The 115,343-nt window shown below is 54.2% G+C and carries 102 protein-coding genes, 1 other RNA gene, 2 pseudogenes and 1 riboswitch (2 of these 106 only partly in view); of the genes and pseudogenes, 64 read left to right on the forward strand and 41 right to left on the reverse strand.

What is annotated here, in order from left to right; genetic code table 11:
- The 6 genes from J5069_RS12585 to J5069_RS12610 form a co-directional block, all read left to right on the forward strand.
- A protein-coding gene (locus J5069_RS12585) for a TonB-dependent siderophore receptor (protein ID WP_264644202.1) crosses the window boundary here: on the forward strand, window positions 1-2,155 show its 3' portion. Its footprint begins 287 nt before the window's first position; only the last 2,155 of its 2,442 coding nucleotides appear in the window; the start codon falls outside the window, past its left edge; its stop codon occupies window positions 2,153-2,155.
- A gap of 5 nt (window positions 2,156-2,160) precedes the next feature.
- The gene (locus J5069_RS12590; RefSeq protein WP_264644203.1) at window positions 2,161-3,393 is read left to right on the forward strand and encodes an MFS transporter; all 1,233 of its coding nucleotides are present in this window, start codon (window positions 2,161-2,163) and stop codon (window positions 3,391-3,393) included.
- Between the two features lies 1 nt (window position 3,394).
- Window positions 3,395-3,844, forward strand: coding sequence for a hypothetical protein (locus J5069_RS12595; protein WP_264644204.1), 450 nt, complete (start codon window positions 3,395-3,397; stop codon window positions 3,842-3,844).
- 130 nt (window positions 3,845-3,974) lie between these two features.
- Window positions 3,975-4,220 carry a type II toxin-antitoxin system Phd/YefM family antitoxin gene (locus J5069_RS12600; RefSeq protein ID WP_264644205.1) on the forward strand — a complete coding sequence of 82 codons (246 nt, stop codon included), beginning with the start codon at window positions 3,975-3,977 and terminating at the stop codon, window positions 4,218-4,220.
- Window positions 4,220-4,618: a type II toxin-antitoxin system VapC family toxin gene (locus tag J5069_RS12605; RefSeq protein ID WP_264644206.1), complete on the forward strand. Its 399-nt coding sequence runs from the start codon at window positions 4,220-4,222 to the stop codon at window positions 4,616-4,618. Before J5069_RS12600 ends, J5069_RS12605 begins: the two co-directional genes overlap by 1 nt.
- 57 nt (window positions 4,619-4,675) lie before the next feature.
- Entirely contained in the window at window positions 4,676-4,918 is a 243-nt protein-coding gene (locus tag J5069_RS12610; protein WP_413542228.1) for an Rpn family recombination-promoting nuclease/putative transposase, read from the forward strand.
- 22 nt (window positions 4,919-4,940) lie between these two features.
- On the opposite strand, the gene J5069_RS12615 is transcribed toward J5069_RS12610, so the two are convergent.
- Together J5069_RS12615 and J5069_RS12620 are read right to left on the reverse strand one after the other, a co-directional pair.
- Window positions 4,941-6,329 (reverse strand): sigma-54-dependent transcriptional regulator, encoded by a 1,389-nt coding sequence (locus tag J5069_RS12615; protein WP_264644207.1) that lies wholly within the window; start codon window positions 6,327-6,329, stop codon window positions 4,941-4,943.
- Window positions 6,319-8,274, reverse strand: coding sequence for an ATP-binding protein (locus tag J5069_RS12620; protein WP_264644208.1), 1,956 nt, complete (start codon window positions 8,272-8,274; stop codon window positions 6,319-6,321). Before J5069_RS12620 ends, J5069_RS12615 begins: the two co-directional genes overlap by 11 nt.
- Window positions 8,275-8,734: 460 nt before the next feature.
- Between J5069_RS12620 and J5069_RS12625 the strand changes: the two genes are divergently transcribed.
- Window positions 8,735-9,994 (forward strand): alpha-hydroxy-acid oxidizing protein, encoded by a 1,260-nt coding sequence (locus J5069_RS12625; protein ID WP_264644209.1) that lies wholly within the window; start codon window positions 8,735-8,737, stop codon window positions 9,992-9,994.
- A gap of 125 nt (window positions 9,995-10,119) precedes the next feature.
- On the opposite strand, the gene J5069_RS12630 is transcribed toward J5069_RS12625, so the two are convergent.
- Entirely contained in the window at window positions 10,120-12,849 is a 2,730-nt protein-coding gene (locus J5069_RS12630) for an ankyrin repeat domain-containing protein (protein WP_264644210.1), read from the reverse strand.
- Window positions 12,850-12,995: 146 nt separating this feature from the next.
- On the opposite strand from J5069_RS12630, the pseudogene J5069_RS12635 reads away from it, so the two are divergent.
- Window positions 12,996-13,310, forward strand: a pseudogene (locus tag J5069_RS12635) (Rpn family recombination-promoting nuclease/putative transposase); the annotation flags it as partial.
- Between the two features lie 77 nt (window positions 13,311-13,387).
- Here the strand turns inward: J5069_RS12635 and J5069_RS12640 are convergent.
- The 3 genes and pseudogenes from J5069_RS12640 to smpB all read right to left on the reverse strand — a co-directional run bounded on the left by J5069_RS12640 (window position 13,388) and on the right by smpB (window position 15,708).
- Window positions 13,388-14,632, reverse strand: a pseudogene (locus J5069_RS12640) (integrase domain-containing protein).
- Window positions 14,633-14,817: 185 nt separating this feature from the next.
- Window positions 14,818-15,180, reverse strand: a transfer-messenger RNA (tmRNA) gene (gene ssrA, locus J5069_RS12645).
- Window positions 15,181-15,225: 45 nt separating this feature from the next.
- Window positions 15,226-15,708: an SsrA-binding protein SmpB gene (smpB, locus tag J5069_RS12650; protein WP_264644211.1), complete on the reverse strand. Its 483-nt coding sequence runs from the start codon at window positions 15,706-15,708 to the stop codon at window positions 15,226-15,228.
- A gap of 155 nt (window positions 15,709-15,863) precedes the next feature.
- On the opposite strand from smpB, the gene J5069_RS12655 reads away from it, so the two are divergent.
- Complete coding sequence (locus J5069_RS12655) at window positions 15,864-16,298, forward strand: type II toxin-antitoxin system RatA family toxin (protein WP_264644212.1); 435 nt, start codon at window positions 15,864-15,866, stop codon at window positions 16,296-16,298.
- Window positions 16,291-16,575 carry an RnfH family protein gene (locus J5069_RS12660; protein ID WP_264644213.1) on the forward strand — a complete coding sequence of 95 codons (285 nt, stop codon included), beginning with the start codon at window positions 16,291-16,293 and terminating at the stop codon, window positions 16,573-16,575. Before J5069_RS12655 ends, J5069_RS12660 begins: the two co-directional genes overlap by 8 nt.
- 47 nt (window positions 16,576-16,622) lie before the next feature.
- On the opposite strand, the gene bamE is transcribed toward J5069_RS12660, so the two are convergent.
- The 3 genes from bamE to nadK form a co-directional block, all read right to left on the reverse strand.
- Window positions 16,623-16,958, reverse strand: a complete 336-nt coding sequence (gene bamE, locus J5069_RS12665) for an outer membrane protein assembly factor BamE (RefSeq protein ID WP_264625736.1) — start codon at window positions 16,956-16,958, stop codon at window positions 16,623-16,625.
- A gap of 178 nt (window positions 16,959-17,136) precedes the next feature.
- Complete coding sequence (gene recN, locus J5069_RS12670) at window positions 17,137-18,798, reverse strand: DNA repair protein RecN (protein ID WP_264644214.1); 1,662 nt, start codon at window positions 18,796-18,798, stop codon at window positions 17,137-17,139.
- An 87-nt stretch (window positions 18,799-18,885) separates the two neighbouring features.
- A complete protein-coding gene (nadK, locus tag J5069_RS12675; protein ID WP_264644215.1) occupies window positions 18,886-19,764 on the reverse strand; it encodes an NAD(+) kinase in 879 nt (292 codons plus the stop codon).
- Between the two features lie 138 nt (window positions 19,765-19,902).
- On the opposite strand from nadK, the gene grpE reads away from it, so the two are divergent.
- The 9 genes from grpE to nudK all read left to right on the forward strand — a co-directional run bounded on the left by grpE (window position 19,903) and on the right by nudK (window position 29,167).
- Window positions 19,903-20,490, forward strand: a complete 588-nt coding sequence (grpE, locus tag J5069_RS12680) for a nucleotide exchange factor GrpE (protein ID WP_264644216.1) — start codon at window positions 19,903-19,905, stop codon at window positions 20,488-20,490.
- A 229-nt stretch (window positions 20,491-20,719) separates the two neighbouring features.
- Window positions 20,720-21,958, forward strand: a complete 1,239-nt coding sequence (locus tag J5069_RS12685) for an Nramp family divalent metal transporter (protein WP_264644217.1) — start codon at window positions 20,720-20,722, stop codon at window positions 21,956-21,958.
- Window positions 21,959-22,119: 161 nt separating this feature from the next.
- Window positions 22,120-23,274, forward strand: coding sequence for an iron-containing alcohol dehydrogenase (locus J5069_RS12690; protein ID WP_264644218.1), 1,155 nt, complete (start codon window positions 22,120-22,122; stop codon window positions 23,272-23,274).
- Between the two features lie 181 nt (window positions 23,275-23,455).
- The gene (locus J5069_RS12695; protein ID WP_264644219.1) at window positions 23,456-24,472 is read left to right on the forward strand and encodes a 2-dehydro-3-deoxygalactonokinase; all 1,017 of its coding nucleotides are present in this window, start codon (window positions 23,456-23,458) and stop codon (window positions 24,470-24,472) included.
- Window positions 24,473-24,486: 14 nt separating this feature from the next.
- Entirely contained in the window at window positions 24,487-25,479 is a 993-nt protein-coding gene (locus J5069_RS12700) for a 2-dehydro-3-deoxygalactonokinase (protein ID WP_264644220.1), read from the forward strand.
- Window positions 25,480-25,555: 76 nt separating this feature from the next.
- Entirely contained in the window at window positions 25,556-26,863 is a 1,308-nt protein-coding gene (locus tag J5069_RS12705; protein ID WP_264644221.1) for an MFS transporter, read from the forward strand.
- 85 nt (window positions 26,864-26,948) lie between these two features.
- Window positions 26,949-27,617 carry a bifunctional 4-hydroxy-2-oxoglutarate aldolase/2-dehydro-3-deoxy-phosphogluconate aldolase gene (locus tag J5069_RS12710; protein WP_264644222.1) on the forward strand — a complete coding sequence of 223 codons (669 nt, stop codon included), beginning with the start codon at window positions 26,949-26,951 and terminating at the stop codon, window positions 27,615-27,617.
- A 135-nt stretch (window positions 27,618-27,752) separates the two neighbouring features.
- A complete protein-coding gene (locus tag J5069_RS12715; protein WP_264644223.1) occupies window positions 27,753-28,550 on the forward strand; it encodes an IclR family transcriptional regulator in 798 nt (265 codons plus the stop codon).
- 38 nt (window positions 28,551-28,588) lie between these two features.
- Complete coding sequence (gene nudK, locus J5069_RS12720; RefSeq protein ID WP_264644224.1) at window positions 28,589-29,167, forward strand: GDP-mannose pyrophosphatase NudK; 579 nt, start codon at window positions 28,589-28,591, stop codon at window positions 29,165-29,167.
- Between the two features lie 41 nt (window positions 29,168-29,208).
- Here nudK and tkt read toward each other — a convergent pair whose 3' ends face one another.
- From tkt to rpiB, 3 genes are read right to left on the reverse strand one after another with little or no spacing between them, the layout of a single operon-like run.
- A complete protein-coding gene (tkt, locus tag J5069_RS12725; protein WP_264644225.1) occupies window positions 29,209-31,227 on the reverse strand; it encodes a transketolase in 2,019 nt (672 codons plus the stop codon).
- A gap of 15 nt (window positions 31,228-31,242) precedes the next feature.
- Window positions 31,243-32,193, reverse strand: a complete 951-nt coding sequence (tal, locus tag J5069_RS12730) for a transaldolase (protein ID WP_264644377.1) — start codon at window positions 32,191-32,193, stop codon at window positions 31,243-31,245.
- Window positions 32,194-32,197: 4 nt separating this feature from the next.
- A complete protein-coding gene (gene rpiB, locus J5069_RS12735) occupies window positions 32,198-32,656 on the reverse strand; it encodes a ribose 5-phosphate isomerase B (protein WP_222159674.1) in 459 nt (152 codons plus the stop codon).
- 396 nt (window positions 32,657-33,052) lie between these two features.
- Between rpiB and J5069_RS12740 the strand changes: the two genes are divergently transcribed.
- The 7 genes from J5069_RS12740 to maeB all read left to right on the forward strand — a co-directional run bounded on the left by J5069_RS12740 (window position 33,053) and on the right by maeB (window position 42,631).
- A complete protein-coding gene (locus J5069_RS12740) occupies window positions 33,053-34,420 on the forward strand; it encodes an MFS transporter (protein WP_264644226.1) in 1,368 nt (455 codons plus the stop codon).
- A gap of 1 nt (window position 34,421) precedes the next feature.
- The gene (locus J5069_RS12745) at window positions 34,422-36,182 is read left to right on the forward strand and encodes a dihydroxyacetone kinase family protein (protein ID WP_264644227.1); all 1,761 of its coding nucleotides are present in this window, start codon (window positions 34,422-34,424) and stop codon (window positions 36,180-36,182) included.
- On the forward strand, window positions 36,179-36,973 hold the full coding sequence (locus J5069_RS12750; RefSeq protein WP_264644228.1) for a triose-phosphate isomerase family protein: 795 nt from the start codon (window positions 36,179-36,181) through the stop codon (window positions 36,971-36,973). The genes J5069_RS12745 and J5069_RS12750 overlap by 4 nt, the downstream gene beginning before the upstream one ends.
- Window positions 36,974-36,998: 25 nt before the next feature.
- Window positions 36,999-37,814 (forward strand): sugar phosphate isomerase/epimerase family protein, encoded by an 816-nt coding sequence (locus tag J5069_RS12755; RefSeq protein ID WP_264644229.1) that lies wholly within the window; start codon window positions 36,999-37,001, stop codon window positions 37,812-37,814.
- A 48-nt stretch (window positions 37,815-37,862) separates the two neighbouring features.
- Window positions 37,863-38,720 carry a phosphogluconate dehydrogenase C-terminal domain-containing protein gene (locus tag J5069_RS12760; RefSeq protein WP_264644230.1) on the forward strand — a complete coding sequence of 286 codons (858 nt, stop codon included), beginning with the start codon at window positions 37,863-37,865 and terminating at the stop codon, window positions 38,718-38,720.
- A gap of 222 nt (window positions 38,721-38,942) precedes the next feature.
- The gene (locus J5069_RS12765; RefSeq protein WP_264644231.1) at window positions 38,943-39,905 is read left to right on the forward strand and encodes a sugar-binding transcriptional regulator; all 963 of its coding nucleotides are present in this window, start codon (window positions 38,943-38,945) and stop codon (window positions 39,903-39,905) included.
- Between the two features lie 446 nt (window positions 39,906-40,351).
- Window positions 40,352-42,631, forward strand: a complete 2,280-nt coding sequence (gene maeB / locus J5069_RS12770) for an NADP-dependent oxaloacetate-decarboxylating malate dehydrogenase (protein WP_264644232.1) — start codon at window positions 40,352-40,354, stop codon at window positions 42,629-42,631.
- Window positions 42,632-42,691: 60 nt separating this feature from the next.
- Here maeB and J5069_RS12775 read toward each other — a convergent pair whose 3' ends face one another.
- Window positions 42,692-43,162, reverse strand: coding sequence for a YaiI/YqxD family protein (locus J5069_RS12775; protein WP_264644233.1), 471 nt, complete (start codon window positions 43,160-43,162; stop codon window positions 42,692-42,694).
- Entirely contained in the window at window positions 43,159-44,082 is a 924-nt protein-coding gene (gene hemF / locus J5069_RS12780) for an oxygen-dependent coproporphyrinogen oxidase (protein ID WP_264644234.1), read from the reverse strand. The genes J5069_RS12775 and hemF overlap by 4 nt, the downstream gene beginning before the upstream one ends.
- A 179-nt stretch (window positions 44,083-44,261) precedes the next feature.
- On the opposite strand from hemF, the gene J5069_RS12785 reads away from it, so the two are divergent.
- From J5069_RS12785 to cysM, 10 genes are all read left to right on the forward strand, one after another.
- Window positions 44,262-44,687 carry a GNAT family acetyltransferase gene (locus J5069_RS12785; RefSeq protein WP_264644235.1) on the forward strand — a complete coding sequence of 142 codons (426 nt, stop codon included), beginning with the start codon at window positions 44,262-44,264 and terminating at the stop codon, window positions 44,685-44,687.
- A 236-nt stretch (window positions 44,688-44,923) separates the two neighbouring features.
- Window positions 44,924-45,451 (forward strand): sigma-70 family RNA polymerase sigma factor, encoded by a 528-nt coding sequence (locus J5069_RS12790; protein WP_264644236.1) that lies wholly within the window; start codon window positions 44,924-44,926, stop codon window positions 45,449-45,451.
- The gene (locus J5069_RS12795; RefSeq protein ID WP_264644237.1) at window positions 45,435-46,382 is read left to right on the forward strand and encodes a FecR family protein; all 948 of its coding nucleotides are present in this window, start codon (window positions 45,435-45,437) and stop codon (window positions 46,380-46,382) included. The genes J5069_RS12790 and J5069_RS12795 overlap by 17 nt, the downstream gene beginning before the upstream one ends.
- Window positions 46,383-46,532: 150 nt before the next feature.
- Entirely contained in the window at window positions 46,533-49,331 is a 2,799-nt protein-coding gene (locus J5069_RS12800; RefSeq protein ID WP_264644238.1) for a secretin and TonB N-terminal domain-containing protein, read from the forward strand.
- An 11-nt stretch (window positions 49,332-49,342) separates the two neighbouring features.
- Window positions 49,343-52,159, forward strand: a complete 2,817-nt coding sequence (locus tag J5069_RS12805; RefSeq protein WP_264644239.1) for a M16 family metallopeptidase — start codon at window positions 49,343-49,345, stop codon at window positions 52,157-52,159.
- Entirely contained in the window at window positions 52,156-53,820 is a 1,665-nt protein-coding gene (locus J5069_RS12810) for an ABC transporter ATP-binding protein/permease (protein WP_264644240.1), read from the forward strand. Before J5069_RS12805 ends, J5069_RS12810 begins: the two co-directional genes overlap by 4 nt.
- 138 nt (window positions 53,821-53,958) lie before the next feature.
- Complete coding sequence (locus J5069_RS12815; RefSeq protein ID WP_264628484.1) at window positions 53,959-54,270, forward strand: hypothetical protein; 312 nt, start codon at window positions 53,959-53,961, stop codon at window positions 54,268-54,270.
- A gap of 194 nt (window positions 54,271-54,464) precedes the next feature.
- A complete protein-coding gene (locus tag J5069_RS12820) occupies window positions 54,465-55,067 on the forward strand; it encodes an RpoE-regulated lipoprotein (protein ID WP_264644241.1) in 603 nt (200 codons plus the stop codon).
- Window positions 55,068-55,274: 207 nt separating this feature from the next.
- Window positions 55,275-56,174: a Dyp-type peroxidase gene (locus J5069_RS12825; RefSeq protein ID WP_264644242.1), complete on the forward strand. Its 900-nt coding sequence runs from the start codon at window positions 55,275-55,277 to the stop codon at window positions 56,172-56,174.
- 32 nt (window positions 56,175-56,206) lie between these two features.
- On the forward strand, window positions 56,207-57,088 hold the full coding sequence (gene cysM, locus J5069_RS12830) for a cysteine synthase CysM (protein ID WP_264644243.1): 882 nt from the start codon (window positions 56,207-56,209) through the stop codon (window positions 57,086-57,088).
- Window positions 57,089-57,090: 2 nt separating this feature from the next.
- Here cysM and J5069_RS12835 read toward each other — a convergent pair whose 3' ends face one another.
- Both J5069_RS12835 and J5069_RS12840 read right to left on the reverse strand, forming a co-directional pair.
- Entirely contained in the window at window positions 57,091-59,043 is a 1,953-nt protein-coding gene (locus J5069_RS12835) for a MacB family efflux pump subunit (RefSeq protein WP_264644244.1), read from the reverse strand.
- A gap of 13 nt (window positions 59,044-59,056) precedes the next feature.
- Window positions 59,057-60,259, reverse strand: a complete 1,203-nt coding sequence (locus J5069_RS12840; RefSeq protein ID WP_264644245.1) for an efflux RND transporter periplasmic adaptor subunit — start codon at window positions 60,257-60,259, stop codon at window positions 59,057-59,059.
- Window positions 60,260-60,479: 220 nt separating this feature from the next.
- On the opposite strand from J5069_RS12840, the gene J5069_RS12845 reads away from it, so the two are divergent.
- The 3 genes from J5069_RS12845 (at window position 60,480) to J5069_RS12855 (ending at window position 63,758) form a co-directional block, all read left to right on the forward strand.
- Window positions 60,480-61,160 carry a response regulator transcription factor gene (locus J5069_RS12845; protein ID WP_264644378.1) on the forward strand — a complete coding sequence of 227 codons (681 nt, stop codon included), beginning with the start codon at window positions 60,480-60,482 and terminating at the stop codon, window positions 61,158-61,160.
- Window positions 61,157-62,575: an ATP-binding protein gene (locus J5069_RS12850; RefSeq protein WP_264644246.1), complete on the forward strand. Its 1,419-nt coding sequence runs from the start codon at window positions 61,157-61,159 to the stop codon at window positions 62,573-62,575. The genes J5069_RS12845 and J5069_RS12850 overlap by 4 nt, the downstream gene beginning before the upstream one ends.
- Before the next feature lie 88 nt (window positions 62,576-62,663).
- Window positions 62,664-63,758, forward strand: coding sequence for a hypothetical protein (locus tag J5069_RS12855; RefSeq protein ID WP_264644247.1), 1,095 nt, complete (start codon window positions 62,664-62,666; stop codon window positions 63,756-63,758).
- Between the two features lie 79 nt (window positions 63,759-63,837).
- Here J5069_RS12855 and crr read toward each other — a convergent pair whose 3' ends face one another.
- From crr to cysZ, 5 genes are all read right to left on the reverse strand, one after another.
- Window positions 63,838-64,347, reverse strand: coding sequence for a PTS glucose transporter subunit IIA (gene crr, locus J5069_RS12860; RefSeq protein WP_196908569.1), 510 nt, complete (start codon window positions 64,345-64,347; stop codon window positions 63,838-63,840).
- A 41-nt stretch (window positions 64,348-64,388) separates the two neighbouring features.
- Window positions 64,389-66,116, reverse strand: a complete 1,728-nt coding sequence (ptsI, locus tag J5069_RS12865) for a phosphoenolpyruvate-protein phosphotransferase PtsI (protein ID WP_264644248.1) — start codon at window positions 66,114-66,116, stop codon at window positions 64,389-64,391.
- A gap of 47 nt (window positions 66,117-66,163) precedes the next feature.
- Window positions 66,164-66,421, reverse strand: a complete 258-nt coding sequence (ptsH, locus tag J5069_RS12870; protein WP_002913505.1) for a phosphocarrier protein Hpr — start codon at window positions 66,419-66,421, stop codon at window positions 66,164-66,166.
- Window positions 66,422-66,822: 401 nt separating this feature from the next.
- The gene (gene cysK, locus J5069_RS12875; protein WP_264644249.1) at window positions 66,823-67,791 is read right to left on the reverse strand and encodes a cysteine synthase A; all 969 of its coding nucleotides are present in this window, start codon (window positions 67,789-67,791) and stop codon (window positions 66,823-66,825) included.
- Between the two features lie 132 nt (window positions 67,792-67,923).
- On the reverse strand, window positions 67,924-68,694 hold the full coding sequence (cysZ, locus tag J5069_RS12880; protein ID WP_264644250.1) for a sulfate transporter CysZ: 771 nt from the start codon (window positions 68,692-68,694) through the stop codon (window positions 67,924-67,926).
- Between the two features lie 256 nt (window positions 68,695-68,950).
- Here cysZ and zipA point away from each other — a divergent pair, with 256 nt between their 5' ends.
- Together zipA and yjeH are read left to right on the forward strand one after the other, a co-directional pair.
- On the forward strand, window positions 68,951-69,883 hold the full coding sequence (zipA, locus tag J5069_RS12885) for a cell division protein ZipA (protein WP_264644251.1): 933 nt from the start codon (window positions 68,951-68,953) through the stop codon (window positions 69,881-69,883).
- Window positions 69,884-69,952: 69 nt separating this feature from the next.
- Window positions 69,953-71,209, forward strand: a complete 1,257-nt coding sequence (yjeH, locus tag J5069_RS12890; protein WP_264644252.1) for an L-methionine/branched-chain amino acid transporter — start codon at window positions 69,953-69,955, stop codon at window positions 71,207-71,209.
- A gap of 53 nt (window positions 71,210-71,262) precedes the next feature.
- On the opposite strand, the gene ubiK is transcribed toward yjeH, so the two are convergent.
- Window positions 71,263-71,544 (reverse strand): ubiquinone biosynthesis accessory factor UbiK, encoded by a 282-nt coding sequence (gene ubiK / locus J5069_RS12895; protein WP_264644253.1) that lies wholly within the window; start codon window positions 71,542-71,544, stop codon window positions 71,263-71,265.
- Between the two features lie 193 nt (window positions 71,545-71,737).
- Window positions 71,738-71,941: riboswitch (FMN riboswitch) on the forward strand.
- 140 nt (window positions 71,942-72,081) lie between these two features.
- On the opposite strand from ubiK, the gene ribB reads away from it, so the two are divergent.
- Window positions 72,082-72,735, forward strand: coding sequence for a 3,4-dihydroxy-2-butanone-4-phosphate synthase (ribB, locus tag J5069_RS12900; protein ID WP_264644254.1), 654 nt, complete (start codon window positions 72,082-72,084; stop codon window positions 72,733-72,735).
- A gap of 52 nt (window positions 72,736-72,787) precedes the next feature.
- On the opposite strand, the gene tehB is transcribed toward ribB, so the two are convergent.
- From tehB to J5069_RS12915, 3 genes are all read right to left on the reverse strand, one after another.
- Window positions 72,788-73,660, reverse strand: coding sequence for an SAM-dependent methyltransferase TehB (gene tehB / locus J5069_RS12905; protein WP_264644379.1), 873 nt, complete (start codon window positions 73,658-73,660; stop codon window positions 72,788-72,790).
- Between the two features lie 442 nt (window positions 73,661-74,102).
- Window positions 74,103-75,746: a class I fumarate hydratase FumA gene (fumA, locus tag J5069_RS12910; protein ID WP_264644255.1), complete on the reverse strand. Its 1,644-nt coding sequence runs from the start codon at window positions 75,744-75,746 to the stop codon at window positions 74,103-74,105.
- Window positions 75,747-76,148: 402 nt separating this feature from the next.
- Complete coding sequence (locus J5069_RS12915) at window positions 76,149-77,027, reverse strand: LysR family transcriptional regulator (RefSeq protein ID WP_264644256.1); 879 nt, start codon at window positions 77,025-77,027, stop codon at window positions 76,149-76,151.
- Between the two features lie 164 nt (window positions 77,028-77,191).
- On the opposite strand from J5069_RS12915, the gene J5069_RS12920 reads away from it, so the two are divergent.
- Window positions 77,192-77,692: a multidrug/biocide efflux PACE transporter gene (locus J5069_RS12920; RefSeq protein WP_264644257.1), complete on the forward strand. Its 501-nt coding sequence runs from the start codon at window positions 77,192-77,194 to the stop codon at window positions 77,690-77,692.
- Between the two features lie 5 nt (window positions 77,693-77,697).
- Here the strand turns inward: J5069_RS12920 and J5069_RS12925 are convergent, their stop codons facing one another.
- Window positions 77,698-78,402 carry a DNA-3-methyladenine glycosylase family protein gene (locus tag J5069_RS12925; protein ID WP_264644258.1) on the reverse strand — a complete coding sequence of 235 codons (705 nt, stop codon included), beginning with the start codon at window positions 78,400-78,402 and terminating at the stop codon, window positions 77,698-77,700.
- Window positions 78,403-78,571: 169 nt separating this feature from the next.
- Here J5069_RS12925 and ada point away from each other — a divergent pair, with 169 nt between their 5' ends.
- Together ada and alkB are read left to right on the forward strand one after the other, a co-directional pair.
- The gene (gene ada / locus J5069_RS12930; protein WP_264644259.1) at window positions 78,572-79,669 is read left to right on the forward strand and encodes a bifunctional DNA-binding transcriptional regulator/O6-methylguanine-DNA methyltransferase Ada; all 1,098 of its coding nucleotides are present in this window, start codon (window positions 78,572-78,574) and stop codon (window positions 79,667-79,669) included.
- A complete protein-coding gene (gene alkB, locus J5069_RS12935) occupies window positions 79,659-80,297 on the forward strand; it encodes a DNA oxidative demethylase AlkB (protein ID WP_264644260.1) in 639 nt (212 codons plus the stop codon). Before ada ends, alkB begins: the two co-directional genes overlap by 11 nt.
- A gap of 48 nt (window positions 80,298-80,345) precedes the next feature.
- Here the strand turns inward: alkB and J5069_RS12940 are convergent, their stop codons facing one another.
- From J5069_RS12940 to J5069_RS12965, 6 genes are all read right to left on the reverse strand, one after another.
- Window positions 80,346-81,860 carry an FAD-dependent oxidoreductase gene (locus J5069_RS12940; protein WP_264644261.1) on the reverse strand — a complete coding sequence of 505 codons (1,515 nt, stop codon included), beginning with the start codon at window positions 81,858-81,860 and terminating at the stop codon, window positions 80,346-80,348.
- Between the two features lie 219 nt (window positions 81,861-82,079).
- A complete protein-coding gene (locus J5069_RS12945; protein WP_264644262.1) occupies window positions 82,080-82,427 on the reverse strand; it encodes an FMN-binding protein in 348 nt (115 codons plus the stop codon).
- Window positions 82,428-82,502: 75 nt separating this feature from the next.
- Complete coding sequence (locus J5069_RS12950; RefSeq protein ID WP_264644263.1) at window positions 82,503-83,879, reverse strand: MFS transporter; 1,377 nt, start codon at window positions 83,877-83,879, stop codon at window positions 82,503-82,505.
- 3 nt (window positions 83,880-83,882) lie between these two features.
- Window positions 83,883-84,845 (reverse strand): cytochrome c nitrite reductase subunit NrfD, encoded by a 963-nt coding sequence (nrfD, locus tag J5069_RS12955; RefSeq protein ID WP_264644264.1) that lies wholly within the window; start codon window positions 84,843-84,845, stop codon window positions 83,883-83,885.
- Window positions 84,838-85,551 carry a 4Fe-4S dicluster domain-containing protein gene (locus J5069_RS12960; RefSeq protein ID WP_264644265.1) on the reverse strand — a complete coding sequence of 238 codons (714 nt, stop codon included), beginning with the start codon at window positions 85,549-85,551 and terminating at the stop codon, window positions 84,838-84,840. Before J5069_RS12960 ends, nrfD begins: the two co-directional genes overlap by 8 nt.
- A gap of 555 nt (window positions 85,552-86,106) precedes the next feature.
- Window positions 86,107-87,078 carry an alpha/beta hydrolase gene (locus J5069_RS12965; RefSeq protein ID WP_264644266.1) on the reverse strand — a complete coding sequence of 324 codons (972 nt, stop codon included), beginning with the start codon at window positions 87,076-87,078 and terminating at the stop codon, window positions 86,107-86,109.
- A gap of 414 nt (window positions 87,079-87,492) precedes the next feature.
- Between J5069_RS12965 and J5069_RS12970 the strand changes: the two genes are divergently transcribed.
- The 9 genes from J5069_RS12970 to J5069_RS13010 all read left to right on the forward strand — a co-directional run bounded on the left by J5069_RS12970 (window position 87,493) and on the right by J5069_RS13010 (window position 97,921).
- Complete coding sequence (locus tag J5069_RS12970; protein WP_264644267.1) at window positions 87,493-88,401, forward strand: LysR family transcriptional regulator; 909 nt, start codon at window positions 87,493-87,495, stop codon at window positions 88,399-88,401.
- 150 nt (window positions 88,402-88,551) lie between these two features.
- The gene (manD, locus tag J5069_RS12975) at window positions 88,552-89,766 is read left to right on the forward strand and encodes a D-mannonate dehydratase ManD (protein WP_264644268.1); all 1,215 of its coding nucleotides are present in this window, start codon (window positions 88,552-88,554) and stop codon (window positions 89,764-89,766) included.
- 35 nt (window positions 89,767-89,801) lie between these two features.
- Window positions 89,802-91,208, forward strand: coding sequence for a glucuronate isomerase (gene uxaC, locus J5069_RS12980; protein ID WP_264644269.1), 1,407 nt, complete (start codon window positions 89,802-89,804; stop codon window positions 91,206-91,208).
- Between the two features lie 30 nt (window positions 91,209-91,238).
- Window positions 91,239-92,783 (forward strand): MFS transporter, encoded by a 1,545-nt coding sequence (locus J5069_RS12985; protein ID WP_264644270.1) that lies wholly within the window; start codon window positions 91,239-91,241, stop codon window positions 92,781-92,783.
- A 42-nt stretch (window positions 92,784-92,825) separates the two neighbouring features.
- Entirely contained in the window at window positions 92,826-94,283 is a 1,458-nt protein-coding gene (locus tag J5069_RS12990) for a mannitol dehydrogenase family protein (protein ID WP_264644271.1), read from the forward strand.
- A 179-nt stretch (window positions 94,284-94,462) separates the two neighbouring features.
- Window positions 94,463-95,476, forward strand: a complete 1,014-nt coding sequence (locus tag J5069_RS12995; protein WP_264644272.1) for a Zn-dependent oxidoreductase — start codon at window positions 94,463-94,465, stop codon at window positions 95,474-95,476.
- A 76-nt stretch (window positions 95,477-95,552) separates the two neighbouring features.
- On the forward strand, window positions 95,553-96,566 hold the full coding sequence (gene yiaK / locus J5069_RS13000; protein ID WP_264644273.1) for a 3-dehydro-L-gulonate 2-dehydrogenase: 1,014 nt from the start codon (window positions 95,553-95,555) through the stop codon (window positions 96,564-96,566).
- Window positions 96,567-96,577: 11 nt separating this feature from the next.
- A complete protein-coding gene (locus J5069_RS13005) occupies window positions 96,578-97,051 on the forward strand; it encodes a YhcH/YjgK/YiaL family protein (protein ID WP_264628871.1) in 474 nt (157 codons plus the stop codon).
- A 183-nt stretch (window positions 97,052-97,234) separates the two neighbouring features.
- On the forward strand, window positions 97,235-97,921 hold the full coding sequence (locus J5069_RS13010) for a GntR family transcriptional regulator (protein WP_264626598.1): 687 nt from the start codon (window positions 97,235-97,237) through the stop codon (window positions 97,919-97,921).
- Between the two features lie 67 nt (window positions 97,922-97,988).
- Here the strand turns inward: J5069_RS13010 and ydfZ are convergent, their stop codons facing one another.
- Both ydfZ and J5069_RS13020 read right to left on the reverse strand, forming a co-directional pair.
- Entirely contained in the window at window positions 97,989-98,195 is a 207-nt protein-coding gene (gene ydfZ, locus J5069_RS13015) for a putative selenium delivery protein YdfZ (protein ID WP_264644274.1), read from the reverse strand.
- A gap of 155 nt (window positions 98,196-98,350) precedes the next feature.
- Window positions 98,351-99,544 (reverse strand): multidrug efflux MFS transporter, encoded by a 1,194-nt coding sequence (locus J5069_RS13020; RefSeq protein ID WP_264644380.1) that lies wholly within the window; start codon window positions 99,542-99,544, stop codon window positions 98,351-98,353.
- A gap of 348 nt (window positions 99,545-99,892) precedes the next feature.
- Between J5069_RS13020 and azuC the strand changes: the two genes are divergently transcribed.
- Window positions 99,893-99,970 carry a stress response protein AzuC gene (gene azuC / locus J5069_RS24275; RefSeq protein WP_350338160.1) on the forward strand — a complete coding sequence of 26 codons (78 nt, stop codon included), beginning with the start codon at window positions 99,893-99,895 and terminating at the stop codon, window positions 99,968-99,970.
- A gap of 62 nt (window positions 99,971-100,032) precedes the next feature.
- On the opposite strand, the gene J5069_RS13025 is transcribed toward azuC, so the two are convergent.
- Complete coding sequence (locus J5069_RS13025) at window positions 100,033-101,112, reverse strand: tartrate dehydrogenase (protein WP_264644275.1); 1,080 nt, start codon at window positions 101,110-101,112, stop codon at window positions 100,033-100,035.
- 111 nt (window positions 101,113-101,223) lie between these two features.
- Here J5069_RS13025 and J5069_RS13030 point away from each other — a divergent pair, with 111 nt between their 5' ends.
- The gene (locus J5069_RS13030) at window positions 101,224-102,111 is read left to right on the forward strand and encodes a LysR family transcriptional regulator (protein ID WP_264644276.1); all 888 of its coding nucleotides are present in this window, start codon (window positions 101,224-101,226) and stop codon (window positions 102,109-102,111) included.
- Window positions 102,112-102,414: 303 nt separating this feature from the next.
- Window positions 102,415-102,708 carry a PTS lactose/cellobiose transporter subunit IIA gene (locus J5069_RS13035; RefSeq protein WP_264644277.1) on the forward strand — a complete coding sequence of 98 codons (294 nt, stop codon included), beginning with the start codon at window positions 102,415-102,417 and terminating at the stop codon, window positions 102,706-102,708.
- A gap of 79 nt (window positions 102,709-102,787) precedes the next feature.
- Here the strand turns inward: J5069_RS13035 and J5069_RS13040 are convergent, their stop codons facing one another.
- Both J5069_RS13040 and J5069_RS13045 read right to left on the reverse strand, forming a co-directional pair.
- The gene (locus J5069_RS13040; RefSeq protein ID WP_264644278.1) at window positions 102,788-103,333 is read right to left on the reverse strand and encodes an NADPH-dependent FMN reductase; all 546 of its coding nucleotides are present in this window, start codon (window positions 103,331-103,333) and stop codon (window positions 102,788-102,790) included.
- Window positions 103,334-103,342: 9 nt separating this feature from the next.
- On the reverse strand, window positions 103,343-104,734 hold the full coding sequence (locus tag J5069_RS13045) for an NAD-dependent succinate-semialdehyde dehydrogenase (RefSeq protein ID WP_264644279.1): 1,392 nt from the start codon (window positions 104,732-104,734) through the stop codon (window positions 103,343-103,345).
- Window positions 104,735-104,999: 265 nt separating this feature from the next.
- Between J5069_RS13045 and J5069_RS13050 the strand changes: the two genes are divergently transcribed.
- Window positions 105,000-105,743: an IclR family transcriptional regulator gene (locus J5069_RS13050; protein ID WP_264644280.1), complete on the forward strand. Its 744-nt coding sequence runs from the start codon at window positions 105,000-105,002 to the stop codon at window positions 105,741-105,743.
- A 96-nt stretch (window positions 105,744-105,839) separates the two neighbouring features.
- Window positions 105,840-106,478 (forward strand): YitT family protein, encoded by a 639-nt coding sequence (locus J5069_RS13055; RefSeq protein ID WP_264644281.1) that lies wholly within the window; start codon window positions 105,840-105,842, stop codon window positions 106,476-106,478.
- Here the strand turns inward: J5069_RS13055 and J5069_RS13060 are convergent.
- Window positions 106,460-107,398, reverse strand: coding sequence for a LysR family transcriptional regulator (locus J5069_RS13060; protein WP_264644282.1), 939 nt, complete (start codon window positions 107,396-107,398; stop codon window positions 106,460-106,462). The genes J5069_RS13055 and J5069_RS13060 overlap by 19 nt on opposite strands.
- A gap of 178 nt (window positions 107,399-107,576) precedes the next feature.
- Between J5069_RS13060 and J5069_RS13065 the strand changes: the two genes are divergently transcribed.
- Window positions 107,577-108,746 (forward strand): mandelate racemase/muconate lactonizing enzyme family protein, encoded by a 1,170-nt coding sequence (locus J5069_RS13065; RefSeq protein WP_264644283.1) that lies wholly within the window; start codon window positions 107,577-107,579, stop codon window positions 108,744-108,746.
- 41 nt (window positions 108,747-108,787) lie between these two features.
- On the opposite strand, the gene hutG is transcribed toward J5069_RS13065, so the two are convergent.
- A complete protein-coding gene (gene hutG / locus J5069_RS13070) occupies window positions 108,788-109,570 on the reverse strand; it encodes an N-formylglutamate deformylase (protein WP_264644284.1) in 783 nt (260 codons plus the stop codon).
- Complete coding sequence (gene hutI / locus J5069_RS13075) at window positions 109,557-110,786, reverse strand: imidazolonepropionase (RefSeq protein ID WP_264644285.1); 1,230 nt, start codon at window positions 110,784-110,786, stop codon at window positions 109,557-109,559. The genes hutG and hutI overlap by 14 nt, the downstream gene beginning before the upstream one ends.
- A gap of 191 nt (window positions 110,787-110,977) precedes the next feature.
- On the opposite strand from hutI, the gene J5069_RS13080 reads away from it, so the two are divergent.
- Window positions 110,978-112,339, forward strand: a complete 1,362-nt coding sequence (locus tag J5069_RS13080; RefSeq protein WP_264644286.1) for a formimidoylglutamate deiminase — start codon at window positions 110,978-110,980, stop codon at window positions 112,337-112,339.
- Entirely contained in the window at window positions 112,339-112,917 is a 579-nt protein-coding gene (locus tag J5069_RS13085) for a HutD family protein (RefSeq protein ID WP_264644287.1), read from the forward strand. The genes J5069_RS13080 and J5069_RS13085 overlap by 1 nt, the downstream gene beginning before the upstream one ends.
- A 6-nt stretch (window positions 112,918-112,923) precedes the next feature.
- Here J5069_RS13085 and hutC read toward each other — a convergent pair whose 3' ends face one another.
- Complete coding sequence (gene hutC, locus J5069_RS13090; protein WP_413542229.1) at window positions 112,924-113,679, reverse strand: histidine utilization repressor; 756 nt, start codon at window positions 113,677-113,679, stop codon at window positions 112,924-112,926.
- 385 nt (window positions 113,680-114,064) lie between these two features.
- Here hutC and J5069_RS13095 point away from each other — a divergent pair, with 385 nt between their 5' ends.
- A complete protein-coding gene (locus J5069_RS13095; RefSeq protein WP_413542233.1) occupies window positions 114,065-115,006 on the forward strand; it encodes an ABC transporter substrate-binding protein in 942 nt (313 codons plus the stop codon).
- Window positions 115,007-115,103: 97 nt separating this feature from the next.
- Window positions 115,104-115,343, forward strand: partial view of an ABC transporter permease gene (locus J5069_RS13100; RefSeq protein ID WP_195313864.1) — the beginning only. 534 nt of this gene lie beyond the right edge of the window; the window shows 240 of its 774 coding nt (coding positions 1-240); it begins with the start codon at window positions 115,104-115,106; its stop codon lies off the right edge, out of view.

Here is a 115,343-nt window from a genome sequence, read left to right on the forward strand (position 1 = left end):
GTTGGGCTACCGCTTTAGTAATGCAACCACGGTACAGATTTATGTATTGCCCCCTTCGGCGAGGAGCGCATCAGCGGGAACGCCCGATACCATGGTGGTTCAGGCACAGGGGAATAGCCGACTTGGCCCTGTTGTGGGTTATGTTGCCAGCAACAGTACCTCTGGCACCAAAACCAACACTCCGCTGATGAGAACACCACAGTCGGTCAGCGTGATTACCCGCGAACAGGCTGACGCGCAGGGCGCGCAAAGTTTGGTTCAGGCACTGCGCTATTCATCGGGCGTGGCGGCCGAAGTTCGCGGTTCGGCATCGCGTTATGATTTGCCTTATGTTCGTGGCTTTGGTTCACCGACCGACAGCAACCAGTATCTTGATGGCTTGCGTTTGCTGCGCGGCGGCGGCTATGCCATTCCGCAGATTGAAACCTATGGCATCGAGCGCATTGAATTCCTCAAAGGCCCATCGTCTACGCTGTATGGCGGTGTGACGCCCGGCGGGTTGATCAATGCGATTTCCAAGGTGCCTACCAGCGAGCCGCAGCACGCGGTTGAGATGCTCTACGGCAGCCATAACCGGATGCAGCTTGGTGTGGATTCCGCCGGGCCGCTCAATGACGATCGCTCGTTGCTCTATCGCGTGGTGGCGCTTGGCCGTAAATCGGACACGCAGGTGGTGAATACCAAAGAAGAACGTGTCTATGTCGCGCCCTCTCTGACCTGGATCCCCGATACCGATACCTCATTCACGCTGAATATGAGCTACCAGCACGATCCCGAAGGGGGATACTACGGCGTGTTGCCCACCGTCGGTTCACTGTGGCCCAGCCCGGCAGGGAAAATTCCCCGTAATTTCAACGACGGCGATCCGGCGTTCGATCAGTTCGATCGTAAGCAGAGCATGGTGGGGTATCAGTTTGAGCACCGCATCAATGACACCTGGAGTGTGCGCCACAACTTCCGCTATCTCGATCACTCAACGGTGACCAAGAGCGTAGGGACGTCCAGCATGGGGGCCGATGGGCATACTATCTCGCGTTATGCGCTCGGAACGGATGAAACGCTGCGCGGTCTGACATCCGATCTGCAACTTCAGGCTGAATTTGATACCGGGCGTTTGTATCACACGGCCTTATTCGGTTTTGATTATCAACAATCTGACTGGACGCAAATTCGGGATTATGGCGGTGCACCCTCCATTGATTTCCTGAACCCGGTATACGGCGTGGCGACCAACCTGGCGCTGGCGCGCATCACCAATCAGAAGCAGCACACCAATCAGGCCGGTTTTTACGCGCAGGATCAGATCGATATCGATCGTTGGACGCTGGTGGGTGGCATGCGCTACGACACCATTCGAACCAGAACCGATAACCGTCTGAATGACACCCGGAGCGTGCAGGATGACGAAGCGGTGAGCGGTAAGCTCGGGCTGATTTATAACTTCGACATGGGGATTGCGCCTTATATCAGCTACTCCACGTCATTCCTGCCGGTCAATGGTACTGATGCCAGCGGCAGCGCCTTTAAGCCGACCACGGCGAAGCAGCGCGAAGTGGGGGTAAAATACCAACCTACTCATTTCAACGCGCTGTTTACGCTCGCCTATTTTGATATCACGCAAAGTAATGTAGTGACCTCCGCCAACCCTTACACCACCTACCAAACCGGGGAACAGCGCTCACGCGGCGTTGAGTTCGAAAGCAAGATGGCGGTTACAGACAACATCAATGTGACCGGTGCCTTGACCTACACCAACGCCGAAGTGGTCAAAGGATTAGGGGCAGATGTTGGACAGGCACCTATCGGCATTCCGGATTACACCGCTTCGCTCTGGGCGGATTATCGCTTCCGCTCCGGCGCACTAGAGGGGATTACCGTGGGCAGCGGCGTGCGCTATGTCGGCAGCACGGTGGGGGGATATTCGCCTAACGTTTACACCGTCAACGCCACGCGATTGGATGCGCCGAGCTACACCGTATTCGATGCGTCAGTCAGTTACGATTTCGGCAAAAGATCGCCAACGCTTAACGGGCTAAGCGGCAAGGTCAGCGTCAATAACTTGTTCGATAAACGCTATGTTACGTGCCTGTCCAATAACTTCTGTAACTACGGCAACGATCGTGTGGTGTATGCCTCACTGGCTTATCGCTGGTAATGCCGATGGAACAAGCAACACGGTCTGACACGCAGGCACCGCGCACGCGTGAACAGTTAGCCACATTGGTGGGTATTAGCGCGCTGTATATCGGCTTCGGTATGACCATGGGGCTCATTCAGGGCGGCTTTCCGGCCATTATGCGTGCGCAGGGCATCAGTCTGGGGGCCGCTGGGTGGCTGTACGCGCTCTATCTGCCGCTCGGCGTCGCTTTTCTGTGGGCACCGCTGGTGGATCGCTGGCGTCCACCGCTATTGCCGCCTCGGCTTGCGTGGGTTGTGCCTATGCAAGTGCTGGCGGCATTGACGGTAGCCATGGTGGCGCTGCTGGAAGGCGCTGCCATGGGCATCCTGTTCGCGATGGGGCTCTTGGTGGCGTTCACCATGGCGACCATGGATATTGCGCTGGACGCGCTGGCGGTAGAACGCATTCACTCAACCTGGCGGCCGCGTGCTGCGGCCTGCAAACTGGGGGCATTATCGACAGGTGCCATGATTGGCGGCGGCGCGTTTGTCGCGCTGTTTCACACCTATGGCTGGAAGGTGATCTTCCTGTGTTACGCGGCCTCCCTATTACTTCTGGTATTACCGGTGCTGCTGTTAATGAAAGAGGTACCGCATGCTGGCCCATTGAACGCTACGCGCCGGAACGCCGCGAGCCTAAGTGCGCTGCTGCGTAACCCCGTACAGCGCAAGCGACTCACACTATTGACGTTAACGTGCTGCGTTATTTTTCCGATTGCGGGACTGAACCGCCTGATGCTGCTCGATCTTAATGTGCCGATAGAACAGATCGGCGGGATCGTCGGCACGCTCGGGCCCATCTCAATGCTGCTCACCGCCGTTATCTCTATGCCGTTGATGCGTCGGGCTGGGCTTTCCGGCGCGCTGATGGCGTTCACTTCGCTGGCCTTGCTGGCATTGGCCGCGATGACAATCGGTTTTGTTCTCGGGCAGCCGTGGCTCGCCATGGCGGGAGCGATAGCGGTGGGTGCGGCGGTGAGCGGCATTTTTGTGGCATTGAGCGCCAGAATATTGGGGTGGTCGCGCGGGGCGCAACCCGCCACCGATTACGCGGCTTTTTACGGTGTAGGACGGTTTGCCAGCACGCTTGCCACTATTGCGGGTGCGCAAATGGTGAGCTGGATTAGCTGGCCGTGGTTCTACACATCGGGTGCGCTGGCATTACTGATTATCACGGGGCTATTGCGTGCCCCGATGGCAGAAAAGGATGAATAACATGAACCAACAACATCATTATTCCGGTGAGACACTGGACAGTGAAATTTTCGACAGTTCGCGCTGGCCCGTGGTATTCCTGCGCTTTCCCGCATTGGAGATGCCGAATCGCACGGACAGGTTACTGGCGGGATTGACACACATTCTCACACAGCAGCAGCGCGTGGCGTTGGTGTGGATTCCGGCAAGGCATGGTCATGAGAGAGAACCGCATGAACAAGAGAAGCAGGCATCGCGGTGGATGAAGCTCTATAAAAATGAACTGCGGGATTACTGCGCCGGCTATGTGTATTTGACCACTGAGCCCGAAGTGCGTGAGAGCCTGAGCGCCATGTTTCCCAAGGTGAAAAAGATCCTGCCGTTCCCGAAAACGCTGGCGGACGACATGGACGATGCTTACCGCAAAGCGACGGCGTTTCTAGCACTGGATGGGGAGGTGGCGGGAACCTAAAAGGATCAATACCCTGCTGTTGCACCGGATATCACTGTAGCATTAAATTGGTCTGGTCAGTCTGACTTGACCAATCATAATGGATGGGGTTATGATTAAAATGTATACAATGGCAAAGTCGGAGGATGTCATGGAAAAGGTGAATATCTATGAGGCCAAAACAAATCTTTCCAAACTGTTAAACGATGTTGTGAAAACAGGAGAGCCATTTCTGATTGCACGTAATGGCAAGACGTTGGTAAAAGTCGTGGCGTACACGGAGGAGAAACCTGTGCGTAAGCTGGGTTTCCTTAAGGGTAAAGGAACCGTTCCAGATAACTTCGATGCGCTGAACAGTGATGAAATACAAGACATGTTTGAAGGGAAGTATGACTAATGTATTTACTCGATACCAATATTTTACTTTTTGTTGCCTATCGCCCGGAATACCTCACGGAAGAGGTAAAAGCGATCGTTCAAGGCGTCGATAATGAGCTTTATTTTAGTGCTGCCAGTATTTGGGAAGTTTCTATCAAGTTTGCATTAAACAAGCCAGATTTCAATATCAACCCTGACGAACTCAGAACGGGGCTATTTGATAATGGTTTCAAGGAGCTTGTCATTAAAGGCGAGCACGCGCTCAACGTATTACATTTACCCGAGTTATTTCACAAAGATCCTTTCGATAGATTGCTGGTTGCGCAAGCGCATTATGAAGGTTTGACCTTTATTACATCGGATAATAACATTATTGCGTTATCTGGTGAATTTATCTCTCTTATACCTAATCGCTAACGTGAATTTCTCACCTGTTGCTATTCCGTTTTACCTTAATATCCCTTCCTTTCATCGTTGAGCGCGCTTACGCTGCTCCAGTATAACCCGGAACATGGAGATGAACTGATGACTATAGCAGAGCAACTGGAACAGAAGGGCATCGAAAAAGGCATAGAGAAAGGTATCGAAAAAGGCCAGCGTGAGGCTACGTTGAAAATAGCCAGTGAATTGCTTCACAACGGTGTGGAGCTCGCGATTGTTATGAAGTCCACTGGCCTATCCAAAGAAGCGTTGACGAAACTCCAGCTCAGCCATTAATTCGGGCATGCACGGATCGGTATTACGTGTTCTCACTGGCTTTTTGTTTTTGGATGTCAGTTTCTCTACTCATGCCCGCATTGCCTAAACGGCGGCTCAAAGCACTTTGCGTTATTCCAAGCAGTTTAGCTGCGGCACTCTGGTTGTTATTGGTGCGAATGAGTGCCTCATGGATCAACTGCTCCGTGATTTCTCTAATGGTGGGCAAATTCGCTGGGAAGGTCATTCGTTCACTTTGAGGCATCTGTTGGCTCTGTTCTAACACCTTAAAAAAAGGCGCGAGTGCCAGCTCCTGGCCGTTACTGATCCCCGCCGCGGTAAAGGTTAACGATTTTAATTCGGCAATATTTCCGGGGAACGCGTAATGCTCCAATCGGCTCGCGAGCTCGTGGGGCAGTGCGAGGTAATCCCGGCCCAGTTCCTGGCAGGCCATCTCATTAAAATGTTGCAATAACAAACCAATATCGGCGGTCCGTTCTCTGAGCGGCGGCAGTTTGATGCGTTGTGGTTGCAAGCAGTAGAGCAATCCGTGGGAAAAATCCTTTTGCTCGAGTTGTTCCAGTGGCGCGGTGGTACTAAACAGCAATCGGCACTTGAGGGCGGTTTCCCGCAATGATCCCTGTGGAAAATAACGTTTGCGCTGGCACAGTTGAGTGAGCACCCTTTGGGTTTCCGCACTCGCCAGCGTGAGATGCGTGAGCAGCAAAAAGCCTGAGCCAGCCATATCGAGCAAGCCCGCCTGATTGGCTACGCCAAACAGTTTTTGCTGTAACATCTGCGGGGAGATATCGGCCAGAGACAGCGTTAACAAGGGTAATTCTGGACAAACCTGTTGTTGCAGCGCCTCCGCAAACAGGTGTTTACCCGTGCCAATTTCCCCTTCGATTAAAATGGGTTCGCGGCTATCGTGCAAAGCGGCAGCGAAAGTAAAGCAGTCGTGCATTTTGATGTCAGTGGTGAGGATTCGGTCAAACGCACTCAGATTCATGCGATTAAAGAAACCCTCTTTAATTTGATGGTAACGCCGTTCCAGCCCAATCATCTCCATGGCGCGGCGCACACCGATCAGCAACTGGTCCGTCGAACTGGTTTTGGTAATAAAATCGTAGGCACCTTGCTTCATGCACTCTACCGCGATTTCGGTTTCATTGAGTCCTGTCAATACGATCACTCGGACATAGGGAGCATGCTCGCGAATATCCCTCAGCAATTGCCGGCCGTCGAGGGCGGGCATATTGAGATCGAGTAGCACCAGCGCAATATCCAAATCGTTGATAAGTTGCAAAGCCTGGCGGCTATTTTCACAGGTGTAGGTTCTGGCCTCGGGAATATGCCGATTGAGCAACATATCGATGGTGCGCAACCAGCGAGTTTCATCATCGATAACGAGAATATTGCGACTAAGCTTCATTGCACATTCCTAACAAGATTTTCATTTCGGTGCCAATATTGGGTTGCGAATGGATAAGCCATTGGGCTCCGTGTTCGACAAGAATTTTATTGGTGGTTGAAAGCCCAAGCCCAGTCCCCCCCTGCTCACGACGCGTGGTGAAAAAAGGTTCGCGAATACGAGCCTGAATGTGGGGCTGCATACCGCAGCCATTATCGATGACTTTAAGGTATACCCGGCCTTCTTCGATCCCGGTTTCAATCGTCAGCAGTGGATGCGTTTTGTCCATCGCCAGACAGGCATTCTGGATCAAATTAATTAGCACCAACTGGAGTTGCAGCTCGTCCCCCTTAATCGCAGGAAGTTGAGGATGGAGTGAGAGCTGCAACTGCAACCGTTTGACATTGTTATGGGTTAACCGCAGGGCGGTTTCAACAATATGGTTGAGTGCGACAGGCTTAACATTGCTGAGACCATAGCGTGAGAAGTGTTTGAGATCGTGAATGATACAGCCAATGCGCTGGGCCGATTCCTGCACTGATTGGCTGGTGTAATTAAGTTCCTCAAGTCCCTGTTGCAGCACCTGCGGTTGCGAGCTCGTGGACGGTGATGCGCGTTTCAGATCGTCGATAATATCCTGCATCAGACTCATGGATTGGTTGATGAGCCCCACAGGATTATTAATTTCGTGGGCAATGCCCGTAGTCAACTCCCCTAGGGATGCCAGGCGACTGGAGAGTTCGCTCACCTGTTTTAGCTCAAAGGGCTCGGTGTAGTCTTCGATAAATAAAGCGAGCATACTGTTTGAGATCAGGTATAAATTTAGTTTCCAACGTTTATTGTCGAGAGAGAATTCGATTAATTGTGATTCTTCACCATTAAACCCAGACTGGATAAGCTGCGTGAGCGCGACCTTTGGATATGCCTGTTCGAGCCTTTCTGGTGCTAACAGCCATTGATATTTACCGTTTTGCCAGATTATTTTCAGATATTGATCCAACAGGATAACGCCGCAGGGCAGACCGTCTAATACTGAATGGAATTGAGCCGATACACGGTTAATTTCCGCCTCGGCTTTTTGCCGTTGGTGGAGTTCCTGTTTAAGAGATTGGGTTTTTTGCCTGAGCACCAGACTGATATACAGGGTAATTAACAAGCCAATGCTGGAGATGATAGCAGCAAATAATGCCCATTGAAGAAAATCGTTACGCACCTGTCCCAGTTCGATTTTTTCTTTGCCGAAGCCGACCCATTTATAAATCAAGTCATCGAAATAGCCACCGTGGTAATTCTGCTCCAAAACGTCACTCACCGCCTTGGAGAACAGCGGGTCCTTTTCGGACATGACTAAATAAAACTGACTAAGGAATAATGGATTGCTCGCCGTTTTGGTCATTGGGAATTGCTGCAACAAGCGACGGGCACAGTAGAATTCGGCCAATACAAAATCCACTTTACCGGCGGATAACAGCTCAAATCCTTGCTCATTGGTGACGACAGGCACAAGGGTAAAATCCTGTGGATTAGCCTTAAGATACATCTCTACCGAAGAGGCTTGTTTAATGGCGACACGCTTTTTACGCAGTGCTGCCCAGGAGTCCACCTGGCCTGCGCTACGTAGGTTATAGGCACTGATATAGGTGGGCAATAGCGGTAGCGCAGTGTTGAGCGCAAAGGTCTCTCCTGCGGGCAAATCAATCACGGCTAGCTGGCGCGTATTATGGGTTACAGAATACAGGGTTTGCTCGAGCGTTTGGCGATTGATAATTAAATCGTATTGCAACTTTTGGGCAATTTGGCGGGCTAATTCAATGTTAAATCCAGTCTCTTCACCGGCCTCATTTTGCCACTCGAAGGGCGGGGTGTTGCTATGAACATTGAACGTCAGAGTTTGCTGCGCAAATCCTTGAACCGAGATGAGGCTCAGTGCTAATACCACTCCCCGTAAATATCGCCAATAGCTCACGCAATACACACCTTTTTGAACGCTTCCCAACAATGCTGATTGTTTTTTATGGAGACGAGAGGCTGAAAGCTTTACTTTACGCTGCTACTGAATAAAGGGAAGCGATCAATCTCGCTTTTTGGCATAGATGAAACCCTAAAAGCAGTCAATTTACCTATGCAGCTTGTTATCTCTTTTTTGACAGGGATATCACATTTACTTTACCTGGTTAATGCTACGGTTACGTTATATTTAGTTAAAGAGAATGATAATTAATTAATATTGAAGTGCAGGGTTTTCGTGTTATGCAAAAATGCATAATAGGGTATGCAAGGTTCAAAGTTTTTTACGTTAAGCGATCTATCTCCTAATTTTATCCTCGCGTGTTATCCCTTCAGAAATTGCGCAGCGTAAATTCATGGCGTGAGCAATTCGCGTTAATAACTCCTGAAAAGAATTGAATAACATAGGGGACACTAATATGGACAATAAATTAGATCAAAATCGTCGAGAATTTTTAACCAAGGGAGCCGTACTCGCTGCTGCGGCAGGAACGCTTGCGCTGACCGCTTCATCTTCAGCCCATGCCGCAGAAGCTGTAGCCACAACGGGAGCCACCGCCTCGGCGGAGGAGCCAAAAGCCATCACCGGTTACATTAAAGAGCCTAAAAACTTAAAAGACGTACTCGGCAATGCGCGCAAAATCATGAGTACTTGCGCCGCATGTGATGTCGCCGGGGCAGGGCGTTGTAATGGTAAAGGTCCGTGCGGGGAAGGGGTTCCCGGTATGGGCGGTATGCGCCAAAGCTTTGTGCGCAACATTGAAGCCTTTGAGGGCATGAGTCTCACGATGCGCAGCCTGCACAATGTGAGCAAGCCGAAAATGGAAACGGAGTTACTCGGCGTTAAATTAGCGATGCCTATTCTGACCGGGGTCACCGGTGGTCTCACTTACAACATGGGCGCTGCCAACAAATTGGCGTTCGATGGCGAAGTCATGACCGAGGATAAATATGCGCGCGGCATTATCGAAGGGGCGGCAAATTCCGGTTGTTTAGGTTGGGCAGCGGACGGTATTGAAGACCCACTCGATACCTACAAGCGCCGTTTAGAAGTGGTCAAAGAATTTAAAGGCCGCGCGATTGCGCAAATCAAACCGCGTACTCAGCAGGAAATCTTTGAACGTATCGATCTGGTGCAGAACGCCGGTGCCCCTTTCTTTGCGATTGATATCGATTCCGCAGGTCGTGCCGCCCGCGCATTACCCGGCAACACAGTTGAGCCTAAAGATCTGAAAAAACTTAAAGAAATCGTTAAATACGCCAAGATCCCCTTTATGGCGAAAGGCGTGATGACGGTGGAAGAAGCCCTGATGTGCGCCGAAGCCGGTTGCGGGGCGATAGTGGTGTCTAACCACGGCGGTCGCGTGCTGAGTTCGACCCCTGCGACCATGCATGTGTTACCCGCTATTGTCAAAGCGGTACGCGATCGCGGTTACAAGATGCCGATTCTGGTCGACGGTGGCGTGCGTGATGGTGGCGATGTGCTTAAAGCGCTGGCCAGCGGTGCCCATGCCGTATTGGTTGGCCGCCCGATGCTGCGTGCCAGCCTCGGTGGCGGTGTTAAAGGGGTTGAGATGCAGTTCAAACGCTTCCAGGGCGAGCTTGAGTCTAGCATGGTGCTGACCGGCACCGCCGATGTGAGGAATGTTGACCCGGCGATTCTTCTTCAGAGCGTTTGATTGTCATCACTATGGTATGCCGATGTGGCGTAACCGCGGTGATTGCCTCAATGTGGGTGTTGCAAATATGAATGCAACACCCCCTTTCGCTTTTTGCACTGACTCAGCCCCGCGTTGGGTTCGCTCTATTCCTGTAACACCGGTGCCGCTTTAACCAGCAACGCTGCGGTTGCGACCAACGCCTGCTGAGTGGCGCAGCGTCGCCCATGTTGAGCCAGTTCATCAGCCAAATGACGTAAAGCCTCAGGATTTTCGATGTAATATTCAACACGTTCTAAAGGGGTGTTTCCCTGTAAGTCACGTTGCCATGCAAGGTTGGGTGCGAGTTGCAGCAAGCGTTCAACGGCATGTAAATTGGCCGTCCAACTTGCAGTATGCAAGGGGGAACACCCATCATCAGTGAGATGGTTCAGGTGACATGGATGATCAAGGAGCGCATCCACACAGCCGTCTACCTTTGATTTGATCGCCGAATGCAGCGCCGTCATACCTTTATGACTCTGCATTTCCGGGTCGGCTCCGGCTTCAAGCATGAGGGTGACTAACGCGGTATCGCCTGTCTCTGCCACCAGCATCAGCGGGGTTTGCCCCTTGATATCCGGGATATTAAGCTGTTTGGGGCACGCTTTAGTCAGTTGTCCAATAAACGCATGCCAATGTGCCAACAGGGTTTCGAACCGGGGTATTTCGCTTTGCAACTCAAGTGGAAGCCTTTGCTTCATCATCGGTATGTTCTGCTGAAACTGCGAGTGCATTTTGAGCAGAGCCATCAAGACCGAATTCCCTTCCACATCAGGCAGGCTGGATTTCAGCAACTGGCGATTGGCGTTGAGCCACTTTTGCAAGCCCTCTCGATTGCCAATCTGGAACATTGGCAGCAGCTCTCTAACCCACTTATCCATCGTATCTTTAACTCTGCGCACTTCGGGTTCAATACCAGGGTAGGGTTTATACAGATCATCCCAAAAGTAATTTGATGCCCAGCGTGCAGTTTCCTCGATAGAGGGGATCGCATCGCATTCGTCCATCATCCCTGCGGCTAGCATCTCCCGGTAGTATTTTTCGTGGTTATTAACGATCAGTTTCTGGTTGGCAATCTCTACGGCTAAACCATCCCTCGCGATTTCACCACGCAGAGTGCCATAATTACGTTCCTGCGCAGCGTTTAGCGCCTCCCTAAATAATTTTTTGGCTCCCTCAAAATCATTGCTGGCCAGCAGGTGTTTGGCTTTGTATTGCAAAATCGGGGCTTTCCATAAGTCGTAACCTGGGTTGGTCTCCGCGTCATTGAGTAATGCGTTAACCTTGGTCATTGTGTCTTTTGGCCGCTGTTTGTGTTCAATATTCAGATAACCTTCGAGCTCCAACAACGTGGCCTGAGTGACTTCAGAAGGCGTCGCCGCCAATTCCCGTAAACGTTTGATGGCTGCATCTCTGGCGCGCGGATTGAAGGTTGAATGTTGCGCGACCTGACTGACGACCCAATATCTGTGTTCGGTTTGCAAGGCACGCCACGGGGATGAGACTTTCGTCCGTTCAATCAGTTGATGGACAGTTTGCATCTCTTCAGCTTGGGCTTTGAGACGCTCCATCTCTCGCTGAATGATAGGCTGAATGGATTGCCTATCAAATCCAACGTGATCTTCAAGTTTTTCCTCAGGCTGCACAGTGGAGAAGTAGCGTGTCAGTAACTCTGCAAGTTCTTGGTTTGCTGTTTCCCGACGAGAAGGAAGGATCGTGAGGAATAGGCGGTGTTTATCCCACTCGGGCAAATGCGCCTCGAACCAAGCATTTTTAGCCGCTTCACCTTGATGTTGACAATGTCGCCAGGCGTCTATTGTCAGGTTGTAGACAAGCTTATATATGGCAAAGAGTTGAAGTAGCTTGTTTTTCTGAGGGTCTACACACTGCATGTCAACATTGGGAAAGAGAAAGGTGAGTAAACGGACATAACCATCCTGCACCATCCGAGCGAGTAACAAGCGTTGGCGTATGGTTTTTTGTAAAGGCACAGCATAGCGATCTGCTATGCATTTGATAAAGGTCGCACGCTCGTCCTCATCGGCCTGCTCTGCCAATATGGCTTCAATGCGACCAGGTTGAGTCATGGGGATTTCCAAGCGCAGCTTGTCGGCCGTCAGCCCCTTCTTTTTGACAAAATTCAGAACGCTGACGAACTGCGCCGTAGAGGAGCTGTCGCTGTTGAGTGATATCGCGCCATCAAAATGCAGGTCTGTCTCGTCGGAGAAATATTTATTGATGGTATCGGGACGGATTGTGGTTCCACTACGCCAGTTGTATAAGGATCGACGCAGGCCATCATATCCGTCCTCTGCCCCTTCACTTTGCCGATCGGCAAACGCCTCCAGAGGCATACCTAACAGGTCCAACAACCAATCGATCACCTGGGCTACCGGTAAATACAAACCTGGTTTGCCATCCACCTCGCAAGGCTCAGGGATATACCAAAAACGCCCACCCGGCATGCCATTATCCAGTGCCTGCTCAAGGTTCCAGATGCCCACGCGGCGCGCCAGAGCCGGCACGTAGAAATGTGCCAGCATCGTCCAGAGGATCTGGTGCTGGTCGGCGGCAAAGGTCCATGTGTGCAGTTCGAGAGACTTGTAGGCGTGCGTGAATTCCATCGCGTTGTTGAGCGCATCGAATTGTGCCTGTGGGTCCATGCCGAGTGCTTCGAAGATATCGAGAAGGATTTCTGTGAACATCTCTTTGTCAGCCTTGAGGCTTATCTGTCCGGTCGCGAATTTGGTTTTTTTGGTTGTTGGATAACGCTGATAACCAAAACTTTGATGTATTTCCAGCAGGATGGCTTGGGTCAGTGGCAAGGTGCTCATGTTGTGTCTGTTTCCGTCGTTGTTTGGTATTGCGGCCATTTTGACAATATCGATTAGCCGGGTCTCTGAAATCTCTCGTATCCCCCCCTATATCGCATCCTATTAAGGAACGCGAGAGGCCAAGATAGCTAAACTGCAGCGGGTAACTTTCTGAGTCCGCGCTAATGAAAAAGGCCAACAAAACTACCTTCCCGGTACAGGCAGGCAATACATCAAATGCTGAAGCTTATGTAAGGCAGCTGGCACAACGGGTGCCGCAACATGGAGATGAACTGATGACCATAGCGGAACAGTTGGAACAGAAAGGTATTGAAAAAGGTATTGAGCAAGGTATCGAGAAAGGTGAGCGCGAAGCAACGTTGAAAATAGCCAGAGCCATGCTGCAAAAAGGAATGGATTTCGCCACTATCATGGAAATGACGGGGCTCTCTAAAGAGGATTTGGCTAAATTCGGCCATTGATACGCATTCCACTGGCGCATCTTTTACCGCCCAGAGGCGGCCTCTGCACTATGTGCAAAGGCTAAGCACAACTCTTTTCATTCATGCTTCAATCGAACAAACATGCTGTCGCCCTCTAAAAGGCTACCCCTATCTGCCGCCTTCACAAAATCAGCCCACCATTGCATCAAAGGGTGGCGTTGTTCCAGATAGTCGCTGCGGTTATAGGCGCGGCGCACCTCGTTTTTATCCACGTGAGCCAGTGCTGCTTCAATCACGTCGGGTGGAAATCCGTGTTCATTGAGTGCGGTGCTGGCGATAGAGCGCATGCCGTGTGAAACCAGTACCCCTGCCAGGCCGGCGCGTTTAAGCGCGGCGTTGACTGTTTGGCTGTTCATCGGTTGCGACGGTTTGCTGCGGCTGGCGAAAAGGTACTCCCGCTGGCCGCTTAGTGGTTTCATCATTTCCAGAATGGCCAGTGCCTGATCTGACAGTGGAACGATATGTATCCGATTCATCTTCATCCGCTCGGCGGGAATGCGCCATTCTTTCGCTTCTATGTTGATCTCTTGCCAGCGGGTGTCTGAGGCTTCAGAAGGGCGGGTGAGGGTCAGCAGTTGCCACATAAATAGGCAGCGTGTCTGGAATCCGATATTTGCCAGCCGCATGGTGTTCATCAGGTGTGGAAGTTGTTCCGGGAGAATGGTGGGCATGTGCTTTTTCTTCGGTTTCACGAATGCCTTGCTGATATGAACGCTGGGGGCGTCATCTATCAGGCCGGTGTTGACGGCATAGATCATCACCTCATTAATACGCTGGCAGAGTCGCCTCACTGTTTCTAGCGCACCGCGTGTTTGTACCGGCTGCACGGCTTGTACCAAGGTGCGCGCTTTGATATCGGTGATGCAGAGATCGCAGATGGCAGGAAAGATGTCTTTTTCCAGCGAGCGCCAGATATCGGTGGCTTAGTCTTCGGTGATGCTGCTCTTTTTTACCTGTAACCAGCATTCAGCGACGACTTTGAAGGAGTTGGCTTTGACTTCTAACGCCTGCTTGCGTTGCGAAAGCTGGAATTCATAAGGATCAATATTTTTTGTCAGCAGTGTACGTGCGTCTCGGCGACGCTGCCGGGCATCGGCTAGGGTGACTTCGGGGTAGGGACCAAAAGTGAGCTTTGCCCGTTTTTGGCTAAAGGGGCGAAGATAACGGTATTGCCAGACTTTCTTACCGTTGGTTTTGATCAGCAGTTGCAGACCATCGCCATCATGCAGCGTGTAATCTACTTCTCCAGGCTTGGCGGCCTTGATCTCTGTATCCGTGAGCGGCTTTGTTAGACGAGCCATAGGTGCCTTGTTAGGTACCCGGGGAATAGGTACCTAGCCGTTGGGTACCTAACAAGGTACCTATGGGCACAGGAAGTCGGAATACGTCGAAGGACCTATAAGGAAACAAAAAAGCCCACAGGGCTTGCGCCGTGCGGGCTTTCAGGACTTTATCGGTCGACTCTGGTGATCGCCGATTAAGAATTTGGTGGAGCTGGCGGGAGTTGAACCCGCGTCCGAAATTACTACACCGTCGGCACTACATGCTTAGTCTAGTCTTTACATTCGCCGGTTAGCTGCGAACAGACACGCCACTAACAAACTAGCCTGATTGGATTTAACGCTTCAACCCCAGGCAGGGCATCCACGCGATCTCTTTTGGGTTTGACCTCTCTTGATCCCCGTCCTAAGAGCGGAGGCTAGGGAGAGAGGGCTAAAAGCAGGTTATTAAGCTGCTAAAGCGTAGTTTTCGTCGTTTGCGACTATTTTTTTGCGGCTTTTTACGAGGCAAACCGCCCCTCGGCATGCTCCTAAGGCTACACAATCCCGTCGAATCCAGAATCAGCCCCAAGTACTTCAACAGTATAACAGAACCGTGACACCTTACGCTACTGCTAGCGGTTGGCGTTTTTCATGATGCGCGCCTTGTCCGTTTGCCACTCGCGCTCTTTGATATCCGAACGCTTGTCGTGCTCTTTCTTGCCTTTGGCAACACCAATCTTCACTTTTGACCAGGCGTTCTTCCAATAGAGCGAAAGCGCGACCACAGTGTAACCTTCACGATTAACACGTCCGTAAAGTGAATCCAGCTCGCGCTTGTTCAGCAACAGTTTACGGGTGCGTGTAGGGTCACAAACCACGTGGCTTGAAGAGGCCAGCAGTGGTTGAAAGGTAGCACCAAACAGAAAAGCCTCACCACTGTGCAACAGTACATAGCTGTCGCTGATGTTGGCCTTACCTGCGCGTAGTGATTTTACTTCCCATCCTTGCAACGCCAATCCCGCTTCGAATTCTTCTTCAATGAAGTATTCGTGGCGAGCACGCTTGTTTTGCGCAATGGTAGCGGAGCCGGGTTTATAAGCTTTTTTCTTTGTCATAGTGTCGTCATTATACCGAATGTTAAAGGGAAAGACATCACTGCCGCATCAGTGAACGCAGGTTGAGGAAGGGATGCGATCGTCGCCTCAGAATTTTTACCATCCGGGCCATCGGTGCTATTATTCTGCGCGTTTGAAGTTATACGGAAAAAGCCATGCCCAAGATTAGTCGCTCTGCTCTGGTGCCTTACAGCGCGCAACAGATGTATCAGTTGGTGAATGATGTCGCCTCCTATCCCCAGTTTCTGCCTGGCTGTACTGGGAGCCGGGTTATTGCTGCCAACGCTGAAGAAATGACGGCTGCCGTCGATGTCTCTAAAGCCGGGATCAGTAAAACCTTTACCACGCGCAATACGCTCACTGACAGCCAATGCATCAATATGCAGTTAGTTGATGGTCCGTTCCGTCAACTGAGTGGCGATTGGCGCTTTATTCCCTTAAGTGCCGATGCGTGCAAAGTTGAACTCCATCTCGATTTTGAGTTCACCAATGCGCTGATCGAACTGGCCTTTGGCAAAGTGTTTAAAGAGCTGGCAAGTAATATGGTGCAGGCCTTCACCCTGCGCGCCAAAGAGGTATACCGTGCCTGAAATTCGTGTCGATGTGGTTTATGCGCTGCCAGAACGTCAGTATATGCGGTCCGTGACAGTAGAAGAGGGCGCAACGGTGGAGCAGGCTATTGTCGCCTCCGGGTTGCTGACACTGCGTACCGATATCGATTTGCAGATCAATAAAGTCGGGATCTTTAGCCGGCCGGCCCGTTTGACGGACGCAGTTACCGAGGGCGATCGCGTAGAGATCTACCGCCCGTTGATTGCCGATCCTAAAGAATTGCGTCGCCAACGCGCGGAGCGTTCCAAAAAATAAGGCACATTCAGTGCCTTATTATGCGTGTTCTGATCCCCGCACCACTATCAATTCAGCGTCGGTTGATTTTTCACGTTGGTCAAAATGCCATCCTGGCTGAAGGTCAGCGTCAGCGTTTGCTGTTTTACCGCCTCATGCCCGGGTTGCTGGCGGAAAACGTAGAACCAGGTGTCACTGCCAAAGGGGTCTTGCATCATCGGCGTACCCAACGTATAGGCAACCTGTTGCTTGGTCATGCCTGTGTGGATTTTTGCTACATCAGCCGGTGCCAGATAGTTCCCTTGGTTGATATCTGGACGATAAACCAGTCTTTCCAGCGTAGAACAACCGGCGGTCAGCATAACAACCATCGCGGCGATGACGGTCAGCGTTTTACAGCGCATAGTAAATACATTCCTTAAGGGCATAGGTTGCCGATGATAATAGACCTTGCCTGTCTTGAAAACCGGCAAGGCGCTTGTATGACCACCGGAATGCAAAAAAGTTGATTATTTTTGTCTTAACGCCAACGGTAACAACGGTAAAACCCACTCAGCCATCAACATCAGCCATGGCTTGCTGTTAGGCGGCCAGTAACTCTTTGGCGTTCGCTAATGTGTTTTTGGTGACTGCACTGCCACCCAACAAACGGGCCAGCTCTTGCAACCGTGCGCGTTTGTCCAGCGGCTGCATCAGCGTTTCGGTGGCGGCACCGTCGGTGTGTTTGCTGACAAAGAAGTGTTGATGTCCGCATCCGGCAACTTGCGGTAAGTGGGTCACACACATCACCTGGGTGGATGTGCCGAGTTGGCGCAGCATTTTGCCAACAATCGCGGCGGTCGGGCCGCTGATACCCACATCCACTTCGTCGAAAATCAGCGCTGGGGTGTCCATTTTACGCGCTGTAATCACCTGAATGATCAGGGCGATACGGGAGAGTTCGCCGCCGGAGGCGATCTTCGCCAGCGCCTGATGCGGTTGCCCAGGGTTCGTGGTAACCAGAAAGGCGATGCTGTCGGCGCCATAGGCTGTCAGGCGTTCCGGCGAGAACTCCACTTCAATGGAGAAGTGGCCGTGCGGCATGGCGAGTTCATGCATTTGTGCCGTGATCAACTGAGACAGTTCAAGTGCATGGTGCTGACGGCGGGTATGTAACTGTTCCGCGGCGTGAAGCGCCTGTTGGTGATATTCGCTGACGGCCAGACTGAGCGTAGCATGGTTGCTCTCTTGTTCTGCCAGTTGCTGCTGTTCATCCAGCAGTTGCTGGTAGAATGCGGGCAGGTTTTCAGGGGTGATATGGTGTTTACGCGCCAGCGCCATCTGGCGTGACAAGCGCTGTTCCAGCTCATAGAGTCGGGTTGGATCAAGATCCGTTTGTTCGCTGTAGTGGCGCAACTCATCGCTGGCTTCGCTGATTTGAATGCTGGCTTCTTCCAGCATAGTTAGCACGCTGCCCAATTTTTCATCCATGGCAACAAGTTCACCGAGCTGGTGCTTTGCGCTGTGGAGCATGCTCATGATGTTCTGATCGTCATTTTCGCTGAGCAGTTGCAGAGTATGCTGGCTAAGCGACAGCAGTTGGCCGCTGTTAGCCAGCCGTTTGTATTCGACGTCAATGTGCTCGTATTCGCCGGGCAGTGGGGCAAATTCTTTCAGCTCCTTGAGCTGGTATTGCAACAGTTCACGGCGCGCTTCACGTTCGATATTCGCTTGTTGCAACTGTGCCAGATCGCGACAGCTTTGGTGCCACTGTTGCCAGATTTGTTGCATGGCAGTAAGCAGTTGCGGTTCGTCGGCATAGGCATCCAGCAGGTGACGTTGGTGTTCAGGTTTAAGCAGCAACTGATGGGCGTGCTGCCCGTGCAGTTGAATCAGGTGCTGGCCCAATTCACGCAACTGCGATAACGGCACGGCGGTGCCATTGATAAAACCACGTGAGCGCCCGTCAGCACTGATCACTCGGCGCAGCAGGCACTCGTTGCTGTCATCCAGTTGGTTTTGCTCCAACCAGGCTCGCGCCGCAGGGGTATCGCTGAGGGCGAACCGGGCACAGATATCGGCGCGCTGTGCGCCAGGGCGCACCATGCTGGCGTCAGAGCGGTTGCCCAGACACAGGCCCAGTGCGTCAATCGCGATGGATTTGCCTGCGCCGGTTTCGCCGGTGATAACGCTCATACCTGATTGAAAATCAATTTCTAACTCACGCACGATAGCGAAATGACTGATAGTGAGTTGCGCCAGCATGAATCACCTTCCTGTATGTAACAACAGACTGTAATTACATACAGTATAATGCCGTTTTTTAACCAGTAAAGTGGTCCGCGCAAAATTTTAGAATAATTTTTTCGACCACCCTAGTTTTGTGCTTAACGTATTAAAATAGCTGTAATTTTCTGGGTGTATCAAATTTAGTGAGTATTGGCTGCGGGTAATCAGCACCTCTTCGCCTTCCTGTACCGGCAGGGTTATCTGGCTGTCGCAGCTCAACTCCAGATCGTTGGTGATATGAGAAAACTTCAGGCGGATGGTGCTGCTGCTGTTTATCACCAGTGGCCGTGCTGAAAGCGTATGGGGAAACATTGGCACCAGCGCGATGGCATCCAGTGTCGGCGTCAGAATGGGGCCCCCACCGGAAAGCGAGTAAGCGGTGGAACCGGTGGGCGTTGAGATAATCAGGCCGTCCGAGCGTTGGGAAAAGGCGAAGCGATCGTCGATATAGACTTCGAATTCAATCATATGGGCGACTTTACCGGGGTGTAGCACCACCTCGTTGATCGCCGTGCTGGTGCTGTCGGGCTGATTGCGACGGCACACGTGCGCTTCCAGCATAAAACGCCGTTCGCTCAGGTAGCGTCCTTCCAGCACCTCGGTAAGCTGCTGTTGCGCCTGATCGGGATCGAGATCGGTCAGGAAGCCGAGATTTCCCCGGTTGACGCCAATAACATCAATGTCATAGCGAGAGAGCACGCGGGCGGCACCTAGCATGTTGCCGTCGCCACCCACCACCACAGCCAGATCGGCTTGCATACCGATCTCTGCCAGGCTGCCGGTCAGCGCGTCGGGCAGGTTGAGCTCGTGGGCGATATGCTGCTCCAGCATGACCTGGTAGCCCTTGCTGTGCAGCCAGTGATACAACATCTCATGCGTCGCCAGTGCCGTGGGGTGGCGCGGGTGGCCCACAATGCCAATGCAATTGAACTGTTTAGTCATCGTTATGCTTTTCCTTACCCAGTGCCGCCCGGTATCACGAAATCTGTCGGTATATGTGACTGCTTCTCTTGAATCCCCGGTTTTGATCCCCATAATAAGCGAACAAGCGAGATGAATGCTAAAACCGCGGAGAATTTCATGAGTAGTAAAGAACAGAAGTCGCCTGACGAGCAAGTCGTAGATCAAATGGAAGCGGCACAGGGGCAACATGCGGAAGTGGAACCTGCAATGACAGACGTCGCCGACCCGCGTGATGAACGTATTGCTGAACTGGAAGCGCAACTGAGCGAACTACAGCAGCGTGAGCGCGATACCGTGCTGCGCGCGCGTGCCGAAACGGACAATATCCGCCGTCGCGCTGAAATGGACGTGGAAAAAGCGCACAAATTTGCGCTGGAAAAATTTGCGGGTGAAATGCTGCCGGTAATTGATAACCTCGAGCGTTCGCTGGATGCTGCCGATCGCAGCAATGAGTCCCTTGCCTCGTTGATTGAGGGTGTGGAACTGACGCTGAAATCGTTGCTGGATGCGGTGCGCAAATTTGGTATCGAGGTGGTGGGTGACGTGAACGTACCGTTTAACCCGGAAGTGCACCAGGCCATGACCATGCTGGAATCGGCCGACCATGCGCCCAATTCCGTAATGATGGTAATGCAAAAAGGTTACACCCTGAACGGCCGCTTGCTGCGTCCTGCGATGGTCGCTGTTTCCAAAGCGAAGGGCTGATTTCCCTGAGCGACCCGCGCGTGCCCTGAAGGCAGGCGTAACAAATTGAAATCAATAAAAACCCCAAGTGACTTTACCTTGGGGTTTTTTGTTTATATTTTGTTAACAATATGGCTGTGATCACATTTTTAGCTATCGCAGCAATCCGTTTTACCACTCCAAATGCACTTGATAATCATTATCATTCATGACAGAGTGAATCATTATAGAGGTAATAAAGGGTCATCGTATGCCGGGGAGCCGAGTGATAGAGACGGCCAGCCGCACATCAAGGAAGCTTAAGCTTTCCCTGATGGGGCCAGCATTTATAGCGGCGATCGGCTATATCGATCCGGGTAACTTCGCCACCAATATTCAATCGGGGGCGGCCTACGGCTACCAATTGCTGTGGGTGGTGGTATGGGCCAACCTGATGGCGATGTTGATCCAACTGCTTTCCGCCAAGCTTGGGATTGCCACCGGGAAAAATCTGGCAGAGCACATTCGCGATCGTTTCCCTCGCCCTGCGGTGTGGGCCTATTGGGTGCAGGCGGAGATTATCGCCATGGCAACCGATTTGGCTGAATTTATCGGTGCTGCCATCGGCTTTAAGTTGCTGTTGGGGGTTTCGCTGCTTGAGGGCGCAATCCTCACGGGCATTGCAACCTTCCTGATTTTGGCGCTGCAACAGCGCGGTCAAAAGCCGCTGGAGATGATTATCGGCGGTCTGCTGCTGTTTGTCGCTGCCGCGTATATCGTCGAGCTGATCTTCTCTCGTCCTGAAATGGCCTCGTTGGTGCGCGGAATGGCTGTGCCGCAGTTGCCCACTTCGGATGCGGTGCTGCTGGCCGCTGGGGTATTGGGGGCCACCATTATGCCCCACGTGATTTACCTGCACTCTTCATTGACCCAGCAGGGCGAGGCCCACACCCGTGCCGAGCGCTACGCCGCCACCAAAATCGACGTGGCAGTGGCGATGACCATTGCCGGATTCGTCAATTTGGCAATGATGGCTACTGCGGCGGCGGCGTTCCATTTTAGCGGCAATCAGGATATCGCCGATCTGGAACGTGCCTATCTCACCCTCGATCCACTGTTAGGGAAGGCAGCTGCGACCATTTTTGGCTTAAGCCTGGTGGCTGCGGGGCTCTCTTCGACCGTCGTGGGGACGCTGGCTGGTCAAGTGGTGATGCAAGGGTTTATCCGTTTTCATATTCCACTGTGGGTGCGGCGCACGGTCACCATGCTGCCCTCGTTTATTGTGATCATGTCCGGCATGGAACCTACTCGCGTGTTGGTGCTGAGCCAGGTGCTGCTCAGTTTCGGCATTGCGCTGGCGCTGGTGCCGTTGTTAGCCTTTACCGGAAATCGGGCGTTGATGGGAGGTATGGTCAACGGTCGTTGGGTACAGAATGCCGGTAATGTGATTGTTTTTGTTGTTATTTCTCTTAATGCGTATCTGCTGGTCAGCACGTTTTTCCTCAGCTGACGCAACATAATATTTCTCACGGCTAACGGATTGTCGTCACAATAAATGTGATGGCAGTCCATTTTTTTTATCAAAAGGCTGGCGCTCATTTTTCCTCCTCTCTATTATCTGGATCATTAATACGAACAGCGTTCGCATATGCGAACAATAAGAGGTGAGAGATGCCAGCTTTTGATTACAGTAATCCCGTCAAATTTCATTTTGGATTAGGACGACACAAGCAAGTGGGCGACATTGCCCGTCCTTACGGTAAAAAGGCACTGCTGGTGGCGTCAGACAGTTCCAAACCTACCGGGCAGTTGCAGGCGGTGCAGCAGTCGCTGACGGAAGCGGGCGTCGCGTTTGCGGTTTACGATCGCTTTATGCAGAACCCGCTGTCCACGCTGGTGGCTGAAGGGGCGCAGGTCGCTGTCGATGAAGGATGCGATCTGGTGATCGGTCTGGGCGGCGGCAGCGCGATGGACATGGCGAAAGGAATCGCCTTCTCTGCGGTCAATGAAGGAAGCATCTGGGATTACGTGTTTGGTCGTAAAGTCGGCACCCGCGCGTTGCCGATCATCCTCATCCCAACCACCGCAGGCACCGGCAGTGAAGCTAACCGCACCGCGGTATTCACCAACCCGGAAACCAACGACAAGAAAGGCTTGGTGAATCCGCTCATCTACCCGAAGGCGGCCATTATCGATCCTGAATTGATGCTGACTCTGCCAAAACGCGTGATCGCTGGGCCGGGAGCCGACGTGCTGTTCCATGCTCTTGAATCCTTCATTTCCAAGAATGCCACGCCGTTCAGTGAAATGCTGTCCCTGCGTGCGATTGAGCTGATCGCGCAGAACCTGCCGCTGGTCTATGACGATGTCACCAACGTCGCCGCCTGGGAGAATGTCACGCTGGCCAGCTCCCTGGCAGGCATGGCAATTGACTGTGCGGGCACCACGCTGCCGCACGCGTTGCAGCACCCGATGGGCGGTCTGCTGGACGTGGTGCACGCGGAAGGTATCGCGGCCATTTACAAACCCTTTATGGAATATACCTGGCCTGCGGCACCGGAGAAATTTGCCGCTATCGCCAAAGCCATGGGGGTAGATACGCGCGGCATGAGTCAGGAGCAGGCAGCGGAAAGCAGCGTGGCAGCGGTTCATCAATTCCTGACCGGCATTAATATGGTGCCTACCCTGACGCAATTGGGCGTTAAAGAAGAGCACTTCGATTGGTTGATTAATAATGTATTAACCACCATGAAAGTCGTGCTATCGAATAATCCACGCGTACCAGACGGAGAAAAGATTCGAGAAATTTATCAGGGCTGCTTGTAATTCTGTCTGCGTTATCCACCAGGGATAAACGCTTATTTATCGGGTGCGAATTGTTATTAATAACGACCCGCACCAGATAAGAAAAAGCTATTCCACCTGACGAGATTTTTTCGTCAGAGGACTTCTGTACCCTATTTTTGATGCCCGTTATAAATGTTATGAAAATAAGAGGCTAACGATTATGTTTGTGGTTATTGATTGTGGTTCTACCAATACCCGCCTTTATCTGATCAACGATCAGGCGGTAATCAGTAAAAATGAAATTCCCGTCGGGGTAAACAGCACGGCAGCGACCGGTAACAATACGGCCTTGAAAGAGGGCATTGCGGCCGGTTTCCAACAGTTGCTGGCGCAGGAAAGCCTGACGCTCAACGATGTGCGCTTTGCCATCGCTTCAGGGATGATCACCTCTAACCTGGGGCTGGTGGAGATCCCGCACCTGACTGCACCGGTCAATATCGACGATCTTGCCACCTTTGCCCGCCAATATCGCGACCCGGCCATTTTCCCGGTTGATATTCCAGTGGTGTTCATTCCCGGTATTAAAAATGCGCCAGGCAAGGGGGGATGGGAAGGGATCGCATCGCTGGATTTAATGCGTGGTGAAGAAACGCAGGCGATTGGTGTGCTGAGCCGCCATCAGCCCGCGTTGCCGTGCACCATCATTGAATTGGGATCGACCACCAAGCTGATTCACATTGATGCGCAAGGAAGACTGGCTGGCAGCATGACGTCGCTGAGCGGTCAGGTGTATGCCGCTGTCCTGAAAGAAACTTTTATCGGCTCCAGCGTTAAAAGCGCTGAGCCCCAACCTGACTGCTTTTCTGAGCAGATTGCCGATGCAGCATACCGCAGCGTCCAGCAGAGCGGGCTGTTGCGCACCATCCTGCTGACCCGTTTTATTCAATTCTCACTGGATACCCAACCGGCGGAGCGCAAGCTGTTCTGCGAAGCGGCGATAGCGGCTGATGACATGAAACTGTTTGCCGATGCCCAGCAGCAAGGGTTTGACCTGAACGGTGAGGTGATTTTTGTCGGCAACGCGCAGCGCTGCCATATCTACCAGCACATGATGAAAAACGTGCTCGGTCTGACGCGCCCGGCGACGCTTATCACCGCGCGGGACGAGATTGACCGGCTGGTGGTGGAAGGGGCGGGCTATATCGCCGCTCGCGTTGAACTGGGGCAACAGGGCTGAGGCAGGAGAGAAACATGTATTCCGTTACCATCGATACCGGCACCACCAATACTCGCGTTTTTGTCTGGCAGGACAATCGCATTATTGCTGAAGCCAGCCAGGCAGTTGGCGTGCGTGACACGGCCATCACCGGCAGTAAAGAAACCCTGACGCGGGGCGTGCAGGCTGCGGTTCAGGCCGCGCTGGCACAGGCAGCGTTACCGCCGGACGCTAAAGTGACCTACCTGTCTGCCGGCATGATCACCTCCAATGTTGGCCTGTGTGAGATCCCACACGTTGTGGCACCCGCTGGCATTAACGAATTGGCGGCGGGCATGGTGCAACAGGTCATTCCCGAGGTGAGCGATCAGCCGATTTGGTTTGTTCCCGGCATCCGTAACAACGATGGCGCGGTTGCGCCGGAAAACGTCGAAAAAATGGATGTGATGCGCGGAGAGGAAGTGGAAACCATTGGGGCCATTGCCGCGCTGGACATTCGCGGCCCGGCGCTGATTATCCAACCGGGTTCCCACTCCAAATTCATTAAAGTCGATGCGGATAATCGCATTGAAGGCTGCGTAACCACCATTGCCGGTGAGTTACTGGACGTGATTACTCAGCGCACCATTCTGGCCAGCTCGCTAAAACACCAGTTCGCCAATGAAGTAGAAGCGCAGTATCTGCTGCAAGGTGCGCATGATTGTGCCGCCGTCGGTCTGGCACGCAGCTGCTTCTCGGTACGCATTCTCGATATGTTCGCTTCACTGAGTGATAACCAAAAGGCGAACTATTTGCTCGGTGCGGTATTACAAACGGATATTCTCGCGATCAAAAACAGCAAAGCGCTGAATATCTCCCCGGATGCCACATTAGTGATTTGCGGCAAGAAAATATTAAAGAACGCCTTTGAAATATTAATTAAGGATGATGCCTTTTTTACCGGTGATGTGGTGGTGATTGATGATAATCAGCCCTCGCTGTCTGGCTTAGGTGCATTGGAAATTGCCCGGGTCAGGAAAATTATTTAACGAACATTCCGCCTGTTAGCAGGCAGAAGAATGTCATTACCTCTTACCCTACAGGTATTATTATAGGAATATCACGATGAGTACTCTGGTTAATACCGACGCCGCGAGTAAAAAAATCGGCAAGAAACGGTGGTTTGTCGTTTTCTTGTTATTAATTGGCGGCGTTATCAATTATCTCGACCGCGCGGCATTATCCATTGCCGCACCCGACATGATGAAAGATCTGCATTTGACCAATACCGATATTGGCTTGATGGGATCGGTGTTTGCGCTGATTTACGCCATGTGCCAGCTGCCTTCCGGCTGGCTGGTCGATAAATTTGGGCCGAAGAAAGTTTACAGCTGGGCCATCGGCCTGTGGAGCGGTGCCACCATGCTGACCGGTGCCTGTAGCAACCTGACGACGCTACTGTTTGCGCGCGGTATTTTGGGTATCACCGAAGCGCCATGCTGGCCGGGTGCGGCGAAAATTACCGCCTCCTGGTTCCCGAAAAAGGAACGTGCGCTGGCAACGGGCTTCTGGGATGCGGCATCCAAATGGGGCCCGGCCATCGCTCCTCCGATTCTGGTTGCCATCATTGTACCGTTCGGCTGGCGTGCCCTGTTCTTTATCGCCGGTGGTATTGGTCTGATCTTCCTGGTGTTTTTCATCTTCGCTTACCATCAGCCGGAAAAACATCCGACGCTGAGCAAAGAAGAACTTGATTACATTAAAGAAGGTGGCGGCGGTACCGCCGAGAAACTGGGCAACAGCGAAGTCACCATTAGCTGGGGCGGGTTGTTCAAGTACAAATGCGTGTGGGGCATGATTCTGGGCTGGTTCTGCTATGTGTGGATGATGAACATTTTCACCACCTTCCTGCCGCTCTATTTGATGAAAACCCAGAACATCGAACTCAAAGCGTTGGGCATCTACGCCAGTATCCCTTACTTCGGCGGTATCGTCGGGGCCATTGGTGGCGGGTATCTTTCCAAATGGTTGATGGACAGGGAAATTTTCAGTGATTCACTGGTTGCTAAACGCGTCACCATCAGTATCTCCGCGCTGCTGGCAGGCGTTGCAGTCGTGGCTATTCCGTTCGCCACCAGCCTGACCGGTACGCTGGCCCTGTTGGTGATTGCTATGGCGCTGCTCTCGGCACTTTCTGCAACCGGCTGGGCATTACCGGGTGATGTCGCTCCGGCATCCATGGTGGCTTCCGTGGGCAGTATCCAGAATTTCGGCGGTTACTTCGCCGGTTCACTCTCACCGTTGGTGACCGGCATGATCGCCGATGCCACCGGTTCTTACACCATGGCGTTCGTCAGCGGCGGCATTATCGCTGGCTGTGCCGCCCTGTGCTACTGGTTCATCGTCAGAAAACCGATCGTCGCTAACGCATGATCGCAGTGAAGGCGGCCTCGCGCCGCCTTTTTCGCCGTTTGTTGCAGTCGATTTAATAGTTAATTAAAGGGTTATGAGGTTATCAATGATTAAGCACCGAGTGATTCACGCCATAGAAGAAACGGGCATTATCGCGATTGTCAGAGGGACAAAACCCGAGGAGGTGATCCCCGTGGCACGCGCGCTCTACGATGGCGGCGTGCGCGTGTTGGAAGTGACCTGCAACACGTCAGGTTATCTGCGCAGTATTGAAGCGCTCTCGACGGAATTGGGCGACAAAATGTGGATCGGTGCGGGCACCGTGATCAATCCGGTGATGGCGCAGTTGGTGATGGATGCGGGCGCTACTTTTGTGCTGGCACCGGATTTTAATCCACAGGTGGTCAGCATGGTGCATGAAAAGCAGAAGCTGATGATCCCGGCCGTCGCCACGCCGTCGGAAATATTGCAGGCGTGCCGCATGGGCGTCGATTTGTTGAAGCTGTTCCCTGCCAACGGCCTGGGCGTCAACTATCTGAAAGAGTTGCAGGGACCGCTTAACAATCTCTCAATCATTCCTGTTGGTGGCGTGACGCTGAATAATGTCGCAGACTTTGCGCAAGCGGGCGCATTTGCCGTTGGGGTGGGCAGCGAACTGATCAATAAAACGTTAGTGGCCGAGCAGGCGTGGCAACAGTTAACCGAGCTGGCACAGACTTTTATTACGCGTTTCCACGAAAATAAAAAGCCAGACGACGTTTGTTACCCTCTCTGATTGACTATCATCTTCCGATAACGGCTGCCTGCTGCACTATCAACGCGGGTTGCCCTTATCGGTACTTTTATTTTTTCTTACCGCTATGGTTATCTTGTATAATCCCGCGCAAGCGAATGCATGGGGATGGATGGCGTGGAAAAAATCAATCGCTCGGTGGCCAGAGCGCTGGATATGCTGGAATTGGTGGCAGGGACACGGGATGAGTTAACCATAACGGAAATCAGTACTCAGTTAGGCATACCGAAAAGCACCACCTTCGATATTATTTATACGCTGGTGGATAAAGGCTACCTTGAAATCGCCAATCCCCGTGTCAAATCTTTCCGTCTGGGGCTTAAACTGTTCCAGACCGGTGCGGTTTATCTCGATCAAACGCCGTTTCACGAAGCCGCACGCTCGGTGCTGGAAGAGTTGGCTGCCAGCGCGCAGGAAACCTCGTTCCTGGCGATGGAGAACGACGGCATGTTGGTGTATCTGGATAAAGTGGAGAGTGCTGCATCAGTGCGTACCTCTGCGCGCATTGGTTCCAATAACCCGCTTTATTGTACCGGCCTTGGCAAGGCGCTGCTGGCGACCATGCCGGATGAACAGATCAAAGCCATTCTCGATAAAACCGGCGGTTTGCAGCCGATTACCCCCTTCACCGTGACGGATGAAGCGCGTTTTTTCGGCGTGCTGAACGAAGCACGCCAGCGCGGCTACGTGATTGACGATCGTGAACATAACGCGGAAGTGTTTTGTGTCGCAGCACCTATTTATAACGCACGGGGTAAAGTGCAAGCGGCGCTGAGTATTGCCAGCTTGTTTTCCAAAGTAAAAGATAACCCTGAGCGTATTGCTGAGCTGGGTTCGCTGATCTCAACGGCGGCGCTGACGTTATCGCGTCGTATCGGTTTTCGCGGTGAACATCTGTATCAGGAGTTTCGTTAAGTCAGCCGCGTGGTTTTCGCGCGTGATGGAGTGTTGTGATGTCGTCTCCCATAAAGCTCATTGAAAAGAAACTGCTGTCCGATAACTGGTATGTGCTGCACAACTACACGTTCGATCTGCAACGTAAACGCGGCGGGGTGGTGCGACAGCGGCGCGAAGTTTATGACAAAGGCGATGGTGCCACCATTCTGCTTTATAACCGCGATAACAAGACGGTAGTGCTGACGCGCCAATTTCGTATGCCAACTTACCTCAACGGCAACGAGAGCGGCATGCTGTTGGAAACCTGTGCTGGCCTGCTGGATGCGTTATCGCCGGAAGAATGCATCCGTAAAGAAGTGATGGAAGAGACTGGCTACCTGATCGAGCAGGTTGAAAAACTGTTTGAAGCCTACATGTCGCCCGGTAGTGTCACAGAAAAGGTGCATTTTTTTGCTGCAGAATACCAAGATTCCCAACGTCTGGCGCGCGGAGGCGGCGTGGAAGATGAAGATATTGAGGTTATCGAACTGCCGTTTACTGACGCGCTGGCGATGATCAACGACGGGCGTATCTGCGATGGGAAAACCATCATGCTGCTGCACTATGCGCAGCTACAGGGATGGTGTGCAGCGTAAAAAGAGGAAGGGGCGTTTCTGAGGCGCCCCGATTGTTGAAGTCAGCCTTGGCGTAACAGCGAACTCGCCACATCCACTACGTTATCCACCGTAAAGCCAAACACCTCGAACAGTTTTTCCGCCGGAGCCGATTCGCCGAAGCGGGTCATGCCCACAATCGCGCCGTTCAGGCCGACATACTTGTACCAGTAGTCTGCGATGCCCGCTTCAATCGCCACGCGGGCGCTCACTGCTTTCGGCAGCACTGCTTCACGGTAGGCCGCATCCTGCTTGTCGAACGCATCGGTAGACGGCATGGAGACCACGCGTACCTTGTGGCCCTGCGCGCTCAGCACGTCGTAGGCTGCAACCGCCAGCTCCACTTCTGAGCCGGTGGCAATCAGGATCAGGTCCGGCTGGCCGTCACTGTCTTTCAACACGTAAGCGCCTTTCGCCACGTTCGCCAGTTGCTGCGCGGTGCGTGTCTGCTGCGCCAGGTTTTGACGCGACAGGATCAGCGCCGTTGGGCCATCCTTGCGTTCGATGGCGTATTTCCATGCCACCGCGGTTTCTACCTGATCCGCCGGACGCCAGGTGCTCATGTTTGGCGTCACGCGCAGGCTCGCCATTTGCTCTACCGGCTGGTGCGTCGGGCCGTCTTCACCCAGACCGATGGAGTCATGGGTGTAAACGTAGATGCTGCGGATTTTCATCAGCGCGGCCATGCGCACCGCGTTACGGGCGTACTCCACAAACATCAGGAAGGTCGCGGTATACGGCAGGAAGCCGCCGTACAGCGCCAGACCGTTGGCGATGGCGGTCATGCCGAACTCACGCACCCCGTAGTGGATGTAGTTGCCCGCCGGGTCTTTATCCAGTGAGACCGAGCCGGACCAGATGGTCAGGTTGCTCGGTGCCAGGTCGGCAGAGCCGCCGAGGAATTCCGGCAGCAGCTTGCCGTAGGCTTCCAGCGCGTTCTGTGAGGCTTTGCGGCTGGCAATTTTCGCCGGGTTGGCCTGCAAATCGTCAATGAATTTCTGGGCATCGGCCTGCCAGTTGGCCGGCAGGTCACCGACGGTACGGCGTTTGAATTCGGCAGCCAGTTCCGGATAGGCTTTGGCATAGGCGGCAAACGCCTCGCTCCAGGCGCTCTCTTTTTGCGCACCCGCGGCTTTGGCATCCCAGGCAGTATAGATATCGGCCGGAATTTCAAACGGCGGGTATTTCCAGCCCAGCTGTTCACGTGAAGCGGCCACTTCGGCGTCGCCCAGCGGTGCACCGTGGGAATCGTGAGTACCGGCCTTGTTCGGTGAACCGAAACCAATCACGGTTTTGCACATCAGCAGCGACGGTTTGTCCGTCACGGCGCGCGCCTGTTCGATAGCGCGGGTGATGGCATCGGCGTCATGACCGTCGACGCCACGCACCACGTGCCAGCCGTAGGCTTCGAAGCGTGCTGCGGTGTCATCGGTGAACCAGCCTTCCACGTGACCGTCAATCGAGATGCCGTTGTCATCATAGAATGCCACCAGCTTGCCCAGCTTCAGGGTCCCGGCCAGCGAGCACACCTCGTGGGAGATGCCTTCCATCATGCAGCCATCACCCATAAAGGCGTAGGTGAAGTGGTCAACGATATCGTGACCCGGGCGGTTGAACTGCGCCGCCAGCGTGCGCTCTGCCAGCGCCATGCCGACCGCGTTGGCGATGCCCTGCCCGAGCGGGCCAGTGGTGGTTTCCACGCCGTCAGTGTAGCCGTACTCCGGGTGACCCGGGGTTTTGGAATGCAACTGGCGGAAGTTCTTGAGCTCTTCAATCGGCAGGTTGTAGCCGGTGAGGTGCAGCAGGCTGTAGATGAGCATGGAAGCGTGACCGTTGGAGAGCACAAAACGGTCGCGGTTGGCCCAGTGCGGGTTAGCCGGGTTGTGATTAAGGTAATCGCGCCACAGGACTTCGGCGATATCTGCCATACCCATGGGTGCGCCCGGGTGACCGGATTTGGCTTTTTGCACGCCGTCCATGCTGAGTGCGCGGATAGCGTTGGACAGTTGGCGACGAGCGTGTGGCGTATCAGACAACGACATAGTGGGCTCTCCAAATCACAGTTGCGCGGCAAGCATCGCTTCCAGTTTTTCCTGATCGATAGCGAACAGGCGAATGCCTTCCGCCAGCTTGTCCACCGCCATGGCATCCTGACAATGCTCCCAGCGGAACTCGGCTTCGCTCAGCGGAGAAGGGCGGTGCAGCGCTTCCACCGACGGCGTGAGCTGGCGCGTTACCGGTGCATTGCTGTTTTTCAACTGATCGAGCAGTGACGGTGAGATGGTCAGGCGATCGCAGCCTGCCAGCGCCAGAATTTGTTCCACTTTACGGAAGCTGGCTCCCATGATCACCGTGTTATAGCGATGACGCTTGTAATAGTCGTATATCTTTTGCACTGAAAGCACGCCGGGATCCTGCTCGGCCTGATAGTGTTCCGCAGGCTGTTTGGCTTGATACCAGTCGTAGATACGGCCAACAAACGGCGAGATAAGAAACACGCCCGCTTCGGCACAGGCGCGCGCTTGGGCAAAGGAAAACAGCAGCGTCAGGTTGCAGTTGATCCCTTCGCGTTCCAGCGCTTCCGCCGCGCGGATGCCTTCCCAGGTGGAAGCCAGTTTGATCAATATGCGCGAGCGCGGAATGTCTTTCTCTTCATACAGACCAATCAGCTTGCGCGCCTTGGCGACACACATGCCGCGATCGAATGACAGACGAGCATCCACCTCGGTGGAGATGCGTCCCGGCACCGATTTGAGGATCTCGGCACCGATATTGACCGCCAGGCGGTCGCCCGCGTTGATCAACTGGGTAGCGCTGTTGCCCCCCTGTTGGCGGGCATAGGTAATAGCCTCTTCAAATAGCGGGCTATATTGCGGCAGCGTGGCCGCTTTCAAAATCAGCGAGGGGTTGGTGGTCGCATCTTCGGGCGCAAACTGACGAATCGCATCAATATCACCGCTGTCCGCGACAACAACGGTAAACTGCTTTAGAGCATCGAGTTGATTCATCATATCACCGCCCGTTTTCCTGCTGCTCGTAGTAGCCGATGCGATCCACTTTGGGCGCCGATCCCCCGCCTTCAAATTCAGACGCCAGCCAGGCTGCGACGATCTCTTTTGCCAGCTCAGGCCCGATAACCCGTGCGCCCAGCGAGATAATTTGCGCATTATTACTTTTTCTGGCGCGCTGTGCAGAATAGGTGTCATGGCATTGGGCTGCCCGAATCCCCGTGACCTTGTTCGCGACAATACTCATGCCGATACCGGTGCCGCAGATCAGGATCCCGCGCTCGTGTTTTCCTTCTTTGATGGAGACAGCGACGGTGTGTGCAACATCGGGGTAGATCGGATTTTCTCCACTGGGATCGTAGCTGTAATCGGTAACCTGCAACCCCTGCTGTTGTAAAAATTCACTAATGATGTTTTTCAAATCGATCGCGGCGCTGTCTGCGCCAATCGCAATTGCGTGCATACCCATCTCCTGCCTGACTAAAGGTCAACATAGCGCCAGATCCGGCGTTTCATGGCTAACATATACTGACCGTTTCAAATGTTCAACTGGTGATTATTTGTTTTGTGTTCGCAAGTCTTCGTGATCTTCTTTAAAAGGTGATTAAGGTCACTAATCACGCTTTTTGAGCGTTATTTTACCTTTTGTACACATATTTGGATCATGCTCACAATTTTTAAACAGAGTGGTAGGCAAAGAATCGGCGCGATCATATCGTTCATATGTTCACTGTGTGTATTATTGATTTGACTCTTTAGAGGGCATAACAATGTCTCAGACCGATACGCAAACGATAACAACGACGATAGAACACAAAGGTCACACCAGGCACTTCATCGCGAACGGCAGGGGGGCAGTATGAGCAAGATATCGGCTACACAAGCGGCGCAACAGAAAGCTGCAACGCCATCCTCCGCAGAGCAGTCCGCCATCCGCAAGATCTCCTTGCGTCTGGTGCCGTTCGTTGGATTGATGTTCTTTATTAACTTCCTCGATCGCACTGCCATTTCTTTTGCCGGCCCGAACGGTATGAATACCGATCTCGCGCTGACCGTCGCGCAGTTTGGGCTCGCTTCCGGCATTTTCTTTATTGGTTACATTCTGTTGGAAGTGCCTAGCAACCTGGCACTACACCGTTTTGGCGCGCGCAAGTGGCTGGCGCGCATCATGGTTTCCTGGGGGATTGTGTCGCTGCTGTTTACCTGGGTAAGCAGTGTGCAAGAGCTGTATATCCTGCGCTTCCTGCTGGGAATTGCCGAGGCGGGCTTCTTCCCCGGGGCCATTTTGTTCCTCAGCTTATGGGTGCCAGCGCGTTACCGCAGCAAGATTCTGGCGCTGTTTTATCTGGCACAGCCGATGACCACCGTGATCGGCGCACCGCTGGCGGCGTGGCTGATTGAACAGCATGGCCTGTTTGGTTTGTCGGGCTGGCGCGTGATGTTCCTCGGGGTATCGATTCCGGCGATTGTGGTCGGGATTATCACCTGGTTCTACCTGGTCGATCGCCCGCAGGATGCGAAGTGGCTCAATGATGAAGAGAAACGCTGGTTGGTGGGTGAGCTTGAAAGCGAGCATGCCGCCAAACAACACAGCAAACACCCCAGCGTGCGCACTGTCCTGTTCAACAAGCGCGTGTGGGTACTGTGCCTGATCTACTTCGGCTTTATTTATGGTCTGTATGCACTGGCGTTCTTCCTGCCGACCATTATCAGCGGGTTCCAACAGCAGTTTGGCACCACCTTTAACGTGTTGGAAAAAGGGTTGATTACCGCGATACCGTATCTGCCCGCCGCCATTGTGATGCACTTCTGGTCACGTGACGCGACCCGTCGTGGCTGCCGCACCTGGCACATTGCCATTCCGGCGTTGACTGGTGCCATCAGCATTCCGCTGGCGCTGTACATGGAATCACCGGCTGCCACCATCGCCGTGATTACCGTGACCGCCTGTTCCATTTTCTCTGCGTTACCTAACTTCTGGACGTTGCCTACGCAGTTCCTGACTGGGGCCTCTGCGGCGGCGGCGATTGCCCTGATCAATACCATCGGTAACGTTGCCGGGTTCTCTGCGGGGTATATCACCGGGGCGGTGCGAGGGGTTACCGGCACCTACGTTCTTCCGATGTTGATTGTCGGTGGCCTGATGCTGCTCTCCGCAATCTTGATGGTGTTATTGAGTCGTTCCGGGCAGGAATCCCAAGCCGCATCAGCCACACAGGAGCACTGATATGACCTATTTGTTTAACCAGCCGTCTGATTTTGCACGTGAATTAACGGAAGGTTTTGTTGCGGCGCACAGCGACAAGGTGCGTCAGGTGCCGGGTGGCGTGGTCAGAAGTACCCGCAGCCCTGAAGGCAGTGTCGCCATCGTGGTCGGCGGCGGTTCTGGACACTACCCGGCGTTTGCCGGGTTGGTTGGGCAAGGTTTGGCACACGGTGCGGCGATGGGCAACCTGTTTGCTTCGCCGTCTGCGCAGCAAATCTGCTCCGTGGCGCGTGCGGCGCATAACGGCGGCGGTGTGCTGCTGACATTCGGCAACTACGCGGGAGATGTGCTCCACTTTGGTCAGGCGAAAGCACGGCTGAATGCCGAAGGGATCCCGTGCGAGCTGCTGGCGGTGACCGATGATATCTCCAGCGCACCGCCGGAGGAGTGGCAAAAACGTCGCGGTGTGGCGGGCGATCTGGCGGTGTTCAAGGCGGCGGCAGCTGCGGCGGAAGCGGGATACGATCTGGCGGCGGTACTGGCGGTGGCTGAGCGTGCCAACCAGCGCACACGCTCTTTCGGTGTTGCTTTTTCTGGCTGCACCTTACCCGGTGCCGATCACCCTTTGTTTACCGTGCCGGAAGGCATGATGGGTGTCGGGATGGGGATCCACGGCGAACCGGGTATCCACGATGCACCGATTTCCAGTGCGGATGAGCTGGCCGAACTGTTGGTCGATGCGCTGTTAAAAGAGGTGCCGCAGGCGGTGAGCGCACTGTCCGGGCAGCGCCTCAGCGTGGTGCTCAATGGGCTGGGTGGTGTGAAATATGAAGAACTGTTTGTGGTCTATCGCCGCGTTGCCCAACAGCTGACGGCGCAAGGACTCACCATCGTTGAACCGGAGGTGGGAGAACTGGTGACCAGCTTTGATATGGCTGGACTTTCTCTCACCCTGTTCTGGCTGGATGAAGAGCTGGAGCGCTTCTGGCGTGCACCGGCCAATACGCCCGCATTTCGTAAAGGCAGCATGACGGTCGCAGAACCCCGCGAGGAGTGCGAATTTAACGTCGAGCAGGACAGCATTCCTGAAGCAACCCCGGCATCGCGTGAGGCAGCGCAGTGTGTTGCCGCTGCTTTGGTGGCGGCGCGTGATGTTGTTGTGGCAAATGTCGATGAACTGGGCCGCATTGATGCCGTGGCGGGCGATGGCGATCACGGTATCGGCATGGAACGCGGCGTGGAGGCGGCGGCGGAAACTGCCGCCAGCATGCTGGAGAGGCAGGCGGGCGCTGGTACCTTATTACAGCGTGCCGCGGATGCCTGGGCCGATCGGGCGGGGGGAACATCAGGCGCCATTTGGGGCGTAGCGCTTAATGCGCTGGGCACTGCGCTGGGCGACAGCGCAAAACCGGATGGCGCTCGCGTTGCTCTCGGCATTCGTCAGGCAGCAGAAGGCATTATGCATTTTGGTAAGGCGAAAGCGGGTGACAAAACGCTGGTTGATGCCCTTCTGCCTTTCAGTGATGCGTTGACGCAACGTGTCAACGCCGGGGAAGCGTTGCCACAAGCCTGGTTGAAAGCCGCGCAGGTGGCACAACAGGCGGCGGATGCCACTGCGCAACTGCGTCCAAAAATTGGTCGTGCGCGTCCTTTGGCAGAAAAAAGTCTGGGTACACCGGATGCGGGCGCGATTTCGCTGGCAATGATTCTGAATGCGGTTGCCGCCGTGCTGAATCAGGGCCATGCCGAGCACGCTGCGGTACAGGAGACACAAGCACAATGAGCCAATCGGGGAGTCACGAACGCGTTATCACGCTGGGTGTCAGCCTGAAAATGTATTTCGGCTACCAGCAAACCGTGGACTGGTGCCAGCGCATCCACGCTATTGTGCTGCGCCATCCGCTGGCGTCGGTGGCACAGGTCAGATTGTTTGTGTTGCCAACCTTTCCTGCGTTGGCCCCTGCGGTCTCTCTTTTTGCTGATTCTGCCGTTGATGTCGGAGCGCAAGACCTGCACTGGGCGGATAACGGCGCCTTCACCGGGGAAGTCAGCGGCACGCTGTTGCACGAAATGGGGTGCCGCTATGTAGAAGTCGGGCATGCGGAACGGCGTCGCTATTTTGGTGAAACCGATGAGCATATTGCCCTTAAAACAGCAGCCGCCTGGCGTAACGGGCTCACTCCCGTGCTCTGTGTTGGCGAAGAGCAGCGCGGCAGCGTGCAGCAGGCGATAGCGATTTGTCAGGCACAGCTCACCAGCGCGCTCAACCGCGCGCAGCAACAGCAGTTAACGGGGCATATTGTTGTCGCTTATGAGCCTCAATGGGCGATTGGCAGTGCAGAACCCGCACCCACCGAAGCTATCAGCCTGGTCTGTGAGGCGTTGAAACAGCAGTTATTTAGCGCGACAGGCGTGCGCGACGGCAGAGTAATTTACGGCGGCAGCGCCGGACCAGGGCTACTGAGTCAGCTTGGACCTGCGGTTGATGGCCTGTTTTTAGGGCGTTTCGCCCACGATCCTGCGGCGTTCAACGCCATTATGGATGAAGCGCTGGCGCTGTGCCCACAGCAGTAAAAATACGCAGAAAGGAGAAATTACCGTGGCTATTGGTTTAAGCACTTACGCTTTTTTCTGGCGCATGTCCTCCCGCGTTCCTGACCCGATGGGGCTGGAGGCGATGCTGGATCACACGGCAGAATCGGGCGCGACGGTGTTTCAGATTTGTGATTACACGCCGGTGGAAACACTGTCATCCGCTGAGTTGGAAAAGCTGCGTCAGCGTGCCGAGGATTTATCCATTCAACTGGAGCTCGGAACGCGTGGGCTGGAGACAGCGCATTTAACGCGTTACTTGACACTGGCTCAGGCTCTGGATGTCCGTTTTATTCGCACCATGTTTAACAGCGTGACGCATCAACCCACACCGGATGAAGCGCGCGAACTGCTGCGGATCATTGTGCCGCAGGCAGAACAGCAGGGCGTTCAGTTCGGGCTGGAAACTTACGAGCAGGTAAAAACCCGCACCCTGCTGGAGGTGGTTGATGCTATCGATAGCCCGGCGTTGGGCATTTGTCTCGATCCGGGCAACTGCGTGGCCGCGTTGGAGCATCCGTGTGACGTTATCGACATGACGGCGCGGCGCGTGGTGAACCTGCACATCAAGGATTTTGCCTTTGCGCGCCAGAATGGCTGGGTTGGGTTTACTTATTCCGGTAGCCAGCTCGGCACCGGGCTGCTCGACTACGATCACCTGCAAAAAGCGGTTCGTCCTAATGAGCGACATATCAATCAGGTGGTTGAGCACTGGCTGCCGTGGCAATCCTCGCCGGAAGAGACCTGCCGTCAGGAAGAAGCCTGGACCACACAAAGCCTGAACTTTCTTTTTGCCCGCAATCCGCAGGCGGGGCAGCGATAACCTTTTTTATTGAACGAAAATGCATTCCAAATCCGAGGAGTAACCATCATGACAACAGAATTAAAAACGATTACGGTACTGGGCGCTGGTGGCAAAATGGGCATGCGTATCTCTGCCAATTTCCAGAAAAGCGCCTATCAGGTGTTTTACTGTGAGAATTCGCCGCGCGCGCAGGAGCAGGTGATTGCCGCAGGGCGTGAGCTGGCGGTGGCTGAACTGGTTATTCCTGACAGTGACGTGGTGATCCTTGCGGTCCCTGATATTGCACTTAAAGTGGTTTCCGCGCAGGTGGTGCCGCAAATGAAACGCGGCGCGATTCTGTTAACGCTCGACCCGGCTGCGGCTTACGCCAATCTGATCGCCAAACGCGATGATATCGATTACGCGGTCGCACACCCCTGTCACCCTTCGGTCTTCCTCGACCGTTTCACGCCTGAAGAACATGCCGATGCGTTTGGCGGCGTGGCTGCACCTCAGCACGTTGCCGCTTCCTATGAAGCAGGCAGCGATCGGCAGAAAGCCGTGTTGGCCGAGGTGGTGAAAGTCATGTATGGCCCGGTGATTGACGTGCACTGGGTGACGGTCAAACAGTTGGCCTATCTGGAACCGACGCTGGTTGAAACCGTGGCCTGTATGGTGGGCACGCTAATGAAAGAAGCGCTGGATGAAACCGTCAATACTATCGGCGTGCCGAAAGCGGCGGCGGAAGCGATGCTCTATGGCCACATTCAAATCGCGCTGGCGGTGGCGTTCCGCAGCACCAACCCGTTCTCGGATGCTTGCATGATCGCCATCGAGTACGGCAAAGAAAACATTATCAAGCCGGACTGGAAAAAGATCTTCGATCAGAAGGAGCTCGATCTGGTGATCGCCAGAATGCTGAAGATTGATGCCATTGAGCGCTAATGCCTGTCGCGCATAAATGATGCGGAACTGCCGCAAGCCCGTTTACGCGGGTTTGCGGCATCACTGTTTTTAGGCAATGACGCGACTATCATCAGGAGATTGGTTGCCGGAGTTGAGCCCTGACTTGCGGCGTGCAACAATTGTTAATGATGATCGGCTTTTGCCGACAGGGCCGCGTCTGCCCAGGCACGCTTACCCTTTGCGTAAGGAAAATATTACCGAATGGAAAAACAATCAGGATCTCAGGATAACGAACTACTGACGGAAATCGCCGTGGCGTATTACCAGGACGAGATTACCCAGGAGGAGATCGCGAAGAAATTCGGCATTTCGCGCATCAAAGTAGGGCGTTTGCTGAAGCGTGCTAAAGAAGAGGGTATTGTCGAGATCAACGTTCGCTATCACCCGGTGTTCAGCACCCGGTTGGAGCAGCAACTGCTGGAACGTTTTCCCATCAAACGCGCGCTGATCGCGCTCGATCACCCCGATGAAGAAGAACAACGGCGTCAGGTGGCGGCATTGGTTTCCAACCATCTGGCGGTGACGCTAAAAGATGGTACGGTGGTTGCGGTCGGGCAAGGGCGCAACGTGTCCGGCGTCGCAGATCACGTAGGAAACATCACTGAGCGCCACTGTAAGTTTATCTGCGGGATTGGCGGTACGCACCGTCCCGGCGATGCGATCAACGCCGATCATATCAGTCGTCGTCTGGCGAAGAAATTTGGCGGCAGCAGTGAAACGCTTTACGCCCCGGCCTACGTGGAAAACCGCGCGCTCAAACAGGCGTTTATGCAGAACGGCACCATCAAGGAAACGCTGGATCGCGCCCGCAAGGCGGATATTGCGCTGGTGGGCATTGGCGACATGAATGAAAACAGCTACATGGTAAAACTGGGCTGGTTCACGCCGCAGGAAATTGTTGATGCCAGCCTTAACCAAGGCGTCATTGGCGATATTGCCGGCTACGACTTTTTTAACGCGCAGGGGCAGCACATCGATACCGTGATGCACGACAGGGTGATAGGCGTCAGCATCGAAGAGCTGCGCAACATTCCCTGCGTTATCGCCATTGCTTCAGAAAACACCAAAGCGCTGGCGATATTGGGCGCGTTGCGCACCGGTGCTATCGATATTATCGCCACCAGCGCCTCGAACATCCGCACCATCCTCAATATGACCCAATAAGGTACTTTCTTCTGCCGGACAGCATCGCTTCGCTGTCCGGTATCTGGATGATTTATCATCACTTCTCGTTGGTTTTTACGTCCGTTTTTTGCCCGCAGGTTAGCAATACGTTATCCAGTTCGCGATAACGTGACATTATGCGCAAAAAACAAGCAGATAAATTAACTATATTAACCTGCATTCACTATCGGTTTTTGCCATGCTTCACGGCTATCTCCCCTAAATAATTCGAGTTGCAGGAAGGCGGCAAGAGAGGGAATCCCGATGAGCTTACTCAAGTAAGTGATTCGGGTGAGCGAGCGCAGCCAACGCACCTGCAACTTGAAGTATGACGGGGATACAAGCAGTAATGATTGAACTTCTTACGGCGTTCACCTCTCCTTGTCTGCCTGGGATAGACTCGCCGCCCTACGTCACGACAACAAAAGCCTATAAGGGATGCAACAATGGATGAACAACTCAAACAGAGCGCATTGGATTTTCACCAATATCCGGTGCCGGGGAAGATTCAGGTGTCCCCGACCAAACCGCTAGCGACCCAACGCGATTTGGCGTTGGCCTACTCTCCGGGCGTTGCTGCACCTTGTCTTGAAATCGCCGAAGATCCGCTGGCTGCCTACAAATACACTGCACGCGGTAATCTGGTGGCGGTGATCTCCAACGGAACGGCGGTGCTCGGCCTTGGTAACATTGGTGCGTTGGCTGGCAAGCCGGTGATGGAAGGCAAGGGCGTGCTGTTTAAAAAATTCTCCGGCGTCGATGTGTTCGATATCGAAGTGGACGAACTGGACCCGGATAAACTGATCGACGTGATTGCCGCGCTGGAGCCCACCTTTGGCGGCATCAACCTGGAAGATATCAAAGCGCCGGAGTGCTTCTATATCGAGAAGAAACTGCGTGAACGCATGAAGATTCCGGTGTTCCATGACGATCAGCATGGCACGGCGATCATCTGTACTGCGGCGGTGTTGAACGGCCTGCGCGTGGTGGAAAAAAACATCTCTGACGTGCGTCTGGTGGTGTCCGGTGCAGGCGCTGCCTCCATTGCCTGCCTGAATTTGCTGGTGGCGCTGGGGCTGAAAAAACACAACATCGTGGTGTGTGACTCACGCGGCGTGATCTACAAAGGTCGTGACGCCAACATGGAAGAGAATAAGGCGATTTACGCGGTGGAAGACACCGGTGCGCGCAAACTGGGTGACGTGATCCCGAATGCCGATATCTTTCTGGGCTGTTCCGGTCCCGGCGTATTGACGCCGGACATGGTGAAAACCATGGCACCGCGCCCGCTGATCATGGCGTTGGCAAACCCAGAACCGGAGATCCTGCCGCCGTTAGCCAAAGCGGTGCGCCCGGACGCCATTATCTGTACCGGACGTTCTGACTACCCGAATCAGGTTAATAACGTGCTGTGCTTCCCATTTATTTTCCGTGGCGCACTGGATGTGGGCGCAACCACCATCAATGAAGAGATGAAGCTGGCGTGCGTGAAAGCCATTGCTGATTTGGCGCTGGCGGAGCAGAGCGAAGTGGTGGCCTCGGCGTATGGCGATCAGGAGTTGTCATTTGGCCCTGAATACCTGATCCCGAAACCTTTCGATCCGCGCTTAATTATCAAGATTGCGCCGGCGGTGGCAAAAGCGGCGATGGATTCAGGCGTAGCGACGCGCCCTATTGCCGACTTTGACGCTTATATCGAGAAGTTGACCCAGTTTGTTTATAAAACCAACCTGTTTATGAAGCCGATATTCTCTCAGGCGCGCCAGCAGCCGAAACGCGTGGTGTTTGCCGAAGGGGAAGATCCGCGCGTGTTGCACGCCACGCAAGAATTGGTGACGCTGGGGCTGGCTTTCCCCATTCTGATCGGTCGCCCCGGCGTTATCGAAAAGCGCCTGCAAAAGCTCGGCTTGCAAATCACTATCGGTAAAGATTTCGAGGTGGTGAACAATGAATCCGACCCGCGCTTCAAGGAATACTGGTCTGAATATTATGCGTTGATGAAACGTCGTGGCGTCTCGCAGGAAACCGCGCAGCGCGAAGTGATCCGCAACCCGACGGTGATTGCCGCCATCATGGTGCAACGCGGTGAAGCGGATGCGATGATTTGCGGCACCATCGGCACCTATGAAGAACATTTCGAGGTGGTCGAGAAGGTGCTGGGTTACCGCGATGGCGTACACGTGGCGGGAGCCATGAATGCCTTGCTGCTGCCGAGCGGCAATACCTTTATTGCCGACACCTATGTCAACCCCGATCCTACGCCGGAGCAACTGGCGGAAATCACCCTGATGGCCGCGCACACCGTGCGTCGTTTCGGTATTGAGCCGAAAGTCGCGCTGTTGTCGCACTCCAACTTTGGCACCTCGAACTCGCCGACTGCCCGCAAAATGCGTGAAGCGCTGGCGTTGATCAATAAGCTGGCACCGGAGCTGGAAGTGGATGGTGAGATGCACGGCGATGCCGCGCTGGTGGAGTCGATTCGCCGTGAGCAGATGCCGGACAGCCCGTTAAAGGGCTCTGCCAATATTCTCATCATGCCGAACATGGAAGCGGCGCGTATCAGCTATAACCTGCTGCGCGTTTCCTCGTCTGAAGGGGTGACGGTCGGACCGGTGCTGATGGGCGTTGCCAAACCGGTGCACATCCTGACGCCGATAGCCTCGGTACGGCGTATCGTCAACATGGTGGCGCTGGCTGTGGTGGAAGCGCAGACCCAACCGCTGTAAATCGATTTGTGCGCTGTACAGCAAACAGCCCGGCATGCCGGGCTGTTTTTTATCAGGGAATTAACGCCGTTGGCGTAGCCACTTATCCAACTCATTGGCAAAGCGCTGGCGATCTTTCTGATTGAGTGCATCCGGTCCACCGGTTTGCACACCGCTGGCGCGCAGCGTATCCATAAAATCGCGCATGGTCAGCCGTTCGCGGATGGTGGCGGGCGTGTAGGTTTCACCGCGCGGGTTAAGCGCCACGGCGTTTTTTTCCAACACTTCGGCTGCCAGCGGAATATCGGCGGTAATCACCAAATCCCCGGCATTGACGCGTTTCACGATTTCGTTATCCGCCACGTCAAACCCGGCGGCAACGCGCACTGATGAGATATAACGTGACGGCGGCGTGCGCAGTGACTGATTGGCGACCAGCACAACACGGGTTTGTGTGCGATCGGCCGCGCGATACAGCACCTCTTTTATCACGTTGGGACAGGCGTCAGCATCAACCCAAATCTGCGGTTCTGCGTGGGTATTTTCGCTCATGCAAGCTCCTTCGCTAACCACTCTTTTACCGGCAAAAAATCGCGGTAAAGTGCGGCTTCCGGGCTGTCCGGCTCCGGTTGGTATTGGTATTCCCAACGCGCCAGCGGCGGCATCGACATCAGGATGGATTCGGTGCGCCCACCGCTTTGCAGGCCAAACAGCGTGCCGCGATCCCACACCAGATTAAACTCCACGTAGCGCCCGCGGCGGTAGAGCTGAAACTGGCGTTCGCGCTCTCCCCAGGGCAATGCAGCACGCCGCGCAACGATTGGCAGGTAGGCGTCGAGAAAACCGTTGCCGACGGCGCGCATAAACGCAAAGCTGGTGGTGAAATCCGGCGTATTCAAGTCATCGAAAAACAGCCCGCCGACACCGCGCGCCTCGTTACGGTGCTTGAGAAAAAAGTAATCATCGCACCATTTTTTGTAACGCGGATAAACGTCGTCACCAAACGGCTGGCAAAGGTCGTGCGCGGTTTTGTGCCAGTGTACGACGTCTTCGGTGAAGCCGTAGAACGGGGTGAGATCGAACCCACCGCCAAACCACCATACCGGCGCTTCACCCTCTTTTTCTGCAACGAAAAAGCGCACGTTGGCGTGGCTGGTGGGCACATACGGGTTTAACGGATGGATAACCAGCGAAACTCCCATGGCCTGAAAGCGGCGTCCGGCAAGCTCGGGCCGGTGCGCGCTGGCCGAAGGGGGCAGCGTAGCGCCCATCACGTGAGAGAAGTTGACGCCCGCCTGTTCGAACACCGCGCCCTGGGTCAGCACCCGGCTGCGCCCGCCGCCGCCAGCGGCGTGTTGCCAGCACTCCTCATTAAAGTCGTTCTTGCCATCTGTGGCGGCAAGGTGCTGACACAGGGTGTCTTGCAGCGTCAGTAAAAAGGACTTTACCGCGGAAATATCAGGCTGACTCATGACGGTGTTAGCAAATCCATTATAACAAAGGGGCTACCAGTATAGCCTGTCACAACGGCAAGGTGTTGGCTTTCCTGCTGCCGAAGGGGCGCGATGGGGGGATGGCAGCAAATTGATATTGCGTCTGCGCGAGATCACGCGATAATCAGATTTTCCTTAGCGATCAACGGGGGGATCCCATGGAAATCCGCGTATTCAGACAAGATGACTTTGAAGAAGTGATTACCCTATGGGAACGTTGCGATCTGCTGCGCCCCTGGAACGATCCGGAAATGGATATCGAGCGTAAAGTGAATCACGATGCCTCCCTGTTTTTGGTGGCCGAAGTGAGCGGCGAAATCGTGGGTTCGGTGATGGGCGGGTATGACGGCCATCGCGGATCGGCCTACTATCTGGGCGTCCATCCGGATTTTCGCGGGCGTGGCATCGCTAACGCGTTGATTAGTCGCCTGGAGAAAAAGCTGATCGCACGCGGTTGCCCCAAAATCCACCTGATGGTGCGGCAGGACAATGACACGGTGATCGGCATGTATGAGAAGCTGAACTACGATATTGTGGATTCTGTGACGCTGGGGAAACGTCTCATCGAAGATCAAGAATACTAACGCCTATACCCGTCATACTTCAAGTTGCAGGTGCGTTGGCTTTCCTCGCTCACCCCAGTCACATACTTGAGTATGCTCCTGGGGATTCACTGCGTCGCCGCCTTCCTGCAACTCGAATTATTTAGGGTGTATTGTCTGTTTTTTGGCTTGTTGTTTAAAAACTGTTGCGTCGTCTGATTCGCTTAGATGATAATGAGTATCAATTAATCTTTGCGGTATTTTTATTGCCATCAACTATGACGCAGCTAACGACATTCTGGAGCGTATTTTACCACTCCCATCAGGGATGGCTGCGCGGATGGCTCAGTAAAAAAACCGGTTGCCGCCATCTGGCGGAGGATCTCACCCACGATACTTTCCTCAAACTGCTGACCCTGGCGGAGCCGGAAGCCATCCGTAATCCGCGCGCTTATCTGATGGTCACTGCCAACCATGTAATGATCGACCAGTTCCGTAAACGCAAACTGGAAGAGGATGCACTGGCAGCGCTGGCGCAATTGGCGGAGGGGGCAGAGGAGCAGTCAGCCGAACAGCGTGTGGCAATCAGCCAGTTGGTGGCAACCGCGCTGCATATCCTCAATGAAGAGCTGGATGAAAAAGTGCAGCGTGCGTTCATCATGGCGCGCGTTGAAGGCCATTGCTACCGCGATATCGCCGTTACGTTGGGCGTGAGCGAAAGCAGCGTCAAACAGTATCTGGCAAAAGCCATGATCCATTTCCACACCCGCATCTTCAGTCTGGAAAGTGATGAACCAGAAAGCTGAGTTAGCCCATATCCAGCAGCAGGCCGCTGAGTGGCTCATCCGCTTTTCTGAACCCGAGGAAGACCAGGCTGCGGATGCCGCACGTGCTGCCGAATGGCAGCGCTGGTGCGAACAGGATGCGCGTCATGAGCGGGTGTATCGCCAGATGCAGCAACTCTGGTCCAGCGCGGCGCTGACACCGGCCACCACGCAGCGAAAGGTACGCCCGCAACGTTTCCTCTCTTTGGCCTTGGTGCTGGGGTTGGTGGGCGTGCTTGCCAGCCAACTGCCTTATCGCTACTGGTTGGCGGATCAACGCACGGCAATCGGCGAGATCCGTCGCCTGACGCTGGATGATGGCAGCGTGCTGACGTTAAACACTGACTCTGCGGTGAATCTGCGCTTTGATAGCCGACAACGCACGGTGGAACTGGTGCAAGGGGAAGCCTACGCACAGGTGGCAAAAGATCCTGGCGGGCGACCCTTTGTGATTCGCAGCCTACAGGCTTCCGCTCAAGCGTTGGGCACGCGCTACAGCGTGCGTGAAGTGGGAGAGGAAACCCGGGTGCATGTGGAAGAGTCTCGCGTTCGCGTCACTGCACAGGGCGATCCTGCGGTCAGCGTTGATCTGAGCGCGGGTCAACGGGTCAGCCTCACGCAATATGCGTTGCTGGATGAGGTGCAGGACGGCGTGGCGGAAGCCGGTTGGCTGCACAACCAATTGGTGTTTGAAAATGCGCCTTTGAGCGCGGTGATCGATGAGTTAAGTCGCTATCACCGTGGCGTTATCTATCAGGATCCACGCGATCGACGTATGCTGGATAAACTGCGTTTTACCGGCGTCTTGCCGCTGGATGATACCGGCCGCGCCCTCTCATTACTCAGTCATTCTCTCCCGCTTTCCTATCGGCAGCCTGTCGATGCGGTGGTATTGATCGGCAGCAAGAAATAACGCGTAAAAATAACTCACATAAAATCAAATTCTTATTAAAAAATGAGAATGATTATCAAAATTATTTTCGTTTTGCTCTGCCCGATTTTTGCTGCCTGACGTCATCGTCAGTAGAAATCAAAAATAGCAGCAGGCAGGGAACTCGTATTCATGTCCATTTTTATCACGCAGCAGGGGAAGTTTTGGCCGCAGGCCGTTTTGACTGTGGCATTAAGCACGGGAGTGGCGCAGGCCGCCACGGTCAGCGCGGTTCAGTTGCCCGCGCAGCCCTTGGAAAAATCGCTGATGCAGTTGGCACGGCAAACTGGCGTTAACTTTGGCGTAGACAGCCAACTGGTAGCGGGCAAACAGGCGCAGGCGTTGAACGGTCGCTACAGCGTGGAACAGGCGCTGGAAGCGCTGCTGCGCGGCAACAACCTGTACGCGGAGCCGACCGATGACGGCAAAGGATTTATTATTCGTCCGCTGGCGCAGGTGAACACCACGCCTGTACAGGATGACGCCGTGCCGTCTGCCGCTGCGGGGGCTAACCGGGGTGACGTTATTACGGTGCAGGCGCAGGTAACGCCAGGACCGATGGAGATCGGTAGCCAGCAGTTGACGGCGGAAGATATCGTAAAAAAGCCGGTAGCGAACGGTAATATTACTGAGCTGCTGCGTACCAACCCGAATGTGCAGTTTTCGGAATCGTCGCGCAACAGTCAGACGCCAGGGGAATTAGCGCCGGACGTGGTCTCCTTCCACGGCGAAAAATTCTATAACAACAATTTTATGATCGATGGCTTATCCAACAACGATCGCCTTAACCCCGGTGTGAACGTGGGTAAGGTTGATGGTACAGCCAATGGTAACGCTGCTGTTGATTTCCCTTCTGGTCACCCGGAAGCGTTTTGGGTGGATACCAGTCTGATTGAATCGCTGTCAGTCTATGACAGCAATGTTTCCGCGAAATATGGTCAGTTCACCGGCGGTGTGGTTGATGCGAAGCTAAAGCGTCCTTCATTTACCGAGGCGTCAGGTTCTCTTGGCTACCGCACAACGCGCTCCGCATGGACCAAATACCATGTGCGAGAAGGAGAGGCCGAACAGTTTAATTCTGCTACCGCGTTGAATAAACAACCTAAATTTACCAAAGATTTTTATAACCTGATGGTCAGCCAGCCGTTGGCTGACAATGCAGCATTAATGTTTGCCTACGTGCGTAAAGAGTCAGATATTCCCTTTTATCACAGATACATGGGCAAATGGGAAGACCAACAACGTTCGTCAGAGAACTACCTGCTGCGTGGTGCGTGGGATGTGAATGAGCGCAACCAACTCACCATGACGGTTCAGTATTCGCCCCATACTTCCAGTTTTGTTCGTTCCGATATCAAAAACGGCAACTTTACCAACGAGGGCGGCGGCACCGCGACCAATTTGGTATGGGATAACCACAATGCCTTCGGCAAGGTATCCACCAAGTTAGCCTGGAAGCAGAACGAAAACACCATTACCAACAAAGAGCAGCACTTCTATTACTGGTATAAAACGCCCAGCATCGACTGGGTGTCTGGCTTCACAGGCACGGCGGCGCAGGAAGGGGGCTATGGCACCATCAAAACGGCGCAAGAAGGTTGGACCTTAAAGCAGGATTGGGAACTGAAAGCGTTCTCGACGCTGGGGATACAGCATCGGGTTGATGTGGGATACGGTGCTGAGATCGCATCGGCGAAATACCAGCGTGATAGCGCCAGTTATGGTTTTCTCAGTTCTAAGCGAACAACGTCGGTGAACTGTGCGGGAGACACGGCCTGCATCAGTGGTGAACAGTACCACTACAAGCGCAATGTGTACGATGTCTCCAATGTTGATGTCTCCACCAATACCTATGAAGCTTATTTGCAAGATACCTTGATGTTTCACCGCCTCACCGTGGTGCCGGGTGTTCGGGTCGACTATGACGACTATATGAAAAACACCAATATTTCTCCGCGGTTGAGCGCTAGCTATGACCTGTGGGGCGATCGTTCCACAGAAGTGTTCGGCGGTGCCAACCGTTACTATGCAGGCAATGTGTTGGCCTATAAGCTGCGTTCTGCCCGTAAACTCGGTTACACCGAATGCCGTGCCGAACACGTCAATGCCAACGGCTCCTGTAGCTCTACGGGGGCTGCGACGGTAGATAATATTCCTGGCGAGTGGGTGTACGATAAAGCGTTAAATGAAGTGAACTACAACTACACCTCGTTAAGAACCCCTTACAGCGACGAACTGACTTTAGGTTTCCAACAGCGCATCTATGACACGGTATGGACGCTGAAGTGGGTGGGTCGTGAAGGGAAAGATCAGTTTGCCTCAGAAAAAGCCCCGGGCAGTAAGACCTACTCTCTGACCAACAAAGGTAAAATGGACTCTGATACCTATAGCCTGGTGGTTAGGCCTATCGCCCCTATTGAGTGGCATTCCGTGTTGTTCAGTTGGAGTGCTGGCGGAAGTATCCAAAAATCCAACTCGTCCAATACCGCCTATGATGATGTGGTGGATGTTGATAAGCGCATAATTTACAAAGGTAAGTTTATGCGTGCTATCGACCGCCCTGCTGATGACTTTAACCGCCCTTGGGTCACCTTCGTTGAACTGAATACCGAGATTCCCGCATGGCGTCTGGACTGGACACAGCGCCTTAACTATGTGGGAAGCTATAAAGAGGTCACCACCAGTGGCAGCCTGATCTGTGCCGGTCAACCTGTTTGTGAAGGGTATGACGGCCCTGTCGACATCTATACCGAAAAGCAGGCTGGCACCAACCTGAACCTCGACTGGCGCGTCACCTATACCCAACCGCTGGGCAAGCAGAATGTCAAAGTCGGCGTAGACGTGATGAACGTACTTAACCGCGCCAACAGAACCGGCTCCAACTACGGCCTCGGTCGTCAGTTCTGGCTTGATGTGACCTATTCCTGGTAAGAAGAAAAATAATGAAAAGTACAGTGAGCTATTGGCTGGCGGGCGCGATTTTTTTCAGCGCCGCCCTTTCGGCGGCAGAGATAAAAAGTCCGCTGCCGCACATTACCACCGGCACGTTGCCGAACGGACTGCACTACACGCTGGTGCCGCTGGAAGGCCAGAAACAGCGCGTCGATATCCGGCTGGCGGTGGAAGCCGGATCGGTGGATGAAACTGATGCGCAATCCGGCGTGGCGCATATGGTTGAGCACATGGTGTTCCGCGCCAGCGACGCGTACCCGAGCGGCGTGGCGAACATGCTGCACCAGAAGGGGTGGATTCGCGCTCAGCATTACAATGCCATGACCAACTATGAACGCACCCAATACATGATGAGCCCGCCCGCTGGCAAGCGCGATCTGCCGCTGGCGCTGGCGGCGTTGAGCCAAATGGTCGGGCACGCCAGCCTGCTGCAAAGCGATCTGGACGATGAGCGCAAAATTATTCTGGAGGAGTGGCGCGGTAAGCTGGGCGTCGCCGAGCGTATGAATCAGCAGCGGGTTCAGGCGATACGCCAGGGGTCGCGCTATCCCGATCGCCCAGTGATCGGTACGCAAGCGACCATCACCACCATGCCCGCCACCCAGTTGCAGGACTTCTATCAGCGCTGGTATCACCCTTCCAATATGCGCCTGATGGTGATTGGCGATATCGTTCCGCAAGAGGTGGTTGCGGAGATCGCCCGCCAGTTTGGCGCGTTGCCTAGCGCGACGCTTCCTACTCGCAACTACTACGAACCGCAGCTGAAAAAACAGCTAAACGTGGTGCGCTTGCAGGACAGCGAGAGCGGTGCCAGCCAGATTGCCTTTGTGTTTCGTCTCAACGATCCGCAGAGTAAAAAGATCGGTGAGGAAGGCATGCGTCACCGCTTGCTGGATCAGCTCGCCACCAACGCGTTGCAGCGTCAATTGCGCCGCCAAAGCGAGCACCTGCCGGACAGCGTGAACAGTCTGGTGGTGCGTAAGTCGGATATTGGCAAAACCACCGTCGCAGTTGGCTTTTTTGCCGATGTGATCCCCGGTGAGCATCAGGCCGCATTGCCGGTGCTGCTGCAAGAGATCGAACGCGTGAAGCGCTATCCGCTTAGCGAGCGCGACATTGTCGAGCTTAAAAACGATATCCGGCAAGCCGCCAATCGCATGGCTGACAATGTGGAATCACGCGAGTTTGCCGATTGGGTTCAGCAACTCTCGGTGGGCTGGCTGCAAAGTAAACCCTATGTCAGCACGCAGCAGATTGGCCGTGATGCCCTGACGCTGCTGCCGACCATCACGCCGCAAGACGTGAATCGTCATTTACAGCGTTGGCTGGATGCGCCCGATACGCTGGTGCAATTCAGCGTGCCTGGCGATGGGCCGTTTACCTTACCGACGGCAACGGCGGTAACCGTTGAGCAGCAAAAGGCCCGAGCGGTTAAGCTTGCGCCTGCGCCACTGCCGTTAGCGAAAATGGTACCGGAACTGCCTGCTGTCACCACAGCGGGTAAACGCACGGCGGTGCAGCATTTCCCGCAGCAGCAGGTGGAGCAATGGCAGCTTGCTAACGGCGATCGCGTGGTGTACCTGCGTACACCGCTGGCGCGCGACAAGTTTTACCTGTCGGCCTACAGCAATGCCGGGTTTATGGCGAAATCGCTCAACCCGTGGCAGGCGCAAATTGCCAGCCAGATTGTGGCGCAGAGTGGTCCTCTGGGCTGGCGTGCGGAGAATTTGCGCGACTGGAAACAAGCGCAAGCGGTGTCGTTCAATGTCAGCCAAAGCGCGGATGAGTTGCAGATTACCGGTCTGGCTACCCTTAAACAGGCGCAGTCGCTGTTCCAGCTTTATCATGCAATGAACACGCAGGCGGGTGTTGACGCCAGCGTTATGAAAGACAGTCTGGCATCGCTGATGCGCCAGCGCGCCAACCGCAGCCAGTCTGCGGGCGATCTTCGTCAGCGGGAAGTGACGCGTCTGCGCTTTGGGCAATCCGCGTATCAGGAACCGACTCAGGCGCAGTTGCGTGGGGTGACCGCGCCGATGTTGCTAAACCAATGGCAACAGACAGTGAGTGCGCCAGTGACCTATTACCTGATGGCGAACCAACCGGCGGAGACGTTCTTGCCGTTGGTGGAACGTTATCTGGCATCATTGCCGCGCACTAGCCAACCTGCCGTCACGCCGCATCTGGCACTGGCTGGCACGCGCGAATCCACCGTGGCGTTGAATATCGAACCGCGCTCAGAAGTGCGGGCCTGGAGTTACACCGAACAACCCTGGACGCCACAGGCGGCAGTACAAGTCAGCATTGCACGCAATCTGGCGAACAAGTATCTGAAAAACAGCCTGCGCGATGAGGCGCTGGGTATTTACCGCATGCGCCTCGACAGCGAACTGGCAGACAACGCCCAGCGCATCGAGACCGAGATAAGCTTTACCGCTTCTCCTGAACGGGGCCATGAGCTGTGGCAGCGTGCCGAACAGGTGCTGGCGAACTTGCCGCAGTTGATTACCGCTGAAGATGTTGAACAGCAGCGCCAGCAGTTTATCCGCGCAGAGCAAGGGCGTCACAACGATTTCACCACCCAGCAGCGGCGCTTGATATTGAGCGATCGCCACTATGGCGATCCGCGTTATTTGAGCGAAGTGGCAAACCTTGCACAGGCGGTGACGTTAGACGGGGTGCGTGCGATGGCAGGCAAACTGCTCAATCCGGCTAACCGGGTGCTGCTGCTGTCATTGCCGCGTGAAGACGCGGTAACGCCGGACAGCGCCGCAGACAGCGCGTTGCCAGGAGATGCCGCCCTATGAGCGCATTGTGGGAACTGTGCCGCCCCTTCTGGGGCGGATGGCGCAGTTGGCGCGCCTGGTCGCTGCTGGCCGTTGCCGTAGCCATGGGCTTTGGTATTGTCTATCTCAACGTGCAGATCAACGAATGGAGCCGGGTATTTTACGACACGCTCGGCACCTACGACAGCAGCAAGCTGTTCGGCTTGATGAAAGAGTACAGCGTCTACATCCTGCTCTATATCGGTATTTTTGTGTATCAGGACTGGTTTACCAGCTTGCTGGTGATCCGCTGGCGTAGCGCCTTGACCAAGCAGTTTGTTGATAGCTGGCTGGCACAGCGCACCTTTTATCGCATGTCGTTAACCGGGAAAATCGACAACCCAGATCAGCGTATCGCCGAAGATATCAATCTGTTCACCGATAAGCTGGTCAGCATGGTGGTGGCATTTATCATCAATGCGGGTCGACTATCGTCGTTTATGGTCATTCTCTGGCAGCTCTCTGGCGTGCAGCGTTTTACCCTGTTTGGCCGTGAGTGGGCGATCTCCGGCTATCTGGTGTGGGTGGTGATTATCTACACCGTGCTGGGCACCTTGATTACTCACGTGGTGGGGAAAAAGTTGCACGGCATCAGCTATGCTCGGCAGCGCTCCGAAGCAGATTTTCGTGCCGCGCTGTTGCGCAAGCATGATAATGCGGAGCAGATCGCGCTTTATGGCGGCGAAGCGCAGGAAAAAACCTATCTGGCGCGCCATTTTAGCGAGGTCGCCCACAGTTGGCGTCAACTGATGGACGCGAAGCGTAATATGGGCTTCTTCACCTCCGGCTATATGCGTGTCAGCCTGATTGTGCCTATTTTTGCCGCGCTGCCTGCCTTTTTATCGAAAACGGTAACGCTCGGCGGCTTGATGCAGATCCGCAGCGCGTTTGCTCAGGTGCACGGCGCGCTTAGCTGGTTTATTCACATGTACGTGGAGATAACCATCCTCTCCGCCAGCATCCAGCGTTTAATCCAGTTCAAGCAGGAAATTGATCGCCACCAGCCGCAGCAGGCGGCACCGGACGTGGGCGAATGCCTGAGTATCGAGAATCTGTCGTTTGCTACACCGCAGGGCACCCCGCTATTAAACGATGTGGCGCTGCACTGTGCGCCAGGAAGCTGGAGCAAACTTTCCGGGCCGAGTGGATTGGGGAAATCGACGCTGCTGCGTACCTTGAACGGGCTGTGGCCCTACTATCACGGGCAGTGGCAAGCTCAGGCGGGTCGCACGCTGCTGTTGCCTCAGAAGAGCTATCTGGGCCAGGGGACGCTGGCGGAGGTGCTGTGTTATCCGCACCCGCCGCTTAAGGATATCAGCACAATGCAGCACACCCTGGAGCAGGTTGGCCTCGGTGAGTGGTGCGATCGTTTGGCCGAACGGCATAACTGGGATCGCATCTTTTCCGGTGGCGAACAGCAGCGGCTGGCCTTCGCGCGCGCGTTGATCGCTAAACCGGATACGCTCTATCTGGATGAAGCTACCAGCAGTCTCGATCACGCTGCGGCGCGTGCGTTGCTGAGTGAACTCAAACAGGCACTGCCGGGTTGTACCGTGATCGCCATTACCCACCAGCGTGAGCTGGACGATTTGTTCCCGCATCACCATGACCTTACGGTGTTTCGCTCGGCGACGGCGGGATAACGCCATCAACCAGAGGGAAGGCCGTTCAGGCCTTCCTTCGAAAGTCATGTCTCGATGGTCAATGTGCAGGCAATTATTCCTTTCTGTGGCGCGTCGCTTCGGTTACGTTATCTGCATCACGTTTGCTGGAGCAGAGAAATGATCGTAAGAACTTGGCACGGATGCGTTCCCGTTGTGCATGCAGCGGGATTTGCCGCACACCTTGATGTCACAGGCATTCAACATTCCCAACGCATACCGGGCAATCTGGGGGCAGCGGTAAAAAGGGTTACGCAAGGCGATTGGGAGCATTTCTTTCTCGCCACCTATTGGCAGGATATTGAGGCAGTAAAAGCGTTTGCGGGCGAAGACTATCATGTCGCCGTCACCTATCCTGACGATGAACAGTTTGGCCTGTTGTCCGATCCTTATGTTTTCCAGCATGAGGTTGAGTCTGCCTTGCCGCTGTAACAAGGCTGCATACACACTGGCGGGCGAGCCCGCCGTGTCGCCAACGCCTCAGGCAACGCACTTCCCCTCACCGTGAGAATCAACGATAATCTTGCCCTCTTGTACGGCACTTTTCTCTGGCCTGATACTCAAACCCTCACGCAGACGATCGTGGGGTGGCGCAGGTGCCGCTCACTGTTAAAGGAATTTATGTTATGAGGTTTCGCTCCGTTCAGTTGGTTGTTCCCTGTGTGCTGGCCGCCGCTTTATTGACGGGATGTAGCGCGCTCTCCAACTTTTCCTGGTCCAGCCTGTCGCCGTTCAACTGGTTTGGCAGCAAAATAGAGGTGTCGGATGCCGGCGTTGGCGGACTTAACGGCGGTACGCCGCTGGCACAAGAACCGATCAATCAGGCGCTGAACGGTAACTACCGTTTGCGCAGCGGCATGGGCACCACTAACGGCCAGATCACGGCGTTCTATCAGGCGCTGGATGGCAATGATATCAAGCTGGTGATTAGCGGTAAGCCTAAAGCGCAGGTCAATCGCGTTGAAGTGATGGATGCGAAGATTGCCAGCGTATGGGGAGTGAAAATTGGGGATGCGTTCAGCGCCCATTACAGCAAGGCCTTCGAGGTCTGCCAGCTTGCTCAAGGGGATGATGCCGGCAGCGTAGAGTGCGTTGAATCGCAGAGCAAGCACGTCAGCTATCTTTACTCTGGCGACTGGAGCGGCCCGGAAGGCTTAATGCCTTCTGATGATATTCTGCAATCCTGGCACGTCAGCAAAATCATCTGGCACGCAACAGCGCGTGGCTGATTTCATCGTCCCGTCCTTTCTTAAACCACCCCTCTTTGGCTTGGCGCGGTAACGCGCCAACGTTTTAGCGTTTCCCTGTCAGGGTTTATTTTCGTCCTTTGTTTTTGAACAAAGCACATTGCCGTGAATGCGGTATGATGAGCGCCTTAGGCCACGTAGTGCCAAAAAACGATAAAAGCAGATAATTAAAACATGAGGAAGCCAGAAGTGACGCAGATACAGAGCGGAATTTTGCTTGAGCACCGTCGTTTTGCCATTTTTATTGAAGCCATGATTCAGGGCGAGTTTGATGCTATCCGCCAAGGATGCAAAAAGTTTTGCCAGTCGCTGCAAGAGTTGCAGGCGCGTTTTCCCGATGCTGGGCTGGGGGCGACGCTGGCGTTTGGTCATGATGTCTGGCGCGATCTTGATTGCGCACAAGGGGCTGCTGAGTTGAAACCTTTTGCACCATTGGGCAAAGGGCTGGCTCCGGCGACGCAGCGCGATCTGTTGCTGCACATTCAATCTTTGCGTCACGATGTCAATTTCAGCCTGGCTCAGGCAGCATTGGCGGCGTTTGGTTCCGCGATCCGCGTTGAAGAAGAGACGCACGGTTTTCGTTGGGTCGAAGATCGCGATCTGAGCGGGTTTGTCGACGGCACAGAGAACCCGCAGGGCGATGCGCGGCGCGACGTGGCGATTATCGCCGACCAGCAACCGGATGCGGGCGGCAGCTATGTGTTTGTGCAACGCTGGGAACATAATCTCAAGCAGTTGCAGCGCTTTAGCGTGGAGCAGCAGGAGCAGATGATCGGCCGCACCAAGCAGGACAACGAAGAGATCCCGGCAGAACAGCGTCCGACCACCTCGCACCTGAGCCGGGTTGATCTTAAGGAAGAGGGCAAAGGGCTGAAAATTTTGCGCCAGAGCATGCCTTATGGCACGGCCAGCGGCAAACATGGTCTTTACTTTATTGCCTATTGCGCGCGCTTGCATAATATTGAACAGCAATTACTGAGCATGTTTGGCGATCGCGACGGCAAACGTGACGAGATGCTGCGCTTCACGCGCGCCGTTAGCGGCAGCTATTTCTTCGCCCCTTCGCTGGAAAAACTGCTCGCGTTGTAACATTTTCGTGTTGAGTAGGTAGGGGAGACGCGTTGAGTACGCTGGATAACACAATTGGCAATACGCCGCTCATCAAGCTGCAAAGGCTGACGCAGGATACTGATAGTGAGGTCTGGCTTAAGCTGGAAGGCAACAATCCGGCTGGCTCGGTGAAAGATCGCCCGGTGCGTTTTATGGTGGAGCAGGCCGAACGGCGCGGCGAAATCATCCCCGGCGATCGGCTGATTGAGGCCACCAGCGGCAATACCGGCATTGCACTGGCGATGATTGCTGCGGTGAAAGGGTATCGTCTGCGGCTGTTGATGCCGGAGAACATGAGTCGTGAACGGCAACTGGCGATGCGCGCCTATGGGGCAGAGCTAGTGCTGGTCAGTCCTGAGTGTGGCATGGAAGGCGCACGCGATCTGGCGCGCCAGATGGCAGAATCCGGGGAGGGCAAGGTACTCGACCAGTTCAACAATCCGGATAACGCGCTGGCACATTTTATCACCACGGGACCGGAAATCTGGCAGCAAACGCAAGGCGCGCTCACCCATTTTGTCTCTGCGATGGGCACCACCGGCACGCTCTCTGGCGTCAGCCGCTTCCTGAAACAGCAACGCCCATCCATCTGCACCGTCGGTTTGCAACCTGCGTCGGGAAGTCATATTCCCGGTATTCGCCGTTGGACACCGGGATACGAGCCGGGAATTTTCCAGCCCCAGTATGTTGACCGTGTGATGGATATTACCCAACAACAGGCGGAAACCACGCTGCGGCGCCTGGCGCAGGAAGAAGGTATTTTCTGCGGCGTCAGTTCCGGCGGTGCGGTGGCGGGAGCACTGCGTGTGGCGCAGGAAAATCCCGGTAGCACGATCGTCGCGATTGTCTGCGATCGTGGCGATCGTTACTTGTCCACCGGCGTATTTGGCTAACGCTATTCCCGTTCCAGCGCGTGTATCGGCTCCATGTAAGCGGCGCGCCGGGCGGGGAAGAAGCCAAAAATCACCCCAATCAGGCTGGCGCACAGGAATGCGGCAACAATAGAGGCTGGCGAGTAGATCAACGAGAAACTGCTGAAGAAGTGGCTGAATGCCGCACCCGCCAGCAGTGATAGCGAAACCCCCAACACGCCACCGAGCAGGCACACCAGCACCGCTTCAATTAAAAACTGTTGCATGATATCGCTGGCGCGCGCGCCCACGGCCATGCGCACGCCAATTTCCCGCGTGCGCTCAGTCACCGACACCAGCATGATGTTCATCACGCCGATACCGCCGACCAGCAGCGAAATAAACGCAATGGCGGAGACCAGCAGCGCCAGCGTGGTGGTGGCTTTCTCAATGGTTTGACGAATGCTGTCGGTGTTGAAAATAAAGAAATCCTTGCTGCCGTGGCGCTGGGTCAAAACCTGGGTAATACCCTGTTCCGCCACGCTTAAATCTACGTTGTCTTTCACCCTGACGGTGATGCTTCTCAGGTAGGACTGCCCGATCATGCGTTTCATCGCCGTGGTGTACGGCACCCAGACGTTGAGGTTTTCATCGCTGCCAAAACCGCTGCTGTTTTTTTCCACCACGCCAATAATGCGTACCGGCAGCGAGCCCAGCAGGATCACCTCGCCGATAGGGTTCTCCCCGTTGGGAAACAATTTTTGCAATGTGTTCTGGTCGATAACCGCTTCCTGCGCCAGATTATCCACGCTGGCGCGCGGGAAAATCATCCCTTGCGCCACGCTGTAGCCGCGCACGGTGAAAAACTGCTCTCCTACACCGTTGGCATTGGCCGTGACGGCAATATTGCCATAGCGCAGCGTGACGCTGGTGGCGACAGACGGCGTCACGCTGTGAACGTAGGGCTGCTGTGCCAGCGGCTCGATATCCGTCGCACGCAGCGTTTGAATGGCGCTTGAGCGTCGGTCACCGAAATCTTCGCCGGGGTAGATCTCCAGCGTACTGGTGCCCATGGCACTGATGTCGGCCAGCACTTGCTGCTGCGAGCCTTTGCCCAGTGCAACCACCGATACCACCGAAGCGATACCGATAATGATACCCAGCATGGTCAAAAAGGTGCGCATGCGCTGAGCGTTCATCGCCAGCAGCGCCATTTTGAAGGCATCGATAAAACGATCGCGCGCTTGCAGCAGCCGTGAGGCGGGCCTGGCACTGGCGTTCTCTTGCGGCACAGTCTCAGCAGGAGGCGTTGCACTGGCTGAATCCGCGATCACTTCGCCATCGCGTAACTCAATGATACGTCCGGCGTGGCGCGCGATCTGCATGTCGTGGGTCACGATGATGATGGTGTGCCCCTGCGCGTTCAGATCTTTCAAAATGGCCAGCACTTCGTTACCGCTGTGCGTGTCCAGCGCGCCCGTTGGCTCATCCGCGAGGATCACCTGGCCGCCATTCATCAGCGCGCGCGCGATACTGACGCGCTGTTGTTGCCCGCCGGAAAGTTGGCTGGGGCGATAGTTCAGGCGTTCACCCAGTCCGAGGCGGTGCAGCAGTGCCGCTGCGCGCTGCTGGCGCGAGGTACGGTCGCGCCCGGCATAGATGGCGGGGACTTCGACATTGCCCTGTGCGGAAAGATCGCCCAACAAATGGTAGCGCTGAAAGATAAACCCGAAATACTCCCGACGCAGTGCGGCCAGGCTGTCGCTGTCGAGCGTCGCTACCGCTTGCCCGTTAACCCGGTATTCCCCGTCGGAGGCTTTATCCAGACAGCCGAGAATATTCATCAATGTCGACTTACCGGAGCCGGAGGCCCCAACGATAGCGACCATCTCGCCCGCATGAATCGTCAGGTTTATCGCTTTCAGCACGTTGACCGTTTGGTCTCCGTTGGTAAAACGGCGTGAGATTCCCGATAGCGTCAATAAAGGTTGAGTCATTCGTTAGCTCCCATTACATCGGCGGCGGGCCGGGGTGGCGCGCCGTTGATGATGAAGAACCCGGTTGCTGGCTGATGATCACCTGTTCACCTGCGCTGACGCCAGTGAGTAATTGGGTATGCACGTTGTCGTTAATGCCAACGGTCACGTCGCGCGATTCACGTTGCCCTTGTGCATTAACCACTTGCACCACCGTTTTGCCATTGAGCTGCTGTACCGCCGTGGCGGGCACCACCAGCGCGTTTTTCACCGCGGCGCGCAGAATATACACCTGCGCCGTCATCGAGATACGCAGCGTGCCTTCCGGGTTATCGACATCAAACAGGCCGTTGTAATAAATCGCCTTGGACGTTGAAGAACTGCTACTGCTGCTGGAACTGCTCGATGAACTGGTGGTCTCGTCGTTGATGGAGTCCGGTGCCGGTTCGATAGCGCGCAGCGTGGCCTGATAGCGCTTGCTAGGCTGACCCAGAATGGTGAACCAGACCGGCATGCCGACTTTTACGTTGACCACATCGGCTTCGGAAATCTGCGCTTTCACCGTCATGGTGTTCAGGTTCGCCACTTTGGCGATGGTGGGGGTGGTTTGCGCCGCGTTGACGGTCTGCCCCGCTTCCACGGGAATGGCGACAATGGTGCCATCCATCGGGGCGGTAATTTTGGTATAGCCCAGATTGACCTTGGCGGTGCTGGTGGCGATCTCCGCCTGTGCGATTTGTGCATCGAGGGCGGCAATATCAGCGGTGGTGGCATCCAGCGTGGCCTTGGCGCTGTCATAATCGGCCTGAGCACCCACGCCTCGTTGCATTAGCATTTGCTGACGCTGCCAACTAAGCTGATTGTTGCGCAGCGTAGCCTGCTTGGCAGCGCGCTGCGCCTGAATGTTTTTCAGGGCGGCATCGCTGTCTTTCAGCGTATTCTGCTGCGTTAAATCATCAATTTCCGCCAGCAACTGCCCCTTGGTCACCTTATCGCCCAGTGCAATATGCAACGCTTTAATTTGCCCTGACACCTGAGCACCGACGCTGACCTGTTTGAGCGCTTCAATGGTGCCATCCGCCAGGACAGTCTGCTCAATATCTCGGGTTTCCACGGGCGCGGTAATGTAGTTCACCGGTGGCGGGGCGGCGAAAAAGTGCTTATAGCCGAAATAAAGAACAACGATGGCAGCCAGTACCAGTAGCGATGTACGTAATGACAAAAAACGAGCAGGCATGAGCAGTTGAATATCCTTATCGAGTGTTGACGTCTTAACCGGGTATCGACGTCTGACTGGGTGATGCTAACCGCGTAGAGCAAAGCCGTTACTTTACCCTGACTCTCTGACCCGATCTCGCCTATTTAGTGCTATGGAAGGTAAGAATTCAGTAAAGATGGCTGCGAAAAGGCGCATTAAACGCGAAAATAGCCGCCAGAACCGCCAAGGGGAGCAAGGTATGAAGCTGTTGCTGGTTGATGATGATGTGGAGTTGGGCAACCTGCTCTGTGAGTATCTCAGCGCTGAGGGATTTGCCGCATCGCGCGTGTTGACAGGGAAAGAGGGCGTTGAAAGCGCGCTGTCAGGAAATTACACCGCCATGATTCTGGACGTGATGTTGCCGGACATGAGCGGTATTGATGTGTTACGCCAAGTGCGCAAGGCGAGCCGGTTGCCGATTATCATGTTGACGGCCAAGGGGGACAACATTGACCGGGTAATTGGTCTGGAAATGGGGGCTGATGATTATATGCCGAAGCCTTGTTTCCCCCGTGAGTTGGTGGCGCGTCTGCGTGCGGTGCTACGCCGTTATGACGAACGCCCGGAAAAGCAGGAAAGTGAAGGGGCGGCGGCGTTAGGCGAACTGGTGTTGAACCCCGCTACGCGCACCAGTGAATGGAAAGGACGTCCCTTTGATTTAACCGCCTCCGAATTCAATTTGCTGGAACTGCTGGTGCGCGCGTGCGAGCGCGTGGTCTCCAAGGATGAGCTGTCGGAAAAATGTCTGGGACGGCAGCGTGAAGCCTACGATCGCAGCGTCGATGTGCATATCAGCAACATTCGGCAAAAGCTAGCCGACCTGCCGGGCAGCACCATGACCATTGAAACCGTGCGCAGCGTAGGATATCGGATTCGTTGATGATGCAGGGACGCTTGTTCTGGAAAATTCTGTTTGGCTTCTGGCTGACGTTTTTACTGATATCGCAACTGCTGTGGTTGGGGTTCACGCTGTATGACGGCGGGCACCGTGCACCGCCGGAAGAGGCGATGATCCAGCGCTTGATATCGTTACAATTGTCGATGGCGCAATCGGCGTTGCAACAGGGCGGGCAGCCCGCGCTGGAGGCACTGGAAGCCCAGTGGCCGCCACAGGAACGCGGTTTTCTGCGTGTGTCTACCACGCCAATGGAGGCCGATAAATGGGCTCAGCCACCTGCGCCGTGGCGTGAACCGCCTGCCAGAGAGGTTCCGCCTCCCGCTGGCCCCAGGCCGCACGAGGATGAGCAAAACCATCGGAGCGATCGGCATATGCCGCTTGTCAACGTGGTCAATGGGCCCAATGGCGAGCGCTACTGGGTCTCTTTTGACGCCCAGCGTTTACGCGATGAAACTTACGCGCCGCGTCCGATGTTGATACTCAATATTCCCGAGCCGTTGGTGTGGGTTGCGGGGCTAGGTGGCCTGCTGTTCAGTGGGGTATTGGCCTGGAACCTGACCCGGCCGCTCAATCGCCTGCGCGCCAGTTTTGACCGTGTGTCACAGGGCGATTTATCCATTCGCCTGTTGCCGGACATGAAACGACGCCACGATGAGTTGAGCGACGTGGCGCGGGATTTTGATGCCATGGTCGAGCGGCTGGAGGTGTTGGTGAGTTCCCGCGAACAACTGCTGCATGATGTGTCACATGAGTTACGTTCCCCTCTGGCACGTTTACAGCTGGCCATCGGGTTGGCGCACCAAAACCGCGCTAATATTGACACTTCGTTGCAGCGCATTGAAGGTGAAGCGGCGCGCATGGACAAAATGATCGGCGAACTGCTGACGCTATCACGGGCCGAGCATCAGGTGGTCGATGAGTCTTACTTCGATTTGTACGGATTGGTTGATGCGGTGGTAAACGATGCGCGCTATGAGGCGCAAGTACCGGGCGTCACCATTCTGCTGGAGGCGGACACCGAGCAGGATCACACGGTAAAAGGGAATGCCGAGCTGATGCGGCGCGCGTTGGACAATATCGTGCGCAACGCGCTGCGTTTTTCAACCCGTGAGCAGACGGTGCAGGTAGACCTGCGCGGCACCGAGCGCGAGTGGCTGCTTTGTGTCACCGATCAGGGCCCGGGGGTGGAGAAAAATAAGCTATCCAGCATCTTTGATCCTTTTATTCGTATCGAATCGCCGCAGTCCGGCAAAGGCTATGGATTAGGGCTGGCGATTGCCCGCAAAGTGGTGATGGCGCACGGGGGGCATATTGAGGCAGATAACGGCCCTCACGGGGGATTGACCGTGCGTATCTTTATTCCTCGTTGGCAAGAGACCGCATCGCAAAGTCATTGATTAGCGCGTTTTATTAACGGCAACCTGGTGTATTTGTCCGAAACTTACTTTTCGGTGGATACGCCACTCCCGTTTCAGGATGCCCTAGATGCTTTCGGATTATCTCTGCCCTATCAATAATGCGTCTTTTCGCTTTCCTTCCAACGTCTCTTTTGGCTATAGGCTGGCAGCGCAGCCGCTACGACTCTTGCAAGAGGTTATCGTCGTCAGCAACGATGGCACAGAGCCCACGGCGCAGTCTGCCCGTTGTGCTTTACCTGCCTTGTCAGTACTGGCGGCCAATGCCTGCGTAAGTCGCATTACTCAGGTTAACCCGTTTTCTCAACCTGAAGATATTGTGCCGGTGGCGCGCTTCATCGGGGATAACCGGGAACGTCCCCTTGCCGTGCAACACGCGTTGCGTCAGGCGTTTTATCAACGCTGGAAATCCCTTTCTCTTGGCAGGCATGACTGGTTGGCAGAGGCGGTTTCACTAGAGCGCGTATTGGCGGGGCAATCATGCAAGACAGTGGCCGAGGCGCATGGCATTCCTGACCGTAGCGTACTCATGCATCGACTGAATATGCTGGCGGTTGATGGTGAGGCTGGCGCGCGGGTCTATGCCGGCGAATGCTGTTATGCCGTGGCGGAGAACTACGGGATTGAATCTGACAGTTTCGCGTTCAACGCGTTGCAAAAGTGCGCAGTGATGGGGCGGGCAGGGGAACGGGTGCGCAACGGTGAGTCATGCCTGCAAGTGGCAGAGGATCATGGCATTTGCATGCTGTATGAGTCGATGGATATGTTAGAGATGATCGCCGTAAACGCCTGTGCCGGAGAACGGGTACGTAATGGTGAGTCCTGCCGATTGGTGGCCAGAGAACACGGCATCAGTCCTTTATTTTCGGCGATGTGTGAGCTGGAGAACATTGCGGTGAAGACGGTCGCCGGGGCGCGAGTGCGGCAGGGAGAACCCTGCTATCGGGTGGCGTGGGAGCAGGGTATTCATCACTGCCACAGTGCGATGCATTTTCTGGAGATGATCGCGGTTGATACTTTTGGCGCTCAGCGGGTGCGAAACGGGGAATGCTGCGCATTAGTGGCCCAGTCGCTGGGGATTTCGTTGGTCGGGGATGCGGTAAAGGTATTAGCAGCCCTCGAAATGGCCTCTGTCGGTGCGGCAAAGCGCCCGCGTTTACGGTAAATAGGGTGGCAATAAATAGAAAACCCACAGTCAACGTACTGACCGTGGGCTGGTATGAGGTGCTGTACTCAGAAAAGCGTTACTTCTTGATACGGATAACCGGTGTTTCACCGACAACAACGGTGCCGCTCAACTTGGTCAGCTCTTTGATTTCGTCCATGTTGGAGATAACCACCGGCGTCAACGTCGATTTGGCCTTTTCTTCCAACAGCGCCAGATCGAATTCAATGACCAGATCGCCTTTCTTCACGTGTTGGCCTTCTTCCGCGATGCGTTTAAAGCCTTCGCCTTTCAGCTCAACGGTATCAATGCCGAAGTGGACGAACAGCTCAATTCCGCTGTCGGATTCGATAGAGAATGCATGGTTAGTTTCAAAAATCTTGCCGATGGTGCCATCAACCGGCGCCACCATCTTGTTGCCAGTCGGTTTAATGGCAATACCGTCCCCGACAATTTTTTCAGCAAAAACAACGTCAGGAACGTCTTCGATATTGACGATTTCACCAGACAGCGGTGCAATGATTTCAATGCTGCCAGTATCTTTTTTGTCATCAGATACCAGAGATTTCAGTTTATCGAACAAACCCATGATCTTCTCCTAATCATTAATATTGGGTCAGCATAGCAGAATCAGCAGAGCGTTTTTTCTTTGATGAATCGGCTCACTACATCGCTCAGTTCTTGCGCTGTGGGCTGGGAGAGCGCTTGTTCTGCCAACGCTTTGGCATCGTCGTAATTTGCATTACGAATGATCTTCTTGATGCCAGGAATTGAGATTGCACTCATGCTGAATTCATCCAAACCCATACCCAATAATAGCAGTGTAGCACGTTCGTCACCAGCGAGCTCGCCGCACATCCCCGTCCATTTGCCTTCGGCATGAGATGCGTCAATGACTTGCTTGATCAAACGCAATACCGCTGGCGACATCGGGTTGTAGAGATGAGAGATAAGCTCATTACCGCGATCAACTGCCAGAGTATACTGGGTTAAGTCATTTGTCCCAATACTAAAAAAGTCCACTTCTTTCGCCAGATGGTTGGCAATGGCGGCCGCAGCCGGTGTTTCAACCATTACGCCCACCTCGATGCTCTCATCGAAGGCCTTCCCTTCCGCTCTCAACTGCGATTTTAGCAGTTCCAGTTCGGCTTTCAGCGCACGCACTTCTTCCACGGAAATGATCATCGGGAACATGATACGCAGCTTGCCAAACACCGATGCGCGTAAAATAGCGCGCAGCTGTGCGTGAAGAATTTCTTTACGATCGAGACAGATACGAATTGCACGCCAGCCAAGGAACGGGTTCTCTTCCTTCGGCAGGTTCATGTAAGGCAGATCTTTGTCGCCGCCGATATCCATGGTGCGCACGATAACCGCCTGCGCGCCCACGGCTTCCGCCACGGCTTTGTAAGCCTGGAACTGCTCTTCTTCTGTCGGGAACGCATCGCGGTCCATAAACAGAAATTCGGTGCGGTACAAGCCAACACCTTCTGCGCCGTTGCGCTCGGCACCGGCAACGTCACGCACGGTACCGATGTTGGCGCACACTTCTACCTGGTGCCCGTCGAGCGTGATGGCAGGCAAATCCTTCAGTTTTGCCAACGCATCTTTTTCAGCGTAGTACTGTGCTTCCAGCGCTTTCAACTGTTCGATAACGTCCGGCGTCGGGTTCTGATAAATCTTGTTGTTCACGCCATCCAGAATCAGATAATCGCCGTTTTTCACCTGTTTCGTGGCATCGGAGGTGCCGACAATCGCGGGCAGCTCCAGAGAACGCGCCATGATGGAGGTGTGGGAGGTCCGGCCGCCGAGATCGGTAATAAAACCCAGCACCTTGTCCAGGTTCAACTGTGCGGTTTCTGATGGCGTCAAATCGGTGGCGATCAGGATAGACTCTTCCTGAATATCGCCAAGATCGATAATCGGCATACCGAGAATGTTTCTCAGCAGGCGTTTACCGATATCGCGCATGTCGGCAGCGCGCTCTTTCAGGTATTCATCGTCCAGTTCTTCCAACGCTTTCGCCTGATTCTCAATAACCGAGTAGGCTGCCGCATCGGCAGAGTGATGGTCCTTTTTGATCAGGGCTATGATTTCCTGCTCGAACTCTTCATCTTCAAGCAGCATGATGTGCCCTTCGAAGATGGCTTCTTTCTCAGCGCCCAGGGTTGCACCTGCTTTGGTCTTGATAGCTTCCAACTGTGCGGAAGCCTTGGACCGGCCACTCAGAAAACGCTCGATTTCTTGTTCAACGTCTTCAGCAGTAATTTTCTTCCGGCTGATGACGATTTCGTCTTCCTTCAATAACAGTGCGTTACCGAAAGCAAAACCGGGTGATACTAATATGCCTGAAATCATAACCCTACCTTCACTCGAAACTGATGTTCACACGAAAAGCCTGCCGATTACTCAAGTTCGGCCATCAGCTTAACCAGATGTTCAACGGCTTTTTGCTCGTCTTCACCTTCTGCGGAAAGGGTAACGACAGTGCCTTGCGTCAGGCCAAGGGTCTGAAGCTTAAATAAACTTTTTGCGCTGGCGCTTTTTCCGTTGGAGGTAACGGTAATTTCGCTGGTAAACCCTTTGGCTTCTTTAACAAACTGAGCCGCAGGACGGGTGTGCAGGCCATTCGGAGCGGTAATAGTAACTTCTTGCTGGAACATTCTGTTTTCCCCAACTATGGTTTGGATTCGTGTTGTGGAACTAAAGTTTAGTGTATTTACCCAACTTTAGTCTGTTAGGTCAGCCCCATTTATGTTACGGGGTCGCCTTTGATGCGGCAAGGTTCAGACGAAACGCCTTCCTTGAATATATACGCCAAATAGCACCGCATTCCAGCCCAGTGTCCGATAACGTTGCTGCCACTGTGTTAAAAAACGGGGGCATTGCCATCAGCAGGAACAGGGTACGATGTTACGGTTATTAATTTCGCGCATCAAAATAATTGTTCGGTTAAATACTAAACCTGGACCAAAAAAGCAATCATTGATGGGTATAAACTTTGAACCCGACCACAAAAAAAGCACCTGTGAAGGTGCTTTTATGCCGTCAATGTAACGAAGGATTACTGCTGCAATTCTTGTTCTGTGAACAGATCGGCAAACAGCGCAGTACTGAGATAACGCTCACCGGAGGAGGGCAGAATCACCACGATGGTTTTGCCTTCAAACGCGGGTTCTTTCAGCAAATTCAGCGCGGCAGCCACGGCAGCACCGGAAGAGATCCCGGCCAGGATACCTTCTTCTTCCATTAGGCGACGCGCGGTTGATATAGCTTCTTCGTTAGAAACGCGCTCAACGCGATCCACCAGAGACAGATCGAGGTTACCGGGAATGAAACCGGCGCCGATCCCTTGGATCTTGTGCGGGCCAGGCTTGATTTCTTCCCCTGCCAACGCTTGCGTGATCACCGGAGAATCAACGGGTTCAACCGCCACGGTGGTAATAGCTTTGCCTTTGGTATTCTTGATAAAACGGCTGACGCCGGTCAACGTACCGCCGGTACCAACACCGGAGATAAACACGTCCACTTCACCATCGGTGTCTTCCCAGATTTCCGGGCCGGTGGTTTTTTCATGAATTTCAGGGTTAGCCGGGTTGCTGAACTGTTGCAGCAACAGGAAACGGTTCGGATCGCTGGCAACAATCTCTTCTGCCTTGGCGATGGCCCCTTTCATGCCTTTCGCGCCTTCGGTCAGTACCAGTTTGGCACCCAGCGCTTTCAACAGTTTGCGCCGCTCAATGCTCATGGTTTCTGGCATGGTCAGGGTCAATTTGTACCCGCGGGCCGCAGCAACGTAGGCCAGAGCAATACCGGTGTTACCGCTTGTCGGTTCGACCAGTTCAACGCCAGGTTTCAATATGCCGCGTTTTTCCGCATCCCAAATCAGGTTCGCGCCGATACGGCATTTAACGCTGAAACTGGGGTTGCGCGATTCCACTTTTGCCAGAATTCGTCCATTACCGATACGGTTCAGGCGAACCAGCGGCGAGTGGCCGATGGTGTAGGAGTTATCTTCATAGATTTTGCTCATGGCCAGTCCTTATAACTGTATGAAATTTTTACCAACAAGATAGAGCATACTCACTCCTCCCTTTCAGGGAAGGAAAGAATTGCTATATCGTTATGTTCTTAAGAAATATCTTTTCATTACAGTCGGAAAAAACTACCGCGTTCCCGCAGATACCGAAAGATGACGATACCTGTCTACCCACAATGCGGTTGCACCGCAGACGGCGACGGGCATCACCACCAAATTCAGGAACGGCACCAGCGTGAACACACTGACCAGCGCGCCGAACTGCAAGTTATTGAGTTTATGACGTCGTAACGCTTCGCGCATGGCGGGAAAGCTGATTTTGTGATTGTCGAAGGGATAATCGCAATACTGAATGGCCAACATCCACGCGCTGAACCCGAACCACAGCAGCGGTGCCACGGTTTGCCCGATGCCGGGAATAAGATACAGCAACAACAGCACGATGGCGCGCGGCAGGTAATAGGCGAGCTTCTGCACTTCGCGCTTCATGATACGCGGGATATCTTTAACCATGCCCATTACGCCGCTATCCGGCAGGGCCTTTCCGGTCAGCCGCGCCTCAAGTTGCTCGGCCAGCAGTCCGTTAAACGGTGCCGCGATAAAATTGGCAATGGTGCTGAAAAAATAGCCAAATACCAACAGGATAGAAATGACGGCGAGCGGCCATAGCAGGTAGCTTAACCATTGCAGCCACTCCGGTACATGGCCCATCAGCCGGGCAATCCATTCTCCCATGCGGGAAAACAGCCACCAAAAGGCACCGCCCATCAACAGCACGTTGAGCAGCAGGGGAATGATGACAAAGCGCCGTATACCCGGCAGCGACATCAGTTGCCAACCTTGTGCAAAATAGTAAATGCCTGAACGCGGTGGCGTAGCGGGGGACGGGGTTACCATGACATCCTGTTCCTCAGTGTTGGGGTGATCCGGATCTTTGATGCGATCGGGATAGTTTGTGTGATCTGCATCATATCGGGATGATTTTCTGCTGACCAGTGACCCTTTGGACGAAAAAAAAGCAAAAAAGTGCGCCCGGTATATCTTTATTCCTATAAAATACTGTGCAGGCTTGCACTTGTGTACGCAGGCAAATAGAGTTAGGGGTACGAAAAAGTTGCCGCGGTGGCAATAAATTGAATTAACTGGGATAGCAATGATGCAGGACTTGCGTCTGATATTAATCGTTGTGGGCGCGATCGCTATAATTGCGCTACTGCTTCACGGCTTGTGGACGAGCCGTAAAGAGCGCTCGTCCCTTTTTCGTGACCGTCCGGTGAAACGCCTTAAGCAGAAGCGAGAAGATGCTGCGCCGCTTGAGGAGCTTGATGAAGGGGTCGGCGAAGTCAGAGTCACGCGAACTCGTGCAGAGGAAGAACCGGCATTGGGAACGTTCAGTGAGCCTGCACCGCCATCAGCATCCTCATCGCCTTTCGCTTCCGCGGCCGAACACGTTCGTACCGATTACGATCCGTTGTTAGGGGCGACCACCGCGCCACGCTCGGCGCCTGAGGTGCACGCCGACCGCGTTGCACAGGACGATCGCGCTGCGCCTTTGCACCCAACCCCGGTAGCGCCTGCACCGCACGTTGACGTGCAGGCCGCAGAGCAAGACGCGTCCGAACGGGATACTGACCAACCGCACGTGCAAAATGCGAGCAGTACAGCGCAAGAAACGGTGCTGGTGCTGCACGTCGCTGCTCATCAGGGCAGTATCATTGGCGGTGAAGTGCTGCTGCAAAGCGTGTTGCAGGCAGGGTTCCAGTTCGGTGAAATGAATATTTTCCATCGCCATGTTAATCCTGCGGGCGCAGGGCCGGTGCTGTTCAGCCTGGCCAACATGGTGAAACCCGGCTCATTCAGTATCGACGATATGGCCGAGTTCTCCACGCCGGGTGTCTCCATTTTCATGATGGTGCCTTCCTACGGTGACGCGAGCCAGAACTTCAAACTGATGCTGCAATCTGCACAGCGCATTGCCGATGACGTTGGCGGCGTGGTGCTGGATGATGAGCGCCGTTTAATGACGCCGCAGAAAGTTGAAGCCTACAAGGGCCGTATTCGTGATGTGCTGCGGACTCATGGATAAACGTGATGGTGCAACCGCAAAGCCTCCTACGTGGAGGCTTTGTTTTTTCAGGGGATAGGGTGAGTTGACGTGGCGAGTAGCAATGGGTTAAAGCAGGATCTGGGGGTGATTCAGGGAGTGGGGCTGCTTTCCACTTCGCTACTGGGTACCGGTGTGTTTGCGGTGCCCGCCATTGTGGCGCAACTGTCGGGTAACGACAGCCTGTGGGCCTGGCCGCTGCTGATTGTGTTGGTGTTTCCGATTGCCATTGGCTTTGCCGCGTTAGGACAGCATTTTCCGAATGCCGGTGGGGCGGCTCACTTTGTCAACCTGGCGTTTGGTCCGCGTCTGGCCCGCGTGACTCGCTGGCTGTTTCTTTCCGTGATCCCTCTGGGGTTGCCTGCTGCGCTGCAAATTGCCGCTGAATTTTGGGCGCCGTTTATCGGCCACAGCAGGATGGGCATATTGGCGGTGCAACTGTTGACGCTGGTCGCCATTTGGCTGCTTGGGTCACGCAGCGCGGGCTCAAGTGCTTCCATTCAAACGTTGATTGCCGTGCTGGTGGTGCTGCTGGTCGCCGCCATTTGGTGGGGCGGAGAGATCAATCCCACGCATATCGCCTGGCCTGCACTGAGTGCTGTCTCTTGGCCGAACACCTTTGATTCACTCGCCGTGATGTTTTGGTGTTTTGTCGGGCTGGAAGCGTTTGCTCACCTTTCCACCGAGTTTCGCAATCCCGAGCGTGATTTCCCACGCGCGTTGATGATCGGCATGCTGATTGCTGGCATCGTCTATTGGGGCTGTACCGTGGCGATTTTGCAGTTGAATGTCTATGGCAGTGATATCCCCCCGACCTCGCTGCTGTTGAGTATTGTCGCGGACCTGTTTGCCAGCCAGTGGATCTATTGGGCCGCCTGCCTCGTCGGTTATCTGGCGTGCTTTGCCAGCGTGAACATATACACCCAAGGCTTTGCGCGACTGGTGTGGTCGCAGGCAGCGCCGGGGAGTCGTTTGGGGAGGCTTTCGCGAGCCCAGGTGCCACTCAGTGCGCTGTCGGCGGTGGTGCTGTGTAGCATGGTCTGTTGTCTGCTGATTTACTGGCTATCTTTGCCTTTAGCGACGCTGATCGTTTATGCCAATGGCATTTTTGTTCTGGTTTATCTGCTGTGCATGCTGGCTGGGTGCCGGTTGTTGAAAGGTCGGGCCCGCCTGATGGCGGTTATCGGCAGTGTATTGTGCTGCGCACTGTTGGTGATGGTGGGGGCTAAATCGCTCTATGCGTTGATTATGTTCGCTGTGTTGTGGTGGGGTTTACCGCGTAAGTCACAGCAACTGGCAGCAGAATAACCGCACCAGTACCGGCCAACGGGTGGCCGGTACTGGTGATGAAGCCGGGCAGCTTATGAGGGCTGCTGTTCAGCCGTTGCGGTTTTTTCCGCGTCCAGCCTGGCTTCCAGTTCGGTTAAACGCTGTTCCAGTCGCGCCAGCTTTTCACGGGTGCGCAGCAAAACCTGCGTTTGTACATCGAACTCTTCGCGGTTCACCAGATCCAGCTTGGTGAACTGCGCTTGCAGCACCTGGCGAATTTTTTTCTCGGCGTCTTCGCCCAACTCACGTATGCCTTTTGGCATGGATTCATGCACCTGGCGCGCAATTTGCTCAATCTTTTTCGGGTCAATCATGCCGTTTTCCTGATAGGTTCGTGTCATCTGTACTGTCAGTGTAATGCGTGAATGAAAAGGGATAAACCAAAACTCGCCCTGTAATGCTTTGTGTCGGATTCTTAAAGAAAAATTTTACCAATAGGCTAGCAGATATCACATTTTATCCATTGCGCTAATTGCCCCGCTCAGGCAATAGGGTTATAGTTACCACGCTTACTTCTCAGGGCGGGGTGTAATTCCCCACCGGCGGTAAACCAGACAGCGCAGGGTGTTAAAACATCGTGCTTTCGTCTGGAAGCCCGCGAGCGCTCGCCGTAACGTTATCAATAATTTATTATCGATATGCGTGGCGAGGTCAGCAGATCCGGTGAAATTCCGGGGCCGACGGTTATAGTCCGGATGGGAGAGAGTAACGGTATCCTGTTGGGCTTATGCCCACTCGCGTTATTTTGTTAGTCATTGCCCGGTGCGTATTGACACGCATTCGTCGCAATGGTTACTCCTCAAGCTCGCCCTGGTTCTGGTAATCCATAATAAACATGAGGTTTTTTTACCATGAATCAGACATTACTTTCTGCATTTGGCACACCATCTGAACGCGTTGAACGTGCGCTTGAAGCGCTGCGTCAAGGCGTTGGTGTTATGGTGTTGGACGACGAAGACCGCGAAAACGAAGGCGACATGGTATTTGCCGCCGAGAACATGACCGTTGAGCAAATGGCGATGACCATTCGCTACGGTAGCGGTATCGTCTGCCTGTGCCTGACCGAAGAGCGCCGCCGTCAACTGGAACTGCCCATGATGGTCGAGCATAACACCAGCCACTATCAAACCGGCTTTACTGTCACCATTGAAGCTGCCGAAGGCGTGACGACCGGTGTGTCTGCGTCTGACCGTATGACAACCGTTCGCGCTGCCATTGCCGATGACGCTCGCGCAAGCGATCTGAATCGCCCTGGCCACGTCTTCCCGCTGCGCGCTCAACCGGGCGGCGTACTGACTCGCGGTGGTCATACCGAAGCGTCTGTCGATCTGGCAACGCTGGCAGGTTTCAAACCGGCCGCTGTGCTGTGTGAACTGACCAATGATGACGGCTCCATGGCGCGTGCGCCGGAAGTGATCGCCTTTGCCAAACAGCACGGTATGCCGGTACTGACCATCGAAGATTTGGTCGCCTACCGTCAGGCAGCGGAACGCAAAGCCAGCTGATCGCTCTTCTTGGGCCGGTGAGACCGGCCCCTAAAAACGCAGTCTGTGCGCCTTACGCGCTGGGCTGCGTTTTTCTTGCCAGTAAGGTGGCGAAGCGCAGTTTGATGCGATTGCCATTCTCGTCGGTTTTATGCAACTCACCCACCTCTTCGTTGTATTTCAGGATATCCCACCCGGCGTAATACTCACGCAGTTCGTTGTGCTGGAAGGTGAAGGAGAAAGGCAGCGGGCAGGGGAAATCCTCGGTGGACATGGCTGCCACGATCAGGTTATAGCCGCCCTCTACGGTGCATTCCTGCAAGTTACGCACGATAAAAGGAATGCGCTCGCGCTCCAAAAACATCAACACCACGGTGGAGATGATCAGGTCATACTGTTCGTCTAGCGCGGCTTTGTTAATGTCGTACAGGCTGGCGCGAATGCCGGAGAGGTTTTCGCCGTTGATGATATCTTTCAGCGACGAGATGCTGTTGAGATTTTTGTCATATGCAGTAACGTCAAACCCGCGCAGGTTCATGTAAAGGGCGTTTCTGCCGCCACCGCAACCAAGATCGAGCGCTTTGCCCGCCGGTATTTGCTCCAGTGCCGCCACCACTTCGGAGTGGGTTGCCGTCAGGCCGTGTTTTTTGGCGTAATAGTCTTCGGCGGTGCAGTAAAACGCTAACTGACACTCCAAATCCGCTGAGGCACTGACGATACGGTGCCAGGCTTGCGGTTCAACAAACGGCGGCTGGTTCTGTTCGGTAAATTGGTAGGTCTCAATCACTGAGCCATCTTCATGCAGCATGGCGAACGTCAGCTCTCCTTTCAGGACGGTCAGCTTGGCCCATGTACCCACTTGCGTGTTGTGTTTTTCTTGAAACGCGGCGGGCAGCGTCTGTGCATTCCACTGCGGTAGGGTTTTATAACAGATCAGGTTTTGCATCATACACCTCGGAGAGCTTATACATTCTTATCGCGTTTTACCGCGTTGCGGGTAGTTTATAAAGCCTGACAAAGAATAGCTATAAAAATGTATTTAAAATGCATCTTTAATGTGGGAGTAAACTCTCAGGGGAAGTATGTTGAAATTGGCGTAAGGTTTCGTGCGCGACGCTAACCGTGTTTCTTTGCTACTGGCGTAGCACGCGCCCGACGAGGGGGTGCAGTCGCCCACCCCCTCGACCCCGCGCTTTTTGCGGAATGACGTCGCTCCGCGATGCCTTCGGAAACAGGTATCGCCGGACGGACCGCCCGCGACGTGCTCCCGGCACGGCGCGGGCTTTCGCGGCATCCCTGCCGCTCATCCTGGCGTTACCCGTTTCCTCAGCGTCATTCAACGCGGGTTAACATCAAAAGATATCTGGTGCCATGCTAAAACAACAACCCTACGCGCAGCGAGTGCACTTGTTCGATTGGATCACCTGAAAGAAGTCATTCCCCTTGTCATCCACCAGAATGAACGCCGGGAAGTCTTCCACTTCGATTTTCCAAATCGCTTCCATACCCAATTCGGGATATTCAACACAGGTCAGGCTCTTGATGCTGTTCTGCGCCAGAATCGCTGCCGGGCCGCCAATGCTGCCGAGATAGAAACCGCCGTGTTTATGGCAGGCGTCGGTCACCTGCTGGCTACGGTTGCCCTTCGCCAGCATGATTTTGCTGCCGCCGTTGGCTTGCAACAGATCAACGTAGGAGTCCATGCGCCCTGCGGTGGTTGGCCCCAATGAACCGGAAGCATAGCCTTCCGGCGTTTTGGCCGGGCCCGCGTAGTAAATCGGGTGATCTTTCACGTATTGTGGCAACCCTTCACCGTTGTCGATGCGCTCTTTGAGTTTGGCGTGAGCAATATCGCGCGCCACAATAATGGTACCGGACAGAGAGAGACGCGTGGAAACCGGATACTGAGACAGCGTTTTCAGGATCTGTTCCATCGGTTGGTTAAGATCGATCTTGACCGCTTCACCTTCCCCGGCCTCACGCAGAGACTCAGGAATGTATTTGCCAGGGTTCTGCTCTAACTGCTCCAGCCAGATGCCATCGCGGTTGATTTTCGCCTTGATGTTGCGGTCAGCGGAGCAGGAAACGCCCATGCCAACCGGGCAGGAAGCGCCGTGACGCGGCAGACGAATAACGCGGATATCGTGAGCGAAATATTTACCGCCGAACTGTGCGCCTAACCCCAGATCCTGTGCCGCTCTCAGCAATTCATTTTCCAGTTCGACGTCGCGGAAGGCTTGCCCATGTTCATTGCCGCTGGTAGGCAGCGTATCGTAGTATTTGGTGGAAGCCAGCTTCACGGTTTTCAGCGTACTTTCCGCGGAGGTACCGCCGACAACAAAAGCGACGTGGTACGGCGGGCAGGCGGCGGTGCCCAGTGAGCGCATTTTTTCTACCAGATAGTTTTTCAGTTTTTCTGGCGTCAGCAGCGCTTTGGTTTCCTGATAAAGGTAGGTCTTGTTGGCAGAACCGCCCCCTTTGGTGACAAACAGGAATTTGTATTCCGCCCCTTCCGTACTGTACAGGTCGATTTGGGCCGGCAGGTTGGTGCCGGTATTGACTTCCTTGTACATATCCAGCGCGGCGTTCTGCGAATAGCGCAGGTTATCTTCAATAAAGGTGTTATACACGCCGCGTGACAGCGCTTCGGCGTCATTGCTCCCCGTCCAGACCCGTTGGCCTTTTTTACCGACGATGATCGCGGTACCGGTATCCTGGCAGGTCGGCAAAATGCCCTTGGCGGCAATTTCCGAGTTGCGCAGGAATTGCAGCGCAACGTATTTGTCGTTTTCGCTCGCCTCCGGATCGTGCAGGATATCAGCCACTTGCTGTTGGTGAGCCGGACGCAGCATAAACGATGCATCGTGGAAGGCCTGTTGTGCCAGCAGGGTCAACGCCTGCGGGTCGATCTTCAGGATCTCTTCGCCTTCAAACTGGGTGATGGAAACATAATCGCTGCTGATCAGGCGATATTGGGTGTTGTCTTTGCTTAGCGGAAAAGGTTCTTGATAATAAAATGGTTTATTCGACATGTTTTTCTCACTTGCAACAAATTAAAAGAAAGATTCGGTATCCTTTGAAGACTTTCTGTCTTGCATATGGTTATCATTTTTATGTGCAATTTTTCAGTCATGCATTAGCACAATTATCCTGACCATGGTAGGGGTTTCTGGCGCGACGTACCACTTTGGTATATCACAGTTTTTGCATTGAATCGGCGGGTTTGTACATCCTGGGCGATAAAAAAAACGCAGTGAAAATGGCGAAAATGCAATAATGCGCCAGGTGGACATTGATGCTTATTATATTGCGTAACTTGTTTAATAAAAATAAGTAAATTTATCGACTTATTTTCCCTTTAAATAATGTGGTTTTTTTATCGCGTCGCTATGAAAATAGTCGGTCTGCGATGATCTATCAAGGTCTCATCTATTTCAGGACAAGGTCGGATCTTTTTGCATCAGCAAATTATCAATCATCCAAAACCCTGCCGGTCCTGGCGGATACTGTTTTGACCACACCACATCCATTTCAATCAGTTGCGGCCAACCTGCCACCGAGAGTTCCACCAATATCTGATGACCAAACTGGGCGACCAACCAACGTGGCAGGATGCTCCAGCCAAACCCCTGTTCTGCCATTTCCAGTAGCATAAGGTAAGAAGGGGCAGACCAGATGACGCCTTCCTCTGGCTGACGCTGATTGCGCGTATAGGTATTCAGACAAAGCTGGCGTACCGTTGCCAACTGCTGCGGCGTGACAGACGGCTGATGTGCCAACGCATGCTGTGCGGCAACAAAGAGGGTCATTTCGGTTTTAACGTGCAACCGCGAGGCGCTGATTTCTGTCGGATACTGTGGTTGGGTGCGAATCACGCCCATGTGCGCACGCTGCGCCTGAAGCAGGTCGATGGCATCCTCATCCTCGGCGATCAGACACTCGAATTCGATATCAGGAAAACGGGCAGAAAACGCGTGCAGCAAGGGATCATAATGATCCGCTTTCCACATATCCGACAACACAAAGGTCAGGCGCGGCTCAATGCGGTTAGCCAGGCGCACCGCCAGCGCATCCAGCGTGTCGCTGGCAGCAAGAATGGCCTGAACGTGCACCCGCACCTTATGACCATCATCGGTCAGTCGCGGTTGGTGCCCGGAACGATCGAACAGTACCAAACCGAGATCGGCTTCGAGGTTGGCAATCGCCGCGCTCACGGTGGATTGGCTTTTGCGTAACTGGCGCGCAGCGGCGGAGAAGGAGCCGGTTTGTGCAGCGGTAACAAAGGCAATCAGGGATTCGGGGGAATATCGCATCACCGCTCTCTTCTCAAGTCCATCGATTTTATCGATGGATATTAATTTCACTCTTCCAGTAATAACGATATAACCTGCCATCGTCAAGCGGTGAGAGGCTTTCTCCACCGCCTGTTTTGTTAATTGACCCAATACCAAATTGATGAATAAAAGTGTGGTGATGTATGCAATCTAACGCAGCAAAGAGACAAACAACCGCGGTACAACGCCGAAGCGTGGGTGAGCGTGTGTTTCATGCTGTCGGCTACGAAATCGTTGCTCTGTTGATCACGGCCCCCATTGGTGCCTGGCTGTTTAACAAGCCGCTGTTTTCCATGGGCGCATTGGCGATTATGCTCTCCAGCATCGCCATGGTGTGGAATATCATCTACAACGCCCTTTTCGATCGCCTGTGGCCGGTATCACGCGTGGCACGCGGTGCCAAAGTGCGTATCTTGCACGGATTAGGCTTTGAGGGCGGTTTTATCCTGTTCGGGTTGCCGGTCGCAGCCTGGATGCTGGAGATTACGCTGTGGCAAGCGTTGATGGTAGAGATCGGCTTTTTCCTGTTTTTCCTGCCGTATACCGTGGCGTATAACTGGGTATACGACAAACTGCGCGCCCGGTTTATGACGCGCAGTGACAGTGAATGTGGGAAGTCGCCCGCCGCATCACGCACCCGCTAATGCCATCAGCCTTTACGGTTGCTGGTTTTCAATCGGCTTTTGAAATCGGCGTAGTCTGGCATCATCGGGCTGCGCCACAAATACCAGGCGGCAACGGTGCTAAAAGGCTGGCACGGCAGACTGAGTTCCGCCAATGCTCGGCGCGAGGGTATTGCATCGCATTGATGCACATAGCTCAACCCTAAGCGGATGCCGAGATCGTCCAATGGCATGATATCCATTCGTTCCAATCCATAGATCAAATACATTTCAACCGTCCAGCGACCAATGCCTTTCAGCGTCGATAACCGTTCGATGAGCGTGTCGTCGTCCATGGTCAACGCCTGTTCTCGCGTGGGCACTACACCGTCGCGTGCACCCTGTGCAATCAAGTGCAGCGTCTCCGCCTTGCGGGTTGAGAAGCCGCATTGGCGCAGTGCGTCTTTTTCACTGGCGGCAATCTGCCCAGCGGAAGGAAATGCCTGCCCGTCAGGGCTAAAACCCTCCAGCAGGCGGCGGATCATGGCATCACCCGCGCGGGTGGTGAGCTGTTGGTAAGCCACGGCGCGCATCAGCGCTTCATAGGGTTCACGATGCGGGTGCGTTTGGTGCTGGCATTCGCCGATGTGGTCCAGCAGCGCTTGCCAGCGCGGCCCGAGCGTGCGCAGATGTTCGCATGCCAGATGCACGCTCTGTGCCGTATTCCATAATACCGGCTGCGGGTATGACATACTTGATCCTGAACGTGAGAGAAAGGGGCGAACTTGCAGCATAAAAGAGTGAATACGGGTTGTCATCCTGCGATGCGTTTCTGGAATGAGAAAGCAAGAATCAGGCAGGTATTCACCAGACGTAATCGGTAGGGTGAGATATCTTTTAGGACCAGAGACTGCGAGGTGAATGATGTCGACAAATGCGCGCGCTTTTCCTGAGCAAGAGCCTGCTGCTGGTGAAAATAGCTGGTGGGATGCCCTGTGTAGACGCGATAAACAGGCTGATGGTTGCTTTGTCTATGGCGTTAAAACCACGGGAATCTTCTGCATGCCCTCCTGCGCATCCCGGTTGCCGCTGCGGGAAAACGTGCAGTTCTTTGCCGATGCCGAGGCGGCTCAGCAGGCCGGGTTCCGGCCCTGTAAACGCTGCCGCCCAGGAAATCCGTCTCGTGAGCAACGGCAATGTGCGGCCATTGAGCACGCCTGCCAACTGATGGCGCAGGCCGAGACATCGCTGACGCTGGCTCAGGTGGCAAGCGCTGTGGGTATCAGTCCCTACCATTTTCACCGGCTGTTTAAAGCCCAGGTTGGCGTGACGCCAAAACGCTACGCTGCTGCGTTGCGCGGTCAGCGTGTGCGCGCGTTGTTAAGCGGTGATGCGCCGGTAACGCAAGCCGCATTAGCGGCGGGTTTTCATTCCAGCGAGCAGTTTTATCAGGAATCTCACCAACTGCTGGGCATGCCGCCGCGCAGTTTTAAACATAAGGGGCAGGGCATGACGATCCATTTTGCTATTGCACCGTGTTCGCTGGGGGCTGTTCTGGTGGCGGAGAGCGAGCGCGGGGTCTGCGCCGTATTACTGGGCGATGATGCCACTGCATTGATAAACGAGCTGCACGCTCTGTTTGCCAATGCGATCTTGGTTGAAGGCGATGCTGCGTTTGAGCAGCGTATGGCGCTGGTGGTCAGTGTGATTGATTCACCGGGCGCGCCGATGACGTTACCGCTCGATATTCGCGGCACCGCGTTTCAACTGCGAGTCTGGCAGGCTCTGCGAGACATTCCTCTGGGAACCACGCTCAGCTACCGCGACGTCGCTGAAAAGATCGGTCAGCCGGACGCGGTGCGTGCGGTGGCGGGGGCTTGCGCCGCCAATCGTTTGGCGATTATTGTTCCTTGCCATCGAGTGATTCGCACCGATGGTGCCTTGTCGGGCTATCGGTGGGGCATCGCGCGTAAACGCCAACTGCTGGAGAGCGAGGCTAAGGAATCTCATGACGGATGATCTGTTCGCGCTCGAGGGCACACCGCGCTGGACCCAGACGCTGGCACCGGGCGCAGTGGTGCTGCGCGGATTTGCCGCTGAATGTGCACCCGCGTTAATGCAGATGATTGACCAACTGACGCGCGTGGCGCCGTTTCGACAGATGACTACGCCGGGCGGTTTTGTCATGTCGGCCGCCATGAGCAATTGTGGTTCGCTGGGCTGGGTGACGGATGCGCTGGGTTATCGCTATACGTCTCACGATCCCCTCACGGGCGTGCCCTGGCCCGCGATGCCGGTGCTGTTTGCTCAACTGGCGCAACAGGCCGCGCACGAAGCCGGATTCCCAGACTTTGTTGCCGATGCGTGCCTGATGAACCGCTATGCGGTGGGCAGCCGGATGTCACTGCATCAGGATAAAAATGAGCGGGATTTTTCGCAGCCGATTGTTTCTGTGTCGCTGGGGTTACCGGCTATCTTCCAGTTTGGTGGTATGCAGCGCAGTGACGCCGTGCAGCGTATCCCGCTGACGCAGGGCGATGTGCTGGTGTGGGGCGGGCCGTCACGCCTGCGTTTTCACGGTGTGCAGGCCATCAAAGCAGGAACGGAGGATTACCGGTTTAATCTGACGTTTCGTAAGGCGGGGTAGGGAAAAGAGCAACCTGCCCCTAAGGGCGCAGGTTGCCAGCGAACACACTTATTGTTTCTTGAAGTGCATGTAATCCAACGCGCTTTCTGCGGCAATACGGCCTGAGTTCAGGGCGAAACCGAAGGTGCCGCCGCCTAACAGCAGATCGTAAGTGTCGCCATACATGCCGCCTGCGTCATTACCGGTGACATACAGACCTGGGATGGCATTGCCGTCCTTGTTGATGGCCTGCATCTTCTCGTTAATTTTCACGCCACCCAGCGTGCCGAGTGCGGCAGGCTGCATTTTAACGGCATAGAACGGCCCGGTTTTCACCGGACGCAGGTAATCCATGTTCTTGTTGAACACTTCATCACGTTTTTGCGCGGCAAAGACGTTGTTCTGATCGATCGTCTCTTTCAGCACGCTGGCGTCAACGCCCATGGCTTTAGCCAGTGCGTCCAGCGTTTGTGCCTTGTAGACAAAACCGCGATTTTTCTGGAGTTCTTTATCAAACTCATCGTCAAATTTGGTGAGCTTGGTGTTGGCGATAACCCATTCACCGATCGGCACATCGATACCGTCTTCTACGTAATGTTTACGTGAGGTTTCATCAAAGATGGAGTACATGATGCCGCCCGCTTTGGAGAGCGCATTACCGGAGTGAGGCCAAATGATGACGTTGGATTCATCGGTAAAACGGCGGCCATGGGTATCAACCCACAGGTAGGGTTGACGCGCAGCGGCCAGCATGTGGGAGTTCGGCGCATAGTCCGGCAGGCCAGGGCGGTATGCTTGCAGTACGCCCATCCCTTCATCTTTGGCACCGGCTTTCCAGGCCATTTTGATCCCGTCGCCATCTTTACCGACGTTACCCACCATGATGGTATCCGGGAAGGCGACGTATTTTTGCAGCATCTCTTTGTTGTTGGCATAACCACCGGTGGCGACGATAACCGCTTTGGCATCGATCTGGATGGTGTTGCCTTGCTCGTCTTGCGCCGTCACGCCAGTGACTTTGCCGTCTTTCACGATCAGGTCTTTACCGGCGGTTTTCACCATGGTGGTGACATCCATGCTTTTGAACTGCTCATGGAAGGTTTTGATCAGGAAACGACCATGGCCCGGTCCGTCGATAACGTGCCAGGTCAACATCCCGCCTGGCCCCCCAGGACCGATGTATTCGAACTTGATGCCCTTGGATTTCACCCATTCGATGGTATCGGCAGAGCGGTTAACAAACGCGCGAACCACGAACGGGTTAGCCAGCCAGTGGCTGTATTCCATGATGGTTTTGAACGCCATGTCCGGGGTTACGATAATCCCCTGACGTTTTTGCATGGAACTGTTTGCGGCGAAGATCCCTTCCGCAAAATTCCCGGTGCCGCCAACCACACCTTGTTTTTCCAGCAGAATAACTTTCGCGCCTTTTTCGGCGGCCGCCATGGTGGCGGAGGTGCCTGAAGCCCCTGCGCCGATAATCACCACGTCAGCCGTTTTTACGATAGTTTCTGCATTAGCAGCGCCGGTCCCCAACAGGGATAAGCAGGCGGCTGCGATCAGCGTTCTCCTGACTATTTTCATATACTCTCCACTCTCAATGGTTGTAATAAAAATATTGATGCGATGGTTTTACTCTTATTATTCCCCATCTTGTTTTTGGCAAAAGGGGGCCATGCTCGCGTTATCCTTTTTAAGGTAGAAAAGGAATAACGCGTAGTCGCTATCCTGCCGGTATTATTCAGCAGGAATGTTTAATTTAACTATTCATTGTGCAGCGCGGCTGCGAGAAATAAATAACAGTTATTTAGTGACTTTCGCTTGATTATACGCGTTGCCTGCCGCTTCTAATGCGGCTTCGCTGGTTAAGGTAGCACCAGACACGCCATCAATGTTGACGCTCTGTTTTTCAACGAAGCTTTTAGCCAACACTTTTGCCGCTTCTCCACCTACTTCTGGGGTTTCAGAAGGCGCGTCAACCGTGGCTTTACTGATTTTCCCTTGTGCATCAACATCGAGTGTGACAGTCACGTCGCCACCGATACCGGTGCTGGCGGAAGAATAGGTGCCTGCTTTAAAATCGCCGTCTGCAAAAGCGAAGCCTGATGCAATCAGCAGACAAAAGGCTGCCGTACCCTGAAATGTTTTCATATCAACGGTTCCAATAAAAAGTGTATAAATATTCAATGTGATATTGAACGGAAAAATTATTGCGCGTGCTCTCCTTTATCTCCCATGAATAAAATGTTGACCGTCATCTTCATTAAGATGCATGAATATAAAACAGCAAATGGGTAATCCGATACCGAGTAAAATAAATAACAAGCTGAAGCTGTTTACATTAATAGCGCTCTCCATCCGGCCAAGAAAACGCAGCATGGGAAAGGTCAATGCCATGCTTACCATAATGGACAGCAACTGAGTCACCGTCATAATGTTATTGCCGTTGTTATAGGTATGGTGACTCAGGTTGCTGAAGGCCAGCGTGCTCTCTGCGGAATGCAGCGTCGAAATCAGAACGCCGAGCAGCACGGCAATAAGGCCGATGAATACCGTTGCGTTCTCCTGCACTGCGGCACCCATGGCAAAAATACACAGTGAGGTAAAGACCGTGGTGTGCAGCAGCAGCTTACGGTAGCCAATCCGTTTGATCAGCGGCTCAAAGCCCAGTTTAGACAGCAGGGCACCGCTGGAAAACAGCAGCAAAATCAGGCTGACGGTGGCGGGCTCATACGCCAATTGGGTTTGCAACATCAGCGACATCACCACCGGGATTGAAGAGAGTAACACGCGCGTGACGATACCGCTGGTCACGCCGATGGAAAACGTTTTAATGGTAAACAGGTTTTCGCGCGGTTGAGGCCGTGGGGCAAGCATATCCCGTTTGAAATAGAGGAATGCCAGGCCGAATCCAGTGAGGGCCAAGGCGGCGCTCAGCGGCAGGCTGATGATGTTTTTCGGCATCGCTGTCAGCAGAAAGGTGCCCAGGAACAGCATGCCGACCAGCAGCATCAGCTTGCAGGTATCCCCGCGAAAATGCGGAACCTGCATGTTGGCGGGAATATGGGTTCTCGCCAGCCACAGACACATCAGGCACAGGGGAATGTTAAGGACAAAAATCAGACGCCACGACAGCATATTGACCATCACACTCCCCACCACCGGGCCAATCATGGTGCCCAGTAACCCCAGCAGGGTAATGCGGTTGAGGAATAAAAGTTTCATGGTATCTGGCGTGGTCCTCAATATGATGGTTCTGATTATCGGCAGCATTAACGCGCCGCCGATACCTTGTATAAACCGAAACGCGCTCAGACTGACGATAGAGGTCGCGGTGACACACAGCAGCGAGCCGGTCATAAAAATGACGATGGCGACAAGGTAGGTGTTACGTTCACCCAGTCGCTCCGCCATCCAGCCATTGACGGGGGTGAAGGCCACCACGGTGACAACATAGGAGATAACAATCAGCTCCATATGCAGCACCGGTTGGTGAAGCTCCTCCGCAATGGCGGGCAGTGCGATATACAACATCGTCGTGTCGACGGATTGCATGAAAAAAGTGATGGATGCAATCCAGAACAGGGTCCACGACGTCTTCATGATTCAGGCTACTGTCATCTGGCCGGCGTACAGGACAAACATACGCAGCAGGAACACACCGAGCAGACTGAGACCCGCCATAAACGCCATCTGCCTGCGGCCTGGCGCCCCGTCGTGGCGCTTCAGGAGCCCGGCGACCAGCGGAACCGCAATGCCCACGCCGATAACCCCAATCCAGAACACGCCGCCCCAGAACCCGGTCAGTGCGTTGTGGGCCGACAGGGTTTTCTGACCGCCGCCCAACAGCAAGCCGACAAAGAAGGCGAACAGCAGGAAGAGCTCGGCGAACACCACCGGGTTTTCAATCCTGTGGATGAAGTGCAGCGTGCCCTGGTGTTCGCTGATAAACCGGCGATTCAGGGCACCGGCCAGCAGCGCCACCGCAATGCCTGAGGTGGTGCCCGAGGCGAGAAACAGTACCGGCAGCACCGGGTTGTTCAGCATCGGGAAGGATTTGAGCGCCGACAGCAGAAAGCCGGTATAGCAGCCCAACAGGATTGCCAGCACCAGCAGCGTGTTCTCAAACCAGCTGATACGTTTCTGGATAATGGCACTCAGGTTACGCACCAGAGAGAGCAGGCCACCGTTGTTGAACCTGCTCACCAGCGTCAGCAGTTCATCGCGGTACAGGCTGACCAGCCACAGGATGATAAACACGAAGTAGACCTGAAACAGCATCACACCGAGCGACATGATGGAGCCAGGGTTATAGAACACCATCAGATACCAGAAGGTCATCGGGCGCGTCAGGTGGAAGATCAGAATAATCAGACCGAGCATTACCGACAACGGCGCCACGACAGCCGTCGCGATAACGATGGGGTTTTTGCCGCTGTACTCGGCGGGCACATAATATTTCAGCAGCATCGTCAGGGTGATCATGCCCGCGGAAATGCCCACCAAAAGCAGATAGATGGCGATGGGCCAGTCCCATACCAGCGTGTCGAAGTGGAAAGCATTAAGCATTGTCGATTACCCCGCGTTTGCCAGGAATGCGATAGAGCTGCGGTTCGGTGCCCAGATACACTTTGGAACGATAGGTCGGGTTCGCGAGGATCATCTGAGAAATATCGCTGGCCGGATCGTTCAAATCACCAAACACCAGTGCGTGGGTCGGACAGATCTCGACGCAGGCCGGTTTTTTGCCTGCGGCCAGGTTGGTCTCGCGGCAGAAGTTGCACTTGTCGGCGGTGTTGGTTACCGGGTTGATAAAGCGCACGTGGTAAGGGCAGGCGGCGATGCAATAGCGACAGCCCACGCAGCGCTTGTCGTTGACGTCAACGATGCCGGTAAGCGCATCTTTAAAGGACGCGCCGGTCGGGCACACGGAAACGCACGGCGGGTTTTCGCAATGCTGGCAGGATTTACGGAAATATTGACGCACGGCACGACTGGTCGAGGTACGCGGAATATTCACCGAAGTCAGGATCTCGAGGCGGGTCACGCCATCGGGGACATTGTTGGTCTCTTTGCAGGCACCGATACAGGCTTTACAGCCGATACACAGTGACTCGTTGTGCAGCATGCCATAACGTACCCCTTTCGGGGCGCCGGTAGCGGGTGTCGCATTTTGCGGTGCAGCCTCATTTGCTAACGCCAATGAGGAACTGCCCGTGACAAAAATGGCACTCCCCATGTAGGCAAGAAATCGGCGGCGGGAATGATCTTCCATAACATCACCTTCAGTATTGAATGCTAGTTGATGTAGTCATGCTGATGTCGGTACCGAACAATCGTCGGGTGATTGGCTTTTGTAATGTCTGATTCATTGTGACGCAGCGTGGAAGAACTCCCCTGAGACAGTGAACAAAAACTTTTTTATATCGGTACCCAGCAGGCATCAGAAATTTTTTATCGATAAAAAATATAAGACGCACGTAAACCATGAGCTTCCTATGGGTTTTATTTGACCATACCTCATAGTGGTTAGAGTGTGCAGTAAATCACATTTGCGGGTTTGAAGATTAATATAAAAGTTATCTGGATTTATTATAAATTTCAGGAAGATAAATATAGCTTGTCATTAAATATCATGAGCGAGTGTGAATGAAAAGTAAATAATGTAATAGAGTCAATTGAGAATCATTTTTATTAGCGGCAAATAGTGTGATCGGCTTATAAATAATGATGAAAACCATGATGAACAAGTATCAGAATCTACGGGAAGATAACGCGCCTGAATATTCAGGCGCGAGAAAGAAGGAAAAAGGTTACTGTATTGTGAAAATTAGCCCTTTAAATGCTTATCCAGGAACTGGATCACAATTTTCATGATTTCTGGCTGCATCCAGTAATCACCGCCGTGCTGGGCGTTATTAACCGAGTAATAGGTAGAATCAATGCCCTTTTGTAATAATGCCTGATGCAGTATTTCCGTTTGGCGCGGTGAGACAATGGTGTCCTTGGTGCCGTGCATAATCAGGAATGGTGGGGTATTGCTGTTGATGTAATTGATGGGGTTAGCGGCGGCAGCGCGTTCCGGATAGCGTGTAATCGGGCCGCCATCGTTAAACACGGAAGTACCGTTCACCCAGATAGCCTCGGTGGCGGACGCGGAGGTGTGTTTTTGTACCACCTCATCGGGGAAGCCCTCGCCGACGCGCAGCAAATCGGAGAGCCCGTAGAAATCGATCACCGCTTGCACCTGACTGTTTTGATCCAGATTTTCCCCTTTATCAAACTGTTTGTCGCCGTTCGATGTGCCGGTAAAGGCGGCCAGATAGCCGCCAGCCGACGCGCCGAATACCGCAATATGCGCGCCATCAATGCCAAATTTTCCGGACTGTGCTCGCAGATAACGCACCGCTGATTTCACATCTTCAAGCGGCGCAGGAAACAGCACGGTCGGCGCTACACGGTATTCCATGCTGGCAACCACATAGCCAGCTTCGGCCATCGCCAGACGCTGCTGAACGTAGTTATCCTTGTTGGCGTTAATAAAACCGCCACCGGTGACAAACAGCACGGCAGGCAGGGCGTTGGGCGATTCAGGCTGCAAAATATCCATTTTCAGCGCCACGTTGGAATAGCCGCGCATTTGCACCTGAGAGAAAACCACGTTGGAGATCAATTTTACCGATGGAACACTCTTCTTAATGGACAACGTATGTAACGGCGCATCGGCAATAGCGGCAGTAGCGGGTAAGCAACCTAAGGTACAAAGCAGGCACAGCGCCATCGATTTATTGTTGGTAGACATCATCATTCCTTAGTGATTAACAAGCATTATTTCCCAACCTCGGTTACCCAGAAATAGGGCGCGCGCGAATAGCGCATCCAAAAAGAGGTTGGGCGCTATTCGCTCATCAAAGAGGCGAATACGATTTTTGCAGATGAATGCAGCCATGCGGCAATGTGTGTCTTTGCGCCACACCCTTGTGCATAACCTGAATAATGAAAAATATCTTTATGCTGCTAACATCGTTTTATTGAGATGCACGTTCCCTATGCCATTTATGCAACCTGGCATTCACATATAAATAATATATATTGTTTTGTTGTGCGGGATTCATTTAAGCACGTTCGGCAACCTGTTATTTGTGTCTCTTGTCACATTTGTTTTTTTGTGTGTTAATATAATAGTTATATCTATTAATTATAAATTAAGGCATCAATGATAAATATTAAGCGCCTGGTCTATTATCATGAGCTGATTCGCATTGGTAGTTTTACCAAAGCCGCGAAAACGTTGAATATTTCCCAGGCGTTTCTTTCGCAGGAGATAGCACGTCTGGAGCAGGAAACAGAAAGAAAACTGATAAATCGCACTACGCGCCAATTCTCTCTGACCCCCTTTGGTAAGGCATTTGCCAAAAAAATACGTGGCATAATTAGAGAATATTACGATATTGAGCAATTTATTCGTGGTTATGAAGACAGCCACGATGGCGCATTGTTAGTGGGTGTGCTTCCGATATTCAATCGTCTGCGGCATTACGAAATTTTTAGCCAGTTTCAGCGGCGCTATCCTAACATTGAGATGTCGTTTATCGATGGTGTTAGTATGGATTTGTTAGAAAAGGTGCGTAACGGCGATCTCCATTTCTCCTATTCCACGCCGTTTGCCGACTATCAGGACGATCCGCTGTTTGCCCATCAGGTGCTGTATGAAGATCAACTGGTGGCCGTGATGGCGAGCAATCATCCGTTGGCGCAGCACAAAACGCTGAGCCTTGAAACCCTGGCACAGGCACGGCTGATTGTGCCGCAGAAAGGCACCGGCGAGCATGCCATCGTTTCTGATGCCTATGCAAAACAGGGACTGAAGCCTAGCTATTTCCGCGAATGCAGCAATATCGACATCATCATGGATCTGGTGATGAATCAGAACTGTGTGGTGTTCTTGTGCACCCAGGTCGCCGGGAGCCTCGAAGGCTACGATATCACCATCACACCGCTGGAAACCCCGTTGCCACGCATTTTCGCTGTCAGCTATCTCAAGCGCAGTGCGCAAATACCCATGGTGAAACTCTTCATTGATTTTATTGAAGAAAACCGTATCGCTCTTCGTCCTGCCTGCTAACAACGCCCGGTATTGGCCGGGCAGCACTCACTGATTCTCCTTCGAACAATTTTCCTCCATCGTGTCTAAATGTGAATTGGCTCATGTTTTCATACTAGATCTACTTGTATGGTAGTCGGCATAGAAAACGTGATGTAAAAGGATATTGACGTGAAAATTGTAAGTGCTGAAGTATTTGTTACCTGTCCGGGGCGTAATTTCGTCACCCTGAAAATCACTACCGAAGACGGTGTGACCGGTATCGGTGATGCCACGCTGAACGGACGTGAGCTTCCTGTCGCTTCTTACCTCAAAGACCATGTTTGCCCGCAGCTCATCGGGCGGGATGCGCAGCAGATTGAGGATATTTGGCAGTTTTTCTACAAAGGGGCCTACTGGCGTCGCGGCCCGGTGACCATGTCAGCCATTTCGGCGGTGGACATGGCGCTGTGGGACATCAAAGGCAAGGTTGCCAACATGCCGCTGTATCAACTGCTGGGCGGCGCGTCGCGCACAGGAGTGATGGTGTACTGCCACACCACTGGGCACAGCGTTGATGAAGCGCTGGATGATTACGCCAAACACCGTGAAATGGGCTTCAAAGCGATTCGCGTGCAGTGCGGCGTGCCGGGAATGAAAACCACCTACGGCATGGCAAAAGGCAAAGGTCTGGCATATGAACCCGCCACCAAAGGGAACTGGCCAGAAGAACAATTTTGGTCAACGGAAAAATACCTGGATTTCGCACCGAAACTGTTCGAAGCGGTGCGTGACAAATACGGCTTCAACGAACACCTGCTGCATGACATGCACCACCGCCTGACGCCGATTGAAGCAGCCCGCTTTGGTAAAAGTGTCGAACCCTACCGCCTGTTCTGGATGGAAGATCCTACGCCAGCAGAAAATCAGGAATGCTTCCGCTTGATTCGTCAGCACACGGTAACACCGATTGCCGTCGGGGAAGTGTTCAACAGCATCTGGGATTGTAAACAGCTTATCGAAGAACAGCTTATCGACTACATCCGCACCACCATTACCCATGCGGGCGGTATCTCTGGCATGCGCCGCATTGCCGATTTTGCCTCGCTGTATCAGGTTCGTACCGGCTCACACGGCCCGTCCGATTTGTCACCGATCTGCATGGCCGCCGCGCTGCACTTCGATCTCTGGGTGCCGAATTTTGGCGTACAGGAATACATGGGCTACTCCGAGCAGATGCTGGAAGTGTTCCCGCACAGTTGGACGTTTGAGGATGGCTACATGCATCCGGGAGAAAAACCGGGGCTGGGCATCGAGTTTGACGAAAAACTGGCGGCGAAATATCCCTACGAGCCGGCCTACCTGCCGGTAGCGCGTTTAGAAGACGGTACGCTGTGGAACTGGTAAGTCGTCATCAACGGTGATGGTGCGGGAGAAAAGCAATGAGCTTGATTAACGACAATTTCATGATAGGCAGCCCGACTGGGATCAAACTCTATCAGCAGGTGGCACGGGATTTACCGATTATTGACTACCACTGCCATCTGGAAGCCAAAGACATTTATGAAAACCGCCGTTTCAGCAGTATCACGGAACTGTGGCTGGCAGGCGATCACTACAAATGGCGCGCGATGCGCGCCAACGGTATCCCAGAAGCAAAGATAACCGGCAATGCCTCCCCTGAAGAAAAATTTCAGGCGTGGGCAGAAACCGTTGAAGCGGCGTTTGGTAACCCGCTTTATCACTGGACGCATCTGGAACTGAAACAATACTTCGGCATTGATGAGATGCTGAGCAGCCGTAACTGGCGTGACATCATGGATGCCTGCAACCGCCAGTTGCAGGATGATGCCTTCACACCGCGAGCGTTAATGACGCGCTCTCGGGTTGAGGTTATCTGCACCACGGATTCGCCGCTGGATTCTCTGCATTATCATCAGTTGTTGAAGCAGGATGCCAGTTTCACCCCAAAAGTGTTGCCGACCTTTCGACCGGATGAGTTTTTCTCGCACGACAGACACCAGTTCTCTTCTGCCTTGGTGCGTTTGGCGGAATTAACCGGCGAAACCATTACCCGGTTCACGGATTTTGAGCGGGCGCTGGAAGCGCGGGTACAGTTTTTCCACGAGGTGGGCTGCCGTATTTCCGATCACGGACTGGGCGATTTAACCTTTACACCGTTCACTACGGTACAAGGTGATACGGTATTCCTGAAAAAAATGCAGGGTGAAGTCATCACCGCTGCGGAAGAGAGTATTTGGCAAAGCGTATTATTTATTACGCTGGCCCGGTTATATAAAAAATATGATTGGGCTATGCAAATTCATTTCGGCGCGATCCGCAATAATAACCAACGCATGTTGGAAAAAGTGGGGATAAATAGCGGGTTTGACGCTATTGCCGATCAACCCCGGTTGGCTGCCAATCTTAATGCCTTTCTCAATGCAATGGCCGAGGAGAATCATTTACCCAGGACAATCATTTATAACTTATACGCGGCCTACAATGACATTGTGGCCTCGACGATTGCCAACTTCCAGTCCGGAGAAGACGGGGTTAAATCACCGCTTCAGTTCGGGTCAGGCTGGTGGTTCAACGATACGCGCCGTGGCATGTTGAGCCAGCTTAACGCGCTGGCGGATCAAGGGCTGCTGATGAATTTTGTCGGTATGCTGACCGATTCGCGCAGCTTTGTTTCTTACCCGCGTCACGATTATTTCCGTCGGATATTATGTGGATTAATTGGACAATGGATCGATGCCGGGGAATTTCCCGCGGATGACATTATCCTGCAACGTATGGTAAGAAATATTTGTCACGATAACGCCCTACACTATTTTAAATTCTGATTATTACTCTCATTTTAATGAGGATAGAACATGTCTGCTTCTAAGAAAGTGACTATACCGGTCAGTATCGGTTATGGTTTGACGGATATTATGGGTGGCGGTGCCTTTACCGTTATCGGGGCCTGGTTACTCTTTTTCTATACCACTTTTGTGGGCTTAACGCCGGTGGAAGCTGCCTCGATTGTCGCCATTGCGCGTATTGTCGATGCCATTGTCAGTCTGTTTATGGGCAGTTTTACCGACCACTTTTATAAAAACTATTTCGGTAAGAAATTTGGTCGCCGCCGATTCTTTCTGTTGGTCGGTGCGCCGCTGATGCTGGTGTATTCGTTGCTGTGGCTCAACGGCATGAATTACTGGTTCTATCTGGCGGTGTACCTGGCGTTTGAAGTCATTGCCGCGATGGTGCTGATCCCATGGGAGACGCTGCCGTCCGAAATGACCAAAGGGTTTAACTCGCGCACCAAACTCTCTACGTGCCGTATGTTCCTCTCGGCGCTGGGGACGTTTCTTGCGACCTTTATCCCTGGCCTGCTGATCAAGCACTACGGTGAGCATGATGCTAACGCGTACCTGATTAACGGTGTGATGTTCTCGGTTATCTTTATGGTGTGTGTGTTCATCTCCTGGAAAGTGACCTGGGAACGCGAACTGACGCCGGAAATGCTGGCCGAGTTAGAAGCGGAAACGCCGCCGCGCACCCTGGGTGAAAAGCTGCGTCTGCTGGGTGGCCTGTTTAAGGATTATGCGTCGACGTTGCATGTGCGTGCCTTTAGAAAACACCTGGCAATTTATCTGTTCTCCTTCACGGCAAAAGATGTCTACAACACGGTGTTTGTGTTCTTCTGCGTCTACTGTCTGAACGTCTCCTCGGCGTTTGCCGGAAGCCTGCTCTCCATGAGTATTGTCGGGCTGCCAGTGACGTTGCTGTCCGGGTTGGCGATCATCAAATATGGCCCGTCGCGCCTGTATATCTTTTCCTACACGCTGATGATGCTGTGTCTGGCCGGGTTCTTCTACGTCTACCGTTTCCCGGTAGAAAACAAGATGGTGATGCTGGTAGCGCTGGCAGGGTTCTATCAGGTGGGTCGCTGCGTGCTGGAGTTCACGCCGTGGAACGTGTTCCCGTTCATTCCCGATATTGACGAAATGATCACCCGTCAGCGTCGTGAAGGGCTGTTCGCTGCGGTAATGACCTTCTCACGTAAAACCACCGTCGCGATTGCCACCTTTATTGTTGGCCTGTTGTTGCAGTGGGGCGGTTTTATGAAAGGCAGCCAGGCCCAACCGCAAGAAGCGATTCAAACCATTGCGGGCCTGATGTTTATCGGTACCGTCAGCCTGTTGTTGATAGCGCTGTGGCAGGCATTGACCTTCCGATTGAATAAGAGCACGCACAAGATATTTGTGGATGAAGTGGAACGCCTGAAAGCCAATGGCAGAAAACAGGATGTGACACCAGAAACACGCCGTATCGTTGAGGACTTAACCGGGCATCCTTATGACACCCTGTGGCACCAGAAGGACGCGTCATCGGTCAAAGGAACACGGACTGTCTCATCGGTAGGTGAATAATTGTAAACGGATGCGCGAGCATCAACGTTGGGAAAAACTGTTATGACAACGTCTCTCTTACAGGCAAAAGCCGCGGTGCCTGAATATGACCGCAGCAAACTGGTCGCTCGTATTGCTCATATTGGTTTCGGCGCGTTTCATCGCGCCCACCAGGCGGTGTGTGCCGACAAACTGGCCGCACAGTTCGGCAGCGATTGGGGCTATTGCGAAATCAACCTGATTGGCGGTGAGCAACAGATTAAGGATATTCGCGAGCAGGATCTGCTGTGGTCCGTATCGGAAATGGCGGACGATGGCTGGACCAGCCGTATTGTTGGCGTAGCCAAAACCGCCCTGCACGCGGAGTTGGACGGCATCGAGGCGGTGCTGGAAGCATTAAGTGCACCGGATATCGCTATCGTATCCATCACGGTGACGGAAAAAGGCTACTGCCACCATCCGGCAACCGGACAGCTTAACGCCGAGCATCCGATGATTGCGTACGATCTCCAGCATCCGGATCGGCCGCGATCTTTGCCGGGTGTCATTCTGGCTGCGATCAAACGCCGTAAAGCGCGCGGTGTACCGCCGTTTAGCGTGATGTCGTGCGACAACATGCCGGAAAATGGCCATGTGACACGCAATGTGATTACCCAACTGGCGCAGCGTCAGGACCCTGAACTGGCGCAGTGGGTCGCGCAGCACGTGACGTTCCCTTCCACCATGGTGGATCGTATCGTACCGGCGATGACGCCAGAAACGCTGGCGCAAATCACCGAACTGCTGGGCGTGAACGATCCGGCGGGCATTGCCTGCGAGCCGTTCTTTCAGTGGGTGATTGAAGACAACTTCGTCAACGGGCGTCCCGCCTGGGAAAAGGCGGGGGCGGAGCTGGTACAGGACGTGCTGCCGTACGAAGAGATGAAACTGCGCATGTTGAATGGCAGCCACTCCTTCCTGGCGTATCTCGGTTATCTGGCGGGTTATGCGCATATCAGCGACTGCATGCAGGACGAGGCACTCGTTAAAGCGGCACACCACCTGATGCTGCAAGAGCAGGCTCCCACGCTGCGCACCCAGGGTGTTAATCTGGCGGCTTACGCCGACGCGCTGTTACAGCGTTACCGCAACCGTGCGCTGAAGCACCGTACCTGGCAAATTGCCATGGACGGCTCGCAGAAGCTGCCACAGCGTATGCTGGATTCGATTCGCTGGCATCTGGCGCACGGCAGTCGTTTCGACATGCTGGCACTCGGTGTGGCCGGATGGATGCGTTATGTCGGTGGCGTGGATGAGCAGGGAAATGCCATTGATATCAGCGATCCGTTGCGTGATGTGCTGGCAGACGTGGTGCGTAACAGCGAGCAGGGAGAAGCCCGCGTTCAGGTATTGCTGGGACTTGAAGCTATCTTTGGACAAGACTTGCCGCAGCAACGTGAGTTTGTTGCGACGGTGACCCGCTACTATCAGTCTCTGCTTCAGCATGGGGTGAAACAGACGCTGCGCACGCTGGTCTGGTAATTTTCCGCCTGATAATGCAAGAAATAGAAGCGTTATTTATCTGTAAAATAACGCTTTTTTAAATCAGCCTATTCGAGTATCTCCACGTGTGACTGATGGTAAATGTGATGTTGCTCATAGGTTTTTTTTATGTTTTCTTGTATGGTAGTATGCATGTTAGCCATTAATGAGGTTGCTGAATGAAAAGTATTGTTATCGCACAACCCAACCAGTTGGATATTGAGGAACGCGCTATCCCGCAGCCCTTGCCAGGGGATGTACGGGTAAAAATCAGTTTGGCAGGGATCTGCGGTTCAGATAGCCATATCTACCACGGCCATAACCCCTTTGCTAAATACCCTCGAGTGATTGGTCATGAGTTTTTTGGCGTTATTGAGGCAGTAGGAGAGGGCGTTGAGGACGCGCGGGTGGGTGAACGTGTTTCTGTCGATCCTGTTGTCAGTTGTGGTCACTGTTATCCGTGCTCCATTGGCAAACCGAACGTGTGTACGGAGCTGGTGGTATTGGGCGTGCATCGTGACGGTGGTTTCAGTGAATACGCCGTGGTGCCAGCCCGTAACGCGCATCATATTCCTGACGATGTGAGTGATGAGTTCGCGGTCATGGTTGAGCCTTTCACGATTGCAGCAAATGTAGCGGGTCAGGTTACACCCACAGAGCAAGATTGTGCCTTGATTTATGGCGCGGGGCCGATGGGTTTGACCTCTGTTCAGGTGCTGAAAGGCGTTTATCAGGTACAAACCGTGATCGTGGTGGATCGCATTCCAGAGCGGCTTGAAATGGCACGGCAAAGTGGTGCGGATTACGTTATCGATACCACGCACCTGTCCTTACCGGATGAGCTGGCTCGTAGGGGATATCGACCCACGTTGATTATTGATGCTGCCTGCCATCCATCCATTCTGCAAGAGGCGATTACGCTCGCGTCTCCAGCCGCCCGTATTGTGTTGATGGGCTTCTCTGCGGACCCGTGCACCGTCACGCAGCAAGGGATCACCAGCAAGGAACTGAGTATTTATTCCTCGCGCCTCAATGCGCATAAATTCCCGATTGTGATCGACTGGCTGCGCGCTGGATTGATCGATCCCAGTAAGTTGATTACTCACCGCTATCCGTATCAGGAAGTGGTCAGCGCGATGGCAACGTTTGAAAACGATCGTCATAGCTGCTGTAAGGTCATTTTACGTTTTTAGCCCAAGACGGGTGTCCAGACGTGAATGGAGACCCGTACTCATACCTGCCTACTCTACTCAAAAGAATGAGGATAATATGCAAAGAATTCAATTTGATGTTATGAAAGAAACGGTTAAAAAGGCGTTCATCAATGCCGGGTTGGATCAGAAAAAAGCAGACACGTGCGCACAAATACATACCGAATCCAGCTGCGACGGTATTTACTCCCATGGATTAAACCGCGTTGCCCGTTTTGTCGACTACGTCAATAAAGGCTGGGTAGATATTCATGCTGAGCCCGAGTGTGTCAAAGCGCTGGGTGCATTGGAAATCTATGATGGTCAACAAGGTGTGGGCATAACCAATGCGCTGTTTGCTGTTGAACGCGCGACCGCGCTGGCGCGTGAAAATGGTGTTGGTATCGTGGCGCTGAAGAACACAACGCACTGGATGCGCGGCGGCACGTATGGATGGAAAGCGGCTGAACAGGGCTATGCTGCTATCTGCTGGACCAATACCGAGTCTTGTATGCCTGCATGGGATGCAAAGAACCCACGTTTGGGGAATAACCCGTTTGTTATGGCCGTGCCGCGCAAGGCGGGGGCATTGGTTCTGGATATGGCGATGTCGCAGTACGCTTACGGAAAATTGCAGGTAACACGCCTCAAAGGCGAAAAACTGCCGTTCCCGGGTGGGTTTGATAAAGACGGCAACTTAACGGATGAACCGGGCCCCATCGAAGAGTCAATGCGTATTCTGCCTACCGGTTATTGGAAAGGTTCTGGTATGGCCATTTTGCTGGATGCCATGGCGGCATTGCTCTCTGCGGGTCATCCAACCAATGAAATTGATAAAATTCAAAAGGGGAGTTGCACCGGCGCCAGCCAGATATTCATGGTGTTTGATCCCGCCCAACTCGGTGGCAGCGAATTCAGCGACCGTTTGGCTGATAGCATTGCTGACTACGTGAAGACATCCCAACCCGCGGAAGGTAAAAGCGCTGTCTATTTCCCTGGTGAAATGGAAGTAAAAATGCGCGAGCAGCAACGCGACCAAGGGATTGTTGTTGATGACGGTGTCTGGGCTGAGATTGTCGCGTTAGCGAAATAGAGGGGGAATCGATGATAGTTGGCAATATTGCTCAATTAGCGGCGTCTCGCTTAGAGTTACCGGCAGCGATCTATCAGGTGTTAGAGACGCTGAAGGGGATTGATTTTGCTCAACACCCTGACGGTGAAATGCATCAGCAAGACGTGGTGTACAAAACGTTTCAGGCAACGACGGCACCCAGTCAGGCGCGTATTGCAGAAACGCATTGTGACAACATTGACGTGCAATTCGTTATTTCTGGACAAGAGCGGTTGGAATACCGACCTGTGCTTCAGTCGTTACCCGACGATCCGCATCCTGAACAAGACAATTACTTCTATCGCAGTAAAGCGGGGACAGAAAAGGATATTGTGTTAACGCCGGGTGATTTTGTCATTTTATTCCCGTGGGATATTCATGCTCCACTTTGCCATGTAGAACATGAAGCCCCGGTGCGTAAAGTGGTGGCTAAGGTTCCTGTGCGTCTGTTGCACCCAGGTTCATGATCCCGGATTAAATCCTCTTCGAACCCTCATACGGCGGCCTACATTGCTCTGATATTCAGAGTGGTATGCCGCCGTTATCTGTTATGACGTGCTGGGAAAAATGGAGAGGAAAAGAAGGTAGGTAAGACAAAGAATTAGCATGTATTATGAAGGGTAATACTTTCGAATAGTCAAAAGCGATGTATGGAAACTTCCTTTCAGATCAACAGTAATGAGCCGGTCAATCAGCAAATCTATCGTATCCTGCGTAAGGATATCGTGGAGTGCGCGATTCCGCCGGGTAAGTTACTGTCAGAAAAAGAGATATCAACCCGTTTTTCCGTTTCGCGCCAGCCGGTGCGTGAGGCGTTTATCAAACTGGCAGAAGCGGGGCTGGTGCAGGTACTGCCGCAGCGCGGCACTTTCGTCATGAAAATTTCGGAACAACGGGTGGCTGACGCACGTTTTATCCGCCAGGCGCTGGAGTGCGCTATTGCGCGCCGGGCCGCAGAGTTCGTGACCGATGAGCAATTACTGGTGCTGGAGCACAATCTGCACCGGCAGGAATTGGCGGCACAGAATGAGCAGATTCGTGAGTTTCTCAGCCTGGATGACGATTTTCACCAACTGCTGACGCAGGTGGCACGCTGCCCGTTGGCGTGGGAAACCATCGAGTCAATTAAGGCGACCATGGACCGGGTTCGTTTTCTCAGCCTGAGTCAGGTTTCTCCACCGCTGAATTTGATCAAGCAGCACTACCTGATTTTTAACAGCCTGAAAGCGCACGATCCGGATGCGGCAGAAGCGGCAATCCGCGAACATCTGCAAGAGATGATCTATTCCATTACGCCGATAGCAGAGCAAAACCGCGACTGGTTCGATCACCCATAACGGGTCGGTGGTGAGAGAAAACGTGCATCGGGCGTGCTAACACGCCCGAAGGGAGACGAAAGCCGTGTTAGGCACGGCCCAAACGCATCAGTTCATCAGGGGAGAAGTAGTCACTGACCCCATTGAGTTCCACGCATTTGGCGTTGCGAACGTCTTCTCGTTTCAGCTTATCTGCATGAATGGCGGCAATGGTACCCACCAGACGAGAACCGTTTTGCATTACACGACAGCCCGTTTCCAGCGGGTTTCTGTATCTGTCATACGCTGTGTACATAAAAACCTCCTTCGTTGACCACAAAAAACCGCTATCGATCCTACTGCCGAACGGTGGCTGTCGCCAAGGTAAAGGGACGTTTTATGAATAATCCGTATATAAATCCTGGCGTTATTCCCTGAGGTAAATAACGCTATGGGATAACGGAGGAGCGATCACGGCTTAGCGGGGATTTGTCGGAAGCGCCAGGCGATATGCAGCGTATTAACCAACACCAGCAGTGCAGTCATGATGAACACCCAGCGAAACCCCATCATGGCGGACACGCCGGAGCCGAGCAGCGGACCTGCCACATTGCCCAGATACATAAAGGATTGGTTGTAACCAAAAATTCGTCCGGTCACCTGCTGGCTGCTGTATTTCAACAGCAGCGCCTGCGTCGCAGGCATCAGTGCGCCATCGGCAAAACCCAACAGGAAACGCAGTATTCCCAGTTGTAACGCATCATTGATGGTGGACATCAAACAAAACAGCAGTACGCAGGCTACCAGTGCGGCGATCAGCACGCGGTGCGCGCCGATTTTGTCGCCCAGACGGCCCAACCGAGGCGCTGACAGCAGGGCTGAAACGCCGGGAACCGCAGCGATCACGCCGCTGAGAAAGGCCAGATTATTGGTGTCCGGCGTCAGTTCGCGAATAAACAGCGTCAGTATCGGACTGATAGAGCCGTTAGCGAGCTGAATCATCATGGTGGTGACAAACAGGCTGACGATCAACGCCGGGTAGGGCAGGGAAGAGAACACCGCTTTGCCACTGAGGCGATTGGCTTTAGTGACCTTGGTAACCCCTTCTTTGATGGTGAACAAGGTGATCAAAAAGCACATGAACAGCAAGGTTGCGGTGATAAAGAACACCACGCGCAGCCCGACGTGGTCGGCGAGGAAGCCGCCGAGCAGCGGGCCGATAATTACGCCAGCCACTTGGCCGGTTGAAAGCGTACCCAGCGCCCAGCCGCTTTTTTCACGCGGCACTTGCGAGGCGATCAACGCCATGGCATTGGGAATATAGCCGGAGGTTAGCCCCATTAAGGTGCGCAGGATAAACAGATGCCAGACATCGCTGGCCAGGCCTTGTAGCGCCATGACAATCGCCATACCCAACGCGGCGCGCAGCAGCATCAGCTTGCGCCCTTTGCGATCTGCCAGACTGCCCCACAGCGGCGCGACGATGGCCGAGACCAGAAACGAAGAGCTGAAAATCAACCCTGACCACAAACTCAGAGCAGCGTGGTCGGTGACGCCGAGTTGTTCAATATAGAGCGGCAGGAACGGCAGAATCTGGCTCATGGCAAGGCCAGTAAAAAAGCATCCCACCCAGGCGGCGTATAAGTTGAGTTTCCAGGTTTCCATGGCGTCCTGCATGCCGTCGCAGCGCGGCAGCGTTACGGGTAAAACAGCGATATCGGCGCGATATTGGCCGCTGAACGAACTTGCCTTCACGGCAACTGCCGGGAAACTATCACGTGATGTGATTAAAAGTTCTTCATATTTTAATAAGATAACATAACGAGCGCCGAGATGAGCTACCTGCACGTGTGAATATCGCCAGTTTCTGCACGCGACGGCACGCATACAAAAATTTTTTGTGATGTGTGTCACAAAAACTTGCGTCGTGATTATGACGAGCGTACACTCTGTTAACAGAAGACAACATCACCTGCAACTTCATTATCGGTTACGTTAAAAAGGCCAAAAATCGTGCGTAAATTACTGAAAAGAATCCTGGCTGCTTATGTTCTTGCCCACAAAGATGTTCCGCCGGGCGCTATGTACTGATAGCCATCGCAAATTAAAAAAAAGCCGTGAAAACGGCTTTTTTTATGTCTAACGTTCCAGCTTCAAAGCGCATCAGCAATCGCGCGGCCTAAGGTTTCTGTATTGCCGCTGCCGCCCAAATCTCGGGTTAATGGTGCCTGTGTCGGACCTTGTGCCAGCACGGTTTCGATGGCCTGTAAAATCGCCGCACCTGCCTCTGCGTGCCCCAAATGCTCCAACATCATGGCACCGCACCAGATTTGACCAATCGGGTTGGCGAGGCCTTTACCGGCGATGTCCGGAGCGGAACCGTGCACCGGTTCAAACAGGCTGGGGAACGTGCGCTCGGGGTTGATGTTGGCGGAAGGCGCGATACCGATAGTGCCGGTGCAGGCGGGGCCAAGATCGGACAGGATATCGCCAAACAGGTTGCTGGCGACGACCACATCAAACCAGTCTGGATGCAGCACAAAATTGGCGGTGAGAATATCGATATGGAACTTGTCGACTTTCACCTCCGGGTAATTCTGCCCCATCGCGGCAACGCGCGTGTCCCAATACGGCATGGTGATGGCAATGCCGTTGGATTTGGTGGCAGACGTCAGGTGTTTGCGCGGTCGCTTCTGCGCCAGTTCATAGGCAAATTTCAGGATGCGATCGACGCCGACGCGCGTCATCACGGTTTCCTGCATCACGATTTCGCGCTCAGTGCCTTCAAACATCATGCCGCCGACGCTGGAGTATTCCCCTTCGGTATTTTCCCGCACCACGTAGAAATCAATGTCGCCGGGGTTGCGGTTGGCGAGCGGGGCTTTGACGCCGGGCATCAAGCGGCACGGACGCAAGTTGACGTACTGATCGAAATCGCGGCGGAATTTGAGCAGCGATCCCCAGAGCGACACATGATCGGGCACCACTTCCGGCCAGCCAACGGCACCAAAATAGATAGCATCGAAGCCTTTCAACAGCGCGAACCAATTGTCCGGCAGCATTTTACCGTGCTTGAGATAGTAGTCGGCGCTGGCAAAATCAAACCATTCCCACTGTAATTCAATGCCAAACTGCGCGGCAGCGCGCGTAACAACGCGAACCCCTTCCGGCATCACCTCTTTTCCAATGCCATCCCCTGGGATGACGGCAATCTTGTAGCGTGGTACAGACATAATGGCATTCCTGTTTTTATCGATTATCAGACCCAATGAGTGTATTTCTTGTCGAAATGATGAACAATAAGCCTAACGGGAAAGCTATTATTGAATTAAAGGTAATAATCGATGCGGGAAGTGAACGATCTGCTGTTTTTCAGTCGCATTGTCGCGCTGGGTAGCCTGACGGCGGTCGCCAGAGAGATGGGGCTGTCTCTTCCTGCCATCAGTAAACGCTTAAGCGCGTTGGAACATCGACTCGGCGTGCAACTGATTCAACGTACTACCCGACGGTTAGAGTTGACGCTGGAAGGACAACTCTACAGTGAAGGTGCGCTTCCCATCCTGAATGAGATCGCCGAACTGGAGAACGCGGTCAGCCGCAGCCAAATGACGTTACGCGGCAAGCTGACGGTAAACGCCTCGTTTGGCTTTGGTCGCCGTCATATTGCCCCGTTGGTGTCTGCTTTCTCCTTACTGCATCCTGAATTGGAGATACAGCTACAGCTGTCGAGCCAGCCCATCAATATGCTCGATGCCGGTATCGATATCGATATTCGCGTGGGCACCCCGCCCGATTCACGCCTGATTGCCCATAGGCTGCGCACTAACCATCGAATTCTGTGCGCTGCACCCGCCTACCTGGCCCGTGCTGGCGTGCCGCAAACGGTGGCCGAACTGGCCGGACATAACTGTCTGGTGCTGCGCCAGTACGAAAGTGATTATGCGATGTGGCGCTTTTACCGCGACGGTCAGGAGTTCAGCCATAAGGCCGAAGGCAATCTGTCGAGTAACGACGGCGAAGTGGTGATGCGTTATGCGCTGGATGGGCGAGGCCTGCTGTTGCGTTCCGCCTGGGATGTTGAACCTTATCTGGAACAGGGCGCGTTGGTGGCATTGTTGCCAGACTTCACAACTCAGGATGCGGGCATTCACGCTGTCTATCAGCAGCGGCGTCACGTTCCTGCCAGAATCACCACCTTTGTCCGCTACCTTCAGGCCGAAATGGCTGTCTAGATTGAAACGTAGTCGCGTTTTATTAAAGACGCTCAAATCTCCGATCGCTATGGTATCAATTTTAATCCCTTAGGCTTGCCAGAGGTCGCTGTGAATACGGCGATGACCTGTCTTGTGCCATTTGGGACATTTATCGATGCCTGTGCACAGGTACAATATTGTTAAAAGGAAAGGGTAAAAAACCACGCAGTCTTGTGCACAGGATCTGGCAGTACGGCAGCGCGATGGATGCGTGCTGTAAGTGCGACCAGGAGGGTGAAACAGCACGGTTTTGATTCAATGCCTAATAGGGGTGGTATTACGATGGTTAAAGCAGAAGAAGCGGCAATGGAAATCCTTGTCAATGCGGATGAGTCACGCAGCCTGTGTCTGGAGGCGTTGCAGGCGGCGCGTCACGGTCAGGTTGAACAAGCCACTGCGCTAATGACCCGCGCCGATCGGTTTGCAAGAGTGGCGCATCAGGTTCAGACCCAGTTGGTTGCACGAGAAACTGATGTGCCGATGACATCTATCATGGCGCACGCGCAAGACCACTTGATGACGTCATTGTTGGTACGGGAATTGGCGAACGAAATGCTGTATTTATACCAACGTTAGCAAAGGACAAAACGTGTCGAAGGGTGGGAATAGGCCCGTACCGTCTTCAATCAGGTCGGTACAGGCCGTGATGCGTTGATTAGCGGGTGGACTTGATTGCCGCGACCAACGTGTTCATCTGTTCGCCGATCAGTGCCGCGATTTTTTCATCCTGCAAGTTGCCCTGATCGTCAAAACCGCCTGCGAAAGCGTTAGCGAACACTTCCGGCTTGTTGAGCGGTTGCAGATTCAGGAACACGGCGCTCTGGCGCAAGTGATACTGCGCACGTGAGGTCCCCATACCGCCACCGGCACCCATCAGCGCCACCGGTTTGCCGCTCAGCGGCTGGCTGTCCGGCAGTCGTGAAAGCCAGTCGAGGATGTTCTTCAATGCCGGTGCCACCGAGTAGTTGTATTCGGTACAGGCAAAGACAAATCCGTCAGCCTGTTGCGCCTGACGCGCGATGCGCTGCACGGCAGCGGGGATCTCGGTCAGATCGGCATTGTAAAACGGCACATCCAGCAGGTCGGCGATCTCAAGGGTGGTATTGGCCGGCAGAGCGGCTTGCGCCGCGCGCAACAGCCCTTTATTCGCAGAGGCGCGGCGTAAGCTGCCCGCAATGCCCAATAGTCGTAGGGTGCTCATGGCGTTTCCTTAAAATTCAGCATCAATATCAACAACAGAAATCAGTTTGTGGTTCACAAACTCTTTAATGCCCAGCCCGGTCAGCTCACGTCCATAACCGGAACGGCGGATCCCGCCAAACGGCAGATCGGCCTTCACGCGGGTTGGGTGGTTCACATACACCATCCCGGTGGACAGGCGGGTCGCGACTTCAGCCCCGTGTTTGCCGTTACGGGTGAACACTGAACCCCCAAGACCGAACGGTGAGTCGTTGGCAATACGTACCGCATCATCCTCATCTTTAGCACGGAACAGCATAGAGACCGGGCCAAAAAACTCCATATGGTAGGCGGGATTGTCTGGCGTAATGTCGGTGAGGATAGTCGGTTGTACGAAGGCACCCTGAGTCGGCACTTTCGGGCCCACTTCCAGCGCCGTTGCGCCGTGTGATACCGCCAGTTGGATCTTCTGTCTTACTTCATCAGCGGCCTGTTGGGAAGAGAGCGGAGCCAGCGTGGTGTTTTCATCCAACGGATCGCCGGTGCGTAATGCCGCAACGCCCTGGGTGTAGCGGTCGAGAAACGCGTCATACACCGCATCTTCAATAATCATTCGTTTGGAAGAGACGCACACCTGTCCGCCGTTCCAGTGGCGACCAAACACGGCCCACTTGACGGTTTTTTCCAGTTCGGCATCCTTCAATACCACGAAAGCATCGGCACCGCCCAATTCCAGCGTAGATTTTTTCAGCGCCAGTGCGGCCTGTTGGGCTACGGTGGCACCCGCGCCTTCCGAACCGGTCAACGCTACGCCCTGCACGCGCGGATCGTTGAGGATCATTTCGATGTGCTTACGGGTGGCATACAGATTGGTAAACGCCCCTTTAGGCAAACCGGCATCGTGCATCAGTTTTTCAAACCGGGCGGCACTTTGCGGCACGTTGGAGGCATGTTTCAACAGAATGGTGTTACCGGCAGAAAGCTGCGGTGCGATGATGCGCGCAATCTGATAGTAAGGGAAGTTCCACGGCTCGATAGCCAGCAGCACGCCCAGCGGCTCGTGCACAATCTGCGCGGTGGCTTCTTTCGGGTTGGCGACCGGCAGCGTTTCGGGAGCCAACAGGCCTTCTGCGTGCTTGACGTAGTACTCAAAAATTTGAGCGGATAGCTCCACTTCTGCCCGCGCTTCTGCGACCAGCTTGCCCATTTCCAGCGTCAGCAGGCGTGCCATCTCTTCTTTATGTTGACGCAGCAGCGTGGCGGCCTTTTGTAGAATGGCCCCTCGGGTGGAAAACGGGGTTTCTTTCCATGCCAGGAAAGCGTTGTGTGCTTGACTGATGGCGTCAGTGACTTCTGCGTCAGTGGCGTCGGGGAACGTTTTAATGACTTCACCCGTGTACGGGTTGATAGTGGCATATCCCACGGTAAACCTCCTGAAAACAAACTGTTCAAGATACCCGCGATCTTTTTCGTTGCCTGATAGGGTATCAACTGATAATTCACACCGTTTCAGGTTACTCCGCAGATAACATTCGGCTCCTGCCAGCATAGCGATGGCGAGAACGCTGCGAAGCACCTCTGACATCGTGATGGTGAAGCGATGCTATCCCGACGTCATCAAGCTATAATACGCTTAGCTAAAAACAATACAATATTAACCGCATTGCGATACAGTTTTGAGGCAAGTGATGAATAAAACGGCGGGGATACAGGTTATCTCCAGAGCAATCAAAATATTACGCCTGTTGCACGAACGGGGAACCAGCCTGGGCGAACTGGCGCGCTTGACGGATCTTCCTCGCTCAACGGTACAACGTATTGTCGATACGCTGGCGGCGGAACATTTGGTGGAGTGCGGCGAAGGCGGCGTGCGGTTGGGTTGGGGCATTAATGAGCTGGCGAGAAACGCCTATTCTGACGTGGCGGCACAGTTGCGCCACCCGCTCGAGCTGCTGTTTGAGAAGACGCGTGAAACGGTCGATATTTCAACCTTTCATGGTCGGGAAGTGATCTTCCTCGACAGAATTATCAGCGATCAGGCGGTGCGCGTAGTTCCGATACACGATCGTCCCAAACCGGTTTATGCCATGGCGAACGGCAAGGCGATGCTGTCGTTATTAACCGATGCGCAGATTACGGCACTGCTACACGATCAGATGCCTGCGTTAACGCCCCAGACGACGGTTTCGCTGCCAGCGCTGCTGCAACAGATAGCCGAAGTGCGTGCCAACGGCTTTTCTTACGACCGGGAAGAGCATGCGGAAGGCGTCTGTGCCGTTGGGATTGCGCTGCCGGTACCGGGAAGATCGGCGCACGCCTTGTCGGTGGTGCTTCCTTCCTACCGCTTTGCTGCTCGCCTTCCAGCTATCCAGCAGGCGCTGGAAGAGGTGCGACAAATGTGCCTGTGCATCCTTTCCCCGTGCAGCAAATAATGGGTGCATAGATATCAGGTGTTAATGGCATATAATGCATGTATAATCAATATATGTGGAATTATATGCTTTTCTTATGGCTAATGTGAGTCGATCATGAGGTCAGCGGCAGTGCCAACAAAAATCAATCCGCTGGCAACGGCACATACCTTAAAGGATGATATTTACGGATTGGCGCTGGGCGTGATGTTTATCGCCGTCGGCCTGAATTTGCTTAAATTTTCTGGCATGGTGACCGGCGGTATTGCCGGCATCGCACTGCTTATCTCCTACTATCTACCGCTCTCCATCGGGTTACTGTTCACTCTGGTCAACATCCCGTTTCTGGTGTTTTGCTATTTCAGCATGGGGCGCGCTTTCACGATAAAAACGTTGATTGTCAGCATCACGCTGGGGTTGGCGACGCAGGCGGTACCGATGTTAATCACTATCAGCTACCTGCATCCGCTGTTCGCCGCGTTGGTAGGCGGTACCTTTATCGGCATGGGGATACTTTCCCTCGCGCGCCATAATGCCTCTGTTGGCGGCACCGGTGTGGTGACGCTGTGGATGTATCGTCGCTTTGGCATCAACGCAGGCAAAAGCCAGATGGTGCTGGATGCGCTGGTGTTTCTTCTCTCTCTGATCAAAATGCCGTTGCTGCTGCTTTTGTGGTCCGCGCTCAGCGCGCTGGCAATGAATGCCATGCTGATGAACTGGCACAAACCGGGACGCTATCAGGGCGGTGACGCCTGATGTCCGGCGAGTACGCTCTCCCACAGCGTTTCTGCCCCTGTCGCTAGCCGTGCTGCCGGGCGATAGAGCCGGATATCCAGCGGGATCGTCCATTTCTCTTCGTGGCGGGCAGCCCGACAAATGGCTCCACTTTTCTCACTTTCAGCGGCCAGTGCGTGTGGCAGCCAGGCGACGCCTTCACCGGCTTTCACCAGCGCCAACAGCGTGGCAGCCAAATCGGACGTGAACACCGTCTCCATGGTGCGCGTCAGGCGGTGCAGCGGTGCGGTATTACTGATAATGCGCCCCAATCCAGAATCCGCGCTGTAGGCGAGAAACGGAAACCCTCCCGCGGCATCAACAGTCCACCGGGCATTGCGGGTACCGGCAGTGGGAATGCTATAGGGAATCAGCCGATCCTGACCGAGCGAAATGCTCATAAACTTCTGGCTTGGCAGGTGTAACTGCATATGCGGATGGTGATGGCACAGCAGAAATTGTGCGCCGCCCTGGGTCAGCATGCGTTCGCAGGCGTGCAGGGTGGCGGAAACCAACTGAAATGCGCCATCACGCGAGATATCGCTGTTGCTTCTCAGCCAATCGGGAATAAAGGTGAACGAGAGGGCATGGGTGGCGCACATAATGACCTCGGGCGCGCGCTGTTCTACGCTGTCGCGCGTTTCGCTGCGCAGGGCATAGAGTGCTCGAATCAGATCCGGTGCCTGATGAAAAAAGACCTCCCCCGCCTGAGTCAGCCGCGTGCCGCGCCGGTTGCGTTCAAACAGCGCCACGCCGACCCAGGCTTCCAGTGCCTGAATACGTCGACTGAATGCGGGCTGTGTCACATACCGTGCCGCCGCCGCTTTTGAAAAGTTGAGCGATTCGGCCAGTGCTATCCCGTCTTCCAACCAGGCCAGTTCTAAGTGATGCCGATTTGGCATTACAGCGCTCCTTTTTCGCATTGGTCATCCGCCGAGCAATGCCCCTACTATAGACGCTATGGCGTGCTTTAGGGCATTGCTCTCGCAGAATATGACATTTTTCATGTTAAGAAAACGGCATAACAGTGCGTGTAACAAGGGCTGGTTTTTGCCGCTGGCTTAGCGACCATCAGGAGATTTGGCTATGCGTATTATCGATGTGTGTGAAGTCACCAAACCCATCGCTTCCCCGATCAGAAATGCCTACATCGATTTTTCGCACATGACGACTAGCCTGGTCGCCGTCGTGACTGATGTGGTGCGCGATGGTCGACGGGTTGTCGGGTACGGGTTTAACTCCAACGGGCGCTATGGGCAGGGCGGTTTGATTCGCGAGCGCTTTCGTCCACGTATTCTGGAGGCTGACCCGGAAACGCTGCTTAATGCGCGCGGCGATAATCTCGATCCCGATCGGGTGTGGAACACCATGATGAAAAACGAAAAACCGGGTGGGCACGGTGAGCGCTCGGTGGCGGTAGGAACGCTGGACATGGCGATTTGGGATGCGACCGCCAAAATAGCCGGTATGCCGCTGTTTCATCTGCTGGCGGATAGTAAAGGTGTGCGCGCCAATCCGCGCGTGTTCGTTTACGCCGCGGGCGGTTACTACTATCCCGGCAAAGCGCTGGATGCCTTGAAGCAGGAGATGCGCAGCTACCTGCGTCGTGGTTACACCGTGGTGAAAATGAAGATTGGCGGCGCGTCGATAGAGGAAGACCGTCGGCGTATTGAAGCCGTGCTCGAAGAGATTGGCAGCGAGGCCCAGCTTGCCGTGGATGCCAATGGGCGTTTCGACCTGGAAACCGGCATCGCTTACGCCAAGATGCTGCGTGATTACCCGCTGTTTTGGTATGAAGAGGTGGGCGATCCGTTGGATTATGCCCTTCAGGCGGCGTTGAGTGAGTTCTATCCGGGGCCGATGGCCACGGGAGAAAATCTGTTCTCACATCAGGATGCGCGTAACTTGCTGCGTTATGGCGGTATGCGCCCGGACAGAGATTATCTGCAATTTGATTGCGCCCTGTCTTACGGCTTGTGTGAATACCTGCGCACGCTCGAGGTGCTGGAGCAGTTTGGCTGGTCGTCTGCACGCTGCATTCCACACGGTGGGCATCAAATGTCGCTGAATATTGCCGCCGGGTTGGGGTTGGGCGGCAATGAAAGCTATCCAGATCTGTTCCAGCCTTACGGCGGATTCCCCGATGCCGTGCGGGTGGATCAAGGGCATATTGTGATGCCGGAGCTGCCGGGCATTGGCTTTGAGGGCAAAAGCGATTTGATCGCCGAAATGCGCGCGCTGGCGGAATAAACAGTATGTTCAGGCTGGCGAGTGGCGCCAGCCTGAAACGGTCAGAAACAGGCCAGATAGCTTTCCAGCAGCTTTTTTAACTGAACCTGCAAGGCTGCCGCTTTCTCTGCATGCCAGGCAAAGGGCGCTTGCTCTTCCATGTAGTTACACTGTGCCAATTCCAACTGCACTGCATGTTGCTGTTGCGCGGGTTGCCCGTAGGCGCGGGTGATGTAGCCGCCCTTGAAACGCCCGTTAATCACCCAACGGTATTGCTCCTGCGCGTCACAGCATGCGCGTATTGCGGCTTCCACCGCGCTGGAACAACTTTCGCCACCGTTGGTGCCGATATTCAAATCGGGCAGCTTGCCGTCAAACAGACGCGGAATGTGTGAGGCGATGGAGTGGGCATCGAACAGCAGCGCATAGCCGTAACGCGCTTTCAGGCGAGCGAGTTCTTGCTGGATTTGCTGGTGATAGGGCTGCCAGATATGTTGCAGGTAGCCGTTACGCTGCTCGGGCGTCGGTGTTTTACCCGCGACAAAAGTAGGCGTGCCGACAAACAAGGTGCTGGGAAACAGTCCTGTGGTGGCGCTGGCGTAAAGCGGCGTATCGTCGGCGGGGCGATTAAGATCGACCACCATGCGCGAATAGTGGCCCACCAATACGCTGGCTCCCATCCCGCGCACAAAATCATACAGCTGGGGAATATGCCAATCGGTATCCGGCTGAAGGCGCGCGGCATCACTCAGCCCATCTTCGACTTCAGGCGTGAGACGGGTTCCCGCGTGGGGAATACTGACCAGCAACGGCAGCGTGCCGCTTTGAAAATCAAACGGTTCCATGACGAACACTCCCTCGATAAACGGTGGTACAGGGTAACTGCCCCCCCAGCCAATAGGTTAATTCTGCCGGACGCGCTAGCGGCCAGTGTACAAAATCGGCCACTTTGCCGATTTCCAGCGATCCATGGCTCGCTTGCAGTCCCAGCGCTTTAGCTGCGTGGTAGGTGACCCCCGCCAACGCTTCTTCCGGTGTGAGCCGAAACAGGGTGCACGCCATATTGAGCATCAGACGCAGAGAAAGGGCCGGTGAGGTACCGGGATTGGCATCGCTGGCGATAGCCATGGGCACGCCGTACTGGCGCAGCAACTCCACCGGCGGTCGCTGCGTTTCGCGCAGCAGGTAAAAAGCACCCGGCAACAGCACGGCAACCGTACCGCTGGCGGCCATGGCCTGAACGTCTGCTTCCGTCAGGTATTCCAGATGATCGGCAGAGAGCGCATGGTAGCGCGCCGCCAAGGCGCTTCCGCCCAGAGCGGAGAGCTGTTCCGCGTGCAGTTTTACCGGCAGCCCCAACTGGGTGGCGGTGTTAAACAGCGTTTCAACCTGCGCGGGTGAAAATGCCAGATGCTCGCAGAATGCATCCACGGCATCGGCCAACTGCTCGCGCGCGACCCGCGGCAGCAACCGATCGCAAAGTGTGGTGATCCATGCGTCGGCGCGCCCTGTATATTCCGGTGGCACTGCATGGGCTGCCAGACAGGTAGCCACCACCTGCACGGGCACCTGCGCAGCCAACTGGCGTATGGCGCGTAGCATTTTTATTTCACTGTCGATATCCAACCCATAGCCGGATTTGATTTCGACGGTGGTGACGCCTTCGGCCAACATCAAGGCTAATCGTTGTCGTGCGCTTTCCACCAACTGCTGTTCCGTTGCGGCACGAGTGGCACGCACGGTGGAGAGAATCCCGCCGCCGTTGGCCGCGATGTCGGCATAGCTTACGCCATTGAGACGTTGCTCGAATTCGTCGCTGCGATCGCCACCGAACATCAGGTGAGTATGGCAATCAATAAAGCCCGGCGTAAGGATGCCGCCGTCGAAGTGGGTGGTGCTAGCGGCGTCGTAGGCCGGTAGCTGTGCCCGTGGCCCAGCCCAGGCGATCTTGCCCTCTGCTACTGCCAGCGCGCCATCATGAATGATCTGGTAGCGTCCATCGCGCAGGGTGACGAGATCTGCACCAAGCCATAGGCTGTCGCAGGATAATCGTTGAGTCATGATGTCACTCTTCTTGTATATACAACCAAAGACAAGCTAACCTACCCGCACCGGGACGACAAGGGGCGCAGGATAGCTTTTTCTTATTGTGACCATAATAATTCACTATAGTCGTTGGCCGGTGAGCTGGTGTATGTATAGGTATAGACAACCAGTAACACAACTCAAACCACAACCGTAAAGGATCAACCATGCCGAGCTTCTTCGCTCCGCGCGCCCTGTTGCCGCAGGGATGGGCGCGCGATGTCCGCATTGCCGTTTCCGCCGAGGGCGTGATTACTGACGTCGTGCAAAATGCCACGCCAGAAGAAACGCAGCCTTTGCCGGGCATCGTGCTGCCTGCGATGGCGAACCTGCATTCGCATGCTTTTCAGCGCGCGATGGCAGGGCTGGCAGAGGTGGCGGGCGATCCGCAAGACAGTTTCTGGACCTGGCGCGATCTGATGTACCGGCTGGTGGGCCACCTGACGCCGGAACAGGTCGGTGCTATTGCCAGCCGACTCTATATCGAGATGTTGAAAGGGGGCTATACCCAGGTTGCTGAATTTCACTACCTGCATCACGACCCGGCCGGGCAGCCTTACGCGCAGGATGACATGCTGCTGCAACTGATGACGGCGGCAGAGCGCGCGGGCATCGGCCAAACTCTGTTGCCAGTGCTCTACAGCTACGCCGGTTTTGGTGCCCAGCCTGCGCTGCCGGGGCAACGGCGTTTCATCCAGCATACCGAGCACTATTTAGCCCAGCAGCAGCGATTGGCAACGCTGTTACGGGATAAGCCGTTGCACACGGCAGGGATTTGTTTTCACTCGCTGCGTGCCGTCAGTGAAAGCCAAATCAACGACGTGCTGGCAGCCATGCCCGCGACGTTGCCGGTGCACATTCACATTGCCGAGCAGATGAAAGAGGTAGAAGACTGTGTGGCGTGGAGCGGCGAACGGCCCGTGAACTGGCTGTACGATCGCTTCGCAGTGAATGAGCGCTGGACGTTAATTCATGCCACGCATCTGGATGAACGCGAGCTACAGCGCGTAGCGGCCAGCGGAGCCATTGTGGGCCTGTGCCCGACCACAGAGGCCAACCTTGGCGATGGCATCTTTGCGCTGGACCGGTATGTCGCACTGGGCGGTCGCTGGGGCATCGGTTCAGACAGCCATGTCTCATTGAACCTGCTGGAAGAGCTGCGCTGGTTGGAATATGCGCAACGCTTGCGTGACAGACGGCGTAACCGGGTGGTGACGCCTGACCAGCCTGCGGTCGGAGAAGTGCTTTATCGGCAGGCGCTGGCGGGCGGCGCGGCAGCCTGTGGGGTTGCCATCGGCGCGCTGGCTCCGGGTTATCGCGCCGATTGGCTGGTGCTGGAGGATAATGCCTGGTTGCACGGTCTACCGGACCGCGCGCTGCTCAATCGCTGGCTGTTTGCCGGTGAGCGCCAGCAGATTCGCGATGTGTGGGTTGCCGGGAAACAGGTAATCGATCAGGGGCGTCATGCGTTGGATGATGAATCTGGCCGCCAGTTCGCCATGGTCATGGATGCGTTGGGGAGCCTCTGATGCGATTTTTTGATGTGAACACCTTGCCAGTCAGCCGTTGGCGCAATGGCGGCGGAGAAACGCGGGAAATTATCAGCGTGCCAGCGGTGGAGGGGGACGAATTTGCCTGGCGCGCCAGTATTGCCACTATTGCGCAGGCCGGTGACTTTTCTGCCTTTCCGGGCGTTGATCGCATTATTACCTTGCTGGAAGGCTCCGGTGTTTCGCTGCGCTTTCCGGCTTTTTCGCACCGTTTGCGGCGCGGCGAGCCGCTGTTTTTTGCCGGTGAAACGCCGCTTTCCGCCACGCCGATCGTTGCGCAAGACGGGGATGCTGCCAACCGGGATTTTAATATCATGACCCGGCGCGACAGTCATTATGCCACCGTGATGGCGGTGCGTGATGCGATGTCACTGGGCGCGCAGGAAGCCGGCGTGCTCTATGTGATGGACGGCCGCTGGCGCATTGGTGAGGAAATCTGTCAGGCGGGACAAGGCGTGTGGTGGACAAGCCAACAGCCTCAACGCGATCTCACGCCACTGACTGAGGATGCCTGGTTGCTCTACACCGCAGTATTTCGCCGCGAGAGCAACCCCTGACAGCCATCAGCCGTGGGTCTTGAAACGGCCCAGCAGGCGATAGCGTGAACCGGGATAGATAAGGCGAGCGACGGTAACAATACGTGCGTCGTGCCAGGTACGGCGGCGGATCATCAGGCACGGCTCTTGCGGATCTAACGCCAACACCTGGCGCTGGTGGTCGTCAGGAATAAAAGCTTCCACGATGTGTTCACCGGCGGTGAGCGGTGCCACCTGACTGAGATAGGTGTAGGGGGTGCGGGTGGTGAAATCCTGTTGCAGATAGTCCGGCGCTTCCACCGGATTGACGTAGCGATCTTCCAGTTGGACCGGAAGATCGTTTTCGTAATGGACGATCTGTGAATGGAACAGCGTTTGCCCCGGCGAGATATCAAACTGTTCTGCCAGCTCACTTTCCGCTTTCAGGCTTTGCAGCGCCAATACGCGACTGCTGTGGCGATGCCCACGTTCGGCAATCTCTTCGGCGATATTGCGCACTTCCAGCATGGCCGCGTAGGCCTTGATCTCCGCGACAAAGGTACCGACCCCTTGCATGCGCAGCAAAAAGCCTTCACTGGTCAGCTCGCGCAGCGCGCGGTTAATCGTCATACGGCTAACGCCGAGCTCGTTGACCAACTCGCTCTCTGACGGAATACGCTGGTGCGGCTGCCAGGCACCGGTGCGAATCTGGCTGATAATCGCCTGCTTGACCCGTTGATAGATGGGGGCAGGTATATCGCTCATGGCGCCTGCAAGTTGCGATGCGCGTTGCTGTGTCACCACCGTGTTCTCCTTGACCCTACGCTTTTGTGCAGTGTAGCGAATTTTATGCGCGTATGTATATGTATAGACAATAGTGCAAGGACAGTGCTGTGCTGCTGATGACCGGTTATGCAGGGCGGCAAGCGTGTTTCTGCGAGCTGCCTCGTTAATGGCGAATCATCATGGTGCGCCAAAGGGGAGCAATGCACTATTCTGGAACCTGCTTTCCTGCATGAAACTTTCACACTATTCCCGCCAATAAAGGGCTAAACGCCGCTTCTGTGGCATTGGCACATTGCTTGCTAGGTTGTCTATACAAGTTTGGACAATAACGTTGGCACAGTTTGCCGCATGGGTAATGACTTCTCTCACAGGAGCGGAACGAATGAACAAAGCACGAGGTAACATGGGCTGGAAAGCGACCCTGATGGCGCTTTGCATGGTATCGGCAGGCGTGGCGCAGGCGGCAGATACGCCGGTGGCGATCGGTATTTCTGGCTGGACCGGTTTTGCGCCGCTGACGCTGGCCGATAAAGCCGGCATCTTCAAGAAGCACGGACTGGATGTGTCGATCAAAATGATCCCACAAAAAGATCGCCATCTGGCTGTGGCCTCCGGTGCGATTCAATGTGCCGCCACCACGGTGGAAACCTATGTCGCCTGGAACGCCAACGGCGTACCGATCAAACAGATTGTGCAGTTGGATAAATCCTATGGCGCTGACGGCTTGGCGGTGCGTGGCCCAATCAGTGATATCAAATCGTTGAAAGGCAAAACCGTTGGCGTCGATGCACCGGGCACTTCACCGTACTTTGCGCTGGCGTGGATCCTGGATAAAAACGGCATGACGCTGAAAGACGTGAAGACGGCAACGCTCTCGCCACAGGCTGCCGCACAGGCGCTGCTCGCCGGGCAAAACGATGCTGCCATGACCTATGAACCCTATCTCTCCTCGGTGCGCGACAAGCCTGAAAGCGGCAAGATCATCGCCACCACGCTCGATTACCCGATGGTGATGGATACGCTCGGCTGTACGCCGGATTTCCTCGCGAAAAATCCGCAGGCTGCCAAAGCATTGGTAGAAAGCTATTTCGATGCGCTGGAAATGATCAAGGCCGAGCCGGAAAAATCTTACGAAATCATGGGCGCCGCGGTGAAATCCAGCGGAGCGGATTTTGCTAAATCAGCCAACTATCTGCGCTGGCAGGACCGGGAACAGAACCGCAAATTCTTTAGCGGCGAGATTGAGACCTTCAGCAACGAAGCGGCCAAACTGCTGCTGAAAATGGGCGTGATTCGCAAGATCCCTGATATCAGCACCCTGTATGACGCCAGCTACGTGAAATAAGGATATTGGCATGATGAGTGATTCTCGCGCGACTGACAAACTGCCCTTGCCGCCTGCGGCGTTACCTGACGCCGCACCGCGCTGGCACAATCCGTTGATGGTGCCGCTGCGGCCGGTTGCCGTGCGGCTGCGCGTGGCGCTTGGGGTGGCCTTTTTTGTCCTGTTTTTTGCCCTGTGGGGAATGGTGACGTTCAGCGGTTCGGTGTCACCCACCTTTCTAGCCGATCCGCTGACCATGCTGCGTGAAGGGGCGATCCTCTTCACCCAGTATAACTTCTCTGAAGATATCGCCATGACGGTGATGCGCGTGTTGGCAGGGTTCCTGCTGGCCGCGATC

Source organism: Candidatus Symbiopectobacterium sp. NZEC127, assembly GCF_025962675.1.
GTDB lineage: Bacteria > Pseudomonadota > Gammaproteobacteria > Enterobacterales > Enterobacteriaceae > Symbiopectobacterium.

Coding starts and splice junctions, on each gene's coding strand:
- J5069_RS13020 (WP_264644380.1), bottom strand. CDS start 99,544: ATGGAAACCTGGAAACTCAACTTATACGCCGCCTGGGTGGGATGCTTT.
- hemF (WP_264644234.1), bottom strand. CDS start 44,082: ATGAGTCAGCCTGATATTTCCGCGGTAAAGTCCTTTTTACTGACGCTG.
- J5069_RS13085 (WP_264644287.1), top strand. CDS start 112,339: ATGCGATTTTTTGATGTGAACACCTTGCCAGTCAGCCGTTGGCGCAAT.
- J5069_RS12785 (WP_264644235.1), top strand. CDS start 44,262: ATGGAAATCCGCGTATTCAGACAAGATGACTTTGAAGAAGTGATTACC.
- J5069_RS13055 (WP_264644281.1), top strand. CDS start 105,840: ATGAGGTCAGCGGCAGTGCCAACAAAAATCAATCCGCTGGCAACGGCA.
- J5069_RS12960 (WP_264644265.1), bottom strand. CDS start 85,551: ATGGAAGATCATTCCCGCCGCCGATTTCTTGCCTACATGGGGAGTGCC.
- J5069_RS12790 (WP_264644236.1), top strand. CDS start 44,924: ATGACGCAGCTAACGACATTCTGGAGCGTATTTTACCACTCCCATCAG.
- J5069_RS13030 (WP_264644276.1), top strand. CDS start 101,224: ATGCGGGAAGTGAACGATCTGCTGTTTTTCAGTCGCATTGTCGCGCTG.
- J5069_RS13025 (WP_264644275.1), bottom strand. CDS start 101,112: ATGTCTGTACCACGCTACAAGATTGCCGTCATCCCAGGGGATGGCATT.
- ptsH (WP_002913505.1), bottom strand. CDS start 66,421: ATGTTCCAGCAAGAAGTTACTATTACCGCTCCGAATGGCCTGCACACC.
- alkB (WP_264644260.1), top strand. CDS start 79,659: ATGACGGATGATCTGTTCGCGCTCGAGGGCACACCGCGCTGGACCCAG.
- J5069_RS12690 (WP_264644218.1), top strand. CDS start 22,120: ATGCCAGCTTTTGATTACAGTAATCCCGTCAAATTTCATTTTGGATTA.
- J5069_RS12805 (WP_264644239.1), top strand. CDS start 49,343: ATGAAAAGTACAGTGAGCTATTGGCTGGCGGGCGCGATTTTTTTCAGC.
- J5069_RS12760 (WP_264644230.1), top strand. CDS start 37,863: ATGACAACAGAATTAAAAACGATTACGGTACTGGGCGCTGGTGGCAAA.
- J5069_RS12995 (WP_264644272.1), top strand. CDS start 94,463: ATGAAAAGTATTGTTATCGCACAACCCAACCAGTTGGATATTGAGGAA.
- J5069_RS12615 (WP_264644207.1), bottom strand. CDS start 6,329: ATGAAGCTTAGTCGCAATATTCTCGTTATCGATGATGAAACTCGCTGG.
- J5069_RS12840 (WP_264644245.1), bottom strand. CDS start 60,259: ATGCCTGCTCGTTTTTTGTCATTACGTACATCGCTACTGGTACTGGCT.
- crr (WP_196908569.1), bottom strand. CDS start 64,347: ATGGGTTTGTTCGATAAACTGAAATCTCTGGTATCTGATGACAAAAAA.
- cysK (WP_264644249.1), bottom strand. CDS start 67,791: ATGAGCAAAATCTATGAAGATAACTCCTACACCATCGGCCACTCGCCG.
- J5069_RS12625 (WP_264644209.1), top strand. CDS start 8,735: ATGGACAATAAATTAGATCAAAATCGTCGAGAATTTTTAACCAAGGGA.
- tkt (WP_264644225.1), bottom strand. CDS start 31,227: ATGTCGTTGTCTGATACGCCACACGCTCGTCGCCAACTGTCCAACGCT.
- J5069_RS13095 (WP_413542233.1), top strand. CDS start 114,065: ATGGGCTGGAAAGCGACCCTGATGGCGCTTTGCATGGTATCGGCAGGC.
- bamE (WP_264625736.1), bottom strand. CDS start 16,958: ATGCGCTGTAAAACGCTGACCGTCATCGCCGCGATGGTTGTTATGCTG.
- rpiB (WP_222159674.1), bottom strand. CDS start 32,656: ATGCACGCAATTGCGATTGGCGCAGACAGCGCCGCGATCGATTTGAAA.
- J5069_RS12700 (WP_264644220.1), top strand. CDS start 24,487: ATGTATTCCGTTACCATCGATACCGGCACCACCAATACTCGCGTTTTT.
- J5069_RS12800 (WP_264644238.1), top strand. CDS start 46,533: ATGTCCATTTTTATCACGCAGCAGGGGAAGTTTTGGCCGCAGGCCGTT.
- ribB (WP_264644254.1), top strand. CDS start 72,082: ATGAATCAGACATTACTTTCTGCATTTGGCACACCATCTGAACGCGTT.
- ada (WP_264644259.1), top strand. CDS start 78,572: ATGATGTCGACAAATGCGCGCGCTTTTCCTGAGCAAGAGCCTGCTGCT.
- J5069_RS12605 (WP_264644206.1), top strand. CDS start 4,220: ATGTATTTACTCGATACCAATATTTTACTTTTTGTTGCCTATCGCCCG.
- J5069_RS12845 (WP_264644378.1), top strand. CDS start 60,480: ATGAAGCTGTTGCTGGTTGATGATGATGTGGAGTTGGGCAACCTGCTC.
- J5069_RS12815 (WP_264628484.1), top strand. CDS start 53,959: ATGATCGTAAGAACTTGGCACGGATGCGTTCCCGTTGTGCATGCAGCG.
- J5069_RS12745 (WP_264644227.1), top strand. CDS start 34,422: ATGACCTATTTGTTTAACCAGCCGTCTGATTTTGCACGTGAATTAACG.
- fumA (WP_264644255.1), bottom strand. CDS start 75,746: ATGTCGAATAAACCATTTTATTATCAAGAACCTTTTCCGCTAAGCAAA.
- J5069_RS12985 (WP_264644270.1), top strand. CDS start 91,239: ATGTCTGCTTCTAAGAAAGTGACTATACCGGTCAGTATCGGTTATGGT.
- J5069_RS12695 (WP_264644219.1), top strand. CDS start 23,456: ATGTTTGTGGTTATTGATTGTGGTTCTACCAATACCCGCCTTTATCTG.
- cysZ (WP_264644250.1), bottom strand. CDS start 68,694: ATGGTAACCCCGTCCCCCGCTACGCCACCGCGTTCAGGCATTTACTAT.
- J5069_RS12810 (WP_264644240.1), top strand. CDS start 52,156: ATGAGCGCATTGTGGGAACTGTGCCGCCCCTTCTGGGGCGGATGGCGC.
- tehB (WP_264644379.1), bottom strand. CDS start 73,660: ATGCAAAACCTGATCTGTTATAAAACCCTACCGCAGTGGAATGCACAG.
- nudK (WP_264644224.1), top strand. CDS start 28,589: ATGTCGTCTCCCATAAAGCTCATTGAAAAGAAACTGCTGTCCGATAAC.
- J5069_RS12685 (WP_264644217.1), top strand. CDS start 20,720: ATGCCGGGGAGCCGAGTGATAGAGACGGCCAGCCGCACATCAAGGAAG.
- smpB (WP_264644211.1), bottom strand. CDS start 15,708: ATGACAAAGAAAAAAGCTTATAAACCCGGCTCCGCTACCATTGCGCAA.
- recN (WP_264644214.1), bottom strand. CDS start 18,798: ATGCTGGCGCAACTCACTATCAGTCATTTCGCTATCGTGCGTGAGTTA.
- J5069_RS12600 (WP_264644205.1), top strand. CDS start 3,975: ATGGAAAAGGTGAATATCTATGAGGCCAAAACAAATCTTTCCAAACTG.
- ydfZ (WP_264644274.1), bottom strand. CDS start 98,195: ATGTACACAGCGTATGACAGATACAGAAACCCGCTGGAAACGGGCTGT.
- J5069_RS12945 (WP_264644262.1), bottom strand. CDS start 82,427: ATGAAAACATTTCAGGGTACGGCAGCCTTTTGTCTGCTGATTGCATCA.
- J5069_RS12595 (WP_264644204.1), top strand. CDS start 3,395: ATGAACCAACAACATCATTATTCCGGTGAGACACTGGACAGTGAAATT.
- J5069_RS12950 (WP_264644263.1), bottom strand. CDS start 83,879: ATGAAGACGTCGTGGACCCTGTTCTGGATTGCATCCATCACTTTTTTC.
- J5069_RS12630 (WP_264644210.1), bottom strand. CDS start 12,849: ATGAGCACCTTGCCACTGACCCAAGCCATCCTGCTGGAAATACATCAA.
- yiaK (WP_264644273.1), top strand. CDS start 95,553: ATGCAAAGAATTCAATTTGATGTTATGAAAGAAACGGTTAAAAAGGCG.
- J5069_RS12915 (WP_264644256.1), bottom strand. CDS start 77,027: ATGCGATATTCCCCCGAATCCCTGATTGCCTTTGTTACCGCTGCACAA.
- J5069_RS12750 (WP_264644228.1), top strand. CDS start 36,179: ATGAGCCAATCGGGGAGTCACGAACGCGTTATCACGCTGGGTGTCAGC.
- J5069_RS12710 (WP_264644222.1), top strand. CDS start 26,949: ATGATTAAGCACCGAGTGATTCACGCCATAGAAGAAACGGGCATTATC.
- grpE (WP_264644216.1), top strand. CDS start 19,903: ATGAGTAGTAAAGAACAGAAGTCGCCTGACGAGCAAGTCGTAGATCAA.
- uxaC (WP_264644269.1), top strand. CDS start 89,802: ATGAGCTTGATTAACGACAATTTCATGATAGGCAGCCCGACTGGGATC.
- J5069_RS12835 (WP_264644244.1), bottom strand. CDS start 59,043: ATGACTCAACCTTTATTGACGCTATCGGGAATCTCACGCCGTTTTACC.
- J5069_RS12795 (WP_264644237.1), top strand. CDS start 45,435: ATGAACCAGAAAGCTGAGTTAGCCCATATCCAGCAGCAGGCCGCTGAG.
- J5069_RS13010 (WP_264626598.1), top strand. CDS start 97,235: ATGGAAACTTCCTTTCAGATCAACAGTAATGAGCCGGTCAATCAGCAA.
- J5069_RS12590 (WP_264644203.1), top strand. CDS start 2,161: ATGGAACAAGCAACACGGTCTGACACGCAGGCACCGCGCACGCGTGAA.
- J5069_RS12765 (WP_264644231.1), top strand. CDS start 38,943: ATGGAAAAACAATCAGGATCTCAGGATAACGAACTACTGACGGAAATC.
- J5069_RS13040 (WP_264644278.1), bottom strand. CDS start 103,333: ATGAGCACCCTACGACTATTGGGCATTGCGGGCAGCTTACGCCGCGCC.
- ptsI (WP_264644248.1), bottom strand. CDS start 66,116: ATGATTTCAGGCATATTAGTATCACCCGGTTTTGCTTTCGGTAACGCA.
- J5069_RS12940 (WP_264644261.1), bottom strand. CDS start 81,860: ATGAAAATAGTCAGGAGAACGCTGATCGCAGCCGCCTGCTTATCCCTG.
- J5069_RS12925 (WP_264644258.1), bottom strand. CDS start 78,402: ATGTCATACCCGCAGCCGGTATTATGGAATACGGCACAGAGCGTGCAT.
- nadK (WP_264644215.1), bottom strand. CDS start 19,764: ATGACTAAACAGTTCAATTGCATTGGCATTGTGGGCCACCCGCGCCAC.
- J5069_RS13035 (WP_264644277.1), top strand. CDS start 102,415: ATGGTTAAAGCAGAAGAAGCGGCAATGGAAATCCTTGTCAATGCGGAT.
- J5069_RS12965 (WP_264644266.1), bottom strand. CDS start 87,078: ATGTCTACCAACAATAAATCGATGGCGCTGTGCCTGCTTTGTACCTTA.
- ubiK (WP_264644253.1), bottom strand. CDS start 71,544: ATGATTGACCCGAAAAAGATTGAGCAAATTGCGCGCCAGGTGCATGAA.
- hutI (WP_264644285.1), bottom strand. CDS start 110,786: ATGACTCAACGATTATCCTGCGACAGCCTATGGCTTGGTGCAGATCTC.
- nrfD (WP_264644264.1), bottom strand. CDS start 84,845: ATGCTTAATGCTTTCCACTTCGACACGCTGGTATGGGACTGGCCCATC.
- J5069_RS12920 (WP_264644257.1), top strand. CDS start 77,192: ATGCAATCTAACGCAGCAAAGAGACAAACAACCGCGGTACAACGCCGA.
- J5069_RS12820 (WP_264644241.1), top strand. CDS start 54,465: ATGAGGTTTCGCTCCGTTCAGTTGGTTGTTCCCTGTGTGCTGGCCGCC.
- J5069_RS12655 (WP_264644212.1), top strand. CDS start 15,864: ATGCCCAAGATTAGTCGCTCTGCTCTGGTGCCTTACAGCGCGCAACAG.
- J5069_RS12775 (WP_264644233.1), bottom strand. CDS start 43,162: ATGAGCGAAAATACCCACGCAGAACCGCAGATTTGGGTTGATGCTGAC.
- hutG (WP_264644284.1), bottom strand. CDS start 109,570: ATGGAACCGTTTGATTTTCAAAGCGGCACGCTGCCGTTGCTGGTCAGT.
- J5069_RS13080 (WP_264644286.1), top strand. CDS start 110,978: ATGCCGAGCTTCTTCGCTCCGCGCGCCCTGTTGCCGCAGGGATGGGCG.
- J5069_RS12705 (WP_264644221.1), top strand. CDS start 25,556: ATGAGTACTCTGGTTAATACCGACGCCGCGAGTAAAAAAATCGGCAAG.
- J5069_RS12970 (WP_264644267.1), top strand. CDS start 87,493: ATGATAAATATTAAGCGCCTGGTCTATTATCATGAGCTGATTCGCATT.
- J5069_RS13060 (WP_264644282.1), bottom strand. CDS start 107,398: ATGCCAAATCGGCATCACTTAGAACTGGCCTGGTTGGAAGACGGGATA.
- tal (WP_264644377.1), bottom strand. CDS start 32,193: ATGAATCAACTCGATGCTCTAAAGCAGTTTACCGTTGTTGTCGCGGAC.
- J5069_RS13050 (WP_264644280.1), top strand. CDS start 105,000: ATGAATAAAACGGCGGGGATACAGGTTATCTCCAGAGCAATCAAAATA.
- J5069_RS12855 (WP_264644247.1), top strand. CDS start 62,664: ATGCTTTCGGATTATCTCTGCCCTATCAATAATGCGTCTTTTCGCTTT.
- J5069_RS12990 (WP_264644271.1), top strand. CDS start 92,826: ATGACAACGTCTCTCTTACAGGCAAAAGCCGCGGTGCCTGAATATGAC.
- J5069_RS12740 (WP_264644226.1), top strand. CDS start 33,053: ATGAGCAAGATATCGGCTACACAAGCGGCGCAACAGAAAGCTGCAACG.
- maeB (WP_264644232.1), top strand. CDS start 40,352: ATGGATGAACAACTCAAACAGAGCGCATTGGATTTTCACCAATATCCG.
- zipA (WP_264644251.1), top strand. CDS start 68,951: ATGATGCAGGACTTGCGTCTGATATTAATCGTTGTGGGCGCGATCGCT.
- J5069_RS13005 (WP_264628871.1), top strand. CDS start 96,578: ATGATAGTTGGCAATATTGCTCAATTAGCGGCGTCTCGCTTAGAGTTA.